Raw genomic sequence first — 112,590 nt, forward strand, 5'->3', positions numbered from 1 at the left:
GGCGGAGGCTCTCGTGCCTTGACCTTTGGCCGAGAAGTTCACCAAGAAATGCAATACGCTGTAAATAAGATAAAAACAAATTTAACCGAAAACTTTGATCCAATTTTATTTGGATTGTAACAGGAAACCGACTATGAAAAGAATACTGACAGCCGCGGCCTTGCTGCTCGTCGTCGCGGCCTGCAACGAGGACGAAAACTACAACGACAAATACGGCGACAAGGCGGTCATTCCGCCCAAGGGCCGGAGCCTGCGCGTGATGACCTACAACATTTACGGCGCCCGCGCCACGAGCCCTGCGAATGCGGCCGACCTGGATGCGCTCGCCGAGGTGATCCGTCGCCAAGACCCCGATTTCGTGACCCTGAACGAAGTCGATGTGTTCACCGACCGCACGGGCAAGGACGTGCACCAGGCCCGCGATCTGGCCGAAAAGCTCGGCATGGAGTGGCACTTCTCGAAGGCCATCGACCGCGACGGGGGCGAGTACGGCGACGCCGTGCTGTCGAAGTACCCGATCCTCGAAACGCGCAGCTACCGCTTGCCGTGCGCCGCCGAACAGCCCGGCGAAGACCGCGCGCTGTGCGTGATCCGCGTTCAGATCGACGGCAAGGACCTCTACGTCGCATCGACGCATCTCGACCACCTCTCGGGCGACGCCAGCCGGCTGGTGCAGGCCGCCGAGATCCGCCGCATCCGCGACACGGAGCTGGAGGGCGACCTGATCCTCTGCGGCGACCTGAACGCCATCCCGAGTTCGAACGTCATCGCCACGATGACCTCGTTCCTGACGAACACGGGGCCGATCGACCAGTACACCTTCCCCTCGGACGACCCCGACCGAAAGATCGACTACATCATGTACGCCCCGATCGAGCATTTCGGCGTGCAGAACTGCCAGGTCGTATCGCGGGGCGACCAGCAGATAGACGGCGTCGATGCTTCGGACCACCGTCCCGTGATCGCCGACATCCGCTTCCGGACCGACGAGGACATCTCCGGAGAAGACGGCGGAGAGGAGGAGTGACCCCGGGCCGGAGATCGGCTCCCGCACGCATCGTCCGGACCGCCCGCCGGGCAAACGGCCGGTCCGGATTTTTACCGTCTTCGCTGCGGGGACGTCCCGAAACGGCGGTCCCGGAGACGAGAATCTTACAAAAAACGGATAAACATGAAAAAAATCCTATCGACGATCCTGGCGCTGGCCGCGTGTACGACCCTCCTGGCGCAGGATTTCAAGATCACGCACGGCCCCTGGCTCTGCGACCTGACATCGGACGGCGTCACGGTGGTCTGGACCACCAGCAAACCCGCCCTTTCGTGGGTCGAGGTGGCCGAGGACGACGGGCGCAGCTTCTACGCCGCGGAACACGAACGCCGCTACGAGACCGTCGCCGGACGCAAACAGGCCCACAAAACGCTGCACAGCATTCGCCTGAAAGGGCTGCGTCCCGGTACGAAATACCGCTACCGCATCTTTTCGCAGGAGGTGCGCGAGTGGAAATACAACGACAAGGTCTGTTACGGCGACATCGCGGCGTCGAACGTCTATTCGCGCCAGCCGTTCGCCTTCAGGACCCTCCCCGCGTCGGGGTGCGACCTTTCGTTCGTCGTTCTGAACGACATCCACGGGCGGGCCGACTGCATGGCCGGGCTCTGCCGTCCGATCGACTTCGCACAGATCGACTTCGTGGCCTTCAACGGCGACATGTCGAACAGCACCGAAAGCCCCGGACAGCTCTACCGCGATTTCATCGACGCCTCGGTCGGGGCCTTCGCCTCCGAGACGCCGATCCTCTACAACCGCGGCAACCACGAAACGCGCGGAGTCTATGCCGACTTCCTCCAGGAGTATTTCCCCAAGGTCGGGGGCTGCTACTACAAACTCTACATGGCCGGATCGGTGGCGGTGCTCATGCTCGACTGCGGTGAGGACAAACCTGATTCGGATATCGAATACGGCGGGCTGGGAGCTTACGACGCATACCGCGAGGAGGAGGCTGCCTGGCTGCGCGAAACGGTCGCCTCGGAGGAGTTCCGCAATGCCTCGGCCCGCATCGTGCTGCTGCACATCCCGCTCGGGAACGGCACCTGGCACGGCAACATTCACCTCGAGGAGCTGTTCCTGCCGATCCTGAACGATGCGGACATCGACGTGATGTTGTCGGGACATACGCACCGTTACTCGTTCCGCCCGGCCAACGACGAAGTTCGTTTTCCGGTGCTGGTGAATGACAACGCGAGCCTGCTCAGGTGCGACGTCGGCGACGGCAGGATCACGGTCCGCATCTACGGGCCGGAAGGGACGGTGACCCACTCGCACGAGTTCCCGCTGAAATAGGGGCGGATTGTCCGTTCCGCCGGAAGAAGGGCAGGGGCCCGGCCATGCGGTCGGGCCCTTGCCGCATGCGGCGCCGCGGGAATCGGGGCGGATCTTCCGGAAAAAGAATGTGCGGTCAGAGGAACAGGCTGAAGAAGCCGCTGCGGCTCAGCCTGAGACGCAGCTTCGACAGGGCCATGCCGATGTGTTTCTCCACGGCCTTGACGCTGATGTTGAGCTGCTCGGCGATCTCGCGGTTCTTCAGTCCGGCCTTCCGGCTCAGCAAAAAGACGCGCCGGCACTGCTCGGAGAGCTGCGATACGCCGTCGTCGATCTCGTGCCGAAGCCACGAAAGGTCGAACTCCCCTTCGCAGCGGTCGGCGACCAGGCGGCGGACATATCCGTCGAGCGTATCGAGTCCGCAGGAGCCTTCGCCGTGCGACTTGCGGCTGCGGAGGCAATCGATGCTCCGGTTCCGTACGGCCGTCATCAGGTAGGGCAGCACCGGACGCGAGAAGTCGATCTCCTCCCGCCGTTCCCACAGCATCAGGAAGACGTCCTGCACGATATCTTCGGAGAGTTTGCGGTCGTGGACCAGCCGGAAAGCCCGGACGCACAACGTTTCGTAATGCGCCAGAAAGAATTGCCGGAAATCGGCCGAATGAGCGTTCAGGTTCTCCATTTTTTCAAATCCGGGCGGTCCGGACGACCGCAGTTTTCCGAATCCATTTTCAAATATACAAAAACTCGCTCACATACGGATGGCTTTTTCTATTTCAAAAACTTTAATTTTAGGTGAACGGTATGATAAAGCGGGATACGGAAGGATTCCCAAGCCTCTTTTTCCCCGATTCCGGAAAAGCGACGGATAAGTAGCGATTTGTTTTTCAATTTCTCCGAAAACGGATGAAAGCGGGAGAATGCGGTACGGAACGGCATATTCCGTTCTGTTCGGACGCTTTATTTGCCTGCTGCGACCAGAGGCGGCGCTCCGGTCTTCCTGACAGACGAAGGACTGCTTCGTCTGCGAACGGCCGGATACCGGAGCAGTGGCCGGAACGCTGCACGGACCGGGTGATCCGGCGCGCATCGCGGCGTGCGAACCGGTCTCGGCGCATACGGTCCGTCGATCCTTCGCCGCGAATCTTCTCAAGGCGAAAGATGTGCCTTTGGCAGCGATCTCGAAGGCATTGGGGCATAGCAAGATCGCGGCTGCGATGCGCTATTTGCGTGTGGGCGTGTGGGGCGCTCCGATTCTCGCCGGGAGCGGCTGCTTCAGACTGCCTGCCGGGGCTGACGACTGACCGGATTCCCGGGATTTCATTATACATAAAAGAAAAGGCGCTGATATTCAGCGCCTTTAAGTGCCCAGGACAAGACTCGAACTTGCACGAACGCAATTGTTCACTACCCCCTCAAAGTAGCGTGTCTACCAATTTCACCACCTGGGCTGACCTCCCGTTTCCGGGATTCGGTGTGCAAATATAGGGCATAAATTTTTATTCGCCAAATTTTTGGGCTGTTAATACTGCTTTTTTGTCGCACCCGGCCTTCTCCCCGTTTTCCGTCCCGGTCTCCTCCGGGGCGATGCCGCGGGGGCCGATCATGCCCGACGGATGGACGGAGGCGTTGCGGACGGGGCCTCTCGGCACGGCTCCGACGACTGCGGCGGAGCGTGTCGGGGCGGGTGCGGGAACGGCCGCCCCGATCAGTTCGAGCGCCTTGCGCAGGAGCGGTTCCCCGGGGCCGAAATCCTCGAACCAGCCGCTCTCCGTTTCGCTTACCGCGAAGTCGGGTTCGATGCCTGCGGGGTCCACCGTCCGCATTTCGGCATTGTATCCCTGAAACGTGATGGGGGCGAATTCGTAGTCGTATCCCTCCAGGTCCCGCCATTCGAAGACATTCATGCCGACGTTCTTGCCGTTGGTGCGTTCGCCGATGAGCGTGACCTCGAATCCGATGCCCCGCAGGCCGTTCACGAGCGCCTCGCTCGCCGAGGCCGTACTGCCGGTGGCGAGGACGAACAGGCGGCCGAGGCCGAGCGTGCGGTCCGTCAGATCGACGCCGTAATAGTCGCCGTCGTAGAATTTCTCGTAGAAACGTTCCGCTGCCGGGTCGTATTTCTGTCCGAAAAGCTCGGCGGTCTGCTCCCAGGAGGCCATGCACTCCTCGTTGTAGCGGTAGAACTGGAAGACTTTGTCCCGGCACGCCGCGCCGCCGATGCAGGAGGAGAGCATGTTCGACGAAATCACATGTCCGCCGCCGTTGTTGCGCAGGTCGAGCACGAGGTCGGTGATCCCCTCTTCCCTGAGCCGCTTTACGGCGTCCAGCAGATCGTCGTCGTAAGCCGCGTCGAAGCTCTCGTAAACGATATACCCCACCTGCGTTCCGTCGAGCACTTCGGCGCGGATGATCGGCGTCGGATCCAGCCGCTCGGCGGCGACCCGTACGGGGCGTGCATCGGCTTCGTTGCGCGTAAGCTCGACCTCCGCGCCGTCCGCCGGGGAGAGCAGGCTTGTGAAGATCGCGGCGTAGGTGCTTTCCGTGGGTGTCTTTCCGTCCACTTCGGCGATGATGTCGCCGCGCCGAAATCCCGCCCTCTCGAGCGGCGACCCGGGCAGAATGCTCGTCGGGCACAGCCCGATACCGCCCGTCGGGCGGCCGTCATGGTCGGTGAACGAGACGAGCGTGTAGCTGCCGATGCCGTAGCCCGGTGTCGGCGCGGGTTTCGTGATGCCGTGGTTCACGCCGCTCCGTGCGGCAGGGGCCTTCGCACCCGAGGCCGGGGTGCGGAGCAGGTAGGAGTAGAGACGGTAGCCTCCGCTCCGTTCGTCGTACTTCCTGTCGAGCGTGTTCGCGCTCATCCCCATCAGCGTATGGTGGACGAAGTTGTCGTATGGACCGGCGTAGGGGATCGACAGGTCGCGTTCCGCCTTCCGGTAGGCTTCGTTCCAGAGGTAGTAGCGCGCGAGCGCCGCATCCGCCCGGGCATTGACGGCAGGGCCGTCGGTCGGGGATCCCTGAATCACCTGGAAACTCGCCGGGAAGAAGTTTCCGGCCGTGATCCGCACGGTCGCCGAGCGGGCCGTGCTGCCGGTGTTGGGCGCCACGGCGATCCGGAGCGTCGCGTTTCCTTTGGGGCCCGATTCGGTGAGCACCTCGCACCACCCGGGAGCGCTGCTTTCGGCGGACCAGAGGGCGGGGGAGGTGAAGGTGTACGCTTTCTGCGCTCCCGACGCGGCGATTTGTTCGACCTCCTCCCAGGAGGCGTTCGCTATGCCGGTCCTGCCGGGCGCCGGGTCGTCGCCCGCGCCCTCTTTGCCGCAGGCCGCCGACAGGAGCAGCGGCAGCAACAGGATCGCGGTCCGTACGGCGGATGGGATCTGTTTCATGGGGTCTGTTTTCGGGTGTTCCGGGAGCAAGATAACGATTTTTCGCTTACGACCTCCGCTTCCGCGCCTTTTTACCTCCGGATTTTCATTTCGTCGAGAAGGTAACCGGCGCCGCCCACGCGGTCGATCACGAAGAGCACGTAGCGGATGTCCACGGCGATATTGCGGCAGATGTCCGGATCGAAGGCGATGTCGCTCATCGTCGAGAGCCACGTGCGGTCGAAGTTGATGCCCACCAGTTCGCCGCGGGCGTTCAGCACGGGCGATCCGGAGTTGCCCCCGGTGGTGTGGTTCGTCGCCAGGAAGCAGACCGGCACGGTTTTCCTGCCGCCGATCTCCACGCCCCAGCGGCCGTAGTCCTTCGATGCGTGGAGGTCGCGCAGCACCTGCGGGATGTCGTAGTCGTAGATCTCGGGGTTGTCCTTGGCGATGATGCCGTCGAGGGTCGTCAGCGGTTTGTGGTACTCTCCGTCTGCGTACCGGTATCCGGCCACCGAGCCGTAGGCCACGCGCAGCGTCAGGTTGGCGTCGGGATAGAAGGCGCGCTCGCGGTCCCATTCGCGCAGACCCCGGATGTAGAGGGTGTAGAGCTCGTTGAGGCGGCTGCTCGCGAGGTTGCGCAGCGACTTGGTCCCCAGCAGCCACGTGATGTGCGAAAGCATCCGCCGGGAGTCGTCGCGCAGCGCCGTGACGGCCGTGGTGTCGCGGCCGCTCCACACCCCGTCGAACACCCGTTCGGCGTAGGCTTCGGGCGATCCTTCCGAGGCCACGCCCCGCAGGAACGCGGGCGTCTGGTACTGCACCGGACAGCGGCGGGCGTACTCTCCGAAGAGGTATTTCCACTGCGCGCGTTCGGTGGCCTCGCGTCTGGCGAACACCGCCTCGGCGCGCTCCTCGGCGGTGTACTTCGCCGGCAGCGCGTAGATCGTTTCGGCGGTGATCTCGCGGGCGAAATAGGGGTCCGCGATGCGTGCGTACTCCTCGCGGAGCCGCTTCACGACGTCGCGGTATGCGGGTTTGTCCTGCGCCCAGGCCTCGAACGCCTCCTCGTAGGCGCGCTTGGTCTCCGCCGTGCCGCGGCGGCCGATGCCCAGCGCCTCGCCCTGCCACTTCTTCCAGGCATTGGCTATCGTGGCCTGCTTGGCGGCGTAGTGGATGCGCAGTTCGGGGTCGGACTGCTGGGCCTCGCGGATCAGGTCGAGACGGCCCGTGCGGATGGCGATCTTCGCCGGGTCGGAGCGCTCGGCGATGTAGCGCACGGCGTCCGAGAGGATGTACTCCTGCGTGTTGCCCGGGAATCCGTAGATCATCGTGAAGTCGCCCTCGCCGACGCCTCCGGCCGAGACGGTGAAGAACTTTCCGGGGCGGTAGGGAACGTTGTCGGGCGAGTAGGCCGCCGGTTCGTTGTCCTTCGAGGCGTAGATCCGGAAGACGGAGAAGTCGCCCGTGTGGCGGGGCCAGATCCAGTTGTCGGTGTCGCCGCCGAACTTGCCGATCGACGAGGGCGGCGCGGCCACCAGGCGCACGTCGTCGAACTGGCGGTAAACGAACAGGAACTGCTGGTTGCCGTAGTACATCTGCTCGACCGAGGCCTTGAAACCCTTGCCTTCGGCCTCGGCCCGGCGGACGATCTCCTCGGCCGTCTCCCCGGCCTTCAGGCGGTCGGTCACCTCCTCCATGCGCACGAGGAAGCGGACGTTGAGCCCTTCGTTGGGCAGCTCTTCGGCCCGCGACATGGCCCAGAATCCGTGCGTGAGGTAGTCGTGCTCGACGGTCGAGTGGCGCTGGATGGCGTCGTAGCCGCAGTGATGGTTGGTGAGCAGCAGCCCTTCGGGCGAGACCAGCTCGCCCGTGCAGCCGCCGTCGAAGAGCACTACGGCGTCCTTCATCGAGGCCTGGTTGATCGAATAGATGTCTTCGGCCGTGAGGCGGAATCCTTTCGAGCGCATGTCGTCGATGCGCTCCGAGATGAGGCTCGGAAGCCACATGCCCTCGTCGGCCAGAGCAGGCAGGACAGCGAGGGCCGCGAACAGGGTCAGCAGCGTGCGTTTCATTCGTTGAGAAATCGGGTTAGTTCGACATATACTTTCTGGATGGGAAGTCCCATGACGTTGTAGAACGAGCCTTCGATGCGCTCGATGGCGGCATAGCCGATCCACTCCTGGATGCCGTACGACCCCGCCTTGTCGAAGGGGCGGAAGGCGTCCACGTAGTAGGCGATCTCCTCGTCGGCGAGCGGGCGGAACCAGACCGAGGTGTGCGCTTCGAAGGAGTGCATCCTCCCGGCCGTGCGGAGCGTCACGCCCGAGACGACCGTGTGGCGGCGTCCCGACAGCCGGCGGAGCATCCCCGCGGCGTCCTCCCGGTCGCGGGGCTTTCCGAGCACCTCGCCGTCGAGCACGACGACCGTGTCGGCCGTCAGGAGAATGTCCCGTCCGGAGAGCGGCGCGGGATAGGCCTCGCTCTTGAGGCGCGAGAGGTAGAGGGGAACCTCCTCGGCCGCGAGGCCGGCGGGATAGACCTCCGCGCAGTCGAACCTCGGGGCGAGTTCGTAGGGAAGTCCGCAGCCGGTCATCAGTTCGCGCCGCCGCGGCGACTGCGAGGCCAGCAGCAGGCGGTAATTCCGGAGTTGTTCGTGAAGCAGCATGTTCGTGTCGTTTTTCCTTTCGGGTGTTTTCGTATCCGTATTCGGGTTCCGGCTTTTCCGTGCCGGGCGTCGGTCAGCGGATGTCGAAGTCGAGCATTCCGTATCCTTCGAGCGTCGCGCGCAGGTTGTCGCCCGCCTGCACGGGGCCTGCGCCCGCCGGGGTTCCGGTGAAGAGCAGGTCGCCCATGCGCAGTGTCATGTACTGCGACACGGCGGCGATGAGCCGGTCCACCGGGAAGAGCAGCTCCCGCATGTCGCCCGTCTGGCGGCGCTCTCCGTTCACGTCGAGAGCGAAGCGGAGCCGTGCGACGTCGCCTCCCGCCTCCGCGAGCCGGACGAACCGCGGCGGGAGGGCTATCGAGTGGTCGAACGCCTTCGCGCGCTCCCACGGCAGCCCTTCGGCGGCGGCCTGCCGCTGCAGGTCGCGGGCCGTGAAGTCGATGCCCACCCCCACTTCGTCGTAATAACGGTGCGCGAACCGTTCGGAGACGGCCCGTCCGACGCGGCTGATGCGCACGATCAGCCCGCAGGCGGCATGCACCTCCCGCGTGAAGCGGGGAATGTAGAACGGGTCGTTGTTGCGCAGCATCGCCGTATCGGGTTTGAGAAACCAGACGGGTTCCGCCCCGGGTTCCGCTCCGTTGCCGCCGTGCGGCGGGTAGTTGCCCTCTATGCAGATGATCTTCATCGTTTCCGTTCGTTGTGGTCGTAGCGCTGGGCACGGACCACCATCCAGATTACGTAAACCGGCAGGTAGATGACCAGAATTACCGGCAGGGCGTCCTGTTGGTCCGTCAAGGCGAGCGTCGTGGCGAGCAGTATCCATAGACACCCGATTATCACCAGATGCCGCTGCACGAACGACGAAAGTCCTTCGATGTCCACGTTTTTCCGTTTTTCCTCCGGCATGGTATTGTATCCCGAAATGAGCATCGGGAACCGTTTTGCCAGCAGGCCGCAGACGATCAGGAGCGTCCCGGTTAGAAGGTGGGGTAACAGTTCCATGCCAGTTATTGTTTTGTGTCGTCTCGCAGTTCCCCGACCATCCGCCGGGCGAAGCGTTCGCTGGCGCCCGGGCCGCCGATCACGGCGCGCAGTTCGGCCAGGTCGGCGAGCATCCGCGCGCGTCCGGAGCCGCCCGGCAGAATCGCCCGCAGCTCCCGCTCGGCGCGTTCGATGGAGAGGTCCGACTGGATGATCTCGGCGACGGCCTCACGGCCGAGATTGAGGTTCACGAGCGACACCCAGGGGACTTTCAGCACGTAGGGTTGCAGCTTGACCTGGAACCAGAGCGTGCGATAGACGACCACCTCGGGCGTTCCGAGCAGGGCCGTTTCGAGGGTCGCCGTCCCGGAGGTCACCACCGCCGCTTCGGCCGCGGCGATCGTCTCGTAGGTCTGGTCGCAGACGCAGCGGATGCCGCTTCCGGCCAGGTAGCGGTCGTAGAGCGCGCGTTCGAGCCACGGAACGCCCGTCACGACGAACTGGTATTCGGGAAAGCGTCCGGCGAGCCGCACCATGAGCGGCAGGTTGTCGCGGATTTCTCCCCGGCGGCTTCCGGCCACGAGGGCGACGATCGGACGGTCGTCCAGCGCGTGCTTCCGCCGGAACTCCGCGGGCGACGGCAGCGACGGCCGCCGCGCCTCGATGGCGTCCACGAGCGGGTTGCCTTCGAAGACGGGCCGGATGCCGTGGCGGGGGAAGTAGTCCCGCTCGAAGGGGAAGATGACGAACAGGCGATCTACGTATTCGCGGATCGCCTTCACGCGCCACTCGCGCCACGCCCACACCTTCGGGGCGATGTAGTAGAAGACCCGGATGCCGTGCTCCTTCGCCCAGCGGGCCATCTTCATGTTGAATCCCGGGTAGTCCACCGCGACGAGCACGTCGGGCCGCCATGCCGCCACGTCCTCCTGGCATTCGCGCATCTGGCGGCGGATCGTGCGGAGGTTCTTCAGCACCTGCACGATGCCGAAGAACGAGGTTTCGCGGTAGTGCTTGCGCAGGTTCTCCGCGCCGCCCGCCGCGGCCATGCGGTCGCCGCCCCAGAAGCGGAACTCCGCCGCGGGGTCGGCCTTTTTCAGCCCTTCGATCAGGTTTGCGCCGTGCAGGTCGCCCGAAGGCTCCCCGGCGATGAGGTAGTATTTCATCTTTCCGGTGTTTTGGGGGCCTCGTTCCGGTTTCCGTCGTCCAGCAGGTCGGGCCGCAGCCGTTCGGTGCGCTCCCACGCCTGTTCGTCCTGCCAGCGGGCGATCCGGGCGAAGTCGCCCGACAGCAGCACGTCGGGAACCCTCCATCCGCGGAATTCGGCGGGCCGCGTGTAAACGGGCGGCGCCAGCAGGTTGTCCTGGAACGAGTCGGTCAGAGCCGAAGCCTCGTCGCCGATGGCTCCGGGAATGAGCCGCACCACCGAGTCGGCGATGATGCAGGCGGCCAGCTCGCCGCCGGTCAGCACGTAGTCGCCGATCGAGATCTCGCGCGTTATGAGGTGCTCGCGGATGCGGTGGTCGATGCCCTTGTAATGGCCGCAGAGGATGACGATGTTCCCGAGCGTCGAGAGGCGGTTGGCTTCGTGCTGGTCGTAGCGGACGCCGTCGGGCGAGGTGTAGATGATCTCGTCGTAGGTGCGTTCTCCCTGGAGCTTCTCGACCAGTTCGAACACCGGCTCGCACTTCATCACCATCCCCGCCTCGCCGCCGAACGGGTAGTCGTCGGTGGTCTTGCGGCGGTCGTGGGCGTAGTCGTGCAGGTTGTGGACGACGATCTCGACGAGCCCCTTCTCCTGCGCCCGCTTGAGGATGGATTCGTTCAGCGGCGAGGCGAGCAGGTCGGGAACGGAGGATATGATGTCTATTCGCATCGTTGTCGGACGTTTTGGGTGTTACTCTTTCTTGTTTTTCTGTTGCAGCAGGTTGATGAACGACGAGCTGATGATACCGGTCGGGATGGCGATCATGGCGATTCCGATCAGACTGATGAGGCTGCTCAGAAGTTTCCCCAGCGGGGTGATCGGGTAGATGTCGCCGTAGCCGACCGTGGTGAATGCCACGATGGACCACCACAGGCCGTCGCCGATATTGGCGAACGCTTCGGGCTGGGCGTTGCGTTCGATGTAGTACATGAGGATCGCCGAGAAGCAGACCATGATGCCGCAGGCGGTATAGGCCGTGACGAGTTCCTCGCGTACGGCCGAAAGGACCTCCCCGATGAACCGGAACGAGCGCGAGTGGCGGATGAGCTTGAAGACGATGAAGATGTATGCCAGCGTGATGATGTGGACCGAGGGGGTGTCCTTGAAAAGATAGACCAGCAGGAAGGGCAGCACGGCCACGAAGTCCACCGCGCCGTAGAACGAGAAGAGGTAGCGGACCCGCGCCCGGAACGGGCTTCTGCCGGGGTAGCGGGCCGGAGCCGCGACGATGCGCAACACGTATTCGACCAGGAAGACGAACGATGCGAGGTAATTGATCCCGAAGAGCAGGTGGCGGTAGGGGCGCATCGTTTCGAACGAACTGCCGATGACCGCCGCGATGGAGGCCACGATGAAGAACATTACCGTGTAGTGGAACGGTTTGCCCGTCAGGATGCGCTGGAGCCGGTCGTACTGGTGCATGTCGGTCGTGTTTGTCGTTACCGGTCCTCGGGGCGTTCCGCGCCGGGCCGGAAGATGATGTCCTTCGTGCTTCCGGGGCTCAGGGGAATCTCGCGGCCGCGGTCGAGCGTGTAGCCCGCATAGCCCAGCCGGGTGAAAAGGCGGACGATCCGCGGCCGGTTTTCGCCGCCCGTCTCGATGAGCACCGTGGGGCGGAAGCGTTCGAGTAGCGGCCGCATCTCCTCCATGACCACCGCCTCGTACCCCTCGATGTCGCACTTGATGAAGTCCAGGCGCGGCAGGCGGGCGAACAGCTCGCTGCCGCGGCGCATTTCGGCCGTGAATTCCACGTCGCTCCGTCCGCCGCCCTCGTTCACGAAATTCCGGCCCGTGCCGAAGTAGCCGTTTTCGCGTGCCGAGTCGTTGCCCATGCGGACCGGACCGGCGGCCGCCCCGAGCGCGAAGGGGAGGATCTCCGTGTTGCCGCACCGGCGGAGGTTGCGGCTCAGCACCTTGCGGATCGGGGCTACGGGTTCCACGGCATAGACGCGGCCTGCGGGGCCTGCGAGGCGGGAGATCGTCCGGGCGTAGTAACCCAGATTGGCGCCGATGTCGATGCACGTGTCCCCCGCGCGCACGAGCTGCGGCAGGTGGTAAACGTACTCCGTCTCGGGGGCGCGGCGGCCCAGTCCGAGCCGCTGCCAGAGGAAGAACAGGCGGCTCACCGCCCGGAGATAGCCTTCGAGCGGGAGCGTGCGGTAGAGGATGCGGTGGAGCGTCTTTTTCAAACCGTCAGTTTTTGTAGTTCACCTCGTCGTTCAGCACCTCGACGATGAAGGGGTTGTAGAGTGTTTCGTGGCCGATGGTCGTCTCCGGACCGTGACCGGGATAGACGTGCACCTCTTCGCCCAGCGGAAGCAGCGAGTCGAGGATCGAACGCATGATCCACGAGTAGTCGCCGCCCGGCAGGTCCGTGCGGCCGATCGACTCGCGGAAGAGCGTGTCGCCCGTGAAGAGCGCTTTCGCCTGCGGCTCGTAGAACGCCACGTGGCCCGGGGTGTGGCCCGGGGTGGGGATCACGCGGAGGGTCGTCCGTCCGAAGCGGATTTCGGGCGTGCCGTCGAGGTCGATCTCCGCCGGGGGCATCGCGCCCACCTTCACGCCGAAGACCGAGCCGCTCGCCGAGGCGTTGTCCAGCAGGAAGCGGTCCTTGCCCGAGAGGGCGAAGGGAATGCCGTAGCGCTCCTTGAGGTGTCCGACGCCCAGCGTGTGGTCGAAATGGCCGTGGGTGTTGATGGCCATGACGGGTTCGAGCCCGTGTCCGGCGATGAAGTTGTCCAGCGCGGCGTCCTCGCGCGGCGAGGAGTTCCCGGCGTCGATGACGACGCACTGCTTCGTGTCGTCCCAGACGACATAGGTGTTCTCCTGTATGGGATTGAATTGCAGGCAGGCTGTTTTCATGGCGTGTCGCGGTATTTTTCACAAAGGTAGTGTTTTTTGCCGGATTTCGTCCGCCCTCCGCTTTTTTCGCCGCCGCATGGCGCGGCGAAGCCCGCCCCGCGCGATGCGGAGCGGGCTTCGGACGGGGCGGCCGGGCATCCGGCCGGACCCGTGCGCCGTTATTCGGCCGACTGCTCGACGAAGAACTCCCCGCCGCCGTTCTCGTCGTCCATGACCGCGATGCTGCCGTCGGCGTTGATGAAGTGGAAGTGCAGCTCCTCGATCACCGCGTCGTTCGGAAGTCCGAAGAGGTCCTTCGGCCAGAAGAACTTCTCGAAGCGTCCCTCGACGGGCGTCATGCGGTTCTTGTCCCCGGCGGTCTTGATTTCGGTCCTTTGTCCGCCGTCGTGGACGGCCGTGCCGCAGAGGTAGATCTCCGGAGCACCTTCCAGCGCGGTTCCGGAGGGCGAGAAGGTGATGCCGAACACGTCGCCGTAGCGGAACACCGAGGGGGTCGTGGAGAACACCCTGTCGGAGACCGTGAGGGGCTTGAACTGCGCGTCCGCATGGCGCTTCTCATCGACGCTGAGGCCGTAGCTGTCGTATCCGTAGCTGTACCCCAGGTAGCAGGTGAGCGGTTCGGAGCCGGTTTTCAGCCGGATGTTCACGTCGGCGTGCACGGGATTGAACTTGGTCTCCGTGTTGTCCGGGTTGGTGATCTTGTCCCAGATTTCGAATGCGGTCGAGGAGCGCCATACGACCCATTCCATCTCCGTCTGCTCCGGGAGGCCGGCGTTGTCGCCCAGCCCCATGACCTGCATGAAGGCTTCGCTCCACGGCTTGCCCGTCTTGGGGTCTTTTTCCCCGGCGGGCATCGGTTCGAGCGGTTCGTTCACGACTTCGGGGTCCCCGTTCTTGTTTTGGCTGTAATCCTTCGTGGTCACGCTGAGCGATGCGGTCTCCGCGGCGTTCCACGCCTTCGGGACGAGCATGGCGAAGACCAGACGTCCCTTGTCGTTCGTGCCCGGCTCGACCCGCAGCTGGGCCGTGATTTCGATTTCGGAGCCGGGCAGGGCCCGTTCGGGCTGGCTGATGTTGTCGAAGTAGAGGCAGGAGACGACGAACAGCGGCAGCGCCGCGGCGAGCGCGCCGAAAAGCAGCTTATGTTTCGTGATTCTTTTCATGGTCGGAAGGTGTTAGAGGCTCTTGAATTTGTATTTGTAGGTCAGCAGGCGGCTGTCCAACCGGAACTCGGTGGTGAATCCGTCCTGTTCGAAGGTGGCCAGCACGGTGTCCGAATCCTTGATGCGCAGCACGTTGGGTGTCACGTCGGAGTCCAGTTCGCAGGCGATCGGCCCCCCCCCTTCGGGTATCAGTCCGGCGAAGGGCGAGAAGGGCACTTCGTCGTTTTCGAATACGACGGTGGTTCCCAGCGGCGAAACGTTGAGCGTCATGCGCAGCGGGGAGAAGTAGTCCAACTTGCCGGAAATGTCCAGGCCGTTCGTGTTGTCGGGGGAGCACAACAGCACCTTGTCCAGCCGGTAGGTGACGGTGTAGGTCTCCGGGTCTTCGCCCGAGGGCGGGGTGTTGTCTTCCGGCTTTTCGACCGGAATGTACGGGAGCGTCGTCTCTTCGTCGCATGAGGAGAATGCACATGCGGAGAGCGCGGCGGCGATCATGATGACGTATTTTTTCATAGCGTATTGATTTTTGGTATGTTCGGTTGGTAGTGCCCCCTTGCCCGGGGGCCGGGGTGTTGCGTTGCGTGTTCCGGGTCTTCAGAGCGTCATAGGCGAAAGCGGTTTTTAAGGGTTCGTTTTTCGGTGGGCGGGTCGTATCTTCGGGCCGTCCGCGGACGGGGTTTCCGTCCCGGGGGCCGCGTCGAGGGCGAATGTCAGGCGGTGGCGGCCGCTCTCCAGCTCCAGTTGCGGCTGTGCGGGGTCGCCCCGGCGACCGTTGTGGCGCAGCGCGCGCGTTCCGTCGGGCACGGCGGCCGCGGCGGTGACGCCCGGGGGCAGCACGACGTCGATGCGGAGCGTGCCCTCGTCGAGCCGCCAGCCGACCTCGATCCGTCCGTAGGGCGTCTCCTTGGCGATCCGGCACCAGGTGACGCCCGCGGGAATCTGCGGGTCGATCCGCACGTGCTCGTAGCCGGGGTGCGCGGGGTCCGTGCGCAGCCCGCCGAGGGCCTGGTAGAACCACGTGCCGATGCCGTTGTAGCAGTTGTGCACGCGGCTGCGCTCGCCGCTCCAGTATTCCCACGTCGTGGTCGCGCCGTGGTCGATCATGTGCAGATAGCCCGGGTAGTCGCGCTGTTTGAGCATCCGATAGATGAACTCCGGGCAGCGCTCCTCGATGGCCCAGCGCGTGATGAGCGGCACGCCGACCAGTCCGCCGCCGATGTGGTCGCGCATCGCCTCGCGCGTCAGGCGGAAGAGCCTTTCGCGCACGGCGCCGCGGAGCGAGTCGGGGGTGGCCCCCACCAGCATCGGATAGACCATGTCGAGCTGCGAGCCGGTGGCGTAGGTCTGCGTCGCGGGGTCGTAGAACCGCGCGTGGATCGTGCGGTTGAGCGCCTCGCGGCGCGCCTCGAAGCCGTCGGCCTCGTCCGGGCGGCCCGTCAGGCGGGCCATCTGCGCCATCCTGGCGTAGCAGTCGCTGACGAAGCAGTTGTTCACCAGCGATACGGAGGCTTCGTTGCCCGTATCGACGCCCCGCGGCGCGAGCCAGTCGCCGAGGAACCAGTCCCGGTAGGGGGTGTCGGGCCATCGGGTCAGCAGGCCGTCGCGCATGTGCCGCTCGACGTAGCCGATCCACTCCCGCATGGCGGGGTAGTGGCGCTCGACGAGCGAGGGGTCGCCGTAGTTGAGCCACGTCTGCCACGGGGCCATGACCAGGAAACCGCACCAGTAGGGGCCTCCTCCGCCCGCCCCGACGTTGGGGGCCACGTGCGGCAGGCTGCCTCCCGGACGCATCGCGTCGTCCCACGCCTGCACCCAGTTGGCGTAGAGCGGGGCCACGCCGTAGAGGGTTTGCAGGATCTCGGTCGAGGAGTTGCCGTCGCCGCCGTATCCCGCGCGTTCGAGATGGGGGCAATCGACCATGTAGCCGTTGTAGGCCAGACACGCCAGCGTGCGGGCGATCATGTCGTGGATGGCGTTCAGGTCGGCGTCCGACGAGGCGAACTCCGCTTCCGGACGGTAGTCGGTGCGGATCGCCAGCGCCCGGAAATCCTCCCGGCGGGGCGTCCGCGTCAGTCCGCGCACCTCGGCGTAGCGGAAGGCGTGGTGGTTGAACTTGTTGGTGAAGCGTTCGCCGTTGCGGTCGCCGCAGGCGATGTAGGTGTCGCGCTGCCGCTGGTCGGCGAGGCTCCCGTCGAGCTCCGTCGCATCGCTGTACGCGATCTCGACGCGCGCGCCGGGGAGCAGCTCTTCGAAATCGGCCTCCAGCCATCCGGTGACGACCCGTCCGAAGTCGAGCCGCCAGACGCCGGGGGCCGTTTCGCGCAGTTCGTGCGGCAGCAGCCGCTCCTGCACGCGGTCGGGCTGGACCGTCTGGGGCGTTGCGCGGTGGCCGGGCTTGTCGCGTGCGATCACCGGCCGCCAGTCGAGCGCGGCCAGATCGTCCGGAGCCATCGAGCGCGGGTTGCGCCGCGCATCGACCTCCTCGCCGCCGAAGTCGAGGGCGTTCCACGACCCCGTGTCGCGGTAGCCGCTCAGCGCCGCGCGCCAGGAGAGGTCCGTGCGGCAGACGGTCTGCCACGTGCCGTCGGTCCGCGTGTCGATCTGCGCCCGCACGAGCGGTTCGGTGTAGGGCTCGTCGGGCTGCCAGCGGCCGAACGTGCCGCGTTTGTACCATCCCTGTCCGAGCCAGATCACTACCTCGTTCACGCCTTCGCGCAGGTAGGGCGCGGCGTCGTAGGTCACCCACAGCGAGCGTTTGTCGAGCTGCGAGAGGGCCGGAGCGAGGCAGGCGTCGCCCGCCTTGCGGCCGTTGATCCAGACTTCGTGGTAACCCAGCGAATTGACGTGCAGCAGGGCCGCATCCCCCGTTTCGGGGAGGTCGAACCTCCGGCGCAGCAGCACGGCCGTGGCTCCCGAGCCTTCGAGGCCGATGAACCGTCCGGCGACGGCCGCCGGGTCCGTGAGGCCGACGCCGAAGCGGGCGATCGGGGAGACGACGCGCCTGCCGCCCTTTTCGGTGCGGACCGTGACGCGCCACCAGCACTGCGTGCGGGCCCCGAGCGGACGGCCCCCGTAGGGAACCGCCACCGAGCGCGGGGAGCGCACCTCGCCCGAATCCCAGAGGTCGGCCTTCCCGGCGGCGAGCAGCAGGCTGTCCGAGGCGACCTCGATGCGGTAGCTGCGCTGCGCGTCGCCCTGCCGGCCGGAACGCAGTTGCCACCCCAGCCGGGGCGCGGCGACGCCGATGGCCGGCGGGTCGGTCAGCCCCTCGCACGTGAGCCGTTCGAGGCGGGGCGTATCCCGCCGCTCCGGCCGCCGGGAGGTCTCCCGCGGTTCCGCTTCCGGAACCTCGCCGGCCGGTGCGGCTGCGAACGCATCGGCGGCGGTGAGGCCGAGCAGCAGGAGTGCGTATGGAAGGATTCTCTTCATCGGTTCGAGTCGTTTTCGGTCCGTTCCGCCTCCGGGCCGGGCAGCCGCGTTCCGGCCGCCCGGCGGGGGCGTACGTTGAGGGGCCTGCCTTTATTCTGCGCCTTCCGTTTCCGTGTCGGGTTGCGTTTGTCCGTCGTCCTCCGTATCCGTGTCGTAAACGTGTTCCCAGTTATAGACGCGGAAGAAGAACGGACGGTAGAAGTCGGCGCTGCCCACGCGGTTGAAGTTGTCCCAGAAGTTGTTCGGATCGCTGTTGGTCGAGAAGACCAGCTCGCCCTGCCGCGAGAGCGCCGGGTGGAGGTTGATCATGTACCAGCGCTGGGGATAGGGGTTGCCCAGCTTGTCGAGCGTGGCGGGCAGCGTGAAGAGCAGCGTGCGGTCGGTGAAGGGCCCGTAAGGCTTTTCGCTGCGGTAGATGTAGATGTCGCGGCCGAAGGGGAAGCCCTCCATGCACATGTAGTAGGTTCCGTCCTTCTCGAACACCCACGGCATCGACCCCGACTCGGCGGTGATGTACGAGCGCTCCATCTCCTCGTCGGTCGGCACGGTGCTCTGCCACTGGTAGTCGCCGCTCAGGTCGCGGATGTAGTAGCTCCACGGGCTGCCCAGGTCGAGCGTCTCGGTGCGGGCCACCAGCACGCGCGAGACGAGCCCCTCCTGCTTGGTCGTGTAGAGATAGATGTGCCCTTCCTTCGTGTCCTCGAACATGGTCGAGCCGTAGCCCAGCCCGTCGGCCTTGAAGTCGTAGTCGGTCGAGAGTACCGACATGTAGGTGTCGTCGCCGGGCTCGCCGTCGAGCGAATACTCCCGCAGGCAGCCGTCGATGTTCTTCAGTGCGCCGGGTTCCACGCCCGTCCAGAGCATCTGCAGGATCTTTCCGCGAGCCGGATCGTCGTAGATGACCGCGTCGCCGGCCCAGTAGCAGAAATCCTGGTCGATCTCGCCTTTCTCGATCTCCTCGTCGGAGAGCGAGGCTTTCGGGTGGCGGATATGCGTGCGGGCCTGGTAGTAGCGGTCTGCCGAGGGATCGGTCGTCTGCACGTAGTCGGCCAGCCATACCAGGTCGTCGTCGGTTTCGGTCCCCGAGGCGATCGTCGCGCCTTTCTGGATCATGAGGCTGTTGCGCGGGAAGCTGCATGCGCCCCGGGCGCGGGTTTCGCCGTCCACGACGCCGTAGAAACTGTCGTTGAAGGACCAGAAGACGTTGCCGTCGGGCAGCGCCGTGGTGAGCACGCCGTCGCCGCCGTTCCACCCCAGCGTGCGGGTGAACAGCGCGTCGTAGCGCTTGTCCTTGTAAACGAAGACATGCGGGTCCTGACCCCCTTCGTCGGGCATCAGTTGGAGGTTCCACGACGGGTCGATCGTCGGGGGCGTCAGCGCCTCGGGCGCTTCGGGCGCCTCGTCGTAGGGGATCGCCGGGTTGTCGAAGTCGTTGCATGCGGCCAGCGAGCCTGCGCACAGGCCGGCGGCGCAGAGGGTGATGATATGTTTTTTCATGGTTCGGTGCGATAAAGGTTTAGTATTCGGTGCGGGTCATCGTTTCGCGCACCTCCTGCCAGTTGTTGCCCGATTCGGTGGCGTACTTGTAGCGGTAGTAGAGGTAGAAGGTTCCCGTCGCGGGGTCGTAGGCGCTCACGTCCGTCGGCGAGGCGCTGACGGAGATGGCGTCCTGGCTGTCGAGATAGGGTTCTATCGTTACCTTCTGCATGGGCACCGTCTCGTCCGTGAGTTCGCCCTCGACGTAGATCGGCACGTTCACCCACGTCTCGGGATCGACCGTGATGCGGATGCTGTTGTTGCGGATGTCGAGCGCCTCGGTCTCCGCCGTGGCGCCCGGGAGGATGCGGATCGAGTGCTTGCCTACGGGAGTGACCAGCTTCGAGGAGTTGATCGCCTGACGCCGGGAGTCGGAGCCGAAGATGTTGTCGATGACCCAGCCCGACTGCGTGGTTCCCGTCATGGTGTAATAGGTGTCGCTCTTGGTGGTGGCGTAGTCGTTCTTGCGCAGGATCTCGAAGAGCACGTAGTTCTTCGTGGTCGAGGCCATGCAGGAGGAGACGGACTCGATGCGCAGCGGGATGAAGTAGGTCTCGTCGGGCAGCAGCTCGTCGATCCGGACGGTGACGGGCAGCAGCTCGGAGTTGGTCCCGGCCTTCATCTCGACGCTCATGGGGTCGATCGTGTAGTACTCCTCGGGGAGCTCCAGCGCATAGTCCTCGAACTTGGTGTCGAAGTTGCGCTTGTTGTACTCGCCGATGGCCTCGTGGTCGAGGGCGAAGGTCACGGTGACATTCTCGTCGAGGCTCGTCGTGCCGCTGGAGTAGATGGCCAGCTTGCCTTCGCAGCCCTCCTCGCCGTATTCGAACTCCTGGCCGAGGATGTTGTTCTCGCCGCTGACGATGAAGATTTCCTTGCGGTAGAGCTCCTCCTTGTAGTATTCCATTTCGCACGAGGCCAGGAAGGCGGCCGCCGCGGCGAGGAGCGTTATTTTGCTGAATGCTTTCATTTGCGGATGTTTTTAGGAATTGACTATTTCTCCCAGCCCGGGTTCTGGTCCAGGCTCGGCACTTTGCGCAGCTCGTCGCGGTGCAGCGGCATGAACATGTACTTGGACTTGAACGTGCGTTCGCGGATGGTGCGGTACGAGATGATGGTCGGCGAGTAGAATCCCTCCCACTTTTCGGCATCGACGTTCAGGCCCGTCAGCGGTTCGCGCTCCAGCTCCTCGAAGATGCCCCACCGGCAGATGTCGTAGTAGCGGCGGTTCTCGTGGAGGAACTCGACCATGCGCTCGCGCTGGATCAGCTCGTTGAAGGTCCCGGGATTCGCCAGCTCGGCCGCCTCGGCTCCGGGCAGTCCGGCGCGGTAGCGCACCTGGTTGAAGGCTTCGGCCATGGCGCTCTCGTCACGCGAATAGCTCTCGCCATTGACCTCGTGGGTCGTCGTCAGGTTGTTCAGCGCCTCGGCGTAGGAGAGCAGGATTTCGGCGTAGCGGATGATCGGGAAGGTCTTCGTCACCGTGCGGGCGTTGCTGCCCGTGCGGGCGTCGCGCGGGTGGACGTACTTGCGGCAGGTGTAGCCCGTCAGGTTGTAGATGTTCGTCACGCCCGCCTGGTTCTTGCCGGCGTTGGCGCCGTTGTAGTACTCGACGATCTGGTTGCGCATCTCCTCCGAGGTGGTCGATTCCATCTGCCAGAGGGCGCCCGAGAAGCCGATGCTCGCATAGAAGCGCGGCTCGCGGTTGTCATAGGCCTTGTACGTGCCGCCGGGCAGGCGGTAGTTCTTCGAGAGCTGCTTGTCGGCCGTGGTGACGCAGGTCTGGTCGTAGGGACGGTCCTCGTAGGGATACTCCGCGCTCGCGTTGTGGATGTCGCGGCCGTCGGCCATGCGGTAGGCATCGACGATGCGCTGCGGAATGCTGATCGAGCTGTTGCCGCCCAGTTTCAGGGGAAAGACCACGTCCTGCTGGTCGGTGACGTTCTGCGTCGTGCCCCAGATCAGCTCGGGGTTGGTCACGTTGGTCGTCTCGCCGGTGAACATTTCCGAGTAGGAGCGGAAGGGGTCGATGCCGCCCGCACCCTGCGGGAAGGCGGCCGAGGGGACGTTCGCGGGCAGGGGCACGGTGTACTCGTCGGCCGGAACCGTGTGCAGGCGGTAGATGCCCAGATCCATGACGCGCTTGGCGGCGGCAGCGGCCACGGCCCACTTGCGCTCGTCGTAGGTCTGCGAGACGTAGTGCACGCCGTCGGACTTGCGCTTGAAGTCGCCGAAGTAGCGGTGCGCGGCCGTCCCGCCGTTGAAGAGCGGGCTGGCGGCCTGCAACCGGAGGCGCGCCACCAGCGCCAGTGCGGCGCCTTTGGTCGGGGTTCCGAAGAGATCGAGCGGCTGTTCGGTCTCGAGGTTCTCGGCCGCGGCCTCCAGCTCCGAGCAGATGTAGTCCACGCACTCGTCGTAGGTGCTGCGCTCGCGCTGGTAGTAGTCGGGCGTGGCGTTGGTGTCGTAGACCTGGTCGCCCACCAGGATCATGGGACCCTGGTTCTGGAGAATCCGGTAGTAGGCGTAGGCGCGCAGGAAGCGGCAGCGGGCGCGGAACTCCATCTTGTCGAAGGCGTTCATGTCGGGCACGTCGTCGATGTGGGGCAGCATGGTGTTGATCTTGCGGATCACCTTGTAGCATTTGGGCCATACGTTGAAATCCCAGTCCCAGCCGCCCGTGGACGTGTAGGAGATTTTGTCGGTGGTCAGCTCCGTGCCGGGGAACGAGACGTCGAGGATGCCGTTGTAGAAGGTTCCGCAACTGACGGCCTCGTCCGAACCGGTGGCTCCCGGCTCGCTGCACCAGTAGTACATGCGACCCTCCTTGGGCAGCTCGTTCACCGCGCCGTTGAAGTAGCGCTCGATATTGTACTGGCTCTCGAAGATTTTCTCTTCGGAGAAGGTGTCCTCGAAATAGTCGTCCACGTTCAGGAAGTCGCACGAAGTGGCGAGGCTGCCGGCCAGGGCGAGGGATATGATGAATGTCTTTTTCATGTTCGATGGTTGTTGGAGAGGTTCCGGATTAGAAGTTCAGGTAAATCTGCAGCGAGAAGCGGCGCGGGATGGGGTAGGCGTGTCCCGTGTCCATGGCCTGCTCGGGATCGAAGATGTCCACTCCGTCCCATACGGCGAGGTTCTCGCACATGACCTGGAAGTCGATCGACTGCAGGCCGAGCGCCTTGCGCAGTCCCGGCGTGCGCAGGTTGTAGTTCAGGCTCAGCTCCTGCAGGCGCAGGTAGCGGGCGTTGCCCTTCCAGAAGGTCGAGGGTTTGGTGTTGTTGGCGTTGTTGCCGTAGGAGAGGCGCGGGAAGCGCGCGTGGGGGTTCTCCGTGGCCTTGTTGCCCGAGTATTCGGCCGAGGTCCAGCGGTTGGCCGGATCGTAGGCCAGCGTCAGCACGTTGCCCTTGTAACCCTGGTTGAAGGGGATGTAGCCGTCGAATTTCGAGCCGTCCTTGCCGCCGTAGAGGAAGTAGTTGTTGCCCGTGCCCTTGAACAGCACGTTGAGCGTCCAGTTCTTGTAGCGGACCTCGGCGCCGAAGCCGTACATGAACTGCGGGACGCCGGAGTAGGCGAACAGGGGCACCTGGTCGTCGTCGGTGATCACGCCGTCGCCGTTCACGTCCTTGTACTTGATGTCGCCGGGACGCACCGTGCCGAACTGTTCGGGCGACATGTCCACGTCCTGCTGGTCCTTGAACAGCCCCAGCGCGACGAATCCCCGCTGCACGTCGTTCGAGAACCCGGTCTTGCTCAGGTAGGGATAGGGCTGCGTGGCCTCCTCCCAGTTGTCGATCTTGTTCTTCGAGAGGGTGAAGTTGCCTCGCAGGGTGAAGTGCGCGTTCTTGCCGATGGGCTGGAAATACTCGAAGTTGCCGTCGCCGCCCCAGGAGGTCATGCCGCCGACGTTGCCGTAGGGCATGGTGATCACGCCCACGTAGTCGGGAATCTGCGCGCGCTGCTGGAAGATGCCTTCGCGGCGGTCGCGGAAGTAATCTACGGTCATGGTGAACTGTCCGCCGAAAAGGTGGAGGTCCAGACCGATGTCGAGCTTCTTGGCCTTCTCCCACATGAGGTTGTCGGCGCCCACGCGCTCCTCGGTCAGTACGCCCGAGCCGCCCCACGGCGTAGTGTCGGTCGTCTCCTTGATGATCGTCAGGTAGGGGAAGCGCAGGTTGCTGATGCGGTCGTTGCCCACCAGACCGTACGAGGCGCGGATCTTCATGAACTCGATCCACTTGATCCGCTTCATGAACTCGTACTGCGTGGGTACCCATCCCACGGCCACGGCCGGGAAGAAGCCGTACTGCTTGCCGCTCTGGAAGTTCTCCGAACCGTTCAGACCGAAGTTCAGGTCGAGGAAGTAGGTGTCCCTGAAGCCGTAGGTGAAGCGGCCCGAAAGGCTCTGGTAGCGCTTGGCGATGGCATTCATCGAGCTGTCGGCGCCCGATTCGGTGGTGCTTTCCAGATAATAGAAGAGCAGGCCGCCTACGCGGTGGTCGCCGAAGGCGCGGTCGTAATTGACTTTCGCGTCGAAGTAGAGCTTGCGCCAGTTCCATGCCTCGGAGTTGTACTGCACCGACTGTTCGGTGACCTGCTGCGAGAGCATCAGCTCGCCGTTCTGGTTGCGCTCGCGGGCCAGATAGAGGGCCGGCATCGAGTAGCGGCTTTCGCCGAAGAGCGTCTGGGAATCCCACGAGCCGGTGGCCTGTACGCTCAGCCCCTCGGTAATCATGTTCAGATCCTGCTTGACACCGATGTTGAAGAGCGTGCGGCTCTGGTTCTCCACCGTGTTGCCCGTGTAGTTGAGCAGCACGTGGGGCGGAATGTCGCTGTCCGAACCCGAGGCGGGCAGCTCGCCGCTCGAATAGCGCAGCGGGTACATCAGCGGCGTGGTCTTGGCCTGCGAATCCCAGAGCCAGTTGGTCAGGGGCGTCTGGATCGACTCGGCGCGGCTGTACGGCTTGCCCATGCTCGGGCGCTTGCTCACCGACATGAAGCCCGTGGCGCCCAGATAGACCTGCGTCGTTTTCGTGAGGTTGATGTCGATGTTGGTGCGGAAGTTATAGGTGTCGTAGCCGACGCCCTTGCTGTATTTGCTGTCGTCGAGGGTCTTGTAGGCCGAGCTCTCCTGCGACATGCCCAGGCTGGCGAAGTAGCGTGCGACGCTGCCGCCGCCCTGCGCGCTGACGTACTGCGTGTGCTGGAACGACGTGGGGTTGAGGATCACGTCCTGCCAGTCGATGTCGGGATAGAGGTCGGGGTCCAGTCCGTAGCGGATGATGTCCATCTGCGTGTTGTCGTAGATCGGGCTCAGTCCGTCGGCCGCGGCCGCCTCGTTGGCCATTTCGGCATACTGTATGGCGTTCACGTACTTGGGCAGGCGGCGCAGCTCGGAGATGGTGTAGTTCGAGCGGAAGGTGATCTTGAGTTGTTCCTCCTTGCCCCGCTTGGTGGTCACGAGCACCACGCCGTTGGCGCCGCGGCTGCCATAGACGGCCGTCGCTGCGGCGTCCTTGAGCACCGAGAAGCTCTCCACGTCGGCCGGGTCGATCTGGCTGAGGTTGCCCTCCAGACCGTCGATGAGCACGAGTGCGCCGCTGTTGGCGCCGAACGTGCCGATGCCGCGCACCCAGAATTCGGAGATGTTCCGGCCCGGCTCGCCGCTCGACTGGACGGAGATCACGCCCGGGACGCGGCCGCCGAGGGTATTGACGATGTTCGTCGCCGGCAGCTCGAGGTCCTTGGTGTCCACCACGGCCACGGCGCCCGTCACGCTGACCTTGCGCTGCGTGCCCATGCCCACGACGACGACCTCTTCGAGTTCGTTGCCCTCCTTGAGGGTGATCTTCACGTCGTCGTCCGAGGTGAGTATCTGTTCGACGGTCTCGTAACCCACGAACGATACGACCAGCGTGTTGTAGAGTTTGGCCTTGAGCGTGAAACGGCCCTCCGAATTGGTGATGTTGCCCGTGCCGGGCTCGTCCTTGATATAGACCGTGGCGCCGACGATGGGCATGTCGTTCGAATCGACGACCTGACCGTTTACCGTGATCGCCGGCTGCTGTTTGTTCTGGGCGCCCGCCTGCACCGCGAAGGCGAACAGCAGGACGCATATCGTTAGAAATCGCTTCATGTCTGTTTGGGTTTGTTGAATGGGACCTGCTTATTCGATGGCGATGCGGCGGATGGCGTAGTTCTCGCTGTCGCCGACGTAGAGGTTGCCCTCGGAGGTGATCGCCAGCCCGATCGGCTTGTTGAATTTGGCCATGTCGGCGGGACCGTTCTGGTAGCCCGACGATTTGGGGGTTCCGGCGAAGGTCGAGACGTACCCGTTCGACAGGGTGATCTTGCGGATGCAGTGGTTCTCCGTGTCGGTCACGTAGATGGCCTCCCCTTCGGGATCGACGGCCATCTGTCCGGGCTGGTTGAACTGCGCCTCGGCGAGCGGTCCGTCCAGATAGCCCGACGTGTTTTTCCGGCCGGCCCATACCTCGATGGTTCCGGCGGCGATGTCGTGCCGGTAGATGCAGTGGTGGTCCTTGTTGGAGAAATAGACGATGTTGGGGTCCCTCGGGTCGAAGACGACGCCCTTGATGTCGCCCTGCGAGTCGATGAACCGCTCGGACGGCGTGAGGTTCTCGCCGGCTCCGGTGGCGGGGTCCCAGCGGGCCACCACGCCCTCGTTGGTGTAGAAGTAGAACTTGTGGTCGGCGGGGCTCATCGTGAAGGTCTGGATGGCGTTCCATACGGGAGCGAAGTTGCCGTCCGTGTAGAACAGGTCGTGGTCCCACTTGATGTCGCCCATCTTCGTGTTGGCGTAGTCGGCCGCGGGGTCGAAATAGCCGTATTCCTTGTTGCCGATGTTGGCGTGATACCAGTAAACGTCGCCCGTGGCGAGGTCGGTTCCCAGCAGAATGCCCGTCACCAGGATGCTGAAGTCGTTGAGGACCTTGATGCTGTTGGCCTCCTCGCTCATCATATAGACGCGGTGCGTGCCTCCGTCGTCGTCGGTCTTGAAACGCACGTAGAGGTTGTCGTTCTCATCTACGGCGATGCCCGATTCGGGTTTCTGCGCGAAGTACGATCCGGTCAGCGACGAGGTTCCCGCCGGCATGTCGGTTCCCTTCTCGCCGCCTGCGACGGTCGAGACGTTGGTCTGGATGATGTATTCGAAGATTTCGTCGAACTGCGCCTTGTTCTCCTCGTTCTCGCCCATGGAGACGGAGATGACGCACTCTTCGCCCGGGAGCTTGGGCGCGAGGACGAGCATGCGGTTTCCCGTCGAGGAGATGACGGCGGCCCGTTTCTCGTTGAAATAGACGTTGAGGGCTTTGGCGTCGGTGCCGAAGTTCCGGCCCTCGATGATGACCTGGGTGGCTATCGAGCCGGTTTTAGGGTAGAACGATTCGAGTACGATGGGCTGATCGGGCCGGTAGCCCGAATTTTCCCCCCCCCTCGTCGTCGGAGCACGACAGCAGCCCCAGACCTGCCGTCAGACAGGCGAGCCACACGTGCAGGCGGCATTTGCGGTAGAAATTTTTCATGTACTTGGGTTATTAGGTTAATGATAAGTTTGAGTGAATGGTCGGTGTTCGGGCGTTTTATGTGATCGGCCGCTCCGGCGTCCTGTCGCGGAAAGCCGTCCCTCCCGTGCGGACGCGCCCTTCGGGGCGGGGACGGAAAGGGGCGGAACGCATCGCGGCGGCAGGAACCGGAGGCCTGCCGCCTGCATACGGGCGCATGGATTTCGGAGTCGGTTTTTCCGAAGTCGGATAAGTCGGGTTCATCGGTTTTTCAGGTTCCGCCGGATGGTTTTTCCGCCGGGAAGTTTTCGGTACACAAAGTAACTCAACTCGCGGGAGTTATTCAAGCCTGTGACGGCCAAAGTAAGGGAAATAGTAAATGGGGTATATCGTAAAACGGCTGATTGTCAGGATCGTGAAAATTGCCCCCCCCTCGGTTTTGGTAAACCGATATTAACGTGTCCGGAAGCCTTTCCGCGTCGGTCGCCGGGCCGAACGGAACATTTTGCGGCCTGAAACGGGATTTCGCCGCTTTCGTTCGTCCGTTTTCCGCACCGCTCCGGATTTAATTTCGTATCTTTGTATCGGCCGGGCCGGAGGAGCGGCCGCGGAATGCGGACGCCGCCGTGTGCGGCAGGCTTTCGATAATAATAGGTAACGGATGAAACGATTGCTGGGATGCTGGGTTTCGGCCCTGCTTTTGCCGCTCTTCTGCGTCGCGCAGCCGGAGGCGTGCCGCACGGTGCGCGACGTGCCTTACCGGGAGGCGGGGGATTCGCTCCGCGACGATCCGATGTGCCGGCTCGATCTGGTCTGCCCCGCCGGAGCGGAGGGCTTTCCGACGGTCGTCTGGTTTCACGGCGGCGGTCTGACGGGCGGCCGCCGCGAGATTCCCGAGGAGCTGCTCGCCGGAGGGTTCGCCGTCGCGGGGGTGGAGTACCGCCTCTCGCCGCAGACCCCGGTGGCCGGCTGTCTCGAAGACGCCGCGGCCGCCGTGGCATGGGTCGTGCGGCATATCGCCTCCTACGGCGGCGATCCGGAACTGATCTTTCTGGCGGGGCACTCCGCGGGCGGTTACCTCGTCTCGATGCTCGGGCTGGACAAGCGCTGGCTCGCGGCGCAGGGACTGGATCCCGACCGGGCCGTGGCGGCCGTGATTCCTTACAGCGGGCAGGCGGTCACGCACTTCACGCGCCGCGCCGAACTGGGGATGCCCGCCGGGCAGCCGCTCGTGGACGACATGGCCCCGCTTTTCCACGTGCGGGCCGACGCCCCGCCGATGCTGCTCCTCTCGGGAGACAGGGAGCTGGAGATGCTGGGCCGCTACGAGGAGAACGCTTACTTTTGGCGGATGCTGCGCATCGCGGGCCATCCCGACGTCCGGCTGCTCGAATTCGACGGCTACGACCACGGCAACATGCCCCAGGCGGGCCATCCCGCCGCCGTGCGCTACATCCGCGGGCGGTGCGATAAAATACGGAACGGACGATGAATGTGAAACGGATGCTATGGGGCCTGCCGCTCGCGCTTTTCGCGGCGGCCTCGACGGGCTGTTCGCTGCTGAAGGTGGCGGTGGCCACGGGAGATCCCCTCTCGAAGGAGGAGATGAACGTAAGGACGATGACCCGCGGGTTCTACTACGACATGGCGGGCGAGGTGGCGCGGGCCGCCGACTCGATCATCGGGGCGTCGGACCGTCTGGAGGTCCGCACGGCGGCCGTGCGGTGGAAGATACGGGCCACGCGCGCCGGAGTGACGGCCGCCATGCAGAGCATTCCCGACGTGGCGATGGCCGACCTCTGGATTCTCTGCCGCCGCATGAACGAGGGCTTCGCCGCGACCCCCGACTCGCTGCTGTTCGGAGCGCAGAGCGGCATCGCGCGGGAGACGGCCGCACGGCTCGACCGCCGGGCCGCACGGCTGGCCGGGCGGCTGCTCCCTGCGGAGCGGTATGCGCTCATGGAGCGGTTCGTCGATGAATTCATGCGCGACAACCCCGTTGCGGAGAGCGACGGGGCCGACAACACGACCCTCGCGTGGCTCGAGTTCCTCCGGGAGAACGGTGTCGAGCCGGCCTATGCCGTGGGGTCGATCGCCGAGGTGCTGGCCGACGTGAACGACCGCGTGAGCGGCCAGACGCAGCAGCTCTCGAACAGTGTCGGCTGGTCGAAGGACCTGATCGAGATGCGGCTCGCGCAGGACAGCCTGCGCGACCGGATCGGTGCGCAGCTCGATTCGCTCGACCGCAATTTCCGCCGCATGGTGGCCGTCGCCGAGCACCTGCCCGAGATTTCGGACCGCGTGCTGGAGGAGCTCAACGAACAGGCGACGCAGTTGCTCTGGACGATGGACGTCTCGGTGGACAACGCCTTCTCGGGCTTCGACCGGCAGCGGATGGAGTTGCAGTCGTATGTCTCGCGCGAGCGCGAGGCGCTCGTGGAGCAGCTTCGCACCACGGGCGAGGACCTGCTCTCGACGGCCTTCGACGCCGTGCCGGGGCTGGTGGGCCGGGTGCTGCTGTATGTCGTGCTGGCGCTCGCGGTGCTGCTCGGCGGCCCCTTCGCGCTGGGTTTCTGGCTCGGGGGCGTGCGGCAGCGGGCGAAGCTGCGCAAACATCCGGAGGCATGATGCGGCCGGATGTTTGCGCAGCCGGCGAGGAGGTTTTCCGCCGCGAGGCCGATGCGTTCCTGGCCTCCCTGCCCGCCGGATGGCAGGAGCGCTGGCGCCGGGCCGTCCGGCAGGCGGCCGCGGGCGACGGAAGAGCCCTTGCGGAGGTGCGGCGTTCGCGGAACGGAATGCCGCCGCTGCCGGAAGGGGTCCGGGCGGTCCGGATCGCACCCCGTATGATGCTTTACGTCCCCGCTGCGCCTTCTGCGTCCGTTACCTCCGTCGTTCCCGTCTCTTCCGCCGCGCATGCCGCTTCCGCTTCCGGGCCGCTGCCGCTGCTGGTCTATTTCCACGGCGGCGGCTGGGTGCTGGGCGGAATCGGCAGTTGCGCCCGTTTCTGCGCCGAACTGGCGGCTGCGGGGCATGTGCTGGTGCTGGCCGCGGATTACAGGCTGGCGCCCGAACACCCTTTTCCGCAGGGGTTGGACGACTGCATGCGGGCCGTGGAGACGGCCCTGCGGCGCGCCTCCGAATGGGGCGGTTCGCCGGAGCGGGTCTCCGTCGGGGGCGACAGCTCGGGCGGAAACCTCGCGTTGGCCGTTGCGTTGCGCCGCCGTGCCGAGGGCCTGCCGCCGCTGCGGTCGCTGGTGCTGTTCTACCCCGTGGTGACGGCCCGGGCCGACGGATCGGCCTCGTGGAAGCGTTACGGGCAGGGCGCAGCGCTCGACGGGACGTTGATGGAGACCTTCTCCCTGGCCTATGCATCCGGCCGGGAGGAGTTTCCGCTCGTCTCGCCCGCCGCGGCCTCCGACGCCGAACTGGCCGGGCTGCCGCCGCTGCTGCTCGTGGCGGCCGGGCGGGATATTCTCCGCGACCAGGGGGAGGCCTTCGCGGAGCGGTTGCTGCGGCTGGGCGTGGCGGTTCGGCGCGAGGAGCTGACCGGAGCGGTCCATCTCTTCGTCACCGTGCCGGGGCAGGAGCGCGCCTTCCGCCGCGCCGTCGCCCTCGCGCGGGAGTTTCTGGCGGGGTGACGGAACGGAAAATTCCCGTTTCCGGCGGCCGGAATCCGAATTGTTTCTAACTTTGCGGTGCAAAGCATAAATCGAAATGGCAAGAAAGAAAGCGAATTATCCCCTGATCGAGGGGCTCGAGATAACGACGCTCGCCGCCGAAGGCAAGGCGATGGGGCGTTGGCAGGACGTGGTGGTCTTCGTGCCGATGACCGTGCCGGGCGACGTCGTGGACGTGCAGATCCGGTCGAAACGCCGCCGCTACATGGAAGGTTTCGTCGTGCGTTACGTGAAGCGGTCGCCGCTGCGCGAGGAGCCCTTCTGCGAGCATTTCGGCGTCTGCGGCGGCTGCAAGTGGCAGAACCTGCCCTACGGGGAGCAGTTGCGCTTCAAGACCGAACAGGTCCGCGACCAACTGACGCGCATCGGCAGGATCGCGCTGCCCGAAATTGCGCCGTGTCTGGGCTCGGTACGCACGCAGTTCTACCGCAACAAGCTCGAATTCACCTTCGCCGACCGCCGCTGGCTCACGCGCGAGGAGATCGGGGCGGGCGGCGAGATCGGCGCCGCGCCCGCCGCGGGATTCCACATCCCGGGCATGTTCGACAAGGTGCTCGATATCCGCCGCTGCTGGTTGCAGCCCGATCCGTCGAATCCGATCCGGCTGGAAACCAAACGGTTCTGCATGGAGCGCGGCTATACGTTTCACAACGCCCGCACGCATACGGGCCTCATGCGCAACATGATCGTGCGCACGGCCTCGACGGGCGAGGTGATGGTCGTCGTGGTCTTCGGCGCCGACGACCGTCCGCGGATCGGGGCCCTCATGGAGCACCTCGCCGCTTCCTTCCCGCAGATCACCTCGCTCTTCTACGTGGTCAATACGAAGCTCAACGACTCGGTGGGCGACCTCGACCCGGTGCTCTGGTGCGGCAAGGATCATATCGTGGAACGGATGGAGGGGCTGCAATTCAAGGTGGGCCCCAAGTCCTTCTACCAGACCAATTCGGAGCAGGCCTACGAACTCTACAAGGTGGCGCGCGACTTCGCGGCGCTCGGGCCCGGCGACGTGCTCTACGACCTCTACACGGGCACGGGGACCATCGCGAACTTCTGCGCCGCGCACTGCCGCAAGGTCGTGGGCGTGGAGTACGTGCCCGAAGCGATCGCCGACGCGCGGATCAATTCCGAGGTGAACGGCATCGCCAATACGGTCTTCTACGCCGGGGACATGAAGGCGGTGCTCGACGACGATTTCATCGCGGCGAACGGCCGCCCCGACGTCGTCATCCTCGACCCGCCGCGGGCGGGCGTGGACGAACCGGTCATCGGGGTCATCCTGCGCGCCGCGCCGCAGCGCATCGTCTATGTGAGCTGCAATCCCGCCACGCAGGCGCGCGACCTGGCGCTCATGGACGGCGCCTACCGCGTCGAGGCGGTGCAGCCGGTCGATATGTTCCCCCATACGCACCACGTGGAGAATGTCGTCAAACTCGTGCGGCGCTGACCGCCGGGGCGAAACGGCCGGATCGGCGGGTGAAACGACCCGCCGCGGATGCAGTATCCTTCCGGTTCCGGCGTTTTATTTGCAAAGGAATTTTCCGAAAACCTAAAAGACGAAAAGCTATGAAACGATTGATCGTATTGGCGGTGGCCGCCCTGATGGCGTTCCCCGCGATGGCGCAGATGCAGGAGGCGTACCCCAGCTATATCCAGGTGAACGGCCGGGCCGAGAAGGAGATCACTCCCGACGAGTTCTACCTTCAGGTGGTCATCAACGAGCGCGACTCGAAGGGCCGGATTTCGGTCGAGAGCCAGCAGCGCGACATGATCGCCGCGCTCAGGAAGCTGGGCGTCGATGTCGAGAAGCAGCTCAAGGTGGCCAACCTCTCGAGCGAATTCTTCAAGAAGAACACCTCGGTGGCCACGGCCAAGTACCAGTTGCAGCTGGGCTCCGCGGCCGAGGTGGCGAAAGTCTGGCAGGCGCTCGACGCCCTGGGGATTTCGAACGTCTCGATCCTGAAGGTCTCGCATTCGAAACTGGAGGCCTACAAGCAGGAGGTGCGGCTCGCGGCGATGCGCAACGCGCGGCAGAGCGCCTGCGAAATGGCCGAAGCCATCGGGCAGAGCATCGGCAAATGCTTCTATATCTACGATTCGAACAACAACGTGATGCCGACCTATTACGACAACATGATCGTCATGCGCAGCGCCAAGGCCTTCGGGGCCGCGGCCGGTGAGGCCGCTTCGGCCGACGAGCCGCTCGACTTCAAGACCATCAGGCTCGAATACGGCGTGCAGGCGAAGTTCGTGCTCGAATAACCGGGTCTCCGGGCCCGTGCCGGATGGAGAGGACGCCCGCAAGGCGTCCTCTTTCCGGTTCCGGACGGAGAAAAACGGACCGAAATTCGGAAAACCCGAATATTCGCACTATCTTTGCTTGCTTCGCCCCGTTAAAACCCGTTAAAACAGGAGAGTTATGGAAAAGCGATTCAGTTTCGACTACGAACACTATGCGGCGCTCGCGGAGCTTCCCGAAGCCGACCGCAGGCTGGTCGCCGAGGCCGAACGGGCCACGGCCAACGCCCATGCGCCCTACTCGAAATTCCGCGTGGGAGCCGCCGCGCGCCTGCGCAGCGGCAGGATTCTCTGCGGCAGCAATTTCGAAAGCGAGGTCTATCCCGCGGGACTCTGCGCCGAACGTTCGCTGCTCTTCTACGCCCAGGCCAACTACCCCGACGATCCGGTCGAGACGCTGGCCATCGCGTCGGACCCCTCGGCGCGGGAGTGCTATCCCTGCGGGCAGTGCCGGCAGGTGATGGTCGATGTCGAGCGGCGGCAGGGCGTGCCCATGCGTGTGGTGATGAGCGGCGGCGGGTCGGCTTCGGCGGTCGATTCGGCCGCGAGGCTGCTGCCTTTCGCCTTCGTCCTCTGATACGGTTCATCCCGGGGGCGCGGCCGGCCGCGCCTCCGCCTCTTGATTCCTGCCTATGTTTGACCCGAACGATATTCTCTACGAAGACAACCACCTGCTGGTGGTCAATAAGCATGCGGGCGATCTGGTGCAGCCCGACCCCTCGGGCGAAAGCGCCCTCGAAGACCAGATCAAGGCGTTTATCAAGCGCCGCGACGCGAAGCCCGGTGCGGTGTTCCTCGGCGTGGTGCACCGCATCGACCGCCCCGTGAGCGGCGCGGTGCTCTTCGCCAAGACCTCGAAGGCCCTCGTGCGGCTCAACGAGATGATCCGCGAAGGGCGCATCCGCAAGACCTACTGGGCGCTGACCGAACGCACGCCCGATCCCGAGAGCGGCGAGTTGCTCCACTACATCCTGCGCGACGGGCGGACCAACCGTTCGCGGGCCTTCGACGCTCCGAAGGGCGACGCCAAGCAGGCGCGCCTGCGCTATGCGACGCTCGGCGTCGGCACGCACTACACGCTCGTCGAGGTCGAGCTCATCACGGGCCGCCATCACCAGATCCGGGCGCAGTTGTCGAAGATCGGCTGCCCGATCCGCGGCGATCTGAAGTACGGCGCGAAGCGGTCGCTGCCCGGCGGCGGCATTTCGCTCCATTCGCGCCGCGTGGAGTTCGAACACCCCGTGCGCCGCAGCCCGGTGTCGGTCACGGCCCCCGTGCCGGCCGGGGACAACCTCTGGGCCCATTTCGAAAATCCGTGACGCCATGCGATTGCTCATTCAACGCGTGAAGGGCGCCTCCGTCGAAATCGGGGGCGCTGCGTGGTCCCGGATCGGGGCCGGACTGCTGGTCTTCGTCGGCGTGGGGCCCGACGACGGCGGGGAGGACGTGGAGTGGCTGGCGGGTAAGCTCGTGCGGCTGCGCATCTTCGACGACGAGGCGGGGGTGATGAACCGCGACGTCGTGCAGGCCGGGGGCGAGGTGCTCGTGGTGAGCCAGTTCACCCTGTTGGCCTCGACCCGCAAGGGCAACCGCCCGAGTTACGTCCGGGCCGCTCCCGAGCCGGTGTCGCGCCCGCTTTACGAACGTTTCGCGGCCCGTGTGGCCGAGCTGTCGGGGCGCCCCGTGGCTACGGGCCGCTTCGGGGCCGACATGCAGGTCGCGCTGGTGAACGACGGGCCCGTCACGATCTGGATGGACTCCAAAAACCGGGAGTAGTGGCGCAGCGGACGATCTACCCGTGGGGCGATACGCGGCGGTTCAACTCCTATGCGGGCTATTTCCGCCGGCTGTTCGGCGGCCGGGTGCAGAAACTCTCGGTCGATGCGGGTTTCACGTGCCCCAACCGCGACGGCACGGTGGGGCGGGGCGGCTGCACGTTCTGCGACAACGGGGCCTTCACGCCCTCCTACTGCGGCGGCGGGAAGAGCGTCGCGCGGCAGATCGCCGAGGGGATCGACTTCCACCGCAACCGCTACCGCACGGCGCAGCGCTACCTGGTCTATTTCCAGTCCTATTCCAACACCTACGCGCCGCCCGGACGGCTCCGCGCGCTCTACGGCGAGGCGCTCGCGCACCCCGACGTGGCGGGCATCGTCGTCGGCACGCGCCCCGACTGCATGGACGGGGCGACGCTCGACCTGCTGTGCGACATCGCGCGCGACCGTTACGTGGCCGTGGAGTACGGCATCGAGTCCACCTCGGACCGGACGCTGCGGGCCGTGAACCGCGGCCACGATTTCGACTGCGCCCGCCGGGCCGTCGAGCGGACCGCGGCGCGGGGGCTTCCCGTCGGCGCGCATTTCATCCTCGGATTTCCGGGCGAGACGGACGAGCAGCTCGTCGGACAGACCGAACGGATCAACGCCCTGCCGCTGACGACCGTGAAGTTCCACCAGTTGCAGGTCTTCCGGGGGACGCCGATGGCCGCCGAGTACGACGCCGACCCCGCGCGGTTCCGTTTCTGGGAGATCGGCGAGTACCTCGATCTGATCGTCGAAATCCTCCGCCGCCTGCGGCCCGATCTGGTCGTCGAGCGCTTCGCTTCGGAGGCTCCGCCGCGCTACCATTACGGTCGCAACTGGGGGCTGGTGCGCAACGAGCAACTGTGGGCGATGCTCGAAAAAAGATTGGAGGAGCGGAACGCCTATCAAGGCGAAATTTTTATACCTTTGTGGCATAATCGTTAAATTGCGTGTCGGCTATGAAAACGCTTACTATGGAGACCGTTCTGAAGAGCGTCAAGGAGTATTTCCTGATGACCGTGGGCATGATGCTCTATTCGTTCGGCTGGATCGGCTGCATCCTGCCCGTCAAGGGAACGGGCGGCGGTGCGGCGGGCCTTTCGCTCGTGGTGTGCAGCGCGCTCGGGCAGATCGGCGTGGACATCCAGATCGGTACGATGGTCTTCGTGCTGAACGCCATCCTGCTGCTCGTGGCGGGCTTCATCGTGGGGTGGAACTTCGGCGTGAAGACGATCTTCTGCGTGGTGGTCATTTCGCTGGGCATGAATTTCTGGCAGGACGTGCTGCCCGAGGGGGATTTCCTTCATCTGGAACGCATTCTGGCCGTCATCCTGGGCGGCATCCTGGCCGGCATCGGCATCGCCATGTGCTTCGCGCAGGGCGGCTCGACGGGCGGCACGGACATCGTGGCCATGATTATCAACAGGTACCGCACGATCAGCTACGGCAAGATTCTCATCTTCTCGGACTTCATCATCATCGGGTCGTCGCTGCTGGTGGGCTTCAACATCGACACGGTGATCTACGGTTACGTCATGACCGCCGTCGTGGGCTATACGGTCGATATGATCATGGCCGGCAACCAGCAGTCGAGCCAGGTGCTCATCGTGACGCACGACTACGAGAAGATGGCCGACGCCATCGTGCAGAACATCCACCGCGGCGTGACGCTGCTCGATTCGCAGGGGTGGTACACCAAGGAGCGGTCGAAAGTGGTGATGGTCGTCTGCCGCAAGCGCGAGACGGCCACGATCCTCAAGTTCGTCAAGACCATCGACCCCAATGCCTTCATGTCCGTCGGTTCGGTCATGGGCGTCTACGGCAAGGGATTCCAGGCCATCAGCAAACCCTGATGCCCCGCTATGCCGACATAGTTCTTCCGCTGGCGCAGCCCGCCTACACGTTCGCCCTGCCGGAAGGCGTGGCTGTCGCCGGGGGCGAGGCCGTGGCGGTGCAGTTCGGCCGCAGAAGGATCTATACGGGGATCGTGTGGCGGGTGCATGACCGCCGTCCCGATTTCAGGACCGTCAAATCCGTCTCCCGCGTGCTTTACGGCGGCATGCGGCTGCTCTCGCCGGAGCAGATGGCCCTGTGGGAGTGGATCGCCTCGTACTACATGTGCTCCCTGGGGGAGGTGATGCGCGTGGCGCTGCCCGCCCTGATGAAGCCCTCGGGCGACACGGAGGAGGAGTTCTCCGACGACGAGTTCCGTCCCCGTACCGAGTGTTACGTGTCGCTGGCCGCGGAACTCCGCGACGAGGGCCGTTTTCACGAAATCTGCGAGAAAATCGAACGGCGCGCCCCGAAACAGTACGAAGCGCTGCTCGAACTGGCCGCGGCCGGCGATGAGACGCGCATTGCGACGGGCGAGGTGGCCCGCCGTCTGCTCCGGGCCGATCATGCCGTGCTGGACGCCCTCCGGCGCAAGAAATACGTCGTCTGCACCCGGCGCGAACGTTCGGTCGAGCGCGGCGGCGCGGTCTTCCGCCTTCCGGAGCTGACGGCGCACCAGCAGACGGCGCTGGAATCCCTGCGCGGACAGTTCGCCGCCGGAAAGACCACGGCCCTGCTGCAGGGCGTCACCGGGTCGGGCAAGACCGAAATCTACATCCACCTGATCGCCGAGGTGCTGGCGCGGGGCGGCGACGTGCTGCTGCTGGTTCCCGAGATCGCCCTCACGGCGCAGCTCATCGAGCGCATGGAGCGCATCTTCGGCAGCCGCGTCACCCCCTATCATTCGAAACTCACGCCCCGCCGCCGTACGGAGACCTTCCTGCGGCTCGGCCGCTCCGAGGGGGGCGAGTTCGTCGTCGGGGCGCGTTCGGCGATCTTTCTGCCGCTCAAACGGTTGCAGCTCGTCATCGTGGACGAGGAGCACGACGCCAGCTACAAGCAGTCCGATCCCGCGCCGCGCTACAACGCCCGCGACTGCGCCGTGGTGACGGCCCGCCTGTTCGGAGGCCGCACGCTGCTCGGAAGCGCCACGCCCTCGCTCGAGACGTGGCTCAACGCCCGGAGCGGGAAGTACGGCCGCGCCGTGCTGGGGGAGCGTTACGGCGGCGCCCGGCCGCCCGAAGTGCTGATTTCGGACACGCTGCGCGCCGCGCGCCGCGGCGAGCGGTACGCCCATTTCAACAAGCTGCTGCTGGATCGCATCGGCGAGACGCTCGCCCGGGGCGGGCAGGCGATGCTGTTCCAGAACCGCCGCGGCTTTTCGCCCTATGTCGAATGCACGGAGTGCGGCTGGACGGCGCGCTGTCCCCACTGCAACGTGACGCTGACCTACCACAAGGGCGGCGAAAAGCTCGTCTGCCACTACTGCGGTCATACGGAGGGGGTTCCGGCGAAATGTCCGTCGTGCCGCGTGACGGATGTCGTGCCGGTGGGTTTCGGCACGGAGAAGATCGAGGAGGAGGTGGCCCGGATCTTTCCCGGAGCCCGCGTCGCGCGGCTGGACCGCGACAGCGTGACCTCCGAGCGGGCCTTCAACGCCATCGTCGCCGACTTCGCGGCCCGCAGGACCGATATTCTGGTCGGCACGCAGATGATAACCAAGGGTTTCGATTTCGAGGGGGTTTCGCTGGTGGGGATTCTCAACGCCGACAACCTGCTCAACAATCCCGACTTCCGGGCCGCCGAGCGGGCCTTCCAGTTGATGACGCAGGTGGCGGGCCGGGCCGGGCGGCGTTCCGAGCCGGGCGAGGTGGTGATCCAGACCTCCGAGCCGGGGCATCCCGTCATCCGACAGGTCGCCTCCGGCGATTACGAGGCGATGGCCCTCGCGCAGCTCGCCGAGCGCGAAGCCTTCTTCTATCCGCCCTATGCCCGGCTGACGGCCCTCACGCTCCGCCACCGCGACCCCATGCTGCTGCGGCGGGGCGTGCTGGAACTGGCCGCCCGGCTGCGCGCGCGCTTCGGCCGCCGCGTGCTGGGGCCGATGGCCCCGCCCGTGGACCGCATCCGCGGCGAATACCTCGTGGGGCTGCTGCTCAAGGTCGAGAGCGGCGCTTCGTCGGCCCGTGCGCGGGAGATCCTCGCGGAGGAGTTGAAATCGTTCTCCCGGCAGGCCGAATACAAATCCGTTACCGTCGTCGTCAATGTCGATCCTCAGTGAATTGTTCGGCGATGCGGCGTCGCTGCTCTTTCCGCGGCGGTGCGCCGTCTGCGGGGAGCCTCTCGCCCGCGGGGAGCGCACGGTCTGCACGCTGTGCCGCGCGACGGCGCCGCTGACGGGCTACTGGCGCGAGGCCGACAACCCGGTGTTCCGCAAGTGCTGGGGACTGGTCCCCGTGGAGCGGGCCTCGGGTTTCCTCTTTTTCGTCCGCGGCAGCGGGTGGCGGCGGCTGATCCATGCCTTCAAGTACCGCGGGGCATGGCGCGCGGCCCGCGAGATGGGCGCCTGGTACGGCCGCTGCCTGAAGGAGAGCGGGCTGTACGACGACGTGGAGGCGGTCGTGCCTCTTCCGCTGCACCCTTTCAAGCGCTGCCGGAGAGGATACAACCAGTCGGAATACATCGCCGAGGGGATCGCCGGGCAGTTGGGCGTGGAGGTGGACCGCCGGAGCGTCGGCCGGAAGCGCAATACGGCCAGCCAGGCCCTCAAGTCCCGCCGCGAGCGGGCCGCGAACGTCGAAGGGGCCTTTGCCGTCCGCCGTCCCGAGCGGCTGGCCGGGCGGCACGTGCTGCTGGTGGACGACGTGATGACCACGGGCAGCACGCTCCTGTCGTGCGCGGCCGAGATGTTGCGCGCCGCGCCCGGCTGCCGCGTCAGCATCGCGGCCCTGGCCGTCTCGCGCCGCGAGCTGGGAGTGAAGGAGTAGCGGTCCGCGGCGGGGCGAAACGGACCTTTTTCGGAAAAACTCCGGGCGCACCGTTTTGATATGTCCGCCCGAATCGCTACTTTTGACCTTCGAAAGATTTCGATAACTTCATGGCGAAAGATTTTACCCCCTCCTCCCGCAACCGGGAGGCGTTTGCGGCGCTGACCGATACGGCCGGCAACGTCCCTCCCCAGGCCGTCGAGCTGGAGGAGGCCGTGCTGGGCGCGTTGATGCTCGAAAAGGACAGTATCATCGCCGTCCAGGAGTTCATCACGCCCGAAGCCTTCTACACGGAGGAGCACCGGCTGATCTACAAGGCCATCGAGGAGCTGTCGATGGAGCTCAAGCCGATCGACCTCTACACGGTGACCGAGCGGCTGAAGGTCAAGAAGGAGCTTAAGAAGGTGGGCGGCGCGTCGTACCTGGCGCAGTTGACGCAGAAGGTCGGCTCGGCCGCGAACGTCGAGTTCCACGCCAAGATCATCGCCCAGAAATACGTGCAGCGCGAGCTGATCCGTTCGGCCACCGAAATCCAGAAACGCTCCTACGACGAATCGACCGACGTGACGGACCTGATCGGATTCGCCGAGGGCGAGATATTCAAGGTCGCCGAGGGGCACGTCAAGCGTTCGGTGCAGTCGTCGAAGGACATCCTGGCCCGCGCGCTCATGCAGATCGAGGAGGCGTCGAAAAACACGAGCGCCTTCAACGGCGTGCCGTCGGGCTTCATGGCCCTCGACCGCGTGACGCTCGGCTGGCAGCTGTCGGACCTCATCATCGTCGCCGCGCGTCCGTCGATGGGCAAGACGGCCTTCGTGCTCTCGATGGCCCGCAACATGGCCGTGGACCACGAGCAGGGCGTGGCGTTCTTCTCGCTCGAAATGTCGGCCGTGCAGCTGATGATGCGACTCATCATCGCCGAGACGGGGCTTTCGGGCAACGACGTCAAGTCGGGCCGTCTGACGCCCGAGCAGTGGCGTCATCTCGAATCGGCCACCAAGCCGCTGGGCGCCGCACCGCTCTATATCGACGACACGCCGGCGCTGTCGGTCTTCGAGTTCCGCTCGAAGGCCCGGCGGCTGAAGATTCACAACGACATCAAGATCATCATCATCGACTACCTCCAGCTGATGACCGGCAACCAGGACACGAAGGGCAACCGCGAGCAGGAGGTGGCCTTCATTTCGCGCACGCTCAAGGCCATCGCCAAGGAGCTGAACGTGCCGGTGATCGCCCTCTCGCAGCTGAGCCGCGCCACCGAGATGCGCGGCGGGTCGAAGCGGCCCCAGTTGTCGGACCTCCGCGAGTCGGGGGCCATCGAGCAGGACGCCGACATCGTCGCCTTCATCCACCGTCCCGAGTATTACGGCATCAATCAGGACGAGAACGGAATGCCCACGGCGGGCATGGCCGAGATCATCCTGGCCAAGCACCGCAACGGCGCGGTGTGCGACGTGAACCTGCGCTTCCTCAAGGAGCAGGCGCGCTTCGCCGATCTGGAGGATTCGATGCTGCCGCCCGCGCAGGCGGCCGACGCCCGGCAGGCTTACGACGACTACGCCAGCGGTTCGAACTCCGTGCCGGGGACGGGATTCGGCGGCGCTCCCGGGACCGGATTCGGCGGCGGGCTGGGTTCGGTCGGGAGCTCGGAGTTCGACCTGACGCCCCGCTCGCTCGACGAGGAGGCGCCGTTCTGACGGAAATTTTTAGCGCCGGGCGGGGCGGTCCCGTTCCGGCGCGACAACGCATAAACGATACGGATATGTTCGTTCGCACCTATGCCGGAGCCATTTCCGGAATCGACGCCGTGGCGGTCTCCGTCGAGGTCGATATCACGGGCGGCGGTCTGGGCATGTACCTCGTGGGGCTGCCCGACAATGCCGTGAAGGAGAGCGAACAGCGCATCCGGGCGGCCTTCGGGAACTCCGGGGAGCGCATGTCGGGCCGCAAGGTGGTCGTGAACCTTGCGCCGGCCGACCTGCGCAAGGAGGGTTCGGGCTTCGACCTGCCGATCGCCGTGGGGATTCTCGCGGCGATGGAGCGCGTCGCGGCCGGCGCCGTGGCCGATACGATGTTCGTCGGGGAGCTGTCGCTCGACGGGTCGCTCAAGCCCGTGCGGGGCGTGCTGCCGTTGGCGATTCGTGCCCGCGACGCCGGGCTGCGGCGGATCGTGCTGCCGGCGGACAACGCCGCCGAGGCGGCCGTGGTGGAGGGCGTCGAGGTGCTCGGCGCGGAGTCGCTGCGCGAGGTGATCGACTGCCTGAACGGCGTGACGGAGATCGCGCCGGCCCGTCCCGCAGCGGGGGAGGACGCCGCGTTCCCCGGGACGTGTTACGGCGAGGATTTCGCCGACGTGAAGGGGCAGGGACATGCCAAGCGGGCGCTGGAGATCGCTGCGGCGGGCGGCCACAACGTCATTCTCGTCGGGTCGCCCGGTTCGGGAAAGACGATGCTGGCGCGGCGGCTGCCGACGATCCTGCCGCCGCTCACGCCCGAGGAGGCGCTCGAGACGACCAAGATACACTCCGTGGCGGGAAAGATCGCCGCGGCGGGCGGACTGATGACGCGTCGGCCTTTCCGGGCGCCGCACCACCTCACGTCGCAGGTCGCGCTCATCGGCGGCGGACAGTCGCCCAGTCCGGGCGAGGTGTCGCTGGCCCACAACGGGGTGCTGTTTCTGGACGAGCTGCCCGAGTTCGGGCGCAGCGTGCTCGAGGTGCTCCGGCAGCCGCTTGAGGAGCGGCGGGTCGTCGTCTCGCGGGCGCGGTACAGCGTGGAGTATCCCGCCAACTTCATCCTCGTGGCGGCGATGAACCCCTGTCCGTGCGGGTATTACAACCATCCGGCGCGGGAGTGCGTCTGTTCGCCGGGGACGGTGCACCGTTATATGGGCCGGATTTCGGGCCCGCTCATGGACCGCATCGACCTGCATGTGGAGGTGACGCCCGTGGCGCCCGCCGAACTCGCGGCCGCGGCCCCGGGCGAACCGAGCGCGGCGATCCGCGAACGGGTGGTGCGGGCGCGCGGGATGCAGGCGGAGCGGTTCCGCAACCTGCCGGGCGTGCATACGAACGCGATGATGAACAGCGCGATGCTGGCCGAATACTGCCGTCTCGACGCGGCGTCGGCGGCGTTGCTGGAGCGGGCGATGGAGCGGCTGGCGCTCTCGGCCCGGGCCTACGACCGCATCCGGCGGGTGGCGCGCACGATCGCCGACCTGGCGGGACGCGGACGGATCGGGGCGTCGGACGTGGCCGAGGCGATCAACTACCGGTCGCTGGACAGGGGCGGCTGGGGACAGTGACGCTCCGTGCGGAACGAAACAGGAAAACGCAGAAGATATGAAACGCATTATACTTTCGGGAGGCGGCACGGGGGGCCATATCTACCCGGCCGTGGCGGTGGCCGAGGCGCTGAAGCGCCGCTTCGGCGAACAGGTCGAACTGTTGTTCGTGGGCGCCGAGGGCAGGATGGAGATGGAGAAGATTCCGGCGCTGGGCTACCGCATCGTGGGGCTTCCGATCGCGGGGTTGCAGCGGCGGATGGACTGGCACAACCTCGCCGTGCCCTTCAAGGTGCTGCGGTCGCTGCGGCAGGCGCGGCGGACGATCCGCACGTTCGGGGCCGACGTCGTGGTGGGCTTCGGAGGCTACGCCAGCGCACCGGTGCTGTGGGCCGCGCAGCGGATGGGCGTGCCGACCGTAATCCAGGAGCAGAACTCCTACGCGGGGGTGACGAACAAGATTCTGGCGCGCGGCGCGCGGCGTATCTGCACGGCCTACGAGGGGATGGAACGCTTCTTCCCGGCCGACCGGATCGTGCTCACGGGCAATCCCCTGCGGGGCCGTTTCTCGAAGGAGGGAGCCGACCGTGCCGAGGCGCTGAGGCATTACGGCCTGACGGCCGGCCTGCCGACGGTGCTGGTGGTCGGGGGATCGCTCGGTACGCGCTCGCTCAACGAGATGATGAAGGCGTGGATCGTGCAGACCGGCGGCACGGCCCCGGTGCAGGTGATCTGGCAGACGGGCAAGTACTACGAGCGGGAGATGCAGGCCTTTCTGGCGGCGCACCCCGCGGCGCACGTCTGGCAGGGAGCCTTCATCGAGCGCATGGATTACGCCTATGCGGCGGCCGATCTGGTGATTTCGCGCAGCGGCGCGGGGACCGTCTCGGAGCTTTGCCTCGTGGCGAAGCCCGTCGTTTTCGTCCCCTCGCCCAACGTGGCGGAGGACCACCAGACGAAGAACGCCCGGGCGCTGGAGCGCAGGGGGGCGGCCGTGGTGATTCCCGATGCGGAGTGCCGGACGCGGGCCATGCCGCGGGCGCTGGAGCTGCTCGCCGACCGGGAGGCGCTGGCGGAGATGAGCCGCCGTCTGGAGGCGCTGGCCCGTCCCGACGCCGCGGAGCGGATCGTGGACGAGATCGTGCGGGCGATGGCCTGACGGCTGCGGACCCGGGGCGGTACGCCTGTGCGGCGGCCGCGAAGAAGACGAATGCAAACGACAGAGCGAAGTTATGAAGTTCGACAATATCTATTTTCTCGGGATCGGGGGAATCGGCATGAGCGCCCTGGCCCGCTATTTCCTCCGCGAGGGCAAACGGGTGGCGGGCTACGACCGCACGCCGTCCCTGCTGACCGGAGAACTGGAGGCCGAAGGGGCGGCGATCCACTATGAAGACGACGTGCGGCGGATTCCCGGTCCGTTCCGCGATCCGGCGGCCACGATGGTGGTCTATACGCCGGCCGTGCCCGACGACCTGGGCGAGTTCCGCTACTTCCGCGACGGGGGCTTTTCCATCGAGAAGCGGTCGCAGATGCTCGGACACCTCTCCGAAGGGAAATACGTGATGGCGGTGGCGGGGACGCACGGCAAGACGACCACTTCGACGCTCGTGGCGTGGCTCAACCGTGCGCTGACGGGCGGCGGTTCGGCCTTCCTCGGGGGCATTTCGAAGAATTTCGGCGGCAACCTCGTGCTGGGCGACGGACCGCGGCTGGCGGTCGAGGCCGACGAGTTCGACCGTTCGTTCCTGCGGCTGCATCCCGACGTGGCCGTGGTGACCTCGGCCGATGCGGACCACCTCGACATCTACGGGACGCACGAGGCCCTCAAGGAGGCCTTCGCGCAGTTCGTGCGGCAGATCCGGCCGGGCGGCGCGCTGATTCTCAAGCAGGGGGTGGAGATCGTGGCGGACAACCCCGGTATCGCGGTTTACCGCTACTCCTACGACGAGCCGTGCGACTTCTACGCCCGCGGCGTGCGGCTGCTCGAAGGCGGGCACTACCGCTACGACGTGGTCACGCCGTCGGGTGTGATCGAGGGGTGCACGCTGGGCGTTCCGGGATGGGTCAATATCGAAAATTCGGTGGCGGCCGTGGCCTCGGTGTGGTGTGCCGCGAAGGCGGAGGGCGCGGAGCCGGACGCCGATGCCCTGCGCGGGGCGCTGGCCTCGTTCTCGGGCGTGAAGCGGCGGTTCGAGTTCTACGTCAATACGCCGAAGCAGGTTTACATGGACGACTATGCGCACCACCCGCGCGAACTGGCGGCGACGCTCGCCTCCGTCCGGCGGATGTTCCCCGGGCGGCGCATCACGGCGCTGTTCCAGCCCCACCTCTACACCCGCACGCGAGATCTTTACGTGGAGTTCGCCGAGGCGCTGTCGCATGCCGACGAGGTCGTGCTGCTGCCGATCTACCCGGCGCGCGAGGAGCCGATCGAAGGGGTCTCGTCGGAGCTGATCGCCGGGCTGGTGACTGTCCCCTGCCGCATCGTGGAGCGCGGACGGCTGGCCGACGAGGTGGCCGCCATGCCGACCGACGTGGTGATCTCGTTCGGCGCGGGCAATATCGACGCCTGCTGCGGGGCGCTGGCCGAACGGCTGCGGGCGAAGAGCTGAGGCGGCGTCCCGGGCGGATGAATGGAAGCGAACGGAACAACGGACATTGAACCGGACTCTCAAATACGCGTTGCTGACGCTGCTCTGGGCGGCGGTCGCCGGATACATGCTCTGGGCGGCCGCTGCGGCGCGCCGTGCGCGGAAGGCCCGGACGGTCGCCCGCATGGAGATCGAGGTGGTGGACAGCACCTCGCAGGGGCATCTGGTGTCGGCGGCGATGGTCCGCGGCTGGATTTCGGACAGCGGGATTCCTACGATCGGCACGGCTGTTGATGAGGTGGACCTGTCGGGGATCGAGACGCTGATCGCCCGCAACGGTTTCGTGGACGAAGCGGTGGCCTATGTCGATTACGGTGCGGTGCTGCATATCGGGATCAGCCAGCGCAAGCCGCTCCTGCGGCTGCTGACCGACGGCATGAACGCCTACGTCACCTCCGAGGGGTACGTGTTCGCCGCGCCGCGCGCCTCGTCGCTCTACGTGCCGGTGGTGACCGGACCGTACCGGCCGCCCTTCCCGGCCTCCTACACGGGCGACGTGAGGCGGCATATCGACGAGCAACTGCAGGAGATCGAACGGCGCATCGAACAACTGGAGCGGGAGAAATATCCCTATTACCGCCGCGAGATCGAGAACGACCGCGACATCGCCGCGCTCCGCCGGATGCGGATCAAGCGGCGCTGGTGGCGGCTGGAGAGCTCCGGGGAGTTCGACGCCCGCGTCAGGGAGCTGCGGGAGAAGAAGGCGCGGCTGCGGCGCGATTACCGCTACCGGAGCCGGGTGATCCGCGAGCGGATCGAGGGGATCGCCGCGCAGCAGGAGGCCGAGCGGCGGGCGCAAAAAAAATTGGAAAAAAGCTACGAAGATTTCATGAAACTCCTTACCTTTGTGAAAATCGTCGAGGACGACGGTTTCTGGAGGTCGGAAGTGGTGCAGATCGCGGCTCGGACGACCCCCAGCGGCGCATTGGAGGTGGAGCTTACGCCCCGGAGCGGCCGTTTCACGATCCTCTTCGGCCGGTTGGACGACATCGGGGGGAAGTTCGACAAACTGTTGCGGTTCTACCGCAGCGGCCTTTCGTCGATCGGTTGGGACGAGTACCGGACGATCGACGTCAGATACAGGAATCAGGTGGTTTGCAAGAAATAAATTTGTACCGTGGAAAGAAAAAATTATACCGTAGCCGTCGATCTGGGCTCTTCGTCGGTCGTCGTGGCGGTCGGCTCGAAAGGGGCCGAAGGGACGCTCGACGTGGCCTGCGTCGTCTCGAAACCCGTCGAAGGGGTCCATGCCGGCAAGATCGAGAATATCGAGCTGGTGAGCCGGGCCATCCGCGAGGCGGTGGAGGAGGTCCAGGAGCAATTGGGCATACGCATCACGGAGGCGTATGCCGGCATCTCGGGCGATTTCGTCCGCTGCGCCCGCCATACGGACCACGTCTTCGTTTACGATCCGCAGAACGGCGTCAATCGGAAGGACGTCGATGCGCTGTTCGACAGGATGCGCAACGTGCAGGCGCCCGACGACGAGACCATCATGGAGCGCGTGCCCCAGAACTACATGGTCGATGACAGTCAGGAGGTGCGGAACCCGGTGGGGTCGTTCGGCAAGAAGCTCTCCTCGACGTTCAACTTCATCCTCTGCCTGCGCACGCCGATCCAGCGGCTCGAAATGGCGCTCAAGCGGTTGGGGATCAAAATGCTGGGAGTCGTTCCGGGGGCGCTGGCCTCGTCCGAGGCGGTGCTGCTGCCCGACGAGAAGGAGGAGGGCGCGGCGGTGGTAGATATCGGCGCGGGCGTGACGGACGTGGCGGTCTATTACCGCAACGTGGTGCGTTACATCGCCTCGATCCCGATGGGGGCGTCGGCCATCAACCGCGACATCCGGACGATGAGCGTTCCCGAAAAACACGTCGAAAGCCTGAAACAGAAGTACGGTTCGGCCGTCGCCGAACTGGCCTCGGACGAGAAACTCATCCGGGTGAACGGCCGCACGGCCCGCGAGGCGAAGGACATCCTGCTGCGTAACCTGGCCACGGTCATCGAGGCCCGCGCCACGGACATCGCGGAGTTCGTCATGCAGGAGATCCGCGATTCGGGCTACGACGGGAAACTCGCCTACGGCATCGTCCTGACGGGCGGCTCGGCCCGTCTGAAAGACCTCGACGAGCTGTTCCGCCGCGTGACGAAGATGGACGTGCGCGTGGCGCTTCCCGAGGCGGGGATTTCGGAGGAGTCGCAGGCCCGGATCGCCGATCCTGCCTTCTCGACGGCCGCGGGCATTCTGCTCCGGGGGGCCGAACAGGGCGGCTGCGCCTTCGCCGAGCGGCCGCAGTCGCCGGCGGACGCGTCTGCTGCCGCCGAACCGCGGCGCCCGTTCGCTCCCGTACAGCCGCCGCAGCCCGCGCCCGGGTTCCGGCATGTGCCGCCCCGTCCGCATCAGGAAGAGGCGCCGGCTGTCGCTGCGGCCGAACCGGCTCCGGAGGAGGAGACCGCCGGGCAGCGGGAGCGGTCGGGGGAGCGTCCGGCGTCCGAAGCGCCCCGGCGCAAGCGCGACTGGGGCTCGATCTTCCAGAAGACGTTCGACAAGATCAACAAGAGTTTCTCGGCGGCCGAGGACGAGGAGATTTAGGGCGGGTCCGTTCGTCTGCATTCCGGTCGAAATCCCGGCTGAATCCCCGGCTGCGTTGCGGCAAGTTCCCTCCGAGGAGAGGGGTTTGGGGGAGGGCCGGATTTGTAAACGCCGCGGAAACCCGCTTACCTGCGGGAGAAAAAGGGTAATTTAAGTTGTTTGGATAATTAGGAAATAACGATATGACAGACGAATTGATGTCGGAAATCAAGGCTCCGCGTACGGACGGGTCGATTATCACGGTGGTCGGAGTCGGCGGGGCCGGAGGCAACGCCGTGAACCACATGTGGAACCTCGGCATCCGGGGCGTGACCTTCATGGTCTGCAACACGGACCAGCAGGCGTTGGACAAAAGCCCCGTGGAGCGGAAAATCCGCCTCGGGGCCGAGGGGCTCGGTGCGGGCAACGATCCCGAGAACGGGCGCCGCGCCGCGGTCGAGACGCTGCCCGAAATCCGCCAGCAGCTCGAGGAGGTCGGTACGAAGATGATCTTCATCACGGCCGGCATGGGCGGCGGCACGGGTACGGGCGCTTCGCCCGTCATCGCCAAACTGGCCCGGGAGATGGGACTGCTGACGGTGGCCATCGTCACCTCGCCGCTGGCCGTCGAGGGCAAGATCCGTTACGAGCAGGCGTTCCGCGGCATCGAGGAGCTGCGGCAGAACGTCGATTCGCTGCTCATCATCAACAACGAGAACATTCTCGAGATCTACGGGCGCCTCTCGCTCAAGCAGGCCTTCGGCAAAGCCGACGACATCCTGGCTTCGGCGGCGAAGGGCATCGCCGAGATCATCACCGTGGAGAGCGATCTGGTGAACGTCGATTTCGCCGACGTCTCGAAGGTGATGCGCGACAGCGGCCGCGCCCATATGGCCGTGGCCGTGGCCGAAGGCGACAACCGCGCCGAGGCGGTGGCCGAGGCGTCGCTGCGCTCGCCGCTGCTGGACCACAACCTCATTTCGGGGGCGAAGAACATCCTGCTGAACATATCCGTCTCGGACGCCGATGCGCTCATGTACGAAGAGGTCGTGCGCATTCTCGAATACATCCAGGCCCATGCCAGCGTGCAGGACGACCGCGGCGTGATCCACAACGCCAACATCATCTGGGGTACGAGCGAGAAGCCGCAACTGGGCAACGCCATCGAACTGGTGGTGGTGGCCACGGGCTTCGAGGGCGACGAGGAGCAGCACGGAATGCATCCGATCGTGCCTGCGGCGCGCAATGCCGAGCAGCCTGCGGCCGAACCGACGGCTCCGGTGCTGGAGCCGATCAAACCCGCCGCGCCCAAACCCGCTCCGCGCCAGCCCGAACAGGTCGTGCTCGGCGCCAAACCGACACGTTACAGCAATATCGAGGCGCTGCTGGCCAAGCCCGCCTACCAGACGCGCAACTCGGCGTTCGTCGTGCAGACCTCGGGCGGCCGCAAGGAGGTGCTCCGGGACGAGGCGGCCGGAACGTCGAAGGAGGAGCCGAAGGGCGGCTCGCTGTTCGATTAACTAATCGTCGGAAAGTTTGGAAGAGACCGGTTCCTGGATCGTATTCAACGGGTTCGAACCCCGCATTGCCGCGCTTTGCGCGGTGACGCTTTTCTTGTTGTGTGTTTCGGCGCTCGTGTCGGGGGCCGAAACGTCGTTTTTTTCGCTGTCGCACAATGACGTGAACCGTCTCAAGGCGAGTCGGAGCGCATCGGCGGGGGCCGTGCTGCGCCTGCTGACGGACGTGGACATGCTGCTGGCGACGATTCTGGTGGTGAACAACTTGGTGAATGTCTGCATCGTCATCCTCACGTCGGGTATCATCGACTCGCTGTTCACCTTCCTGCGTTTCGAGTTCCTGTTCAAGACCGTGCTGGTGACCTTCCTGCTGCTGCTCTTCGGCGAGATCCTGCCCAAGGTCCTGGCGCAGACCGTTCCGGTGGGGTTCGCCTCGGCCGTGGCGCGGCCTCTGCTGGCGCTGCGGCGGATTTTCTACCCTCTGTCGTATGCGCTGGTCCATGCCAGCAGCCGCATCAGCGAGAAAGCGGCGCACCGGAGCGAAATTTCGCTCGACGAACTGGCCGATGCCGTGGACATGACGCAGAGTTCCTGCCGCGAGGAGCACGTGATGCTTTCGGGCATCGTCAGCTTCGTCAATACCGAGGTGCAGGAGATCATGAAGCCCCGCGTGGACATGACGGCACTCGATATCAAAGACGACTACGAAACGGTCAAGCGCACGATCATCGAATCGGGCTTCTCGCGCATTCCGGTCTATGAGGAGGACATGGACAACATCCGCGGTACGCTCTACGTGAAGGACCTGCTGCCCTATATCAACAACGACCGGGATTTCGCCTGGCAGCAGCTCATCCGCAAGCCCTTTTTCGTCCCCGAGCACAAGAAGATCAACGACCTGCTGGCCGATTTCCAGACGAACAAGATCCACATGGCCGTCGTCGTGGACGAATACGGCTCGACGCTGGGGCTGGTGTCGCTGGAGGACATCATCGAGGAGATCGTGGGCGAGATTTCCGACGAGAGCGACAACGACGAGTGCTTCTATACGCGCCTCGACGCCCGGAGCTATCTTTTCGAGGGCAAGACCCACCTGGGGGATTTCGAACGGATTCTCGAGCTCGGAGAGGGCACCTTCGCCGACGTGAGGGGCGAGGCGGAGACGCTGGCGGGACTGATGCTCGAACTCAAGCGCGACTTCCCGCGCAAGGGCGACGTCTTTACGGCGCACGACATCCGGTTCACGGTACAGGAGACGGAAGGACACCGCATCGACAAAATCCGGGTCGATCTGTTATGAAACGATTGCTGACGCTCGCCCCGATGACGGAGGCCGAGGCGGCGCCCTGGGTGACCGGTGAGGAGCTCGCGACGGCTGCCGGGTTCGGTTCGGCGGTTCGCCGTGCGGAATTCCTGACGTGGCGGGCCGTCGTGCGGCGCGAGCTGGGGCGCGACGTGCGGATCGCCTACGATGCGAACGGCGCACCCTGCCTGCCGGGGCGCGCCGAACGGATTTCCGTCTCGCACTGCCCGGGCCGGGTGGCGGTCGTGCTGTCGGAGGGACCGTGCGCCGTGGACATCGAATCCGAGACGCGGAACTTCGGCCGCGTGATCGCACGGTACATGACCCCTTGCGAACGGCGGCTTTCGGAATCCGCCCTGTGGCCCGCCGTGGCATGGTGCGCCAAGGAGGCGCTCTACAAATATGCGGGGCGGAGGGAGCTGGACCTGCTGCGCGACCTGCGGCTGCTGGAGGCGGACCTCGGCGAGGGGTTCGATCCGCTGCCGGGGGGAAATTCCGGTGTCGGAGTGACGGCGGCGTCCGCAGGGACCGGCGTTCCGGGCGAAGAGCCTGTCGGCATGGCGGACGGTGCGGCGGGGAAGGTGACGGGTTCCGTCTGCGGCGGCGCGCCGGTGACGCTCTCCGTGCTGCGAACGGCGGGGTATCTCCTCGTCTTCCGGTATTAGAACGCCTCCGAAGCCGTGAAGAGGAAGGCCGAAGAGCGTTTCCGGTCCCACGGCAGATTCGGGTTGCCGTAGTTGCCCCAGCCGTAGTCGAGGCGGATATTCATGCGATTCTTGAATTCGAAACGGTAACCGCAGCCGAAACTGCAAAGCGTGTTGCTCCAGCGGAAGCGGTTCGTGCCCCATACCTGTCCGCCGCCGATCCAGGCCACGACGCCGTGGCGGCGGTAAATCTTCTGTCGCAGTTCCGCCTGCGCCTCCACGAGCCGCTTGTCGCGGTAGCGCCCCTCGTAGTAGCCGCGCATGCGTTCCATGCCGCCCATCTTGGCGTACATGTGCCACGAAGGGGTTCCCGCCGTGGCGTCGGCATAGAGGTCGCAGGCCAATACGGCTCCTTTCCAGAGCCGCTGGTAGAAATCGAACGTCAGGGTGAAGCGGCCGAACGTGCGGCGCGTGTTGCCCAGCCACTCCGGATACCATTTGGCTTCGGCCTTGACGAAGACGCCTTTCGAGGCGTTGAACGTCACGTCGCGCGTATCGTACTGCGCGAAGATACCGACATGGGCGTTGAGGGCGTTGGGGCGGTCGCCCGTTGCGGCGATGTAGTTCGAGAAAGGATCCTGCTTTTCGGGCAGGTAGCGCCCTTCGAGCCAGAGGTCGTAGAGTTCGCCCCGCTGCCCGCCGGGTTTTTCGTACCGGCCGTCCCGGATGCCTTCGAGGTATTCCGTCATGCCGCTGCTCCGATAGGCGGCGCCCGTGTAGTTGAGGCCGCCGCTCACGCCGACGTAGAAACGTCCGGCGAGCGACGTGCAGTAGGAGACGTTGACAGTGCCCATCGTCGTGGTGAGGTCCTGGGCGTAACCCTCCTTTCCGGCTTCGTAGCCGATGCCGTAGAAGGCTCCCGGGAAATAGACGAAGGCCCCCGAATAGCTCAGCCGTTGGCGGTTGTGGTTGAAGAGGTTGTCGCCGGAGAAGCGCAGCAGCACGAACTTCTGGGTCGTGAAGTTGCCGTAGATGGAGACGTTCGAGGGTGCGGTGACCGAATCCGTGCGGTCGAGGCGGTAGAGTCCGGCGAGCAGGAATCCGATCCCGAAGCCGACGTCGGAGGAGTAGTTGGGGCCCGGCGCGATGCTCCAGTCGATCTTCTTTTCGAAGGTGCGGTCCACGTTCGAACGGCTGTAATAGTCGATGATGCGGCGGATCAGTCCGGGCCGTTTCGCCGCGGTGTCGCTGCGGAGGGTGTCCGCGGGTGCGGCGGCGGGATATGCGCGGACCTCTCCGATTCGGTCCGGCGCGGTCCGGACCGAGGGGCGTGCCGTCGGGCATTCGGCCGTCTGCGCCGCGGCGGGGCGGATGATGCAGACGAGCAGCGTCGAGAGCAGCAACGCGCTCTTTATCAGAAATGTCACGTGCATATTCCGAACAAAGGTAGCAATTATTTCCTATCCGGCAAAAACCTCCGTCGGCCGTTCCCGTTTCCCGGACGATCTTCCGGAAAATTCCCTATCTTTGCGGACGTATGGAACAATCCGCATCTCCGGCGATCGCCCCTCCGCGGCTGCCTCCCGAATCCGGAGCGCCGGCCGGTTCGGCCGTGCTCGTACCGGAAGGTGAGATCGAGGGCCTTTCGTTCCGCGGCGTCGCGCTGCCGTCGGAGGATTGCAGCCGTCTCTCCGTGCAGGGATGCCGTTTCTCGGGATGCCGGCTGGGAGGTGCGGTGTTCCGCGGCTCCCGTTTCACGGACGTCCTCTTCCGGAACTGCGACCTGTCGGTGGCCGACTTGCAGGGCGCGAGTTTTTTCCGTGTGCGGTTCGAGGAGTGCAAGATCGCCGGGGCCGGATTCGCGGAGACGACGCTGCAACACGTCGTGTTCGGGCACTGCAAGGGCGAATTCGTCAATTTCTCCCGTTCGCGGCTGCGGAGCGTCCGCTTCGCCGGGGCGCAGCTTCGGGGCGGTTTCTTCGACGGATGCCGCTTCGAGCGGGTCGTGTTTTCGCAGTGCGGGCTGGTGACGGCCGACTTTTCGGGAACGCGCCTCGCGGGGATCTCCTTCGCCGATTCCGACATTCGGTGTATCCGGCTCCGCGAGGTCGTTTCGCCCGAGCTGAAGGGATTGCGGGTCAGCCCCGAGCAGGCCGTCGGGCTGGCGCGCCTGCTGGGCGTCGAGATCGGGGAGTGACCGGCCGGCGGCCCTTTTCTCCTATACGCAATCATGCGCGCGGCCCGCTCTCCGGAGAGCGGGCCGCGTCGTGTCTGCGCCGTTGCGGCGAGGCCTATTTCAGGCCCAGCTTTTTGGCGATCTCCTTCGGAATGGCGTTCTTGTTCACCATGATCGAGGTGGTTTTGTAGGCCACGAAGGGTTTCGAGAAGTACCAGAATCCGTCGTAGGGAGGCACGGTGTTCCACGAGTTCTGCACCTTGTAGTAGGGTGTGCCGTTCTGGTCCTCGGCGATGCCCATGATGAGCATGCCGTGGTCATCGGTGGTCTCGAAGTTGTCGAACGCCGTCTGACGCATCTCCTGCGTGATCGTGCGCTCCTTGCCGGGCTTGTCGAAGGAGTAGAGCGCCTTCTCCTTTTCCTTGTCGGTGAGCTTGCCCCAGCGTTCGGCTTCCGTGCCGCTCATGCTCTCGGTGTCGGCTTCGGGAATGACGCCGATGGCCTTCGTGCGGCTGAAGCCCTTCTCGCTGACGTCCGTGCCCCACGATACGGTGTAGCCGTTGGCCAGCGCGTGGTCGATCGTGGCCATCATCTCCTCGAGCGGCAGGTTGTAAACCGTGCCCCACATCCAGTTGTCGGGAACCTCGATGATGAAGCGCGTGTAGAAGGGATGGTGCGTGAACGACGAGAGGTCCACGTAGTTTTCCATGTCGATCGGCAGCGATGCGGCGAACGATTCGGGCGTGTACTCCTTGCCCTCGTAGGTGAACGTTTCGGGCATCGGGCCGAAGTACTCGTCGAGGAGGGCGTTGAAGCCGCGTTTCCAGGCCGTCGAGAGGGGCTTGCCGCTCTCCGCGGCCTTGAGCACGCCGTCGAGGTAGGCTTTGAGCACGACCGACAGCTCGTGGAAATCGGGTTTCTCGGTTCCGTAGTTCAGGCCCGGATAGACCTCGAAGGGAACGATGCCGTGGGCCTTGATGCCCTCCGTCACGTCGTGCGAAGCGCCTCCCTCGGCGAAGTTCAGCTCTCCGTGCAGGCGGATGTACTTCTCGGCCTTGTCCATGAACGAGTGGCGGACGATCCACATTTCCGAGAGGTGCATCTCGGGGCCTCCGGCCTTGAGGATTTCGCTCTCGAGGAACGACAGGGTCGAGAAGCACCAGCAGGTGCCGCTGCGGCTCTGGTCCTTGACGGGCGTGGTCGGGATGAGCTTCACGTCGGTGAATTCGTAACCCGACGCGGAGTCGTTCTGATCGGCGGTCTGCGCCGTGGCCGTGCAGGCGAGGCAGACTGCGAGTGCGGAAAGCAGCAAGTTTTTCATAGCGTATTGGGGTTTTGTGTCGTTGTGGTTCTGCGAATCATTTCTTCGACTCCGAAACGATCTTCAGACAGTCGTCCAGCGTCAGGGTTTCGGGCTTGGTTCCCCGCGGCAGGCGGTAGTTCTTGCCCTTGTAGGCGATATAGGCGCCGTAGCGGCCGTTCTTGACGAGCATGTCGGGGTCTTCGGGGAAGGTCCGGAGCGGCGTATGGGCCGCAGCGGCGGCCGCCTTGTGCTCCCGGACGAGCTCCACGGCCCGCTCGTAGGTGATCGTGTAGGGGTCGTCGGTCCGCGCCAGCGAGGCGAACGACTTTCCGTAGCGGACGTAGGGTCCGTACTTGCCCAGTCCCACGATGAGCTTCTCGCCGTCGAGCAGTCCCAGGTCGCGCGGCAGGGCGAAGAGTTCGAGCGCCTCGTCCAGGGTGATCGACTCGATGAGCTGCCCCTTCCTGAGCGAGGCGAAGCGGCCCTTCTCGCCTTCGGCGCCCTCGATCTCGACCATCGGGCCGTAGCGTCCGATGCGGGCCTTCACGACATGTCCCGTCGCAGGGTCGTTGCCCAGGATGCGCACTTCGCGCGTCCGGGCGGGCTGCATGGCGATCGCCGAGTCCACCATTTTGTGAAACGGTCCGTAGAAGTTGCCGATCATCTTCTCCCACGTGATGTCGCCTTCGGCGATGCGGTCGAACTCCTTCTCGACGTTTGCCGTGAAGTTGTAGTCGATGATCGGGCCGAATTGCGCCTCGAGGTAGTCGTTCACCACCATGCCGATGTCGGTCGGCGAGAGGCGGTTCTTCTCCTTGCCGAAGCTCTCCGTGAGGGTCTTCGTCGTGAGTTTGTCTCCCGTGAGCGTCATCTGCGTATAGTTGCGTTTCGAACCCTCCTTGCTCTGGCGGACGACATAGCCGCGGTTGATGATCGTCGTGATCGTCGGGGCGTAGGTCGAGGGGCGGCCGATGCCGAGCGCCTCCATCTGCTTGACCAGCGACGCTTCGCTGTATCGGGGCGGAGCCTGCGTGAAGCGCTCCGTCGCGGTGATCTGCGCCGGCGTCACGCGGTCGCCGGCCGTGAGTTTCGGGAGCAGCCCCTCGCCGCTCTCGGCGGCCTGGTCGTCGTCCGTGGATTCGGAATAGAGGCGCAGGAATCCGTCGAAGCGGATGACCTCGCCCTGGGCGACGAACTGGTGCTCCGAACCGCTGATGTCGATGGTGATGGTCGTGCGGTCGAGCTCGGCGCAGACCATCTGCGAGGCGACCGTGCGTTTCCAGATCAGGTCGTAGAGTTTCTTCTCGGCCGGCGTGCCTTCGATCGTCTGGCGGTCGATGTACGACGGGCGGATGGCCTCGTGGGCCTCCTGCGCGCCCTTGGTCTTGGTCTTGTAGTTGTGCCACGACGAGTATTTCTCGCCGTAGAGTTTCGTGATCTCCTCCTTGCACTGCGCGAGCGCCTGCTGCGAGAGGTTCACCGAGTCGGTACGCATGTAGGTGATCAGACCCTGCTCGTAGAGGTGCTGCGCCACGGACATGGTTTGCGAGACCGACATGCCCAGCTTGCGGCCCGCCTCCTGCTGGAGCGTCGAGGTCGTGAAGGGCGGCGCGGGATAACGCTGCGCGGGCTTCTCCTCGGCTTTCGACACCGTGAACTCGGCGCCGGCCGAGCCGCGGAGGAACGCTTCGGCCTCGGCGGCCGTCTCGAAACGCGAGGACAGCTCGGCCTTGAAGAGTGTCTTGTCCGCATCTCCGGCGGGGTAGAACTGCGCCACGACGCGGAAATAGGGAGTCGAACGGAAAGCGATGATCTCGCGCTCACGTTCGACGATCAGCCGCACGGCGACCGACTGCACTCGGCCCGCCGACAGCGCCGGCCGCACCTTTTTCCACAGCACGGGCGAGAGCTCGAAGCCCACCAGCCGGTCGAGGATGCGGCGCGCCTGCTGGGCGTTCACCAGGTCCATATTGACCGTGCGGGGTTTCTCGATAGCTTCGAGGATCGCCCGCTTGGTGATTTCGTGGAAGACGATGCGTTTCGTCCGATCGACCGGGAGCCCCAACACTTCGGTCAGGTGCCATGCGATGGCCTCTCCTTCGCGGTCTTCATCGGAAGCGAGCCACACGGTCTTCGTCTTCGCGAGTTTCGCGAGCTCGTCCACGACCTTCTTCTTGTCGCCCGGAATCTCATAGACGGGCTTGAAGCCGTCGTCGATATTGATTCCGAGGTCCTTCTTCGAGAGGTCGCGGATGTGTCCGAAGCTCGATTTTACGATATAGTCCTTGCCGAGGAACTTCTCGATGGTCTTGGCCTTGGCAGGGGACTCTACGATGACTAAATTGTCCTGCATTACGTTGTTTTGATGGCTTTTTCAGAAATGCGAAAACCTAAGCATCTTCAACACTTAGGTTCCGCACAAGGGTTTCTCTTCGGTTTATTTGATCATGTTGTACGCCAGTTCGAGCCGGATCGGAGCGTTGTTTTCGCCGCCGTCGGTCGCCATGCCCTGCAGGATGCCGAAGGCCGTGGTGTAGAAACCTCCCGCCTCCGGGGCGAGGTAGATCGTGCGGTTCTGCACCTTCGAGAGGTCCACCGCACGCCCCTCGGCCGCGGCGGCCTGCTTCTCCTTCATGTAACTGTTCCAGAGCGCCTGGGCGTAGGCCGTGATATTCATCTTGTAGCATCCCTGGCTGCGGTTCACGTATCCGCCGTAGTCGAGCGTCGTGTTGTACTGCGACTCGTAGGTGTAGTTGTAGTCCGCAATCGGGGTCCGCGTCTTGTAATTCGTGTAGAGGCCCAGCCGGGAGGGGGCGGCCGTCATTTCGTCGGTCAGCCGCACGATGTCGGGACCCGAGCCGTTTCCCGGGACGATCTCCTGCCAGTCGTAGGCGCCGTCGTTGAAATAGACAGACATGGTCACCTGGCTGAATGCCAGCGTCCTGAAATCCTTGCCTTCCGCTTCGTTCGCTTTCTCGATCTCCCGTTCCAGCGCCTCGAAGAACGCTTCGGTGAAGGTGATGTCGCTCACCACGCCGCCGAAGCCCTCCACGCGTACGCGAGCCGTCTCCGGGCGTTCGTCGGCCTCTCCGGCTGCCGGTTCGCGGGCGTTGGCGATTTCGAACAGCGCCTCCTTCGCCTGCGAATAGTCGTGGTAGGCCGTATTGACCGAAACGTTGCCGTGATCGACCGAACCTTCGTAGAAATAGTAGAGCATCTGGAGCGTATCCTGGATGAGCGTGGGGTCCGCCTCGACGCGGTTACGTCCGTAAACGGCGAATCCCGACGACTCGAGCGTCGTACCGAAGATCGTCCCTTCGCCCCGGTCGGCGGTCAGCGGCATGGCGGGATCGGGACAGATGTAGAAGCCCCGGAACTCCTCGACCCACTGTTCGAGACTGTCGATGCTGTATATCGAGTAGTCGTCCTTGTAATCTCCCTGCTGCAACATCAGCCGTTGGATGTATTCCCGGCCCGATTCGGTGGGCTCCAACGTGACGGCCGTGGTGGCGGGGCCTTTGTCTTCGCCGCCGAGCGTGAAGTAGAACAGCGGCCCCTCGGTTTCGTCGATCACCCCCTCCTTCACCGGGTCGAAGTTGAGGTAGAAGGTCGTGTCGCGCTCCGATTTTCCGGCGGCTACCGGCTTGTCGGTGATATATTTGTTGCTTTTTACCTCATAGACCGCGAACCGCTGTTCGGTCAGCGTATCCCTGCCGTAGGAGGCGATGGAGATGAGCAGTTGCGCCGAGTCGAAGATCGGTTTGTATCCGAAATACCCCTCCTTGATTTCGGAGAGGTTGATCATCTGCGTCAGGAATCCCGCCGTGCGGAGGCCGAGCGTGTCGTTGAGCTGCGAGCCGAAGTAGCCCGACGAGAGGTTCGACGAGACGACCGAGTCGCTCTGGAAAAGACGCGTGGTGACGTATTTCGCCTTGTCCTCGCCGCTCTCCGGGAACCGGACGAATCCGGCGCGCATCTGCTGGTTGTCCGGAACGAGATTGCCTCCCAGCGTGTCGTCCACCGAGGTGCAGCCTCCGAGCGTCAGCGTGACCGCCGAAAGGACCGATGCCGCGCCGAACAGCAGGCGGAGGAGTTTATTGGATCGCTTCATAGAATCGGTTGTAATTATCGAAAAAGTCCGCAGCCTCGGGCGATTGGTATTCGAGCACCGGTTTCCCGCTCGCACGGGCGATCTCCAACACGGCGGGATCGGCTTTTTCGGACGCCACCGCCACGCCGTCGGCATACTCCATAACGAAGCGGCAGAGGTTTTCGTATGACGGAGCGGAGAGAATCTCCAGATTTTTGTCCTTGACGCCCTCGCCGGCGATCTTCTGGGCGAAGGCCGGGTCGAGCTCTCCGGGGAAGGCGTCGTCGCAGAGCGAGACGACGATCTTCACGTCGCGGAAGATCGGGTCGTCGGCGAAGACGTGTTTCAGGTAAACGGGCACGACGCCCGAGAACCAGCCGTGGCAGTGGACCACCGTGGGAGTCCAGCGCAGCTTCTTGACCGTCTCCAGCACGCCGCGTGCGAAGAAGATGGCCCGTTCGTCGTTGTCCGGAAAATAGCGCCCTTCGGCGTCGGTCAGCACGGCCTTGCGCGAGAAGTAGTCGTCGTTGTCGATGAAATAGATCTGTACGCGGGCGGAGGGAATCGACGCCACCTTGATGATGAGCTGGTGGTCGTTGTCGTCGATGATAAGGTTCATGCCCGAGAGGCGGATCACCTCGTGCAGCTGGTGTCTGCGCTCGTTGATGCAGCCGTAACGCGGCATGAAGGTGCGGATTTCGTTGCCGCGTTCCTGCATAGCCTGCGTCAGCGCACGGCAAAGCCGGGAGCTCTCCGTTTCGGGAAGATAGGGCGTGATCTCCTGACACACGTACAGAATCTTGCTTGCCATGATTCGTGAATTTTTATTTGGACGCTCACATTACTCGCAAAGATACGAAAAAAATCTTAAAGAATAAGCATCGCGTCGCCGTAAGTGCCGAAACGGTAGCCCTCCTCGCGGGCCGCCTTGTAGGCGTTCATCACGGTTTCGTACCCGCCGAAGGCCGCCACCATCATCAGTTGCGTGGAGTAGGGCAGGTGGAAGTTGGTCACCATGGCGTCGGCCACGGTGAAGTCGTAGGGGGCGAAGATGAACTTGTTGGTCCATCCCTCCATCGGCTTGATCATGCCGTTGGTCGAAACGGCCGTCTCGATCGTGCGCATGACCGTCGTACCGATGGCCGCGACCCGGTGTCCCGCGCGCTTGGCCGCATTGACCGCCTCGGCGGCCTCGTCCGTGACGAAGAACTGCTCGGAGTCCATCTTGTGCTTCGAGAGGTCCTCGACGTCCACCGTGCGGAAGTTGCCCAGCCCCACGTGCAGCGTGATGAAGGCCCTGTCGATGCCCTTGATCTCCATGCGTTTCATCAGGTGTTTGGAGAAGTGCATCCCGGCCGTCGGGGCGGCCACGGCCCCCTCGTGGCGGGCGAAGATGGTCTGGTAACGCTCCGCGTCCTCGGGCTCCACCTTCTCGCGCACCCATTTGGGCAGGGGCGTCTCGCCCAGGCTGAAGAGCGCCTGCTTGAACTCCTCGTAGGAACCGTCGAAGAGGAAGCGCAGCGTGCGGCCGCGCGAGGTGGTGTTGTCGATCACCTCGGCCACCAGCAGGTCGTCGTCGCCGAAGTAGAGCTTGTTGCCGATGCGGATCTTGCGCGCCGGGTCCACCAGCACGTCCCACAGCCGCAGCTCGCGGTTCAGCTCGCGTAGCAGGAAGATCTCGATCTCGGCGCCGGTCTTCTCCTTGTTGCCGTACAGACGCGCGGGAAAGACCTTCGTGTCGTTGAAGATGAAGAGGTCCTTTTCGTCGAAATAGTCGATGATGTCCTTGAAAATGCGGTGTTCGATGGTCCCCTTGGCCCGATTGACGACCATCAGGCGCGATTCGTCGCGGTTCTCGGCCGGGTATTTGGCCAGCATTTCGGGCGAAAATTCGTATCCGTACTGCGATAACTTCATATTGAACGCTTTTTTACGTGTCGGAACAAAAGACAGATTAATCCCTATACGCGGAAAAAGCTATTTTGTTTCAATATTTTGCAATTTTTTGAGAAATTCCTCCAGGTCCCAGGCGTTTTCGAGGGTGAAGCCTCCGCTGCGGGTCCGGCGCAGCGACGTGAGGTGCGCGCCGCTTTGCAGCGCCTCGCCGATTTCGCGGGCCAGCGAGCGGATGTAGGTTCCCTTGCTGCACCGCACGCGGATGCGCATGCGCGGGAGGTCGAACTCCTCGATGTTCATTTCGTAGATCGTGATGAGCGACTTGCGCAACCGGGTCGTCTCGCCGGCGCGGGCCAGCTCGTAGGCGCGCGTCCCCTCGATTTTCTTGGCCGAGAAGAGGGGCGGCTCCTGCAGCCGTTCGCCCGTGAGCGACCGCAGCGCCTCTTCGGCCGCTTCGCGCGTGACGTGTTCCCACGGATAGGTGCGGTCCACGGGGTGTTCGAGGTCGTAGCTCGGGGTCGTGGCCCCCAGCATCACGTCGGCCGTGTACTCCTTCTCCTCGGCCTGCAAGGCGTCGGCGAGTTTGGTGGCGCGGCCGATGCAGACGAGCAGGATGCCGGTGGCCAGCGGATCGAGCGTCCCGGCATGCCCCACCTTGATCCTGCGGTAGCCGAGTTTGCGCAGCGTGAACTTGATCTTGCGGACCACGTCGGCCGAGGTCCAGCGCAGCGGCTTGTCCACGACGGCGATATAGCCGTCCTCGAAGTCGATGCCGTGCAGGTCGGGCGTCTCTTTCATCGGATGAGGTAGCTTGCGATGGAGACGATGCCGGCGGCGGCGCAGTAGGCGGCGAACCAGATCAGGCGGCCCCGCTTGACGATCTCGAGCATGAACCGGCAGGCCAGGCAGCCCGTGAGGAACGACGCGGCGAATCCCGCGACGAGCGGTCCGGCGGCCACGCCGGCCGTCAGTTCGCCGCTCGCGGCTTCGAGCAGCGTCTCGCCCAGAATCGGGGCCAGCACCATGAGGAACGAGAACTGCGCCACGGCCGTCTTTTTGTTGCCCAGCAACAGGCCCGTGGCGATGGTCGATCCCGAGCGCGAAAGGCCCGGCATGGCGGCGCAGGCCTGCGCGAGGCCGATGACGAAGGCGTCGCGGTAGGAGATCGTCTCCTTCTGCCGCGGTTTGGCGTAGTAGGCGAAGGCGAGCAGCGCGGCCGTGAGGAGGAGCATCGCGCCGACGACGGCGAGGATACAGGGGGCTTCGAGCAGGGCGTTGAGCTGGTCTTTGAGGAGCAAGCCGACGATACCGATCGGAATCATCGACACGACGAGTTTGAGCACGTAGGCCTGCTCTTCGTTGAACCGGCGCGAGAAGAGCCCTCCGAGCAGGCGCCATACCTCGCTCCGGAGTACGACGATCGTACTGAGCACCGTCGCGGCATGCAGCACGACGTCGAACGTGAGGTTCTCTTCGAGCTCGACGCCCAGCAGCTCCTTGGCGATTTGCAGGTGGCCGCTGCTCGATACGGGCAAAAATTCCGTGATACCCTGCACGATGCCGAGCAGGATGGCTTGAAGTGTATCCATAGAACGGTTTGGGTGGTTGTTTCGTATTGTCCGTTGTCTGCCGGAACCGACGGATTGTCGCCCGGATGCGTGCGTCTGCCGGAGCCGGAGCCTGACGGCCCGCCCGAAGGCGCTCCGGCGGGCGGTTTCGGCGGGCTGCGCCGGGGGATGCCGGCTGCCGGAGGATCAGTCGTAGCGTTTCAGGATCGCGTAGATCTCCACGACGAACCCTCCGATGACCAGAATCGGCGCCAGCGTGATGCGCCGCCACGAGAACATGGCGTAATCGAACTCGTCGGGCGAGTCGCTGCCGCCGCCGGCCATGAGGACGAAGCCCAGCACGATGACGGCGAACCCGGCCGCCAGCAGGATGTAGTTGCGGCGCGTGAGAGGCATCCGGGGATTCTCCCCGGCAGGCTCCTGGGCCGTTTTCCGCTCTTTTTTCATTTAATATAGGTATATCTTGTTAGACTTCATGTTCACGAACTTGTTGAGGGCCGCGAAGGTGAAGACCCCCGATATGAGTACGCCTCCTGCAACCATCGCGCCGAGAATGAGGGCGATCTTGCCCGCTTCGGCGATGGTCAGCAGTTCGGGCACGGCTTCGTTGAGCCCATAGACCGCCACGCCGAACAGCACCGAGGCGATGGCTCCGGAGAGGATGCCCTGCGTGACGCTGCTCCCGAGGAACGGGCGCATGATGAACCACTTGGTCGCGCCGACGAGTTTCATCGTGTTGATCAGGTAGCGTTTCGAATAGATCGCCAGCCGGATCGTGTTGCTGACCAGAATGAGCGAGATCAGCAGCAGCGCGCCTCCGAAGAGCAGCAGCACCAGCCGGATTTTTCCCACCGTGGCGTGCAGCCGTTCGGCCATGAGCGCCGGATACGACACGCGGTCCACCCCCTCGATGCGCTCCGCGGCGGCGATGAACTCCGCGAGCAGCTCCTTGTCGGCCGACGCCGGGGTCAGCGTGAGTTCGAACGAATCGAGCAGCGGGTTCTCCTCGAGAATCTCCTCGAAGGCGCTGTCGAACATCTTGCGGAACTCCTTGTCCTCGAGTTTCGCCTCTTTGGGAACGTAGGCGATCGTGGCCACGAGGTCTTCGGCCGCGAGGCGTTTCTCGATCGCGTCGCGCCGCTCGGGCGTCGTCTCCCGCTTCAGCTCCACGGTGATGGCGATGCTCTCCTGCAACGTGTCGGCCACCTTCAGCGCCGCGACCATCAGATACCCCACCGAACCCAGCAGGAACAGTACGAGCGCGATGCTGACCGTCGATACGATATAGGAGTTGCGGACCTTCCGTCTGAGTCGTTTGTCGTCTTTCATCTTCGATTCGTGCCTCTTTTGTTTCATTCGTGTTGCCGGGACCCGCCCCTTCCGGCGCTCCTGCCGTTCCCTCTTCGTGCGTGTGCGGTCCGTTCCGGATGTCCGTTCGCGGCGGGACGGCGGTCCCTTTTCCTCTGCCGGGAACGTCTCATGCCTCGTCGGTTCCGCTTTCCGGCCGTTTCCTGCGGCGTTTCCAGCAATACCCCGCCGTCGCGGCGGCTCCCAGCAGGATGAGCGCCGAGCAGATGCCCGTCACGCCCTCGGCCGCCGCCCAGTGCGGGGCGCGGAACCTCCATTCGACGGTATGTTCGCCGGCCGGCAGCCGCATGGCCCGCAGCACGTAGTCGGCCCGGAAGTAGGGAGCCTCCTCGCCGTCCACGTAGGCCGTCCAGCCCTTGTCGTAGTAGATTTCGGAGAAGACCGCGAGGGCCTCTTCGGGTACCGAGTATTCGTAGCGGAGGTAGTTGGGGCGGTACTCCGCGAGGTCGATCCGGGCCGAGGCGTAGATACCCGTGGGCATCGGGCGCGCCGCGGCGGGCGTGTCGGACGACGTGACGGCCGTCGTGCGGAGGTTCACCTCGCCCAGCAGGGCGATCTCCTCCTGCGCCGAGGCGGCGCGGACGAGGCTGTCCACGAACCATGCCGCCCCGAAAGCCGTCGTGCGGCGCTTCGCTTCGGGGGCGCCCTCCTTGCCGGGGACGATCAGATAGCGGGTGTTGAGCATGTCCAGCACCCCGTCGTCCAGTTGCGAGAGGTAGCGGTCTATCAGGTCCTGATAACGTGCCAGCTTGGCTCCATGGTATCCGCCGACGGAACGGTGGAAATAGGAGGTCGTGGCGTCGTTGAAGGGGCTGACCGTGAGGTTCAGTACGCGGTATCCCGGATCGCAGTCCTGCAGGATCGTCCTGTCGGCGTCCGTCTGCGTCACTTGCCTGCGGCGGGGCGAGGTGAAGTTGTCCGCGGAGAGGAACCGCAGGTCCACGGGAACGAGGTCCGTCAGTACGACGGCCGCCAGCAGGGCCGTGAGCGCGTATTTCCCGATCCGCCGCAGGGCGAAGAGCGCGACGGAGCCCGCCGCGAGCAGGATCATCAGAAGCGACCGCCAGGCGTCGGAGCGCATCATCGCGGCGCGGTCGGCAGCCATCGCCGCGCCGGTGGCGTCGCCCCATTCGGCGTCCGTGCCGCGGGAGATGTATTCCTGCATGTCGTTCGCCTCGAAGATGCGGCGGAACTGTTCGGTCATCATCTCCGCGCTTTCGGCGCGCCCGAAGTCGAACAGCGAGCCGCCGGCCACGGCCAGCAGCAGGCAGACGCCTCCCGTGACGCCCGCCGACCAGGCCAGTGCGCGCAGCAGGCGCCGGCGCGGAACGTCTCCGCTCCAGAGCCGTGCGAGGGCCAATGCCCCGAGCACCGGCACGGCCCACTGGACGACGACCAGCGTCATCGAGACGGTGCGGAACTTGTCGTATCCGGGCAGGATGCGGAAAGCCAGCTCCGTGAAACCCATCAGATTGCGGCCCCAGGCCAGCAGGATCATCACCGCGCAGACGGCGACGATCCACCATTTGTTGCGGCCTCCGGCGAGGGCGATGCCCAGTGCGGCCAGGAACACCGCCGCCGCGCCCAGGTAGGTCGGGCCGCCCGTATAGGGCTGCGTGCCCCAGTAGGCGGGTAGCTGCTGCGCCGCCCCGCGCAGGCCGTAGCCGTCGAGCAGGGCGGCCGTCTCCCCGTCGGCGGGGAGGGTCGTGCCCGAGTCGCGGCCCATGAAGTCGGGCACGAGCAGGTTGAGCGTCTCCGCGCGGCCGTAGCTCCACGCCGTGGCGTAGTCGAGCGCCAGTCCGTCGCCGGAGCTTTCGCTCCCGGAGGCCAGCTCCGAGCCGCCGCGGATGGTCTCCTTCGAGTGCTGGGCCGTGTACCAGAGGGGCGCGAAGTTCGATCCCGCGGCCAGCAGGCCCGCCGCGGCGAGCGCCGCCGTGCGCAGGGCGAAGTTCCGCATCCGTCCTTCGCGGAAGGCCGCGACGGCCTCGCTCGCCCAGAATGCGGCCATCGCCACGAGGAAATAATAGGTGATCTGCGGATGGTTGGCGCCGATTTCGAGCGATGCGGCGAGGGCCGTGACGGCCGCGCCGCACCAGACGTTGCCGCGCAGGGCGACCCATGCGCCGCCCATCATCAGGGGCGCGTAAACCAGCGCCCACATCTTCGTCACGTGCCCGGCGCCGATGATGAGCAGGAAGTAGGTCGAAAGACCGTAGGCCAGCGCCGGAACCGTGCCCACCCAGGGGTTGACGCCCGCCATGAGCAGCATGCACCACATGGCCGCCATGGCGAAGAAGATGAATCCGGCGGGGGTGTCGATCGCCTTGACGATCTGGCCTGCGGTGCGTTTTACGAGCTGGGCCGGGTAGGCGACGTTTATCAGGTAGGCCGGCATGCCGCCGAACATGCCGCCGGTCCACTGCGGGTCTTCGCCCGTCGAGGCGCGCATGTCGGTGATGTCCCGGGCCATGCCTTCGTATTGCAGGACGTCGTGCTGCGGCAGCACTTCGCCCCGGAACTGCGGGGCGAAATAGAGGGCGCTCACGACGAAAAACAGTGCGAGGACCGCGGCTGCGGGGAGCAGCCTTTTGAGAAATCCTTTCGAAAAATCCATTCCGTCGATTCTTTACCGATTGCCAAAGGTACGAAAAAATAGCGAGAGTGCGGTGTGCTCATAGCGAAAAATGACTATCTTTGCGGATATGATTACACTCGATGACATCCGCAGGCCCGTGACGGCCGAACTGGCTGCGTTCGAAGAGTTCGTCGAACGGCAGTTCACGGCCGAAGGGGAGTTGCTGTCCGACATGCTGCGCTATGCCCTGACGGCGCGCGGCAAGGGCATCCGTCCGCTGCTGGTGATGCTTTCGGCGGCGATGAACGCTCCGGTCAAGGGTGCGGCGGGCGGACGGCGCGCCTCGCTGGCGGCGATGCTGGTCGAAATGATCCACGTGGCCTCGCTCATCCACGACGACGTGATCGACGAGGCCGACACGCGCCGCGGCAAACCCTCGGTCAATGCCCGCTGGCAGTCGCACAAGGCGGTGATTCTGGGCGATTACATCCTGGCTAAAAATATGAATATCGGCCTGCAGAGCGGGCAGTTCGATCTGGTGACGCACGTATGCGGCTCGATGGCCGCGCTGTGCGAGGGCGAGGTGTTGCAGGACGAATGCGCCGCCGAACGCAGCATGACCCGCCGGACCTACCTCGACATCATCTACAAGAAGACGGCGAGCCTGCTGGGCGTCTCCGCGTCGGCGGGGGCGCTGGCCGTGGGGGCCACGCGCGACAAGGTGGCGACGATGCGCCGCTTCGGCGAGGCGGTGGGCATGGCCTTTCAGATTCAGGACGACATCCTGGACTATACCCCCTCGGCGCAGACGGGCAAACCCGTCTGCAACGACCTGCGGGAGGGGAAGATCACGCTGCCCCTGCTGACGGTGCTCGACCGCGCGTCGGAGGAGAGACGGGCCGATCTGCTGGACAGACTGGCCCGTTGTCACGAGGACGACGAAGCGGTGGAGTACCTGCGTCTTGCGGTGGAGCGGGAGGGCGGACTCTCCGCCGCGGCCGAGGTGATGCAGGATTATGTCTCGCGGGCCGTGGGGATGCTCTCCGACTACGACGACTCCGACTACCGCTCGGCGCTGGTGAACCTCTGCGCCTATATCGTCGAACGCGACAGATGACCGCAAATCCGGACAAACGATTATTAACCTAAATAACAGATCAACTCTATGGAACAAAAGAAGAATTACACATTACCTATCATCATGATGTTCGCGCTCTTCGCGATGATCTCGTTCGTCACGGGCTTCGCCAATCCGCTGGGCGTGATCGTGAAGAACCAGTTCTCGGTGGCGAACTGGATGTCGCAGCTGGGTAATGCGGCCAATTTCATCGCCTACGCCTTCATGGGTATTCCGGCGGGTCTGATGCTCAACCGCATCGGTTACAAGAAAACGGCGCTGGCGGCCATTGCGGTCGGTTTTATCGGCGTGGGTATCCAGTACCTTTCGGGCGTGGCCGGCAGCTTCGCGGTTTACCTCGTCGGCGCGTTCGTCTCGGGTTTCTCGATGTGTATGCTCAATACGGTGGTCAATCCGATGCTCAACACCCTCGGCGGCGGCGGCAAGCGGGGTAACCAGCTGATCCAGTTCGGCGGTTCGCTCAACTCGATCTCGGCCACCATCGTGCCGATTCTGGTCGGTTATCTGATGGGCGACGTGGCCCGCGCGACGATCAGCGACGCTTCGCCCGCGCTGTTCATCGCCATGGGTATCTTCGCCGTGGCCTTCGTCGTGCTCTCCATGGTCTCGATCCCCGAGCCGTATGCCATCGAGGAGAAGGCCGCCGAGGCGAAGAAGGACAAGCACAGCGCGCTCTCGTTCCGTCACTTCGTGCTGGGCGCCGTGGCCATCTTCATCTATGTGGGCGTCGAGGTCGGCATTCCCAACTTCATGAATCTCTTCCTCACCTCCACGACCGACGGCGCGGGCATGGCGGCCGCGGCCGCGGGTTCGCTCGTGGGCACGTACTGGTTCCTGATGATGTGCGGCCGTCTGGTCGGCGGCATCATCGGCGGCAAGGTCTCGAGCAAGTCGCAGCTCTCCGTGGTGGCTTCGGTAGCCATTCTCTTCGTGCTGGTGGGCATCTTCTCGCCCGTCACCTCGACGGTTTCGATGCCCGTCTTCACCGGTACGGGCTTCGGACTGGTGGAGGTTCCCGTCGGCGTCATGTTCCTCACGCTCTGCGGCCTCTGCACCTCGGTCATGTGGGGAGGCATCTTCAACCTCGCCGTCGAAGGCCTCGGCAAATACACCTCGATGGGTTCGGGCTTCTTCATGGTGATGGTCTGCGGCGGCGGTATCCTTCCGCTGATCCAGGGCGGCGTGGCCGACTTCGCGGGCTACCTCTCGAGCTACTGGGTCGTGATCGTGGGTCTGGCCTACATCCTCTTCTACGCCCTCGTGGGTTCGAAGAACGTGAACAAGGATATTCCGGTGACCGACTGATCGGCCGTTTCCGGAACGCAGAACGGGGGATGCCGCAGCGCGGCGTCCCCCGTCGGTTTTCGGGCGCGGCATTTCCGTGCGGAATCGTTTCCTGCTCCGGTGTTTCCTGCGCCTGTTTCCGTGCGGCGCGTTTCCGGGGGGCGTTCTCTTCGGCGCAGAGCTTTCGGGTGCGGCCGCCTTGCTGCGGCCGGAGAGGATGCGAAAAAACGGGACATTCATTTCGAATGTCCCGTTTTCCGTTTCCGGGCAGATGCGGATTACTTCTCCGAGCTGCTCGTCATGCGCTTCTCCTTGATACGCGCCTTCTTGCCCGTCAGATCGCGCAGGTAGTAGATGCGGGCGCGGCGGACCACACCGATCTTATTGACCTCGATCTTCTCGATATGGGGCGAGTAAAGCGGGAAGATGCGCTCGACGCCCACGCCGTTCGAAATCTTGCGGATCGTGAACATCTTGGTCTTGCCCTGACCCTTGATCTGGATAACCACGCCGCGGAAACTCTGCACGCGCTCCTTGTTACCCTCGACGATTTTGTAGGATACGGTGATCGTGTCACCGGCCTTGAACGACGGCACGTCGGCGTCCGTCTTCGGCCACATCTGCTCGTTTACGAGCCGGATGATTGCGTCTTTGTTCATTGTTGCAACGAATTTTGAGTTTCGCACCCGACATTCCCGCTGCGCCCGGACTACCATACGGACCCCTTGTCCGTAATCCCGCGGAACCGCTCCGCCGCATCCCCGCCGGTCCGCTTTCCGTTTCCGGAAAGTCTTCCCGCGCGTCCGCCGCATCGTCCGCCGTCGCCGTAGCGCCCAATGAAAGAGGTCGATATACGCCCTGTTGGGGTTGCAAATATAGGAAGAATTTTCCGAATGGCGCAACTATTGCCTCGAATTCCGCTTCGGTCGGAGGATTTATCGCTATCTTTACGGGCGATTTCCGGCCGGGATTCCGCGGAGCGGAGCGGTTTGCGCCGCTTTCGGGGCCGCGGGTCCGTTTCGCCGGAACGGAACGAAAAAGACTATGGAAGAGAGACTGATACTCGTGACCAACGACGACGGTTACGATTCGCGGGGCATGGAGGCCGCCGTCGAGGTGGCCCGCACCTTCGGGCGCGTGGTGGTCGTGGCGCCCGAGACGACGCAGAGCGGCATGAGCCAGGCCATCACCATGTATAGTCCGCTCTACCTGCGCAGCGTCCGCGAGGAGGAGGGACTGGCGGTTTACGCCTTCTCCGGCACGCCCGTCGATTGCGTGAAGATGGCTTTCGACTGCCTGCTGCGCGACGAACGGGTCGATCTGGTGCTCTCGGGCATCAACCACGGCTCGAACTCCGCGGTCAATGTGCTCTATTCGGGGACGATGGGCGCGGCCATCGAGGGCAGTTTCTACGGCTGTCCGGCCGTGGGACTGTCGCTCGACGACCATGCCGCCGATGCCGATTTCGAGGCGGCGGTGCTCTACGGCCGGCGGATCGTCGGCGCGGTGCTGGACCGCGGTGCGGAGCTGCCGCTGTGCCTGAACGTCAATGTCCCGAAGGGACGGCCCGGCGAGGTGCGCGGCGTGCGGCTCTGCCGGCAGAACCGCGGCTTCTGGCGCGAGGAGTTCTTCCGCCGCGAGGATCCGCGGGGCCGCCCCTACTTCTGGCTCACGGGCGAATTCGTCAATGGCGAGCCCGGAGCGACCGACACCGACGAGTGGGCGCTGGCGCACGGCTACGTGTCGGTGGTTCCCGTGCAGGCCGATCTGACGGATTACCGGCAGTTGAAGCGGCTCGACGGGATGTTCGAATGATTTTTTCGCTATCTTTGTGAAAAACCGCGGTTATGCTCATCAAGATCCTGCTCGTCATCTCGATCATCGTCCAGACGCTGGCGACGGCCTATGCCCTGCGGCTGGTGCGTGCCACGAAGTACAACTCCGTGTGGATACTCTTCATCGTGGGCTTCTCGCTGCTGACCATCGAGCGGCTGGTGCAGTTGCTCATGGATATGGGCGTGGAGATCGTTCCGCGCTGGTGGTTCGCCTACCTGGGCGTCACGGTGTCGATCTGCCTGTCGATCGGGGTGATGTACGCGCACAAGCTCTTCAAGTATATCGACCGCCTGAATCACCAGCGGACGCTGCTCAACAAGCGCATCCTGACGGCCGTGCTGCGTACCGAGGAGAAGGCCCGGTCGCGTTTCTCGAAGGAGCTGCACGACGGGCTGGGTCCGCTGCTCTCTTCGGCGAAGATGTCGCTGACGGCCCTTTCGCGCGACGAGCGCAGCGCCGAGCAGCGCGAGATCATCGACAATACGACCTATGTGATCGAGGAGGCGATCCGCTCGCTGCGCGAGATTTCGAACAACCTTTCGCCGCACGTGCTCAACGATTTCGGACTGGCGCGGGGCGTGCGGAATTTCATCGACAAGAGTGCGGCCATGCACGACGTGAAGATCCGCTTCACGACCAACCTCCGCACCGAACGTTACGATACGGACGTAGAGGTGATCCTCTACCGGGTGATCTGCGAGCTGATAAACAATTCGCTCAAGCATTCGGGCTGTTCGTCGATCAACCTTTCGCTCTCGCAGAACGGGCCGGAGCTGGCGCTCGACTATTCGGACGACGGCCGCGGGTTCAATCCGCAGGCGATGATGGACTGCGGTATGGGGCTTTCGAACATCGCGTCGCGCATCAATTCGCTCGGCGGCACGTTCGACATCACCTCGTCCAAAGGCAGGGGGATGCGGACGGCGATCCGGATCAACACGCAGGAGGAAGCTCCCGGACCCGCGGAGCGGACGCGCCGGCGTAAAAAAAGAGAGTAATCGGGATGGAGTGCAGAATCATACTCGTGGACGACCATTCGCTCTTCCGCAACGGGCTGCGGGAGCTGCTCGAACGCTGCGAAGGCTGCCGCGTCGTAGGCGAGGCGGCCAGCGGCGAGGAGTTCCTGGCGATGATGGAGGGGATGGAGGCCGACATCGTCTTCATGGATTTTTCGATGCCGGGGCTCGACGGCGCGCAGACGACCGAGCGGGCGCTGGCCCGGCGGCCGGAGCTGCGGATCATCACCTTGTCGATGTTCGGCGAGGAGAGCTACTACTCGCGGATGGTCGAGGCCGGAGCCCGGGGATTCCTGCTGAAGGATTCGGACATAGGCGACGTGCTGGAGGCCATCGGGACGGTGATGGGCGGCGGAAGCTACTTCTCGCCGCAACTGCTTTCGTCGCTGACGGGACGGATGCGCACGCGCGACGACGCGGCCGACGACCAGCTCTCCTCGCGCGAGCGCGAGATTCTGGTGGCCGTCTGCCGGGGGCTTTCCAACCAGGAGATCGCCGACGAACTCTTCATATCGAAGCGCACGGTCGATAAGCACCGTGCCAATATTCTCGAAAAGACCGGCTGCAAGAACACCGCGAGCCTGGTGGTCTATGCCATTCGCAACGGCATCGTCGAAATCTGATCCCGCAGAAGAGACCGGTCGGGCCCCCTGTCGCCGCACTCCGCCTCCGGTGCGGGGCCGGATCGCGCAGCCGGGGCGGGTCGGCCGGGTTTCTGCCCGTCGGGGTATCTGTCCGCCGCGGCGTCACTCGCCGGTGTCGAGCCGGATCGTGTAGGTCTTTCCCGGTTCGAAGCCGGGATCGTAAATCAGCAGAAAGTTTTCGTCCACGGCGGCGTTCCATGCCTGTCCGGCCGCGAGGCGGGGATTCGGCAGCCGCTCGGGGAAGAAGTAGCTGAAAGGCAGCCTGCCCACGTGCTCCTCCTTGAACCGGCCGCCCGCCATGCGCTCGGCGTCGAATGCGGCGGAGGTCGTCACCGTCAGGATGCACTGTCCCTTTTCGTGCCGTTCGCTCACGATGAAATCGCGTTCGGCGGGAAGCTCCCGCAGCCGTACGTCCCATGCCGGGTCGCCGTAGAACGCCAGCACGTCGCGGTCGAAGAAGAAGCCCGTCTCGTCCGCCGAGAGTTTCCGCCCCGCGACGCTGTCGGCCCGGACGAAATCCTCCTCGGCGAAACCCTCCTCGCCGAACGGGAAGGCCCGTTCGCCCAATCCGGGACACCACTCCTCGAGCTGATGCAGCATGTCCTGCTGGTTGAGGTAGAAGGCCTCGGCGAGCGTGTAGCGTCCGGGCGTCGTCAGCCAGTATTTCAGTCCGCCCCATCCGTTGCGGCCGTACCAGGTCGGGACCACGTAGCCGGCCATCGCCGCGGCGTTCGCGCTGTTCATCCATGCGACGGCCATGCTCCCGCGCGTGTTGTCCACGTTGCCGATCAGGCAGTTCCCGATCGGCAGGAACACGCGCCGTTTGTCCGACCCGGCCAGCGGCGTGCGCCCCTCCGGGAAGTCGGCGTAGAGCGCTCCGTCGGCGCACCGCAGGTTCCCCACCGAGAACGGCATTTCGAGGTTCCGTTCCGTGGCGTGCGAGGCCGTGGTGACGAGATCGGGATCGAGCCGGGCGTAGAAGTCGCAGAACTCCCGCAGCAGGTCGGGCCGCCCGTCGGGCAGCAGCCGTCGCGTGCGGTAGTGGGCAACGGAGTCTTCGCCCGGACGTTTCACGCCGCAGCGGCCCGCGTCGCGGTCGTCCACATAGGCGAAGGCGTCGAACCACTTGCCGCTGCCCACCTCGCGCAGCGTGCTTACGGCGCTCCGGATGACGAGCGGTTCGCGGGCGTTGCGCACCATGCGCAGCGCCGCTTCGGCGTCGTATCCCGTGATGACGCCCCAGAGGTAGTCGGCGTAGATGTCCCGGTCCGCCTCGCGGCTCATGCGGTTGAGCTCGATGATGTAGTCGCGCCCGATGCGTTCGGGCCGGTCCACGAAGGCCACGTAGCGGGGCGCCGCGCAGCGCAGCGCGGGCAGCGCCTCGCGCACCGAGTCGCGGTAACGGATCACCCGGGCGCCGGGATGGCTTTCGCGGAGCGCTTCGACGACGGCGCTCCACTGCGGGTCGTCGGCGATGCCGGGTCCGGCGACGATCGCGTAGTCCGATGCGGCCGGGGCCTGCGTGCAGGCGTATGCAGCGGCGGAGAGGAGAAACAGCAGGATTCGTTTCATATCGGGTTGCGGTTTTAGGTTGCGGCGGTTACATGAGCGGCGAGAAGACGCGCATGAAGGATTCGGCCCAGCGGCGGCGGCGCGGGCGGCGGAACCACTCGCCGGGCGTCACGGCGTGGCATTTCGCGGCGTCGGAGTCGAATATCGCGGCCATGCGGGCGGTGAACTCCTCGTCGCAGACGAAGGCATTGACCTCGAAGTTGTGCTCGAAGCTGCGGAAATCCATGTTCGCCGAGCCGATCACGGTCAGCGCGTCGTCGGCGATGAGCAGCTTGGAGTGCAGGAATCCCGGTTCGTAGAAGAGTATCTTCACGCCGGCGCGCATCATGTCGTCGAGGTAGGAGTGCGACGCGAGGTCGATGAGCTTCGAGTCCGAACGCGCCGGGAGCATCAGCCGCACGTCGGTCCCCGCCAGCGCGGCGGTTTGCAGCGCGGTGTTCAGCACGTCCGAGGGGAGGTAGTAGGGGGTCTGGATCCAGACCCTGCGGCGGGCGTTTGCCACGGCGTAGCTTTCGGCCTGGAGCAGCGTGCGCCATTTGCCGAAGGGGCCTCCGGCCACGATTTGCAGGATGTCGTCCGTGTAGCGTTTCGCCGCGGGGAAGTATTCCGGACCGGCGATATGGCGTTTGGTGGTCGCCGACCAGTCGCTCAGGAAGGCGATCTGCAATCCCGCCACGCCGCTCCCCTCGATCCGGAAATGGGTGTCGCGCCACGAACCCCACTCCGTGCCGCGCACGTAGCGGTCGGCGATGTTCATGCCGCCGATGAAGCCCGTGCGGCCGTCGATGACGACGATCTTGCGGTGGTTGCGGTAATTGACCTTGCTCGTGAAGCGCGGGAACTTGACGTGCAGGAAGGCATGGACCTCGATTCCCGCCTCGCGCATCTCCCGGAAGAACGCCTTCTTGACGCCGCTGCACCCCACGTCGTCGTAGAGAATCCGCACGCGGACTCCCTCGCGGGCCTTCGCGGCGAGCGCGTCGCGGAGGCGGCGGCCCGTCTCGTCGTCGCTGAGGATGTAGTATTGCAGGTGGATGTGGTGGTGCGCCCGGGCGATCTCCCCGAGCAGCGCCTCCATCTTCGCTCCGCCGTCGGTGTAGGGGGTGATGCGGCTGCCGTAGAGCGGCACGGCGTGGCATGTGCGCCGGAGCAGTTGCGCCAGCGGACGGTACTGTTCCGGCAGGTCGGGACAGCCGGTGTGTTCGGCCTCCTCCAGTTGCAGGGTGATCCGTTTGCGCGTGCGGCGCGAGATGATGCGCTGTTTCGAGAGATTCTGTCCGAAGAAGAAGTAGAAGACGAGCCCCGCGACGGGCGCCAGCAGCAGTACGATGATCCACGGCAGGGTCTTCAGCGGATTCCGGTTGTCGGTGATGATGACCAGCACGATGCCGAGAATCGTGACCGTGTAGAGCGTGAGGAACGTGTATGTCAGGATTTGCTGCATGGGGGTCTTCGGGGTTTCTTCCGGAGCGCCGCACGGCCCGGGGCGGCGCCCCTTCCGGACGCAGGGGGCGCTGCGCCTTTCCGGACCGCTACTTCTCCGTCTCGGGGAAAGTCACGGTGTAGAGCAGGTGTTCGACGCCGCGCACGAAGTTGCGTTTGTGGAGCTTGGGCGAATAGACGTAGCAGTCGAGCGTGAAGACGCGGTTCGTGGCCGTGTCCACGGTCGTGTAGCTGACGAACGGACCTCCCATGAAATCGTTCTTCACGTCCCAGAAGCCGCGCAGCTCGCACCAGAGACGGCCTTCGAGGCGGAACATCCTGTAGGCCGGGGGGATGACTTCGGAGGTGGTCATCCAGGAGCCGTCCGACGGACCCGGAATCCGGGCCGCGTACTTGTTGCGGGCGGCGAGCAGCGCCTCGGGGGCGAGCGATTCGGGTCCCTCGTAGGGGTAGGAGCAGATGAAGAAGCCCTGGCTTGCGGCCGGGTACTCGTAGCGCGCCCAGAGGAAGTCGTCCTCCTGCTTGGCCAGCACGTAGCCCTTTGGGACTTTGATTCCGACGCCGAACGTCTTGCGCACGGCGGCGTCGATACCCGTGTTGTAGAACTTCGAATTGGCCTCCACGGCACGGTCCCGTTCGGCCTGTTCGAGGGCGTGCACGAGGTTTTCGCGGTTCTTCGAGAGGTACTCCACGAGCGAGCGGTCGTCGGGACTCGCCGTCGTCAGGACGATCTGCGGCCGGGCCGTCACGTCGTATTCCACGCCTGTCGTCACTTCCGGGAGCGAGGGGTCGATCCGGATCTTGAGGATGTTCCGGTGGTCGGCCACGAGTCCCGTGAATCCGCGCTCCTGCACGCGCAGCACGTCGAAGAGCGGTTCGGTCTGGTTGAGATAGGGAACCGGGGCCGTGAGCACGGCGCGCAGCGTGTCGCCCACCTCGCCCGTCCACTCCTGCTGCGGGCAGACCACGATCAGCTCGTAGGGCTTGCCCTGCGACGCCTTTTTCGAATCGGTCAGGGTATTGACGGCCTTGCAGCCGGCCGCCGTCGCCGCGATGAGCGCGGTCAGGATGATGCGGGAGAGTGCTTTCATTTCGATCGGTATTGTTCCCCGCGGAGACGGCGTCCGACGCCGGAAAATGTCGTGCGGCCGCTCTCTCGGGGGAAGTTATTCACAAATATAACCATATTTTTTCGCATTTGGCGCGGATTTTCCCTATTTTTGCTCCGGTATGCGTTTGAAGCCACCGAAAATAATCCGGCGTCTGATGCCGGACCTGATCTGGGAGATCGCCGACGAGGAGGGGGTTTTCCTCACCTTCGACGACGGACCGACGCCCGGTGTCACGGAGTGGATTCTCTCGACGCTGGACAAGTATGATGCCAAAGCCACCTTCTTCGTGCTGGGCAAGAACGTCGAGATGTATCCCGACCTCTACCGGCGGATTCTCGACGCCGGGCACAAGGTGGGCAACCACACCTATTCGCATCAGAAGGGATGGGGCATGAGCCTGGAACGTTACACGGAGGATGTGGATTTCGCCAACGATCTGATCCACAGCGAACTGTTCCGGCCTCCCTATGCGCGCATCACCCCGGCGCAGGCCCGTCTGCTGGGGCAGCGTTACAAACTGGTCATGTGGGACATCATTTCGCGCGACTACAACCGCAAACTCTCGCCGAGGACCTGCCTGCGGAACGTCACGAAGTACCTCGCCCCGGGGGCCATCGTCGTGTTCCACGACAGCGAGAAGGCTTTCCGCAACATGCGTTACGCCTTGCCCCGCACGCTGGAGAAGATTCGTCAGATGGGGCTCACGTGCAAGGCGATAGAGCTTTGAGCGTTCCGGACGACGGCCGGAATGCGGGTGCGGAGAAAAATAGGAATATTGCTTTTTTTTTGCTAACTTCGCCCCCGCGAAATTCAATATCAAAAACAATACGTTATGGCAACTACCGCAGACATCAAGATCGGCATGTGCATCGAGCTGGACGGCAAGACCTTTCAGATCGTCGATTTCCAGCATGTGAAACCGGGCAAGGGCCCCGCTTTCGTTCGCACGAAACTCAAGAACCTCGAGAACGGCCGCGTGCTGGACAACACCTTCTCGGCCGGCGTGAAGATCGAGCCCGTGCGTGTCGAGCGCCGTCCCTACCAGTTCACCTACGAGGACGATCTGGGCATGCACTTCATGCATACGGAGACCTTCGAGGAGATCAACATCGACAAGAACCTGATCAACAACTACGACCTGATGGCCGACGGCCAGATCGTCGAGGTCATGTTCCATACCGAGAAGGAGACCGTGCTTTCGGCCGAACTGCCCCCGATCGTGGACATGGAGGTGACCTACACCGAGCCGGGCGTCAAGGGCGACACCGCTTCGACCAACTCGCTCAAGCCCGCGACGGTCAATACGGGGGCCACGATCCGCGTGCCGCTGTTCATCAACACGGGCGACAAGATCCGCGTCGATACCCGTACGCGCGAATACTACGAGCGCATCAAGTAGGCATCGCCGCTGCCGGCCGGGCGCATGGCCCGGACCCGGACCGATTCACCCCGGACGAAGATACGGAGACGTGTCCCGTCCGGGGTTTTTCGTATGCTGCGGAGGAGAATGGCCGCGGAGTGTGCGGCGCAGGTGTGCGGAGAGCGAGTCGCGGAGTGTGCGGTCTCCGCTCCCCGGGTTACAGGCCCGGGGTTTCGAACTCCTTCATCACGCGTTCCATCTTGCGGCGGATTTCGGCGGTGCAGAGGTTGCCGATGCTTCCCTCGTGGGTGTGATGCACCTCGCGCGTGGGAGTGTATTCGCCCCGCTGGACGGCCATGCCCACCTGCCGGTAGGCCTCGCGGAACGGCACGCCCTGCAATACCAGCCGGTTCACGTCCTCGACGGTGAACAGGTAGTCGTATTTCCGGTCGTCGAGGATGTGCCCGTTCACCCGCAGGTGGGCGAGCATGAAGTCGCACATGCCGAGCGTCCGCCGGATCTCGTCCGTGGCCGGGAAGAGGATGTCTTTCAGGAGCTGCAGGTCGCGGTGGTATCCCGCGGGGAGGTTCGTCGTCAGCAGGGCGATCTCGTTGGGCAGCGCCTGGAGACGGTTGCAGCGGCCCCGCATGATCTCGAAGACGTCGGGATTCTTCTTGTGGGGCATGATGCTCGACCCGGTGGTCAGCTCGTCGGGCAGCGACACGAACCCGAAGTTCTGGCTCATGAAGAGACAGAGGTCCATCGCCATGCGGCCGACCGTCGCCGCGACGGCCGCGATGGCCGCCGCCGCCGCCCGTTCGCTCTTGCCGCGGCTCATCTGGGCCGCCACGACGTTGTAGTGCAGCTCCTCGAAACCCATGAGGCGCGTGGTCATCGTGCGGTCGAGCGGGAACGACGAGCCGTAGCCGGCGGCCGATCCCAGCGGATTCTGGTTGGCTATGTGCCACGCCGCGGCGAGCAGCCGCATGTCGTCCACGAGCGTTTCGGCGTAGGCCCCGAACCAGAGCCCGAACGACGAGGGCATGGCGATCTGGAGGTGGGTGTAGCCCGGCATCAGCACCTCCTTGTGGCGTTCGCTCAGCTCCTGCAGCCGGTCGAAGAGCGTGCGCACCGCACCGGCGATCTGCCGCAGTTCGTCGCGCAGGAACAGTTTGAGGTCCACCAGCACCTGATCGTTGCGCGAGCGTCCCGAGTGGATCTTCTTGCCTGCGTCGCCGAGCCTCCGCGTGAGCATCAGCTCCACCTCGGAGTGCACGTCCTCCGTGCCGGGTTCGATCTCGAAGCGTCCGGCCTCGATTTCGGCGGCGATCTCCCGCAGTCCCGCGGTCAGCGTCTCCAGCTCCTCGCGGGTCAGCAGGCCGATCTTCTCGAGCATGGCGATATGCGCCAGCGACCCTTCGACGTCGTAGCGCGCCAGCCGCATGTCCAGCTCGCGGTCCTGTCCCACGGTGTACTCCTCGATCATTCTGTCCGGCTCGAAGCCCTTGTCCCAAAGTTTCGTACTGCTCATAGTTCCGATGCTAATTTTTCGATGTAGGTTTCATAGACGGCGATCCCTTCGGCGATCTCCGAAAGGCACACGTATTCGTCGGCCGTGTGCGACCGTTCCGATTCGCCCGGGCCTATCTTGAGCGCCGGGAAGGGCATCAGCGTCCGGTCCGAAGTCGTGGGCGAGACGAATGTCCGGCGTCCGGCGGCGCGGGCGGCGCGCATGAGCGGATGGTCGTCCGCGATGGCCGCGGCGCGGATGCGCGTCGAGCGGGGCACGGCTTCCGAACGGATCGCGCGGCGAAGGATTTCGACCGTCTCCTCGTTCGTGTAGGCGTCCGTCGTGCGGATGTCGGCGACGAAGCGGCAGACGTCGGGCACGACGTTGTGCTGCGTACCCGCCTCGATCTGCGTGACGGCGATTCCGACGGGCCCCAGCAGCGCCGACTCCCGCTCGAAGCGGAATGTCCGCAGGCGGGCGATGTCGTCGAGCGCGATGTAGAGGGCGTTGATCCCCTCGTTGCGGGCCGCATGGCCGCTCCGCCCGCGGGCCGTGCAGTCGAGCACCACGAGGCCCCGTTCGCCCGCGGCGGCCTGCATGCCGGTCGGTTCGCCCACCAGCGCCATGTCGATCGGTCCCAGCACGGGCAGCAGGGCGCGGATGCCGCGTTCGCCCATGCACTCCTCCTCGGCCGTGAGGGCCAGTACGAGGTTGAAGGGCAGCGGCCGCGAGCGGAAGGCGAGGAACGTCTCGGCGAGCGCGACGACCGATGCCCCGGCGTCGTTGCTGCCCAGTCCGTACAGCCGGTCGCCTTCGACGGCCGGATCGTACGGATCGCGCGTGTAGGAGGCCGCGGGCCGCACCGTGTCGTGGTGCGAGTTCAGCAGCAGCGTCGGCCGCGCGGGGTCGAATCCGGCGGAACGGGCCCATACGTTGTTGTGGAACCGTTCGGGAGCCGCACCGCGCTCCGCGAGGAAGGCGTGGAGCAGGTCGCCCGTGCGCGCCTCGTCGCGCGAGACGGAGGGCGTGGCGACGAGCCGCCGGAGCAGTCCGACGGCCTCTTCGGTTCTCGTATCCATCATTCTCTTCGTTCTGTTTTCCGGCTGTTCCCCGGGTCGGTCCGGCCGCAGGGCGGCCGCGTTCGGCCCGGTCAGCGTATCGTCGTGCCCGAGTCGTCGGCGAGGCGTTCGGCGCTGCGTATCGTGACGCTCCGCACGCCCTTTTCGACGGCCCGGAGGGCGTTTTCGATCTTCGGGATCATCCCTTTCGACACCGTGCCGTCGGCCTTGAGCGGGGGATAGGTCGCGGCGGTGATCTCGCGGATTACGGAGCCCTCGTCCTCCGCGTCGCGCAGCACGCCGCGCTTCTCGAAGCAGTATATGAGATCGGTCGGCGCGAGGCGTGCGGCGCCCAGCGCCACGGCCGAGGCCACGCTGTCGGCATTGCAGTTGAGCAGCGTACCCCGCCCGTCGTGCATGATGGCCGGGAAGACGGGCACGAGGCCCGCGTCGAGCAACCGCCCGAGCAGCTTGTGATCGACCCGCTCGATGTCGCCCACGAAACCGAAATCGACCGGTTCCGGTGCGCGGCGGCGGGCCGTCACGATGTTGCCGTCGGCGCCCGACAGTCCGATAGCGTTGCATCCGGCGGCCTGAAGTCCCGCGACGATCTGTTTGTTCACCAGCCCGGCGTAGACCATCGTCACCACGTCGAGCATTCCCTTGTCGGTGATGCGGCGTCCTTCGACCATCCGCACCTCCAGCTCCAGCCGCTCGGCCAGCCGCGTGGCCAGCTTGCCTCCGCCGTGCACCAGGATCTTCGCGCCGGGCAGGGCGGCGAACTCGCCGAGAAACCGTTTGAGGGCCGCCGCGTCGTCTATGACGTTGCCGCCGATCTTCACGACCGTGATCCGTTCCGTCATTGCAGTCCCTCCAGCAGCCGTTTGAGTACCACCTGCGCCGAGATTTCGCGGTTCGCCGCCTCGGGGATGACCAGCGAGCGGGGCGATTCGATCACCGAGTCGGTGACGATCATGTTGCGCCGCACGGGCAGACAGTGCATGAAGAAGGCGTCGTTCGTCAGAGCCATCTTCTCGTCGTCCACCGTCCACGAACGGTCGCGCGAGAGCACCTTCCCGTAGTTGGGGTCGGCCCATGCGGCCCAGTTCTTGGCATAGACGAAGTCGGCGCCTTCGAGGGCCTTGCGCTGGTCGTACTCGACGCGGGCGCGGCCCACGAACTCCGGGGCGAGCTCGTAGCCCTCGGGATGGGTGATGACGAAGTCGTAGTCCGCGGCGTTCATCCACTCGGCGAAGGAGTTGGGCACGGCCTGCGGCAGGGCGTTGGGATGCGGCGCCCAGGTCATCACGACCTTCGGGCGCTCGACGCGCCTGTGCTCCTCGATGGTGATCAGATCGGCGAAGCTCTGCAACGGGTGACGTGTGGCGGCCTCCATCGAGAAGACCGGACGGCCCGAGTGGCGGATGAACTGTTCGAGTATGCGCTCCTCGTAGTCCTCGGCCTTGTCGCGGAAGCGGGCGAAGGAGCGCACGCCGATCACGTCGCAGTAGGAGCCCATGACGGGGATGGCTTCGAGCAGGTGCTCGGCCTTGTCGCCGTCCATCACCACGCCGCGCTCGGTTTCGAGTTTCCAGGCCCCCTGGGTGACGTCGAGGACCATGACGTTCATGCCCAGGTTCATCGCCGCCTTCTGGGTCGAGAGCCGCGTGCGGAGGCTCGAATTGAAGAAGAGCATCAGCAGCGTGCGGTTGCGGCCCAGACCCGTGAACTGGAAGCGGTCGCGCTTGATCTCCAGCGCTTCGGCGACGGCTTCGCGCAGGTCGCCTATGTCTTGTACGCAGGTAAATTTCTTCATGGTTTTCTTCTGTTTTCTGGGTTATCCGACGATCCCGCGGAACGATTCGAGGAAACGGTCGGCCAGCTCGCGCGTGAGGCAGAGGGCCGGAAGCAGCCGGACGGTCGAGGCGCCCGCTCCGCCCGTGAAGACGTGCCGCTCGAAGAGCAGCCGCCGGCGCAGTTCGGCCCCCGGACCGTCGGTTTCGATGCCGATCATCAGGCCGCGGCCCCGGACCTCGCGGAGCGTCGTGAACCGCCGCAGCTCGCCGAGGAGGTATTCGCCCACCGCGGCGGCGTTTTCCACGAGCCGTTCGCGTTCGATCGTGTCCAGCACGGCGATCGCCGCGGCGCAGGCGAGGTGGTTGCCGCCGAAGGTGGTGCCCAGCAGACCCGGCCGCGCCTCGAAGTGGGGCGCGATGAGCACGCCGCCGATCGGGAAGCCGTTGCCCATGCCTTTGGCCGTGGTGATGAGATCGGGGCGGATGCCGGCGTGCTGGTGGGCGAAGAAGCGTCCCGTGCGGCCGTAGCCCGACTGGATTTCGTCCAGGATGAGCTGCGTGCCCGTTTCGGTCGCCGCCTCGCGCAGGGCGCGCAGGAAGTCGTCCGTCGGGCAGTGGATGCCCGCGACGCCCTGGATTCCTTCGACGATCACGGCGGCGAATTCTCGCGTCGAGAGTTTCTCGCGCACGGCGCCGATGTCGTTCAGCGGCGCGAATTCCACGTTCGGCGTGCGGTTGAACGGCGCTGCGATCGCGGGGTTGTCCGTGGCGGCCACGGCGCCCGCCGTGCGGCCGTGGAACGCCTTCGTGAAGGAGAGCACCTTCGCGCGTCCTGTGTGGAACGAGGCGAGCTTGAGTGCGTTCTCATTGGCTTCGGCCCCCGAGTTGCAGAGGAAGAGGCTGTAGTCGGCATAGCCCGATATGCGTCCCAGCTTCTCGGCCAGACGGGTCTGGAGCGGGTTTTCCACCGAATTGGAGTAGAAGCCCAGACGCGCGACCTGCTCCGAGACGGCCCGCACGTAGTCCGGGTGGGCATGGCCGATCGAGATCACGGCGTGTCCGCCGTAGAGGTCGAGGTATTCCGTGCCGGCCGTATCATAGACGAAACAGCCCCGGCCGCGTACCGGTTCGACGGGGTAGAGGGAATATACGTTGAAAAGTTTCATGTGTTTCCGTTCGTTTTTCGCCGCCGGGGCGGCTTGGGTTTCAGAATGCGGAGGCTTTGAGCCGCAGCCCCTCCCGCTCGTCCAGTCCGAACAGGAGGTTCATGTTCTCCACGGCCTGTCCCGAGGCGCCCTTGAGCAGGTTGTCGATCGCCGAGACGACGTGCAGCTTGTCGCCGTGGCGGGCCACCTGCAGCAGCGCCTTATTCGTATTGACGACCTGCTTGAGGTCCACGCCGCGTTCCGTGACGTGCGTGAAGGGGGCCGTTGCGTAGTAGCCGGCGTAGAGCTTCCGCACGTCGGCCTCCTCCAGCGTGCACCGCGTATAGACGCTGGCGAGAATGCCCCGCGCGAAGTCGCCGCGCATCGGCACGAAGTCGATTTCGGCGTCGAACGCCGGTTCGATCCGCCGCAGGTTGCGGCCGATCTCCAGCAGGTGCTGGTGCGTGAAGGCCTTGTAAACCGAGAGGTTCGCCGTGCGCCAACTGAAGTGGGTCGTGGCCGAGGGTTTCACCCCGGCGCCCGTCGATCCCGTCACGGCCGTCACGTGCACCTCGTCGCGCAGCAGCCCCGCGGCGGCCAGCGGCAGCAGTGCCAGTTGGATGGCTGTGGCGAAGCATCCCGGGTTGGCGATGCGCCGCGCCGTGCGGATGCGGTCGCGCTGCCACTCCGGCAGTCCGTAGACGAAGCCTTCGCTCTCGTCGCGGAAGTCCTGCGCCAGGTCGATGATCCGCACGCCGGCCGGAACGTCGTGCGCCGCGAGCCACTTGCGGCTCTCTCCGTGGGCCGAGCAGAGGAACAGGACGTCGATCGCCCCGAGGTCGAAGCCGTCGCAGAAACGCATGTCCGTGTCGCCTTCCAGCCCTCCGTGGACCTCCGAAAGGCGGTTGCCCGCGTTCGAGGTGCTGTGCACGAAGACGATTTCGGCCTGCGGGTGATTGACCAGAAGGCGGATGAGTTCGCCGGCGGTGTAGCCGGCGCCTCCGATGATGCCGGCGCGTATCATTTCCCGTTGCGCTTCTGGACGTTGTGGTAGATCTTGATCTGGTTGCCGAGAATCTTCGTGAAGCCCTTCACGTCGTCGGCCGTCCACGCCTTGTTCACCTCGCCGTATTCGCCGAAATCGGTCTTCATCAGGTCGAACGGGGACTCCACGCCCACGAGCGTGTAGTTGCGCGGCCGCAGGATCAGCTCCACCGTACCCGTGACGTTGCGTTGCGACGAGCGGAGCATCGCCTCGATGTCGCGCATGACGGGCTCGAGGTATTGCGCCTCGTGGAGGAACATGCCGTACCACGTGCCCACCTGGTCCTTCCAGTAGAGCTGCCATTTGGTGAGCGTGTGCTTCTCGAGCATCTTGTGCGCGGCGATGATGAGCATGGGGGCGGCGGCCTCGAAGCCCACGCGGCCCTTGATGCCGATGATCGTGTCGCCGATGTGCATGTCGCGGCCGATGCCGTAGCGCGAGCCGATCGCCTCCACGGCGCGGATGGCCTCCACCTTGTCGGCGTAGGGTTTGCCGTTCACCGCGGCGATCTCGCCCCGGTCGAACGCGATCGTGAGCCGCTCCTCGCCCTCGGCCTCGATCTGGCTCGGATAGGCCTCCTCGGGGAGCGTCTGCTCCGAATGCAGGGTCTCCTTGCCGCCGATCGACGTGCCCCACAACCCCTTGTTGATCGAGTACTCCATCTTCTTGAAGTCGGCCGTGAAGCCGTGACGGCGCAGGTATTCGATTTCGTATTCGCGCGTCAGGGTCATGTCGCGCGTCGGGGTGATGATCTCGATCTCGGGGGCGAGAATCTGGAACGTCAGGTCGAAGCGCACCTGGTCGTTGCCTGCGCCGGTCGAGCCGTGGGCCACGGCGTCCGCGCCGATCCGCTTGGCGTACTCGATGATGGCGATGGCCTGGAAGATGCGCTCCGAGCTGACCGAAATGGGATAGGTCCCGTTGCGCAGCACGTTGCCGAAGATCATGTAGCGGATGCTCTTCTCGTAGTACTCCTGTTCGATGTCGAGCGTGGCGTGCTCCTTGGCGCCGAGCTCTTCGGCGCGCTGCGCGATCTTTTCGAGTTCGGCCTTCGAGAAGCCGCCCGTGTTGGCGATCGCCGTGTAGACGTCGTATCCCTTCTCCTCCGAGAGGTATTTCACGCAAAACGAGGTGTCCAGCCCGCCGCTGAACGCCAGAACCACTTTTTTCTTGGTTTCCATGATATTGTCTTTGTTGTTGTTCGCGTTAGTTCACCGGAGTGCAAATCCTCCGGCCGTTGTCGCGGCCTGTGGCCGCGTTTGCAAGTCCGACCCCATCCCAAACCCCTCCTTCGGGAGGGGCCTGTCGCTACGCACCCGAAATGATTCCGGGAATGACCGCCTGCCGATCGGCCGGTTGCCGTACTTTGGCTTTTACTTCAGATGAAACAGTTTTTTTACCTTGTTCCGGAAAAACATCTTGTAGGGCGCCAGCCGCGACTGCTTCCGGGGCGGTTCCTTCGCCGGGTCGTACAACATGCCCGTGCAGAGGCACATGCGCCGGTGGTTGCGCTGCAAAATATCGTAGTTGCAGCATCCCTGGCATCCCTGCCAGAACTCCTCGTCCTCGGTCAGCTCCGAAAAGGTGACCGGTACGTATCCCATGCGCGAGTTGAGCTTCATGACCGGAAGCGACGTGGTGATACTGAATAACTTGGCATAGGGGAATCGTCGTCGGGCCAGCTCGAAGGTTCGTCGTTTGATCTGTTCCGCGAGTCCCATGTGCCGGTACTCGGGGTCCACGATCAGTCCCGAGGTGGCGACGAAGTCGCCGTGACCCCAGCACTCGATATAGCTGAACCCGACCAGTTTTTCCCCGTCCAGCGCCACGACGGCCTTGCCACCGGTCATTTTCGCGGCGATATACTCGGGCGACCGCTTGGCGATGCCCGTACCCCGCTGCAGTGCCGACTCGTAGATCAGTTCGCAGATACGCGGAGCGTAGTGCGCATGAGTCGGGTCGGCAAAAACGACGCTGATTGTGCTGTTATCCATTTATCGTTTGTGGGTGAATAAAAAAAGTTGTGTGTCAGTTGATGCGGTAGGCCCGCTGCACGCCCTTGATGCGCATGATGTGGTGCACGAGCGTGTCCACGACGCCCGCGCCGGGCACTTCGACGGCCACCGTGCCCGCGAGGCAGCCGTTCGGCGCCGCGGCGAAGTTGATCGAGCGGATGTTGAGCTTCAGGTCGCGGCTGATGGCCTCCGTGATGTGGTTGGCCATGCCCGTCGTGTCGGCCGCCACGATGCGGATCATGACGCGGAACGCCCCTTCGGCCGACTGCCGCCAGCGCGCCTCGACGACGCGGTAGGGGTAGTTCTCGCGCATCCGCCGGGCGTTGGGGCAGTCCGTGCGGTGGATCGTGATGCCCGAATTGATCGTCACGAAACCGAAAACCTCGTCGCCCTTGATCGGGTTGCAGCATCGGGCCAGCTTGTACTGTATCTTCGAGATGTCGTCGTCGATCACCAGCGCGTCCTGCGAGGCGGCGGGCGGCTCCTTCGCGCCCTGCTGCGCGGCCTTCTGGCGTTCGATCTCGGCCGCCGCGGCGCGCCGCTGCTCCTCGGCCTCGCCCGAGAGGTGGCGCGAAAGGAGCTCCTTGATCGTCCCGAAGTCGAGCTTCTGCGTGGCGATCAGGGCGTAAACCTCCGTGCCCGTGCGCACCTTGAAGTGGCGGGCGAGGTAGCCCACCGCCTCGTCGATCGTCAGCGGGAGTTTCCAGTTCTTGAGTTTGCGTTCCAGCTCCTCGCGCCCCATGCGCGTATGTTTGGCCTGCTCCTCGCGCAGGAAGCTCTTGATCTTGTTGCGCGCCTTCGCCGTGACGACGAACGCGAGCCAGTCGGCCTTGGGCGTCTGGTTCTTCTGCGTCAGGATCTCCACGATGTCGCCGTTGCGCAGCGGTTCGCGGATCGACACGGCGCGGTTGTTCACCTTGCCGCCCGAGCAGGTCGAGCCCAGATTGGTGTGGATGTCGAAGGCGAAGTCGAGCAGCGTGGCCCCTTCGGGCAGCTTGCGCAGGTCGCCGTTGGGGGTGAAGACGAAGATCTCGCCCGAGGCGGGTTTGGCGTCGAAACGCTGCGCCAGCGAGTGCGTCGTGTCCTCCATCAGTTCGCGCAGGCGGCCGAGCCACTGTTCGCTGGTCTGCGCTCCCTGTCCCACGCCCTTGTAGCGCCAGTGCGCGGCGATGCCCCGCTCGGCCACGGCGTCCATGCGCTCGGTGCGGATCTGCACCTCGACCCAGCGGCCTTCGGCCGACACGGTGGTGTGCAGCGACTCGTAGCCGTTCGACTTGGGGATCGAAATCCAGTCGCGCATGCGGTTGGGATTGGGCGTGTAGAAGTCCGTCACGACGGAGTAAACCGTCCAGCAGAGCCGCTTCTCCTCCTCGTGCGGGCAGTCGATGATGATGCGGATGGCGAAGATGTCGTAGACGCCCTCGAAGGGCACGTGCTGCTTGTGCATCTTCGACCAGATCGAGAAGATCGACTTCGTGCGGCTCTTGACGTGGTATTTCATGCCGAGGCGGTCGAGCCGCTCGGTGATCGGCACGAGGAAGCGGGCGATGAAGGCGCGGCGCTCCTCGGCGCTCTCCTCGAGTTTCGTGATGATGTGCTCGTAGTCCTTCGGTTCGAGGTATTTGAGGGCGATGTCCTCCAGCTCGCTCTTGATTTCGTAGAGACCCAGCTTGTGGGCGATCTGGGCGTAGAGGTTCATCGACTCCCAGCTCTTCTTGCGCCATTTCTCGTGCGGGAAGATGCCGAGCGAGCGCATCACCTCGAGGCGGTCGGCCAGTTTGATGAGGATTACGCGCGGGTCCTCGGAGTAGCTGACGATCAGGTCGCGGAAGTTGTCGGCCTGCTCCTTCGAGGTCTTCAGCTTCAGCTCCGAGATGTTCGCCAGCCCCATCGTGATGCCCACGACCTGTTCTCCGAAACGGTTCCGGATCTCTTCGGTGAGTGCGAGGAATTCGTCTGCCGGGCGCTCCTTGTGCGCCAGCCGCACGACGTCGTGCAGGATGGACGAGACGGCGGAGTTGCGTCCGAGGCCCACTTCCGAAATGACGATCGACGCCACGGCGGCGGCGTGGTCGAGCATCGGCGCCCCGTCGTAACGGCACACGCCGGCGAGCTTCCCGTCGGCATACTCCAGCGCCTCGTCCACAAGGCGCTGCGTCGTCTCCGAGAAGTTCGCGCGCACGAGCGCGCGCAGATTTTCGTAGCGTGAGAAATCCATTGAACCCAACCTCTTAACCTTGTTGGCAAAGATATGAAAAAAATTTTATAAATTTGGCACACAGAACCAATCCGTTGTCCCGTGGAGAAGAAAAAAGCGGTTTACGTCCCCACCGCAGGCGAGGAGATCGCCAACGTATTGTCGCACGGCGTCATGGCGCTCGCGATGCTCGCGGCCCTTCCGTTCGCCGCCGTATGGGCCTACACGCACGATCCGGAGGGGGTGCGGGCGGCCTTCTCGGTTTCGGTCTTCGTGATCTCTGTTTTCCTGATGTTTCTCGTCTCGACGCTTTACCACGCGATGCGTCCCGCCTCGCGCCACAAGGAGGTGTTCCACGTGCTCGACCATATCTTCATCTACGTGGCCATCGCCGGAAGCTATACGCCCGTCGCGCTTTCGGTCATCGGCGGCTGGCAGGGGCTTCTCATCGCCGGACTGCAATGGGCGATGGTGGTGTTCGGCATCTTCTACAAGTCGCTGTCGCACCGTTCGATTCCGGCCGTCAGCCTCACGATCTACCTGGTGATGGGGTGGGCCATTCTCCTTTTCCTTCCGCTGTTCGTCCGCCGCGCTTCGACGGAGCTGCTGGCGCTCATCGCCCTCGGCGGCGTGCTCTATACGCTCGGGGCGGGGATCTATGCCTGCAAGGGGTTCCGCTATCACCATCTGGTGTGGCATCTGCTGATCGACCTGGCGGTGGCGGCCCACTTCACGGGAATCGTTTTCTTTCTCGGTTAGTGCTTGTACACCACGTAGATGTGGTCGTCCGGCAGGGCGTAGAGCCTGCGTTCCTCTTCGGAAAGCGAGGCGGCGTAGTCGATGTCCGCGGCCTCGAATCCCGCTTCGCGCAGCCGGTCGGTATAGTCCGCGCCGTAGATGCGCCGGTGGTCGTACTGGCCGAAGATGCGCGTGCGCTCGTCGGGATCGGTGATCGAATCGTCTTCGAAGGTGCGTTCGTAATCGCGTTCCACGGGCGAGAGGACGATGCCCCACCCGCCGGGGCGCAGGATGCGGTGCAGCTCGCGCAGGGCGCGGCGGTCGTCGGCCACGTGTTCCAGCAGGTGGTTGCAGAGGACGACGTCCACCGAATTGTCGGCGAGCGGAATCCGCTGCACGTCGAAATGCAGGTCCGCGAGCGGGCTTTCGAGATCGGCCGTGACGTACCTGCCGGGCCGGGCCGCGAAGTGGGGTTTCAGGTGGCGCATGATGCAGACCTCCGGGGCGATGTGCAGCGTGCGGGGGTGGCTTTTCAGCAGGTCGGTCTCGCGGGTCAGATAGAGCCATAGCAGCCGGTGGCGCTCCAGCGAGAGACAGCGGGGGCAGAGTGCGTTGGGGCGCGGCCGCACATAGCCGTAGGGGAGGAATTTCCGGTATTTCGCGCCGCAGACGGGGCACTCGGCGCCCCGGCCCCGGTAGAACAGCCCGGCCACGGGTACGGCCCATCCCGCGATCCGTTGCAGCACGGGGCGCGGGATGTGGTTGAGGGCCCAGCGGATCACCTTTTTCATGACTCCAGCACCTTGTTCACCTTCTCCTCGGCTTTGCGCAGGCGCGCCTTGCACGAGGCGATCAGCTCCGTGGCGCGTTTGACTTCGGCCGCGAGGCCGTCCACGTCCATCTCCTCGCTGCGCAGGCGGGCGAGAATCTTCTCGATCTCGGCCATCGCCTCGGTGTAGGTCAGCTCTTTTTTTGCCATATCTTCGTGTTTTTTACCGTCGCTTCGATCGTTCCGTCCGCCACTTCGATCCGCAGCGCGTCGCCCGGGCCGACGCCGCCGGCCGACACGACGGCCCTGCCGCCGCTGCGGACCACGGCGAAGCCCAGCCGCAGGATCCGCTCGGGCGAGCGTCCGGCGACGAGTTCCGCGGCGTTGTCGAGCCGCAGGAGCTGCCGGGCGAGAAAGCCGCGGGCGGCTTCGGGCAGTGTCGCCACGAGGTGTTCCAGCCGGACCGTCTGCCGGGCGAGCAGCGTTCCGCTCGTCTGCCGCAGCTCGCCGCGGAGGCGTTCGAGCCGCACCTCCGACGCGTGCAGCAGGGCCGTCGTCGCGTCATGGAGTTGCAGGGCGGCGACGTCGAGCCGTCCGTCGGCCCCGGCCATCCGTTCGACGAGCCACCCGGCCACGGCCGTCGGGGTCTTGAGCGCCGTATGGGCCACCATGTCCGCCACGCTGGTGTCCTTGTCGTGGCCGATACCCGTCGCCACGGGCAGCGGGAACTGCGCGATATGGGAGCAGAGACGGTAGGCGTTGAAGCAGTTCAGCTCGCTGCGCGAGCCGCCGCCGCGGATCAGCACGACGGCGTCGAACTCCTCCTGCCGTGCGGCGACGGCGCAGAGGGCCTCCACGATCGACTCCTCGGCGGCCGCACCCTGCATGAAGGCGTCGAAGAGCGTCAGAGCGAACCGGTAGGGGCTTTTGTCCAGCTCCTTGCAGAAGTCCTGGTAGCCTGCGGCGTTGGCGCTCGACACCACGGCCACGCGCTGCACGACGGCCGGAAGCGGTGTCTCGCGGTTCATGTCCCAGACCCCGTCGCGCTGCAACTGCGCGATGGTCCGCTGCCGCTGCCGTTCCATGTCGCCCAGCGTGTAGGAAGGGTCCATGTCGGTGATCTGTAACGAGAAACCGTATATTTCGTGGTAGGTGACCAGCACGCGGGCGAGAATCTGAATGCCCGCTTCGAGCCGCTGCCCCGTCTCGGCTTCGAAGTAACCCGCGATGCGGGGGTAGTGGCTGCGCCAGATGACGGCGCGGGCCTGCGCCGTGGGCACGCCGTTGTCGCCGCCTTTCTCCACGAGTTCGAGGTAGCAGTGGCCCGAACGGTTGATCTTGATCTCCGAAATCTCGGCGCTGACCCATACGGGCAGCGCGAAGCGCTCCTCGAGGGTCTGCCTGACGAGCCGTTGCAGCTCGCGGAGGGTGATATGCCGTTCTTCCGCCATGGTCAGCCGAGCAGGATGCCGATTGTGAGCGATGCTCCGAAGAGGAGGATGTTGCGCGCCGTCTCGCCCAGGCAGACGTTCAGCTCCTCGCCGTGGTCGATGCGCACCATCTTGCGCCACGTGGCCGTGTGCGCCGCGGCGTAGAGGAGCGGCAGCAGGGCAGCCCATGTGCGGCCCGCGGCGAGCAGCGTGAGACAGAGGGCTGCGGGAACCAGTCCCAGCAGCAGGTAGCCCCAGCGGCCGACGGCGGCGCAGGTGAGGACGACGATCGTGCGCTTGCCGCAGCGGGCGTCTTCCTCGCGGTCGCGGAAGTTGTTGAGCATGAGCATCGTGTCGATCACCAATCCGCAGGCCAGCGCGACGAGAGTGACCTCCGCCGTCCACTGTCCGGTCTGCACGTAGTAGGTGAACCCGACGGGAATCAGTCCGAAGAAGAGCACGACGGCCGCATCGCCCAGCCCGTGATAGGCCAGCGGCCACGGGCCGGCGGTGTAGAAGTAGGCGAAGACGACGCAAGCCAGCCCCACGGCGACGAGCTCCCAGCCTCCGTAGGGCAGCCTTCCGTGCGTGAGGCAGAGAATGCCCGCACCCGCCGCGCAGGCCGCGAGAGTAAAACCCGCGATGCCCGCCTTCATGGCCGGCAGGGTGATATAGCCTTTGGCGAAGGCCCGGTCGGGACCGAGACGGTCGGGACGGTCGGCCCCTTTGAGGAAGTCCCAGAGGTCGTTCACCAGATTGGCCGTGCATTGCATCAGCAGGGCGAACGCGAGGCAGAGCGCGGCCGGTCCCGGACGGAAACCGCCGTCAGTCCAGGCCATCGCCGAGGCGACGAGGACGAGGATGACCGAGTTGCCCAGGCTGTACGGGCGGACGGCCAGAATCCAGGCCGATAGGGAGTTCGTTCTCATGCGGAATCGTTGTTTCTTCGTTTTTCGGGCGGCCTACCGGAACACCAGCTCCGCCTGTCGGGGGATGCGCTTGCCTTCGGGAAGCTGGATGCGCAGCACCCCTTCGCTTTCGACGGGCACGCCGTTCTTGCGGGCCGGCTGCCAGAGCGGCGCCTCTCCGAGCGCCTTCAGCACGCGCCGCCGGAGCCGTTTGTCGGTCACCTCCAGCTCCTGATCGACGACCGTGCGCCCCTCGGGGGTGATCTTGTAGCGCAGCACGACGCGTGCCGCGGGTTCGTCGTCGGGCCACTCGACGCGCCGGGCGATGTAGCGCCCGAAGGTCGAGTCGGAGGGGAACACCGCGGGACTGTCGTAGCGGAGCGTGACGAGAAGCACCCCGTTCGACGCGCGGAGGCCGTAGCGGGCGATGGTCTCCTCGTCGGCCGGAAGCGTTTCGACCCGCTCGATGTCCTCGGGCGGAATCGAGGCGATCTCCTCCGTCTCCCGGCCGTTCACGATGTAGAGCGGCTTTTGCGCCGCGGCCGGCAGGAGGGCGGAGCCGAGAAGCGCGAACAGGGTGAGTGCGTATCTTTTCATGGTCGTTCGTTTTCGGCAGAACGGGTGCGGAGGGGCGAATATTGCCCTGCACGGGTGTTCCCGCTCCGTCGTCGGGGTTTCTCTCTTTCGCCGGACAGTCCGCTCAGCGCATCCCATCCCGAACGGGCGAGGTCGGCGCATCCGTTGGGGCGGAACCGGACGCCCTCGGCTTCGAGCAGCGTCCGCTGGGCGTCCCACCCGGGAGCCGTGCGGCCCGCGGCGTTCACCACGCGGTGGCAGGGAACGCCCTCCGGGGCGGCCGCCAGCACATGCCCCACATGGCGGGCGTAGCCGGGCATTCCCACGAGCCGTGCGATCTGTCCGTAGGTCGCCACGCAGCCACGGGGAATCTGCGCGACGACGGCGCGGACCTCGGCGGCGAAACGGTCGGGAAGAGCCATCGCCCGGGGGTCAGAGTTCGCTCTCCTTCAGGCGCTCGGCGTTCTCGGCCACGATCAGGTGGTCGATGCAGTCCTGGATGTCGCCGTCCATGAAGGCCGCGAGGTTGTAGATCGTATAGTTGATGCGGTGGTCCGTGATGCGTCCCTGCGGGTAGTTGTAGGTGCGGATCTTGGCCGAGCGGTCGCCCGTCGAGACCATCGTCTTGCGCTTCGAGGCGATTTCGTCGAGGTATTTCGAGTATTCGAGGTTGAAGACGCGCGTGCGCAGCTCCTCGAATGCCTTGTCGAAGTTCTTGAGCTGCGACTTCTGGTCCTGGCACTGTACGACGATTCCCGTCGGGATGTGCGTCAGGCGGATGGCCGAGTAGGTCGTATTGACCGACTGCCCGCCCGGTCCCGAGGCGCAGAAGATGTCCTTGCGGATGTCGTTCATCGAGATTTCGACGTCGAACTCCTCGGCTTCGGGCAGCACGGCCACCGATGCGGCCGAGGTGTGCACGCGGCCCTGCGTCTCGGTCTGCGGCACGCGCTGCACGCGGTGCACGCCCGATTCGTACTTGAGCGTTCCGTAGACGTTCTGTCCCGTGACCTTCATCACCACCTCCTTGTAGCCGCCCGCGGCGCCCTCCGAGGAGGAGGTGATCTCGTAGCGCCATCCCTTCGATTCGATGTATTTGGCGTACATGCGCAGCAGGTCGCCGGCGAAGATCGCCGCCTCGTCGCCGCCCGTGCCGCCGCGGATCTCCACGATGGCGTTCTTCGAGTCCTGCGGGTCTTTCGGGATGAGCAGCAGTTTGATCTGCTCCTCCAGTTGTGCGATCTGCGGCTCCAGCTCCGCGATCATTTCGCGGGCCATTTCGCGCATCTCCTCGTCCTTGTCGTTGGCGAACGTATCCTTCGCCTCGGCGAGGTTGGCGACCACCGTGCGGTAGCGCTCCGAGGTCTCGATGATCGGCTCGAGCTCCTTGTACTCCTTGGTGAGCTGGACGAACTGCTTGACGTCGGCGATCACCTCCGGGTCGGTGAGTTTCTGTCCGGTCTCCTCGTATTTGAGTTTCAAACCGTCGAGACGGTTCAGGATGGTGTTGTCTGCCATAGCCTTCGATTTTGCGGCAAGAGGGGCGCGCGTCCGGTTAGACCGGCGGCGGCTCCCGTTGCGGGTCGTTTATTTGCGCAAAGATAGGCAATATTCGGCAAACGGCAATGCCCCGTTCCGCTTTTCAGCGGCGGCGCTCCCCGTCCGGGACGGCGCAGAGGCGGTCGAGCCAGTCGAGTACGGCGCGCTGCCATGTCTCCCGGTAGGGGAAGGAGCCGAGCAGGCCCCAGCCGTGTCCGCCCGAGGGGTAGATGTGCAGCGAGGCCTCGATGCCGTGCCGTTTCAGGGCGTCGTAGTAGGCCGTGCTGTTTGAGGGCGGGACGGTCGCGTCGTCGTCGGAGTGGAACAGCAGCGCGGGAGGGGTTTCGGCGGTGACCTGCCGCGACGGAGACCAGGCCGCCGCGACGGCGGCATCCGTGCGCCGGCCGCCCAGCAGGCGGTCGAAGGTGATCCGGCAGCCGGGCGACTCCCCGTCCCCGGTCACGGGGTAGAAGAGGATCGAAAAGGCGGGTTTGAACGTGCCCAGCGTCGAGACGGCCGCCGCGAGGTGACCGCCGGCCGAAAAACCGGCGATTCCCACGCGGTCCGCGGTGTAGCCCGTGGCGCCCGCTTCGAGCCCTGCCATGATGCGCAGCGCCTGCACGGCGTCTTCGAGCGGCACTTCGGGATGGCCTTCCGGCAGACGGTATTTGAGCACGGCGGCCGTGACGCCGTTGGCGGCGAACCACCGGGCCGCGTCGTACCCTTCGTAGTCCATGCAGAGTTTCATGTATCCGCCGCCGGGGCAGATCACCACGGCCAGCCCCCGGTCGCGGACGCTGTCGGCCGGAAATATGTAAAGCTCGGCCGCCGAGACGTTCTCGATCCGGTCCGGTTCGGGCTCCCGCTCGGGGGAGGCGATGCCGTTCGAGTGGGGAGCCGTGCGGTTGTCCCAGATTTTGAGCACCGCGGCTTCGCCGTGCCGCTGTGCGGCGGCCGGGGCGGTGAAGAGCAGCGATGCGGCGAGCAGTGCGAGGATGCGTTTCATGGGGATATGCGATTTCGGGCGGGATTCCGTGAACGGACCGTCCGGCAGATCGGACCGCGCCTCCTTCGTCTCCGCCGCACGGCGGAGTCCCGGGGCCGGAAGATTTGCCGGACGGTCTGGCGTGCGTGGACGGGTCAGATGACGATGTTGATGATCTTGCCCGGCACGACGATCACCTTTTTCGGCGTGCGGCCCTCGATCCATTTCTGCGCCTCGGGGGCGGCGACGACGTCGGCCTGGATCTCGGCCGGGGTCATCGACGCGGCGTACTCCTTTCTGAAGCGGAGTTTGCCGTTGATCGAAACGGGGTATTCGAAGGCGTTTTGCTTCAGGTACTTCTCGTCGCAGACGGGATAGGCAGCGTCGCAGACCGAGCCGGCGTTGCCCAGCTGCGACCAGAGTTCCTCGGCGATGTGCGGCGCGAAGGGCGCGATGAGCACCGTGAGGGGTTCGAGCACCTCGCGCTTGGAGCAGTCGCCCAGCTCGTTGAGGCAGATCATGAAGGCCGCGACGGAGGTGTTGAACGAGAAGTTCTCGATGTCGTCGGTCACCTTGCGGATCGTCTTGTGCAGCGTGCGCAGCTCCTTTTCGGTCGCCGCGTCGCCGGTCACGGCCAGCTTCCCGTCGCGGTCGAAGAACAGCCTCCAGAAGCGGCGCAGGAATTTGTGCACGCCGTCGATGCCGTTCGTGTCCCAGGGCTTCGACTGTTCGAGCGGCCCGAGGAACATTTCGTACATGCGCAGCGTGTCGGCGCCGTAGTTCTCCACGATGTAGTCGGGATTCACGACGTTGTACATGGATTTCGACATTTTCTCGACGGCCCAGCCGCAGACGTATCTGCCGTCTTCGAGGATGAACTCCGCGTCCCGGAAGTCGGGCATCCAGCGGCGGAAGGCCTCCTGGTCCAGGATGTCGTTCTTCACGATGTTCACGTCCACGTGGATCTCCTGCGTCTCGTATTGCTCCTTGAGCCCGAACGATACGAACTTGTTGGTCCCCACGACGCGATAGACGAAGTTCGAACGGCCCTGGATCATGCCCTGATTGACGAGTTTGCGGAACGGTTCCGGCTCGCAGACGTATCCCAGGTCGTAGAGGAACATGTTCCAGAAACGCGAATACATGAGGTGGCCCGTGGCGTGCTCGATGCCGCCGACGTAGAGATCGACGCTGCGCCAGTATTCGTCGGCCTCCCTGCCGACGAGCGCCTCGTCGTTGTGCGGGTCCATGTAGCGCAGGTAGTAGGCCGACGAGCCGGCGAACCCGGGCATCGTCGAGAGCTCGTAGGGATACCCGTCGGGGGTGTGCCACCCCTTCGCGCGGGCCAGCGGCGGTTCGCCCTCGGCCGTGGGTCCGAAATCCTCGATCGGGGGCAGCTCGAGCGGCAGCGCGTCTTCCGCGAGCGGACGGGCCACGTCGTCCCTGTAATAGATCGGGAACGGCTCGCCCCAGTAGCGCTGGCGCGAGAAGATGGCGTCGCGCAGCCGGTAATTGACCAGGCGTTTGCCCAGACCGCGCCGCTCCACCTCGTCGAACATCAGCGCGATGGCCTCCTTGACTTCCTTGCCGTCGAGGAATCCCGAGTTGATCATCCGGCCGGCCTTGGCGTCGTAGGACTCCTTCTCGACGTCGCCGCCTTCGACCACCGGGATCACCTCCAGTCCGAAGTGGCGCGCGAAGGCCCAGTCGCGCGAGTCGTGCGCCGGGACGGCCATGATGGCCCCCGTGCCGTAACCGGCCAGCACGTAGTCCGAGACGTAGATCGGAATGGCTTTCCCGGTGAAGGGATTCACCGCGCAGGAGCCCGTCGCCACGCCGCTCACGCGCCGCGTCTCGGCGATGCGCTCGCGCTCCGAGCGCTTCCGCGCCTCGGCGATGTACCGTTCGACGGCGTCCCGGTTTTCGGGCGTGGTGAGCTCGCCGACCCACTCGTGTTCGGGGGCGATGACCATGAACGTCACGCCGAAGATCGTGTCGGGACGCGTGGTGAAGATTTCGAGCTTGCGGTCCGAACCCTGGATGTCGAAGAAGACCTGCGCACCGACCGAACGGCCGATCCAGTTGCGCTGGATCTCCTTGAGCGAGTCGCTCCATTCGAGCCCCTCCAGCCCGTCGAGCATCCGCTGGGCGTAGGCCGTCACGCGGAGCAGCCATTGCTTCATGCGCTTCTGCTCCACGGGATAGCCTCCGCGCACCGACAATCCGTCGCGCACCTCGTCGTTGGCCAGCACCGTGCCCAGCTTCGGACACCAGTTCACCATTGTGTCGGCTCGGTAGGCCAGACGGTAGTTTTGCAGCACCTGCTCGCGCCGCACCTCGTCCCAGGCGTTCCACTCCGCGGCCGTGAAACGCATTTCGGTCGTGCAGGCGACGTTCAGCCCCTCGGTCCCCGATGCGGCGAAGGCGGCCTTCAGCTCCTCGATCGGACGCGCCTGCTGCCTGTCGTTGCAGTAGTAGGAGGCGAACATTTTGAGGAAGGCCCACTGCGTCCACTTGTAGTATTTCGGATCGCACGTGCGCACCTCGCGGTCCCAGTCGAACGAGAAGCCGATCTTGTCGAGCTGCTCGCGGTAGCGGGCGATGTTGCGCTCGGTCGTCACGGCCGGGTGCTGTCCCGTCTGGATGGCGTACTGCTCGGCCGGAAGACCGAACGCGTCGTAACCCATCGGGTGCAGGACGTTGAACCCCTTGAGGCGTTTGTAGCGCGAATAGATGTCCGAGGCGATGTAGCCCAGCGGATGCCCGACGTGCAGGCCCGCCCCCGAAGGATAGGGAAACATGTCGAGGACGTAGAATTTGGGCCGCGAGGGGTCCGTTTCGACGCGGTAGGTCTTGTTCTCTCTCCAGCGCTGCTGCCACCGGGATTCGATCTCCTTGAAATTGTACTCCATATCTGGTTTCGATTTATTGCCGAATTTCCCGCAAAATTAAGGAAAACTTTTCGGATTCCGCGCCGGAAACCTCCCGTTTTTCCGGTTTGCCGCCCGCGCCGCTGTCCGGCCCGGCCGGGAAAAGGCGGCCTTTCCGGATGCTCCGGCGCGGTATTTGCTCCCCGTTCGCTCCGGATATAGGCTTAACCTATTGGCATATAAAAAATAAAGATTTGACAAGCCGGAATATTAGTATTATCTTTGCCTATGAAAATTAGAAACAATATTTGTAAAATTTATTAACCAATACCGATTACGATTATGAAAACAATGGATTTTTTGCATCTCGATGCATCCGCGGCCAAGGGTGTGGCCGCTTCGCTGAAGCAGCTTTTGGCCGACTATCAGATTTTCTATTCGAACCTGCGCGGACTGCACTGGAACATCAAGGGACACGGCTTCTTCGTGCTGCACGCCAAATTCGAGGAGCTGTATGACGACGTTTCCGAAAAGGCCGACGAACTGGCCGAGCGGATCCTGATGCTCGGGGAGGTTCCCGAGAACCGGTTCAGCGAGTACCTGCGGTCGGCCCGTCTGAAGGAGGTCTCGGGCATCTCGTGCTCGGACGAGGCGGTGAAGCTGGTGCTGGAGAGTTACGGCCACCTGATCGGCGAGGAGCGCAAGCTGCTCGCGCAGGCTTCGGAGGCCGGAGACGAGGGGACCGCGGCCCTGATGAGCGATTACCTGAGGGAACAGGAAAAGCTGGTCTGGATGCTGGTGGCCTCCTCCGAGTGCGGCTGCGAAAAGAAGTGATCCGCAGCGGATTGCCCTGTCGGGCCGGAGCCTTTCGGAAGGCTCCGGCCTTTTTTTTTTGCCTGTGCGGGTCAATGCTTTGGAATCGAGTCCGTTACGGTTTTATATATAATGATTTGTTTATATGTTTTTCAAAATTATAAATAAAAAGAATCGTAAGCGGCGCGAAAACCCGTGAAAACGCGAAAAAAGAGCCGCATATATATTGTATTTCCAAAAAATTGCGTACCTTTGCAGTCCATTTTGGACAATGGAAATAGATTTTTTAACAACTTAAAGGACAGTTTAAGAAATGCCAACTATTCAACAGTTAGTGAGAAACGGTCGAGTGAGCATGGAGGACAAGTCGAAGTCCCCGGCACTCGCAGCGTGTCCCCAGCGTCGCGGCGTTTGTACCCGTGTGTACACGACGACCCCGAAGAAGCCTAACTCGGCTATGCGTAAGGTGGCGCGTGTTCGTCTGACCAACGGCAAGGAGGTCAATGCCTACATCCCCGGCGAGGGCCACAACCTGCAGGAGCACTCGATCGTGCTCGTCCGCGGCGGTCGTGTGAAGGACCTCCCCGGCGTGCGTTATCACCTCGTGCGCGGCGCGCTCGACTCGGCCGGCGTGGACGGTCGCCGTCAGCGTCGTTCGAAGTACGGCGCCAAGCGTCCCAAGGCGGGCAAATAGTCAATCGAGAACCATTTAACAAGAAGCACATTTAAATAGCAATGAGAAAAGCTAAGCCAAAGAAGCGAATTCTACTTCCGGATCCGAAGTTCGGAGACGTGGCCGTGACCCGTTTCGTGAACAACCTTATGCTGGATGGTAAGAAGAGTATTGCCTACACGATTTTCTACGACTCGCTCGAGATCGTGGGCAAGAAGATGAAGGATGCTGATAAATCTCCGCTGGAAATCTGGAAACAGGCCCTCGAGAACATCACTCCTCAGGTCGAAGTGAAGTCGAAGCGTATCGGTGGCGCCACCTTCCAGGTTCCTATGGAGGTTCGTCCGGAGCGCAAGATTTCTATTTCCATGAAGAACCTTGTCCTCTATTCCCGCAAGCGCGCCGGCAAGACGATGGCTGATAAGCTCGCAGCAGAGATCGTGGACGCCTACAACCAGCAGGGTGCCGCCTTCAAGCGCAAGGAGGAGATGCACCGCATGGCCGAGGCCAACAAGGCATTCGCACACTTCAGATTCTAAAACAGGGACAGAAAGATGGCAACCAGAGATTTACATTACACTCGCAATATCGGCATCATGGCTCACATCGACGCCGGTAAGACCACCACGTCCGAGCGAATCCTTTTCTACACGGGCAAGACCCACAAGATCGGCGAGGTGCACGAGGGCGGCGCTACGATGGACTGGATGGTCCAGGAGCAGGAGCGCGGCATCACGATCACCTCGGCCGCCACGACGGCCTTCTGGCAGTACAAGGACCACCAGTACCAGATCAACCTGATCGACACCCCGGGACACGTGGACTTCACCGTCGAGGTGGAGCGTTCGCTGCGCGTGCTCGACGGCGCGATCGCCACGTTCTGCGCCGTGGGCGGCGTGGAGCCGCAGTCGGAGACCGTATGGCGTCAGGCCGACAAATACAACGTTCCCCGTATCGGTTACGTCAATAAGATGGACCGCACGGGCGCCGACTTCCTGTCGGTCTGCGCGCAGATCAAGGAGCACTTCGGCGCTACGGCCCTCCCGGTCGTACTGCCTATCGGCGCCGAGGACAAGTTCGAGGGACTGGTAGACCTTATATATAATAATGCGATCTACTATTTCGACGACAAGACCGTCCGCGACAACTTCGAGCTGCGCGAGATTCCCGAGGCGATGAAGGCCGAGGCCGCCGAGTGGCGCGCCAAACTCATCGAGGAGGTCGCCGCTACGGACGACGCGCTGATGGAGAAGTTCTTCGAGGATCCCGATTCGATCACGCCCGACGAGCTGCTCGCAGCCATCCGCAAGGCCACGATCTCCATGCAGATCGTCCCGATGCTCTGCGGTTCGTCGTTCCACAACAAGGGCGTGCAGAAGCTGCTCGACTACGTGATGGCGTTCCTGCCTTCGCCGCTGGACGTTCCGGCCGTGACGGGCATGAACCCCAAGACCGAGCAGGAGGAGGTCCGCCACGCTTCGGAAGAGGATCCTTTCTGCGGCCTGGCCTTCAAGATCGCCACCGACCCCTTCGTGGGACGTCTGGCTTTCGTCCGCGTTTACTCGGGCAAGCTCGATGCCGGTTCGTACGTGCTCAACGCACGCAGCGGCAAGCGCGAGCGTATCAGCCGCATCTACCAGATGCACGCCAACAAGCAGAACCCGATGGAGACCGTCGGCGCCGGCGACATCTGCGCGGCCGTAGGTTTCAAGGAGATCCGCACGGGCGACACGCTCTGCGCCGAGAACGCTCCGATCGTGCTCGAGCAGATGACCTTCCCCGAACCGGTGATCGGTCTGGCCGTGGAGCCCAAGACCCAGAAGGACCTCGACAAGCTCGGCATCGCGCTGGCGAAGCTGGCCGAAGAGGACCCCACCTTCACGGTGCACACCGACGAGGATTCGGGTCAGACGGTGATCAGCGGCATGGGCGAGTTGCACCTCGACATCATCGTGGACCGTCTGCGCCGCGAGTTCGGCGTGGAGATCAACCAGGGCGCTCCGCAGGTGAACTACAAGGAGTCGCTCACCAAGACGGTCCAGCACCGCGAGGTCTTCAAGAAGCAGACCGGCGGCCGCGGTAAGTTCGCCGACATCATCTTCGAGATCGGTCCCGCCGAGGACGGCAAGATGGGTCTGGAGTTCGTGGATCAGGTCAAGGGCGGCAACATTCCCAAGGAGTTCATCCCGTCGGTTCAGAAGGGTTTCGAGTCGGCCATGGCCAACGGTGCGCTGGCCGGCTATCCGATGGACTCGATGAAGATCACGCTGCTCGACGGTTCGTTCCACCCCGTGGACTCCGACCAGTTGTCGTTCGAGATCGCTGCCCGCAACGGTTACCGCAATGCCGCTCCCAAGGCGGGTTCGGTGATTCTGGAGCCCGTAATGTCCGTGGAGGTCGTGACCCCCGAGGAGAATATGGGCGACATCATCGGCGACCTGAACAAGCGCCGCGGCCAGATTACCGGCATGGAGTCGAAAGGTACGGCGCGCGTCGTGAAGGCGAAGGTTCCCCTGTCGGAAATGTTCGGCTACGTGACCGTGCTGCGCACGATTTCGTCGGGCCGCGCCACCTCGTCCATGGAGTTCTCGCACTTCGAGGAGGTTCCTGCCAACCTGGCCAAGGAGATCATCGAGAAAGCGAGTGGTAAACGTAAGGATATAGAATAAGCAAACATATGAACCAGAAGATTAGAATTAAGTTAAAGTCATTCGATCACAATCTTGTGGACAAGTCGGCCGAGAAGATTGTGAAGACCGTGAAGAGCACGGGCGCTGTCGTGAGCGGTCCGGTTCCCCTCCCCACGCACAAGCAGATCTTTACGGTGAACCGTTCGACCTTCGTGAACAAGAAGGCCCGCGAGCAGTTCCAGCTCTGCACCTTCAAGCGCATTCTCGACATCTACTCGTCCACGCCCAAGACGATCGACGCGTTGATGAAACTCGAACTTCCTTCGGGTGTCGAGGTCGAGATCAAGGTCTGATCCGGCAGCATGACGAACTCCGGCCGCTGCGGCGACCGGGAGCATTCCTTACCGGCGCGGCGCGGCGGCTCGGCCGCCGTCGCCGGCGCATCGGTGGGAGAGCGATGAAGAAACATCACTTTCAGTATTTTATAACAAACAATTGACAACAAATGTCAGGACTTATTGGAAAGAAAATCGGAATGACTTCCGTTTACAGTGCCGAGGGTAAGAACATACCATGCACTGTCATCGAGGCTGGTCCCTGCGTTGTTACGCAAATCAAAACCGTCGAGAAGGACTCCTACGAGGCGGTTCAGATTGCCTATGACGAGAAAAGTGAAAAGCACACCAGCAGCAGTTTGTTAGGTCACTTCAAGAAAGCCGGCACGACCCCCAAGCGCAAGATGGCCGAGTTCAAGGGGATGCCCGAAGTGGCGCTCGGCGACACGCTGACCGTGGACCTCTTCTCGGAGGAGGACTGGGTGGACGTGACCGGGATTTCGAAAGGCAAAGGCTTCCAGGGCGTCGTGAAGCGTCACGGCTTCGGCGGCGTGGGCGGTCAGACCCATGGCCAGCACAACCGTCAGCGCAAGCCCGGTTCGCTGGGCGCATCGTCCTATCCGTCGCGCGTCTTCAAGGGCAAGCGTCTGCCTGGCCAGATGGGCGGAGAGCAGGTTAAGGTGCTTAACCTGAAGGTTTTGAAGGTTATTCCCGAGAGCAACCTGATCCTCGTGAAGGGTTCGATTCCGGGTGCAAAAGGTGCTTATTTAACAATTGAGAAGTAGTATGGAATTAGCTGTATTGAACACACAAGGAAAGGAAACGGGACGTAAGGTAGTCCTTTCGGACGCCGTTTTCGGCGTGGAGGCTAATGACCACGCTATCTACCTCGACGTGAAGCAGTATCTGGCCGATCAGCGTCAGGGCACGCACAAGTCGAAGCAGCGCAACGAGGTTGCCGGTTCGACGCGCAAGCTCAAGCGTCAGAAAGGCACGGGCGGCGCCCGCTGCGGCAGCATCCTCTCGCCGCTTTTCCCGGGCGGCGGCCGCGTGTTCGGACCCCAGCCCCGCGACTACAGCTTCAAGCTCAACAAGAAGCTCAAGCAACTGGCACGCCGCAGCGCGCTGACCTACAAGGCGCAGGCCGGAGCGATCAGCGTCGTCGAGGCGATCTCGATGGAGGCCCCCAAGACCAAGTCGGTCGTGGCGCTGGCCGAGGCGCTGAAGGTGTCGGACAAGAAGGTGCTCCTCGTACTGCCGGAATCGAACGTGAACGTGCAGTTGTCGTGCCGCAACCTCCCGTACGTGAAGCCCGTGCTGGCTCAGAACGTCTGCACCTACGACGTGATGAACGCATCGGCCATCGTGATGGTGGAGGGCGCCGAGAATGTTTTGAATACGATGTTAGCTTAAAAACGCAAAGTTACAATGGACATTATTATTAAGCCGGTTTTGACCGAGAAAATGACGATTCAGGGCGAAAAGTTGAATCGCTACGGTTTTATCGTTGACGTGAGGGCTAACAAGCTGCAGATTCGCAATGCCGTAGAGCAGATGTACAACGTCGTCGTAACGGACGTGAACACCGTGAACTACATGGGTAAGCTCAAGAGCCGCTATACGAAGGCGGGTCTGCTCGAGGGCCGCGCTAACAACTTCAAGAAGGCGATCGTCACCTTGAAGGATGGAGACAAGATAGATTTTTACAGTAATATCTAACGGAGATGGCAGTAAGAAAATTCAAACCTGTTACCGCAGGTACGCGACATAAGATTATCGGCACGTTCGACGAGATCACCAAATCGACGCCGGAAAAATCGCTTCTCAGCCCCAAGAAGAGCACGGGCGGCCGCAACAACGTCGGCAAGATGACGGTACGCTATATCGGCGGCGGTCACAAGCAGATGTACCGTCTGGTCGATTTCAAGCGCTCGAAGGACGGCATCCCTGCGACTGTAAAATCTATCGAGTACGACCCCAATCGTACTGCACGCATTGCACTTCTGGTGTATGCCGACGGTGAGAAGAGCTATATCATCGCACCGAACGGCCTCCAGGTGGGCCAGACCGTAATGAGCGGCGCAGGTGTCGCTCCCGAGGTCGGAAACACGCTCTTCCTGAGCGAGATTCCCCTGGGTACGGTCGTCCACAACATCGAACTCTACCCCGGTCAGGGCGCAGCCATGGCGCGTTCGGCCGGTTCCTACGCCCAGTTGCTGGCTCGTGAGGGCAAATTCGCCATCATCAAGCTGCCTTCGGGCGAGACTCGTATGGTACTCGTAACTTGCCGCGCTACGGTGGGTGTCGTGTCGAATATCGACCACAGCCTCGAAAGCTCGGGCAAGGCCGGTCGTGAGCGTTGGCGCGGCCGTCGTCCCCGCAACCGCGGCGTCGTGATGAACCCGGTTGATCACCCGATGGGCGGTGGCGAAGGTCGTGCGTCGGGCGGTCACCCGCGTTCGCGCAAGGGTCTGCTTGCCAAGGGTTACAAGACGCGTAATCCGAAGAAGACGACCTCGAAGTTTATTATTTCCAAGAAGAAAAAATAATTAAAAAGAGTACATAATGAGCCGTTCATTGAAAAAAGGACCGTTTATCGACCCCAAGCTCGAGGCCAAAGTGGTGGCCCAGGCCGAAGGAAACAAGAAGTCGGTAATCAAGACATGGTCACGAGCAAGTATGATCTCGCCTGACTTCGTGGGTCAGACGATCGCCGTTCACAACGGAAACAAATTCATCCCGGTGTATGTGACGGAGAACATGGTAGGACACAAACTCGGTGAGTTTGCTCCCACGCGCAACTTCCGTGGTCATGCAGGTAACAAGAAAAAATAGGTAGAAAATGGGTGCAAGAAAAGCAAATAGAGCCGAGAAACTGAAGGCTGAAAAGAAGCAGAAGGCAATCGCCGTCATGCGCGACTGCCCGACCTCTCCCCGTAAGATGCGCCTGGTGGCCGACATCATCCGCGGCGTGGAGATCAACAAGGCGCTGGGTATCCTCCGCTACTCGAAGAAGGAGGCCTCGATCCGTATGGAGAAGCTCCTCAAGTCGGCGATCGCCAACTGGGAGGCCAAGAACGAATCGGAGCGTCTGGAGGACACGAAGCTCTGCGTGAAGGAGGTATTCGTGGACGGCGGCCGCATGCTGAAGCGCATTCAGGCTGCTCCGCAGGGTCGCGCACACCGTATCCGCAAGCGTTCGAACCATGTGACGATCGTAATAGACAAAATGGTAACCGTAGAAAACAAGTAATCAGATGGGACAGAAAGTTAATCCGATAGCAAATCGTCTTGGTATCATCCGCGGTTGGGATTCCAACTGGTTCGGTGGCAAGGATTTCTCCGACAAGCTCGTCGAGGACGCCAAGATCCGCAAGTATCTGAATGTCCGTCTGCAGAAGGCTTCGATCTCGAAGATCATCATCGAGCGCACGCTGAAGCTGGTCACGGTTACGATCTCGACCGCACGTCCGGGTATCATCATCGGCAAGGGCGGCCAGGAGGTGGACAAGCTCAAGGAGGAGCTCAAGAAGCTCACCGGCAAGGAGATCCAGATCAACATCTTCGAGGTGAAGCGTCCCGAGGTGGATGCCGTCATCGTGGGCCAGAACATCGCCCGTCAGCTCGAGGGCCGCGTGTCGTTCCGCCGTGCCGTGAAGACGGCCGTGGCATCGACGATGCGCATGGGCGCCGAGGGCATCAAGGTGCAGGTGGCCGGCCGTGTCGGCGGCGCCGAGATGGCCCGCACGGAGACGATCAAGGAGGGACGCATTCCGCTGCACACCTTCCGTGCCGACATCGACTACTGCCTCACGGAGGCGCTCACCAAGGTGGGCATCCTGGGCGTGAAGGTCTGGATCTGCCAGGGCACGGTGTACGGCAAGCGCGATCTGTTCGAGATCGCCGGAGCCTCGGCGCAGGCCGCTTCGGGCGACCGCGGCGAGCGCGGCGACCGCCGGGAGCGTCGCGGCGGGGACCGTCGTGGCGGCGACCGCCGGGGCGGACGTCGCGGGGACCGTCGCAACAACAATCAGTAGTAAGGACCTTTTTAAAGCAGAACTAACATGTTACAGCCGAAAAAGACCAAATTTAGAAGAATGCAGAAAGGCCGTATGAAGGGGCTTGCTCAAAGAGGTAACCAGCTCGCATACGGATCGTTCGCAATCAAGGCACTTGAATCGACCTGGATCACGGGTCGTCAGATAGAGGCGGCCCGTCAGGCCATTACGCGTTACATGAAGCGTGAAGGTCAGCTCTGGATCCGCATTTTCCCCGACAAACCCATCACGAAGAAGCCCGCCGAGGTGCGTATGGGTAAGGGTAAGGGTAACCCCGAAGGCTTCGTGGCGCCCGTAACTCCGGGACGCATTCTCTTCGAGGCGGAGGGCGTGCCCCTGGCCGTAGCGCAGGAGGCGCTGCGTCTGGGAGCCCAGAAACTGCCTATTACCACCAAGTTTATCGTAAGACGTGACTACGTCGAAACCACAATTTAAGGGAACGCAAGATGAAAAGTGCAGAAATCAAGGACCTTTCGACGAAGGACCTCGCGGAACGCATCGAGACCGAAAAGGCCCAGCTCGCCAAGCTGAAGGTGCAGCACGCCGTGTCCCCCGTCGAGAACCCGTCGATCATTAAGAAGAACCGCAGAGATATAGCTCGCATGCTGACGATTCTGCGTCAAAAAAACGCTAAATAAGTAGTACAACTATGGAAAGAAATCTGAGAAAAGAGCGTATCGGTGTGGTTGTCAGCAACAAGATGGCTAAAACCATTGTGGTTGCGGTAGCGCGTAAGGTGAAGCATCCTATCTACGGCAAGTTCGTCAATAAGACGACGAAGTTCGTCGCCGAGTCGCTCGACGAGACGTGCAAGGAGGGCGATACGGTGCGCATCATGGAGACCCGCCCGCTGAGCAAGACGAAGCGTTGGAGATTAGTACAAATCATTGAAAGAGCTAAGTAGTTATGATACAACAGGAAAGTAGACTCGTAGTAGCTGATAACAGCGGAGCGAAGGAGGTACTTTGCATCCGGGTGCTCGGCGGCACGAAGCGCCGCTACGCATCTATCGGCGATAAGATCGTGGTTGCGGTGAAGAGCGCGACTCCTTCGGGCGACGTCAAGAAGGGCGCCGTGTCGAAGGCCGTCGTGGTGCGGACCACGAAGGAAATCCGCCGTGCCAACGGTTCGTACATTCGTTTCGACGACAATGCCGTGGTGCTGCTTAACAACCAGGGTGAAATGCGCGGTACTCGTATATTCGGCCCCGTGGCTCGTGAGCTGCGTGACCAGTATATGAAGATTATCTCCCTCGCACCCGAAGTATTGTAATCATAAAAACAATTTCGGATATGTCAGTGAAATTACATATTAAGAAGGGGGACCAGGTTCAGGTCATCGCCGGTGACAGCAAGGGCCAGCAGGGCAAAGTCCTGAAGGTCGAGGTTTCGAAGCAGCGTGCCATCGTCGAGGGTGTGAACATCGTCAAGAAGGCCACCAAGCCCAATGCGAAGAATCCCCAGGGCGGTATCCTCGAGCAGGAGGCTCCGATCCACATTTCGAACCTGATGCTCATCGACCCCAAGTCGGGCAAACCCACCAAGGTCGGCCGCAAGAAGGACGCCAAAGGTAAATTAGTTCGTTACGCTAAAAAGTCAGGGGAGGAGATCAAATAATGGCATACGTACCTACACTCAAGACACAGTATAAGGAGCAGATCATGCCTGCCCTTATGAAGGAGTTCGGCTACTCGAGCGTAATGCAGTGCCCGAAGCTCACCAAGATCGTAATCAACCAGGGTATGGGTCAGGCCGTCGCCGACAAGAAGCTGATCGACGTGGCCGAGGCCGAGCTGACGCAGATCGCCGGCCAGAAGGCCGTGCAGACCCGTTCGCGGAAGGACATCTCCAACTTCAAGCTGCGCAAGGGCATGCCGATCGGCGTGCGCGTGACGCTGCGCGATACGAAGATGTACGAGTTCCTCGAGCGTCTGATCGCCGTGGCGCTCCCCCGCATCCGCGACTTCAAGGGCATCAACGAGAAGTTCGACGGTCAGGGCAACTACACCCTCGGCATCACCGAGCAGATCATCTTCCCGGAGATCGACATCGACAAGATCACCAAGATCTTCGGCATGGAGATCACCTTCGTAACGACGGCCAAGACCGACGAGGAGGCTTACGCCCTGCTCCGCGAGTTCGGCCTTCCTTTCAAGAACGCTAAAAAGAATTAAGCTATGGCAAAAGAATCGATGAAGGCACGCGAGGTGAAGCGTGAGAAGCTCGCGAAGCGTTACGCCCACAAGCGCGAGGAGATCGCTGCCAAGGTGAAGAGCGGTGAGATGGATCACGAGGAGGCCTGGATCGCACTGTCGAAGCTGCCCCGCAACTCGAATCCGATCCGCCAGCACAACCGCTGCAAGATCACCGGCCGTCCCAAGGGCTATATCCGCCTGTTCGGCATCAGCCGTATCCAGTTCCGCGAGATGGCTTCGAAGGGGCTGATTCCCGGTGTGACGAAGGCCAGCTGGTAGCAACGACCCGGAAGCGGGAACCGCGCATGGTTCCGGCTTCCGGTCTTTCGATATCGAGTTCCGAACGTCCGGAAGGTGTGGAAGCCTGCAAAGGGTCCGAAGGCGTTTTCCGACGGCGCAGAGCCGCGGAAACTCTCCGGGAGACCCTCGGAAGGACGCGGAGCTTATAAGGGTGCGGAACCCGTGTAACTTCGCCGCAGTATCGGGGAAAGTGCCGCCGCAAGCGGTAACTTCCCGGTATGTGGGGCGTTGCGAAAGGTTCGGCATTTGGTACAGATTTCTCGACCGAGGGGCCCTCCCGGCCCGGAACGGAAGGGGAACGTGTGCGGACGGATGTTAGCGACACAAGGGGTGCTAACATTGTCTGCGTTCCCGGGGGCCGTGTCCGGAGCGGGTAAAAACGGACCCGTAACTTGGTGATTTGAGAAATAATACGTATATTTGCGCGCTTTTATACCCGGGCCGGATCGCCGTGCGGCGGGCCGCGGGGGAAGCGCAAAACGAGAACGGCGGAGGCGCAGGAGATGTCGGGAGACAGGCAATGCGCTGAAGCATAAATAATTAACCATTTTTTAATTTTAACTTCTATTCGTTATGACTGATCCTATCGCGGACTTTCTGACCAGAATTAGAAACGCGGTGAAAGCCAACCACAAAGTGGTTGAAGCTCCCGGTTCCAAAATTAAACAGGAGATCACCAAGATCCTCTACGAGCAGGGCTACATCCTCGCTTACAAGTTCGACACCGACGAGAAGGGACACCCCTCGATCAAGATCGCGCTGAAGTGGGACGCCGCCACGAAGACCAACGCCATCAAGAACCTCAAGCGCGTGAGCCGTCCCGGTCTGCGCCAGTATGCGTCGGTTGCGGACATGCCCCGCGTGCTGAACGGTCTGGGCATCGCCATCCTCTCGACTTCGAAAGGCATCATGACCGACGCCAAGGCCCGCAAGGAGAACGTGGGCGGCGAGGTGCTGTGCTACATCTACTAATTGCAAATTTTCAAAACGTACAGAGACAATGTCAAGAATTGGTAAATTACCTGTAAACCTGCCTGCCGGCGTGACCGTGGAGGTCGCAGCCGACAATACGGTAAGCGTGAAAGGGCCACTCGGGACGCTGAGCCAGAAGGTGGACTCGGATATCAAAGTAGAGGTCGGCACGCACACGGATCCCCACACGGGCGCGGAGACGCCCGCCGTGATCGTGACCCGTCCCACGAACCAGCCCCGCCACCGTTCGATGCACGGACTCTACCGCGCGCTGATCCAGAACATGGTCGTCGGCGTGTCGAAGGGTTACGAGATCAAGCAGGAGCTCGTGGGCGTCGGCTTCAAGGCCGAGGTGAAGGGCCAGGTGCTCGAGATGAGCCTGGGCTATTCGCACGATACGCATTTCCTGCTTCCGAAGGAGGTGACCGCCACGGCCGTCACGGAGAAGAAGGGCAACCCGATCGTGACGCTCAAGAGCGCCGACAAGCAGCTCATCGGCCAGGTGGCCGCCAAGCTCCGCTCGCTGCGCAAGCCGGAGCCGTACAAGGGCAAGGGTATCAAGTTCGTCGGCGAGCAGATCCGTCGCAAGGCCGGCAAATCCGCAGGTGCTAAATAGTAAATAGTCTGAAGTTATGTCACTGAACAAGATAGAAAGAAGAGAGAGGATCAAGATGCGTATCCGCAAGATCGTGAGCGGAACGCCCGCACAGCCTCGCATGACTGTATTCCGTAGCAACAAGCAGATCTACGTGCAGTTTATTGATGACCTCGCAGGTGTGACCCTCGCGACGGCCTCCTCGCTGGACAAGGAGGTGGCCGAAGCCGCCGCCGGCAAGACCAAGTGCGAAGTGGCCGCCCTGGTGGGCAAGCTGGCCGCCGAGCGCGCTGCGGCCAAAGGCATTTCGGCCGTCGCTTTCGACCGCAACGGTTACCTTTATCACGGACGAGTTAAACAGCTGGCCGAAGCAGCACGCGAAGGCGGACTTAAATTCTAAACGATCATGGCAAATACCAACATAAAGAAAGTACGCACGAGCGACCTCGAACTCAAGGACCGTCTCGTCAGCATTCAGCGTGTAACGAAGGTTACGAAGGGCGGCCGCACGTTCAGTTTCTCGGCCATCGTCGTCGTAGGCAACGAGGACGGCGTGGTGGGCTACGGCCTGGGCAAGGCTTCGGAGGTGCAGGCCGCCATCGCCAAGGGCGTGGAGGATGCCAAGAAGAACCTGGTGAAGATCCCGGTCATCAACGGTACGATTCCCCACAAGCAGGAGCAGCGTTACGGCGGCTCGCTCGTGATGATTCGTCCGGCCGCTCCCGGTACGGGTATCATCGCCGGCGGCGCCATGCGTGCCGTGCTGGAGTCGGTGGGCGTGAAGAACGTGCTTGCCAAGAGCAAGGGTTCGTCGAACCCCCACAACCTGGTGAAGGCGACCATCGGCGCCCTGTGCGAGCTGCGCGACGCGCACAGCGTGGCACGCCTGCGCGGGATCTCGATGGACAAGGTGTTTAACGGTTAATTCTCAAGGACAAAATGGCAAGATTGAAAATCACCCAGATCAAGAGCCGCATCGGTGCCACGGAGCGTCAGTGCAAGAACCTCGACGCGCTGGGCCTGAAGAAGATCAACGCGAGCGTCGAGCACGACGATTCGGTTATCATCAAGGGCATGATCGAGCGCGTGAAGCACCTCGTCAAGGTTGAAGAGGTCGCCGCAAAGGCTGCGAAAGCCGAATAAGTCTAACTGCAAACGGAATTTTTAGCAATGGAACTCAATAATCTCAAACCCGCAAAGGGTTCTACGCACCACGACAAGCGAATCGGCCGCGGTGCAGGTTCGGGGTACGGCGGCACGGCCACCCGCGGTCACAAGGGCGCTCAGTCGCGTTCGGGTTACTCGCGCAAGCTCGGTTTCGAGGGCGGTCAGATGCCGCTTCAGCGCCGTCTTCCCAAGTTCGGCTTCACGAACCTCAAGCGTGTCGAATTCAAGGCCATCAACCTTTCGACGCTCGAGGAGCTGGCG

General features: G+C 63.9%; 109 protein-coding genes, 1 tRNA gene and 1 pseudogene (1 of these 111 only partly in view). 58 read left to right on the plus strand and 53 right to left on the minus strand.

Annotated features, from left to right (window positions below; all coding sequences use genetic code 11):
• Positions 1–133 precede the first annotated feature (133 nt).
• Complete coding sequence (locus KB554_RS11355; RefSeq protein WP_141428515.1) at positions 134–1,027, plus strand: endonuclease/exonuclease/phosphatase family protein; 894 nt, start codon at positions 134–136, stop codon at positions 1,025–1,027.
• A gap of 144 nt (positions 1,028–1,171) precedes the next feature.
• The gene (locus KB554_RS11360; protein ID WP_211036214.1) at positions 1,172–2,341 is read left to right on the plus strand and encodes an FN3 domain-containing metallophosphoesterase family protein; all 1,170 of its coding nucleotides are present in this window, start codon (positions 1,172–1,174) and stop codon (positions 2,339–2,341) included.
• 115 nt (positions 2,342–2,456) lie between these two features.
• Here the strand turns inward: KB554_RS11360 and KB554_RS11365 are convergent, their stop codons facing one another.
• Positions 2,457–3,002, minus strand: coding sequence for an RNA polymerase sigma-70 factor (locus KB554_RS11365; protein ID WP_141428517.1), 546 nt, complete (start codon positions 3,000–3,002; stop codon positions 2,457–2,459).
• Between the two features lie 367 nt (positions 3,003–3,369).
• On the opposite strand from KB554_RS11365, the gene KB554_RS11370 reads away from it, so the two are divergent.
• On the plus strand, positions 3,370–3,624 hold the full coding sequence (locus KB554_RS11370; protein ID WP_211036216.1) for a tyrosine-type recombinase/integrase: 255 nt from the start codon (positions 3,370–3,372) through the stop codon (positions 3,622–3,624).
• 61 nt (positions 3,625–3,685) lie between these two features.
• Here KB554_RS11370 and KB554_RS11375 read toward each other — a convergent pair.
• From KB554_RS11375 to KB554_RS13420, 19 genes are all read right to left on the minus strand, one after another.
• Positions 3,686–3,771, minus strand: a tRNA-Leu gene (locus tag KB554_RS11375).
• A 48-nt stretch (positions 3,772–3,819) separates the two neighbouring features.
• Positions 3,820–5,712, minus strand: a complete 1,893-nt coding sequence (locus tag KB554_RS11380; protein WP_211036218.1) for a S41 family peptidase — start codon at positions 5,710–5,712, stop codon at positions 3,820–3,822.
• Positions 5,713–5,783: 71 nt separating this feature from the next.
• Positions 5,784–7,766 (minus strand): S46 family peptidase, encoded by a 1,983-nt coding sequence (locus KB554_RS11385; protein WP_211036220.1) that lies wholly within the window; start codon positions 7,764–7,766, stop codon positions 5,784–5,786.
• The gene (locus KB554_RS11390; protein WP_211036222.1) at positions 7,763–8,359 is read right to left on the minus strand and encodes a Maf family nucleotide pyrophosphatase; all 597 of its coding nucleotides are present in this window, start codon (positions 8,357–8,359) and stop codon (positions 7,763–7,765) included. The genes KB554_RS11385 and KB554_RS11390 overlap by 4 nt, the downstream gene beginning before the upstream one ends.
• A 73-nt stretch (positions 8,360–8,432) precedes the next feature.
• Complete coding sequence (locus KB554_RS11395) at positions 8,433–9,047, minus strand: fumarylacetoacetate hydrolase family protein (protein ID WP_211036225.1); 615 nt, start codon at positions 9,045–9,047, stop codon at positions 8,433–8,435.
• Complete coding sequence (locus KB554_RS11400; RefSeq protein WP_211036227.1) at positions 9,044–9,364, minus strand: DUF3784 domain-containing protein; 321 nt, start codon at positions 9,362–9,364, stop codon at positions 9,044–9,046. The genes KB554_RS11395 and KB554_RS11400 overlap by 4 nt, the downstream gene beginning before the upstream one ends.
• Before the next feature lie 5 nt (positions 9,365–9,369).
• Positions 9,370–10,509 carry a lipid-A-disaccharide synthase gene (gene lpxB, locus KB554_RS11405; RefSeq protein ID WP_141428526.1) on the minus strand — a complete coding sequence of 380 codons (1,140 nt, stop codon included), beginning with the start codon at positions 10,507–10,509 and terminating at the stop codon, positions 9,370–9,372.
• Positions 10,506–11,219 carry a tRNA (guanosine(37)-N1)-methyltransferase TrmD gene (gene trmD / locus KB554_RS11410; protein WP_211036230.1) on the minus strand — a complete coding sequence of 238 codons (714 nt, stop codon included), beginning with the start codon at positions 11,217–11,219 and terminating at the stop codon, positions 10,506–10,508. The genes lpxB and trmD overlap by 4 nt, the downstream gene beginning before the upstream one ends.
• A gap of 21 nt (positions 11,220–11,240) precedes the next feature.
• Positions 11,241–11,972 carry an ion transporter gene (locus tag KB554_RS11415; protein WP_141428530.1) on the minus strand — a complete coding sequence of 244 codons (732 nt, stop codon included), beginning with the start codon at positions 11,970–11,972 and terminating at the stop codon, positions 11,241–11,243.
• A 17-nt stretch (positions 11,973–11,989) separates the two neighbouring features.
• Entirely contained in the window at positions 11,990–12,739 is a 750-nt protein-coding gene (locus tag KB554_RS11420) for an FkbM family methyltransferase (protein ID WP_141428531.1), read from the minus strand.
• A gap of 4 nt (positions 12,740–12,743) precedes the next feature.
• Complete coding sequence (locus KB554_RS11425) at positions 12,744–13,412, minus strand: MBL fold metallo-hydrolase (protein ID WP_141428533.1); 669 nt, start codon at positions 13,410–13,412, stop codon at positions 12,744–12,746.
• 158 nt (positions 13,413–13,570) lie between these two features.
• Positions 13,571–14,575 carry a DUF4961 domain-containing protein gene (locus KB554_RS11430; protein ID WP_211036232.1) on the minus strand — a complete coding sequence of 335 codons (1,005 nt, stop codon included), beginning with the start codon at positions 14,573–14,575 and terminating at the stop codon, positions 13,571–13,573.
• A 12-nt stretch (positions 14,576–14,587) separates the two neighbouring features.
• Entirely contained in the window at positions 14,588–15,088 is a 501-nt protein-coding gene (locus tag KB554_RS11435; protein ID WP_141428537.1) for a hypothetical protein, read from the minus strand.
• Positions 15,089–15,196: 108 nt separating this feature from the next.
• The gene (locus KB554_RS11440) at positions 15,197–18,004 is read right to left on the minus strand and encodes a family 78 glycoside hydrolase catalytic domain (RefSeq protein WP_211036234.1); all 2,808 of its coding nucleotides are present in this window, start codon (positions 18,002–18,004) and stop codon (positions 15,197–15,199) included.
• 90 nt (positions 18,005–18,094) lie between these two features.
• Positions 18,095–19,501 carry a DUF5005 domain-containing protein gene (locus tag KB554_RS11445; protein ID WP_141428540.1) on the minus strand — a complete coding sequence of 469 codons (1,407 nt, stop codon included), beginning with the start codon at positions 19,499–19,501 and terminating at the stop codon, positions 18,095–18,097.
• Positions 19,502–19,520: 19 nt separating this feature from the next.
• Positions 19,521–20,510: a DUF1735 domain-containing protein gene (locus KB554_RS11450; RefSeq protein ID WP_141428542.1), complete on the minus strand. Its 990-nt coding sequence runs from the start codon at positions 20,508–20,510 to the stop codon at positions 19,521–19,523.
• A 23-nt stretch (positions 20,511–20,533) separates the two neighbouring features.
• Complete coding sequence (locus tag KB554_RS11455) at positions 20,534–22,534, minus strand: RagB/SusD family nutrient uptake outer membrane protein (protein ID WP_141428544.1); 2,001 nt, start codon at positions 22,532–22,534, stop codon at positions 20,534–20,536.
• Positions 22,535–22,562: 28 nt separating this feature from the next.
• Positions 22,563–25,673 (minus strand): TonB-dependent receptor, encoded by a 3,111-nt coding sequence (locus KB554_RS11460; RefSeq protein WP_141428546.1) that lies wholly within the window; start codon positions 25,671–25,673, stop codon positions 22,563–22,565.
• A gap of 30 nt (positions 25,674–25,703) precedes the next feature.
• Positions 25,704–26,957 carry an IPT/TIG domain-containing protein gene (locus KB554_RS13420; RefSeq protein WP_302431488.1) on the minus strand — a complete coding sequence of 418 codons (1,254 nt, stop codon included), beginning with the start codon at positions 26,955–26,957 and terminating at the stop codon, positions 25,704–25,706.
• 767 nt (positions 26,958–27,724) lie between these two features.
• Here KB554_RS13420 and KB554_RS11470 point away from each other — a divergent pair.
• The 21 genes from KB554_RS11470 to KB554_RS11570 all read left to right on the plus strand — a co-directional run bounded on the left by KB554_RS11470 (position 27,725) and on the right by KB554_RS11570 (position 51,651).
• A complete protein-coding gene (locus KB554_RS11470) occupies positions 27,725–28,555 on the plus strand; it encodes an alpha/beta hydrolase (RefSeq protein ID WP_211036238.1) in 831 nt (276 codons plus the stop codon).
• Entirely contained in the window at positions 28,552–29,691 is a 1,140-nt protein-coding gene (locus tag KB554_RS11475) for a hypothetical protein (protein WP_242116341.1), read from the plus strand. Before KB554_RS11470 ends, KB554_RS11475 begins: the two co-directional genes overlap by 4 nt.
• On the plus strand, positions 29,688–30,701 hold the full coding sequence (locus KB554_RS11480; RefSeq protein ID WP_211036240.1) for an alpha/beta hydrolase: 1,014 nt from the start codon (positions 29,688–29,690) through the stop codon (positions 30,699–30,701). The genes KB554_RS11475 and KB554_RS11480 overlap by 4 nt, the downstream gene beginning before the upstream one ends.
• 76 nt (positions 30,702–30,777) lie before the next feature.
• Positions 30,778–32,187 carry a 23S rRNA (uracil(1939)-C(5))-methyltransferase RlmD gene (gene rlmD / locus KB554_RS11485; protein ID WP_211036242.1) on the plus strand — a complete coding sequence of 470 codons (1,410 nt, stop codon included), beginning with the start codon at positions 30,778–30,780 and terminating at the stop codon, positions 32,185–32,187.
• Between the two features lie 119 nt (positions 32,188–32,306).
• Positions 32,307–33,002, plus strand: coding sequence for an SIMPL domain-containing protein (locus KB554_RS11490; protein WP_211036244.1), 696 nt, complete (start codon positions 32,307–32,309; stop codon positions 33,000–33,002).
• A gap of 157 nt (positions 33,003–33,159) precedes the next feature.
• Positions 33,160–33,615, plus strand: coding sequence for a cytidine deaminase (locus KB554_RS11495; protein WP_141428557.1), 456 nt, complete (start codon positions 33,160–33,162; stop codon positions 33,613–33,615).
• Between the two features lie 55 nt (positions 33,616–33,670).
• Positions 33,671–34,357, plus strand: coding sequence for an RNA pseudouridine synthase (locus KB554_RS11500; protein ID WP_141428559.1), 687 nt, complete (start codon positions 33,671–33,673; stop codon positions 34,355–34,357).
• 4 nt (positions 34,358–34,361) lie between these two features.
• The gene (gene dtd / locus KB554_RS11505) at positions 34,362–34,814 is read left to right on the plus strand and encodes a D-aminoacyl-tRNA deacylase (protein WP_211036246.1); all 453 of its coding nucleotides are present in this window, start codon (positions 34,362–34,364) and stop codon (positions 34,812–34,814) included.
• Between the two features lie 14 nt (positions 34,815–34,828).
• On the plus strand, positions 34,829–35,785 hold the full coding sequence (locus KB554_RS11510; RefSeq protein ID WP_211036334.1) for a TIGR01212 family radical SAM protein: 957 nt from the start codon (positions 34,829–34,831) through the stop codon (positions 35,783–35,785).
• 14 nt (positions 35,786–35,799) lie between these two features.
• Positions 35,800–36,693, plus strand: coding sequence for a YitT family protein (locus tag KB554_RS11515; protein WP_211036248.1), 894 nt, complete (start codon positions 35,800–35,802; stop codon positions 36,691–36,693).
• Positions 36,693–38,954, plus strand: a complete 2,262-nt coding sequence (priA, locus tag KB554_RS11520) for a primosomal protein N' (RefSeq protein ID WP_211036250.1) — start codon at positions 36,693–36,695, stop codon at positions 38,952–38,954. The genes KB554_RS11515 and priA overlap by 1 nt, the downstream gene beginning before the upstream one ends.
• The gene (locus KB554_RS11525; RefSeq protein ID WP_141428566.1) at positions 38,938–39,660 is read left to right on the plus strand and encodes a ComF family protein; all 723 of its coding nucleotides are present in this window, start codon (positions 38,938–38,940) and stop codon (positions 39,658–39,660) included. The genes priA and KB554_RS11525 overlap by 17 nt, the downstream gene beginning before the upstream one ends.
• A gap of 110 nt (positions 39,661–39,770) precedes the next feature.
• Entirely contained in the window at positions 39,771–41,357 is a 1,587-nt protein-coding gene (gene dnaB / locus KB554_RS11530) for a replicative DNA helicase (protein WP_211036252.1), read from the plus strand.
• A 65-nt stretch (positions 41,358–41,422) separates the two neighbouring features.
• Entirely contained in the window at positions 41,423–42,964 is a 1,542-nt protein-coding gene (locus tag KB554_RS11535) for a YifB family Mg chelatase-like AAA ATPase (RefSeq protein ID WP_211036254.1), read from the plus strand.
• Between the two features lie 37 nt (positions 42,965–43,001).
• Positions 43,002–44,102: an undecaprenyldiphospho-muramoylpentapeptide beta-N-acetylglucosaminyltransferase gene (gene murG, locus KB554_RS11540; RefSeq protein ID WP_141428571.1), complete on the plus strand. Its 1,101-nt coding sequence runs from the start codon at positions 43,002–43,004 to the stop codon at positions 44,100–44,102.
• A gap of 73 nt (positions 44,103–44,175) precedes the next feature.
• Complete coding sequence (gene murC, locus KB554_RS11545; RefSeq protein WP_211036256.1) at positions 44,176–45,558, plus strand: UDP-N-acetylmuramate--L-alanine ligase; 1,383 nt, start codon at positions 44,176–44,178, stop codon at positions 45,556–45,558.
• 46 nt (positions 45,559–45,604) lie between these two features.
• Positions 45,605–46,705: a hypothetical protein gene (locus tag KB554_RS11550; RefSeq protein ID WP_211036258.1), complete on the plus strand. Its 1,101-nt coding sequence runs from the start codon at positions 45,605–45,607 to the stop codon at positions 46,703–46,705.
• A gap of 9 nt (positions 46,706–46,714) precedes the next feature.
• Positions 46,715–48,187 (plus strand): cell division protein FtsA, encoded by a 1,473-nt coding sequence (ftsA, locus tag KB554_RS11555; RefSeq protein WP_211036259.1) that lies wholly within the window; start codon positions 46,715–46,717, stop codon positions 48,185–48,187.
• Between the two features lie 182 nt (positions 48,188–48,369).
• Positions 48,370–49,686, plus strand: coding sequence for a cell division protein FtsZ (gene ftsZ / locus KB554_RS11560; RefSeq protein ID WP_211036260.1), 1,317 nt, complete (start codon positions 48,370–48,372; stop codon positions 49,684–49,686).
• A 16-nt stretch (positions 49,687–49,702) separates the two neighbouring features.
• On the plus strand, positions 49,703–50,983 hold the full coding sequence (gene gldE, locus KB554_RS11565; protein ID WP_211036261.1) for a gliding motility-associated protein GldE: 1,281 nt from the start codon (positions 49,703–49,705) through the stop codon (positions 50,981–50,983).
• On the plus strand, positions 50,980–51,651 hold the full coding sequence (locus KB554_RS11570) for a 4'-phosphopantetheinyl transferase superfamily protein (RefSeq protein ID WP_211036262.1): 672 nt from the start codon (positions 50,980–50,982) through the stop codon (positions 51,649–51,651). Before gldE ends, KB554_RS11570 begins: the two co-directional genes overlap by 4 nt.
• Here the strand turns inward: KB554_RS11570 and KB554_RS11575 are convergent.
• Complete coding sequence (locus KB554_RS11575) at positions 51,648–53,048, minus strand: BamA/TamA family outer membrane protein (protein WP_211036337.1); 1,401 nt, start codon at positions 53,046–53,048, stop codon at positions 51,648–51,650. The genes KB554_RS11570 and KB554_RS11575 overlap by 4 nt on opposite strands.
• A 119-nt stretch (positions 53,049–53,167) precedes the next feature.
• On the opposite strand from KB554_RS11575, the gene KB554_RS11580 reads away from it, so the two are divergent.
• Positions 53,168–53,827 carry a pentapeptide repeat-containing protein gene (locus KB554_RS11580; protein WP_211036263.1) on the plus strand — a complete coding sequence of 220 codons (660 nt, stop codon included), beginning with the start codon at positions 53,168–53,170 and terminating at the stop codon, positions 53,825–53,827.
• Between the two features lie 94 nt (positions 53,828–53,921).
• Here the strand turns inward: KB554_RS11580 and KB554_RS11585 are convergent, their stop codons facing one another.
• From KB554_RS11585 to KB554_RS11630, 10 genes are all read right to left on the minus strand, one after another.
• Entirely contained in the window at positions 53,922–55,127 is a 1,206-nt protein-coding gene (locus KB554_RS11585; protein WP_141428587.1) for a C1 family peptidase, read from the minus strand.
• Between the two features lie 37 nt (positions 55,128–55,164).
• Positions 55,165–57,462 carry a type I DNA topoisomerase gene (gene topA, locus KB554_RS11590; RefSeq protein WP_211036264.1) on the minus strand — a complete coding sequence of 766 codons (2,298 nt, stop codon included), beginning with the start codon at positions 57,460–57,462 and terminating at the stop codon, positions 55,165–55,167.
• 84 nt (positions 57,463–57,546) lie between these two features.
• Positions 57,547–59,220, minus strand: coding sequence for a DUF4270 family protein (locus tag KB554_RS11595; RefSeq protein ID WP_211036265.1), 1,674 nt, complete (start codon positions 59,218–59,220; stop codon positions 57,547–57,549).
• A complete protein-coding gene (locus tag KB554_RS11600) occupies positions 59,204–60,010 on the minus strand; it encodes a glycogen/starch synthase (RefSeq protein WP_211036266.1) in 807 nt (268 codons plus the stop codon). Before KB554_RS11600 ends, KB554_RS11595 begins: the two co-directional genes overlap by 17 nt.
• 56 nt (positions 60,011–60,066) lie before the next feature.
• Entirely contained in the window at positions 60,067–61,116 is a 1,050-nt protein-coding gene (gene queA / locus KB554_RS11605) for a tRNA preQ1(34) S-adenosylmethionine ribosyltransferase-isomerase QueA (RefSeq protein ID WP_141428595.1), read from the minus strand.
• Between the two features lie 60 nt (positions 61,117–61,176).
• Positions 61,177–61,893 carry a tRNA pseudouridine(55) synthase TruB gene (truB, locus tag KB554_RS11610; protein ID WP_141428597.1) on the minus strand — a complete coding sequence of 239 codons (717 nt, stop codon included), beginning with the start codon at positions 61,891–61,893 and terminating at the stop codon, positions 61,177–61,179.
• On the minus strand, positions 61,890–62,684 hold the full coding sequence (locus KB554_RS11615) for an undecaprenyl-diphosphate phosphatase (protein ID WP_141428598.1): 795 nt from the start codon (positions 62,682–62,684) through the stop codon (positions 61,890–61,892). Before KB554_RS11615 ends, truB begins: the two co-directional genes overlap by 4 nt.
• Positions 62,685–62,849: 165 nt before the next feature.
• Entirely contained in the window at positions 62,850–63,110 is a 261-nt protein-coding gene (locus KB554_RS11620) for a DUF3098 domain-containing protein (RefSeq protein ID WP_141428600.1), read from the minus strand.
• Positions 63,111–63,992, minus strand: coding sequence for a permease-like cell division protein FtsX (locus tag KB554_RS11625; RefSeq protein ID WP_211036268.1), 882 nt, complete (start codon positions 63,990–63,992; stop codon positions 63,111–63,113).
• A gap of 148 nt (positions 63,993–64,140) precedes the next feature.
• The gene (locus KB554_RS11630) at positions 64,141–66,645 is read right to left on the minus strand and encodes a YfhO family protein (protein ID WP_211036270.1); all 2,505 of its coding nucleotides are present in this window, start codon (positions 66,643–66,645) and stop codon (positions 64,141–64,143) included.
• 88 nt (positions 66,646–66,733) lie between these two features.
• On the opposite strand from KB554_RS11630, the gene KB554_RS11635 reads away from it, so the two are divergent.
• Together KB554_RS11635 and KB554_RS11640 are read left to right on the plus strand one after the other, a co-directional pair.
• On the plus strand, positions 66,734–67,723 hold the full coding sequence (locus tag KB554_RS11635; RefSeq protein WP_211036272.1) for a polyprenyl synthetase family protein: 990 nt from the start codon (positions 66,734–66,736) through the stop codon (positions 67,721–67,723).
• A gap of 48 nt (positions 67,724–67,771) precedes the next feature.
• Positions 67,772–69,049 (plus strand): MFS transporter, encoded by a 1,278-nt coding sequence (locus KB554_RS11640; protein ID WP_141428607.1) that lies wholly within the window; start codon positions 67,772–67,774, stop codon positions 69,047–69,049.
• A 257-nt stretch (positions 69,050–69,306) separates the two neighbouring features.
• On the opposite strand, the gene rplS is transcribed toward KB554_RS11640, so the two are convergent.
• Complete coding sequence (rplS, locus tag KB554_RS11645; RefSeq protein WP_141428609.1) at positions 69,307–69,687, minus strand: 50S ribosomal protein L19; 381 nt, start codon at positions 69,685–69,687, stop codon at positions 69,307–69,309.
• A 385-nt stretch (positions 69,688–70,072) separates the two neighbouring features.
• Here rplS and surE point away from each other — a divergent pair, with 385 nt between their 5' ends.
• The 3 genes from surE to KB554_RS11660 are packed head-to-tail and all read left to right on the plus strand — an operon-like array spanning position 70,073 to position 72,503.
• Positions 70,073–70,843, plus strand: coding sequence for a 5'/3'-nucleotidase SurE (surE, locus tag KB554_RS11650; protein ID WP_141428611.1), 771 nt, complete (start codon positions 70,073–70,075; stop codon positions 70,841–70,843).
• 32 nt (positions 70,844–70,875) lie between these two features.
• Positions 70,876–71,862 carry an ATP-binding protein gene (locus KB554_RS11655; protein ID WP_141428613.1) on the plus strand — a complete coding sequence of 329 codons (987 nt, stop codon included), beginning with the start codon at positions 70,876–70,878 and terminating at the stop codon, positions 71,860–71,862.
• Between the two features lie 5 nt (positions 71,863–71,867).
• Positions 71,868–72,503 carry a response regulator transcription factor gene (locus KB554_RS11660; RefSeq protein ID WP_141428615.1) on the plus strand — a complete coding sequence of 212 codons (636 nt, stop codon included), beginning with the start codon at positions 71,868–71,870 and terminating at the stop codon, positions 72,501–72,503.
• 123 nt (positions 72,504–72,626) lie between these two features.
• Here the strand turns inward: KB554_RS11660 and KB554_RS11665 are convergent, their stop codons facing one another.
• From KB554_RS11665 to KB554_RS11675, 3 genes are all read right to left on the minus strand, one after another.
• On the minus strand, positions 72,627–74,096 hold the full coding sequence (locus KB554_RS11665; RefSeq protein ID WP_211036274.1) for a hypothetical protein: 1,470 nt from the start codon (positions 74,094–74,096) through the stop codon (positions 72,627–72,629).
• A gap of 28 nt (positions 74,097–74,124) precedes the next feature.
• Positions 74,125–75,540: a cardiolipin synthase gene (gene cls / locus KB554_RS11670; protein WP_141428619.1), complete on the minus strand. Its 1,416-nt coding sequence runs from the start codon at positions 75,538–75,540 to the stop codon at positions 74,125–74,127.
• A gap of 88 nt (positions 75,541–75,628) precedes the next feature.
• Positions 75,629–76,630 (minus strand): DUF4837 family protein, encoded by a 1,002-nt coding sequence (locus tag KB554_RS11675; RefSeq protein WP_211036276.1) that lies wholly within the window; start codon positions 76,628–76,630, stop codon positions 75,629–75,631.
• Between the two features lie 175 nt (positions 76,631–76,805).
• On the opposite strand from KB554_RS11675, the gene KB554_RS11680 reads away from it, so the two are divergent.
• Positions 76,806–77,378, plus strand: a complete 573-nt coding sequence (locus KB554_RS11680) for a polysaccharide deacetylase family protein (RefSeq protein ID WP_141428623.1) — start codon at positions 76,806–76,808, stop codon at positions 77,376–77,378.
• Between the two features lie 105 nt (positions 77,379–77,483).
• Positions 77,484–78,050: an elongation factor P gene (gene efp, locus KB554_RS11685; RefSeq protein ID WP_141428625.1), complete on the plus strand. Its 567-nt coding sequence runs from the start codon at positions 77,484–77,486 to the stop codon at positions 78,048–78,050.
• Positions 78,051–78,228: 178 nt separating this feature from the next.
• On the opposite strand, the gene argH is transcribed toward efp, so the two are convergent.
• From argH to KB554_RS11730, 9 genes are all read right to left on the minus strand, one after another.
• Complete coding sequence (argH, locus tag KB554_RS11690) at positions 78,229–79,542, minus strand: argininosuccinate lyase (protein ID WP_211036278.1); 1,314 nt, start codon at positions 79,540–79,542, stop codon at positions 78,229–78,231.
• On the minus strand, positions 79,539–80,600 hold the full coding sequence (locus tag KB554_RS11695) for a M20 family metallo-hydrolase (RefSeq protein WP_211036338.1): 1,062 nt from the start codon (positions 80,598–80,600) through the stop codon (positions 79,539–79,541). The genes argH and KB554_RS11695 overlap by 4 nt, the downstream gene beginning before the upstream one ends.
• Positions 80,601–80,671: 71 nt before the next feature.
• Positions 80,672–81,442 carry an acetylglutamate kinase gene (gene argB, locus KB554_RS11700; RefSeq protein ID WP_141428629.1) on the minus strand — a complete coding sequence of 257 codons (771 nt, stop codon included), beginning with the start codon at positions 81,440–81,442 and terminating at the stop codon, positions 80,672–80,674.
• Positions 81,439–82,395: an acetylornithine carbamoyltransferase gene (locus KB554_RS11705; RefSeq protein WP_141428631.1), complete on the minus strand. Its 957-nt coding sequence runs from the start codon at positions 82,393–82,395 to the stop codon at positions 81,439–81,441. Before KB554_RS11705 ends, argB begins: the two co-directional genes overlap by 4 nt.
• A 21-nt stretch (positions 82,396–82,416) precedes the next feature.
• Positions 82,417–83,541 carry an aminotransferase class III-fold pyridoxal phosphate-dependent enzyme gene (locus KB554_RS11710; RefSeq protein ID WP_211036280.1) on the minus strand — a complete coding sequence of 375 codons (1,125 nt, stop codon included), beginning with the start codon at positions 83,539–83,541 and terminating at the stop codon, positions 82,417–82,419.
• A 40-nt stretch (positions 83,542–83,581) separates the two neighbouring features.
• Positions 83,582–84,544, minus strand: coding sequence for an N-acetyl-gamma-glutamyl-phosphate reductase (gene argC / locus KB554_RS11715; protein WP_211036282.1), 963 nt, complete (start codon positions 84,542–84,544; stop codon positions 83,582–83,584).
• A complete protein-coding gene (gene argG, locus KB554_RS11720) occupies positions 84,541–85,746 on the minus strand; it encodes an argininosuccinate synthase (protein WP_211036284.1) in 1,206 nt (401 codons plus the stop codon). Before argG ends, argC begins: the two co-directional genes overlap by 4 nt.
• Positions 85,747–85,938: 192 nt before the next feature.
• The gene (locus KB554_RS11725; protein ID WP_141428637.1) at positions 85,939–86,559 is read right to left on the minus strand and encodes a GNAT family N-acetyltransferase; all 621 of its coding nucleotides are present in this window, start codon (positions 86,557–86,559) and stop codon (positions 85,939–85,941) included.
• A gap of 34 nt (positions 86,560–86,593) precedes the next feature.
• On the minus strand, positions 86,594–88,798 hold the full coding sequence (locus tag KB554_RS11730; RefSeq protein WP_141428639.1) for a RelA/SpoT family protein: 2,205 nt from the start codon (positions 88,796–88,798) through the stop codon (positions 86,594–86,596).
• 81 nt (positions 88,799–88,879) lie between these two features.
• Here KB554_RS11730 and KB554_RS11735 point away from each other — a divergent pair, with 81 nt between their 5' ends.
• On the plus strand, positions 88,880–89,536 hold the full coding sequence (locus tag KB554_RS11735) for a hemolysin III family protein (RefSeq protein WP_141428641.1): 657 nt from the start codon (positions 88,880–88,882) through the stop codon (positions 89,534–89,536).
• Here the strand turns inward: KB554_RS11735 and KB554_RS11740 are convergent.
• From KB554_RS11740 to leuS, 9 genes and pseudogenes are all read right to left on the minus strand, one after another.
• Positions 89,533–90,306 carry a class I SAM-dependent methyltransferase gene (locus KB554_RS11740; RefSeq protein WP_211036285.1) on the minus strand — a complete coding sequence of 258 codons (774 nt, stop codon included), beginning with the start codon at positions 90,304–90,306 and terminating at the stop codon, positions 89,533–89,535. The genes KB554_RS11735 and KB554_RS11740 overlap by 4 nt on opposite strands.
• Positions 90,303–90,494 carry an exodeoxyribonuclease VII small subunit gene (xseB, locus tag KB554_RS11745; protein ID WP_141428644.1) on the minus strand — a complete coding sequence of 64 codons (192 nt, stop codon included), beginning with the start codon at positions 90,492–90,494 and terminating at the stop codon, positions 90,303–90,305. Before xseB ends, KB554_RS11740 begins: the two co-directional genes overlap by 4 nt.
• Positions 90,476–91,735: an exodeoxyribonuclease VII large subunit gene (gene xseA / locus KB554_RS11750; RefSeq protein ID WP_211036287.1), complete on the minus strand. Its 1,260-nt coding sequence runs from the start codon at positions 91,733–91,735 to the stop codon at positions 90,476–90,478. The genes xseB and xseA overlap by 19 nt, the downstream gene beginning before the upstream one ends.
• Before the next feature lie 2 nt (positions 91,736–91,737).
• A complete protein-coding gene (gene menA, locus KB554_RS11755) occupies positions 91,738–92,643 on the minus strand; it encodes a 1,4-dihydroxy-2-naphthoate octaprenyltransferase (protein ID WP_141428648.1) in 906 nt (301 codons plus the stop codon).
• Between the two features lie 33 nt (positions 92,644–92,676).
• A complete protein-coding gene (locus KB554_RS11760; protein ID WP_141428650.1) occupies positions 92,677–93,219 on the minus strand; it encodes a TonB-dependent receptor plug domain-containing protein in 543 nt (180 codons plus the stop codon).
• A gap of 113 nt (positions 93,220–93,332) precedes the next feature.
• Positions 93,333–93,620, minus strand: a pseudogene (locus KB554_RS13315) (MGMT family protein); the annotation flags it as partial.
• Positions 93,621–93,630: 10 nt separating this feature from the next.
• On the minus strand, positions 93,631–94,716 hold the full coding sequence (gene prfA / locus KB554_RS11770) for a peptide chain release factor 1 (RefSeq protein ID WP_211036288.1): 1,086 nt from the start codon (positions 94,714–94,716) through the stop codon (positions 93,631–93,633).
• 124 nt (positions 94,717–94,840) lie between these two features.
• Positions 94,841–95,743 (minus strand): alpha/beta hydrolase, encoded by a 903-nt coding sequence (locus KB554_RS11775; RefSeq protein ID WP_211036289.1) that lies wholly within the window; start codon positions 95,741–95,743, stop codon positions 94,841–94,843.
• 134 nt (positions 95,744–95,877) lie between these two features.
• The gene (gene leuS, locus KB554_RS11780; protein WP_211036290.1) at positions 95,878–98,634 is read right to left on the minus strand and encodes a leucine--tRNA ligase; all 2,757 of its coding nucleotides are present in this window, start codon (positions 98,632–98,634) and stop codon (positions 95,878–95,880) included.
• Positions 98,635–98,934: 300 nt separating this feature from the next.
• Here leuS and KB554_RS11785 point away from each other — a divergent pair, with 300 nt between their 5' ends.
• The 25 genes from KB554_RS11785 to rplO all read left to right on the plus strand — a co-directional run.
• On the plus strand, positions 98,935–99,426 hold the full coding sequence (locus KB554_RS11785) for a Dps family protein (protein WP_141428659.1): 492 nt from the start codon (positions 98,935–98,937) through the stop codon (positions 99,424–99,426).
• Positions 99,427–99,718: 292 nt separating this feature from the next.
• Entirely contained in the window at positions 99,719–100,099 is a 381-nt protein-coding gene (rpsL, locus tag KB554_RS11790) for a 30S ribosomal protein S12 (RefSeq protein WP_026318484.1), read from the plus strand.
• Between the two features lie 41 nt (positions 100,100–100,140).
• Positions 100,141–100,617 carry a 30S ribosomal protein S7 gene (gene rpsG / locus KB554_RS11795; protein ID WP_087263382.1) on the plus strand — a complete coding sequence of 159 codons (477 nt, stop codon included), beginning with the start codon at positions 100,141–100,143 and terminating at the stop codon, positions 100,615–100,617.
• A 15-nt stretch (positions 100,618–100,632) separates the two neighbouring features.
• Positions 100,633–102,747 (plus strand): elongation factor G, encoded by a 2,115-nt coding sequence (gene fusA / locus KB554_RS11800; RefSeq protein WP_141428661.1) that lies wholly within the window; start codon positions 100,633–100,635, stop codon positions 102,745–102,747.
• Between the two features lie 8 nt (positions 102,748–102,755).
• On the plus strand, positions 102,756–103,061 hold the full coding sequence (gene rpsJ, locus KB554_RS11805) for a 30S ribosomal protein S10 (protein ID WP_004329464.1): 306 nt from the start codon (positions 102,756–102,758) through the stop codon (positions 103,059–103,061).
• 152 nt (positions 103,062–103,213) lie between these two features.
• On the plus strand, positions 103,214–103,828 hold the full coding sequence (rplC, locus tag KB554_RS11810; protein WP_211036291.1) for a 50S ribosomal protein L3: 615 nt from the start codon (positions 103,214–103,216) through the stop codon (positions 103,826–103,828).
• A gap of 1 nt (position 103,829) precedes the next feature.
• On the plus strand, positions 103,830–104,456 hold the full coding sequence (gene rplD, locus KB554_RS11815; protein WP_141428665.1) for a 50S ribosomal protein L4: 627 nt from the start codon (positions 103,830–103,832) through the stop codon (positions 104,454–104,456).
• Positions 104,457–104,471: 15 nt separating this feature from the next.
• Positions 104,472–104,762, plus strand: a complete 291-nt coding sequence (rplW, locus tag KB554_RS11820) for a 50S ribosomal protein L23 (protein ID WP_015547048.1) — start codon at positions 104,472–104,474, stop codon at positions 104,760–104,762.
• A 5-nt stretch (positions 104,763–104,767) separates the two neighbouring features.
• Positions 104,768–105,592: a 50S ribosomal protein L2 gene (rplB, locus tag KB554_RS11825; RefSeq protein WP_141428666.1), complete on the plus strand. Its 825-nt coding sequence runs from the start codon at positions 104,768–104,770 to the stop codon at positions 105,590–105,592.
• 16 nt (positions 105,593–105,608) lie between these two features.
• Positions 105,609–105,878 carry a 30S ribosomal protein S19 gene (rpsS, locus tag KB554_RS11830; RefSeq protein ID WP_009597568.1) on the plus strand — a complete coding sequence of 90 codons (270 nt, stop codon included), beginning with the start codon at positions 105,609–105,611 and terminating at the stop codon, positions 105,876–105,878.
• A 7-nt stretch (positions 105,879–105,885) separates the two neighbouring features.
• Entirely contained in the window at positions 105,886–106,296 is a 411-nt protein-coding gene (rplV, locus tag KB554_RS11835) for a 50S ribosomal protein L22 (RefSeq protein ID WP_211036292.1), read from the plus strand.
• Positions 106,297–106,300: 4 nt separating this feature from the next.
• The gene (rpsC, locus tag KB554_RS11840) at positions 106,301–107,080 is read left to right on the plus strand and encodes a 30S ribosomal protein S3 (protein WP_141428670.1); all 780 of its coding nucleotides are present in this window, start codon (positions 106,301–106,303) and stop codon (positions 107,078–107,080) included.
• A gap of 27 nt (positions 107,081–107,107) precedes the next feature.
• The gene (rplP, locus tag KB554_RS11845) at positions 107,108–107,536 is read left to right on the plus strand and encodes a 50S ribosomal protein L16 (protein ID WP_087263390.1); all 429 of its coding nucleotides are present in this window, start codon (positions 107,108–107,110) and stop codon (positions 107,534–107,536) included.
• A gap of 11 nt (positions 107,537–107,547) precedes the next feature.
• Positions 107,548–107,739: a 50S ribosomal protein L29 gene (gene rpmC / locus KB554_RS11850; protein WP_141428672.1), complete on the plus strand. Its 192-nt coding sequence runs from the start codon at positions 107,548–107,550 to the stop codon at positions 107,737–107,739.
• A gap of 11 nt (positions 107,740–107,750) precedes the next feature.
• Positions 107,751–108,005: a 30S ribosomal protein S17 gene (gene rpsQ, locus KB554_RS11855; RefSeq protein WP_087311259.1), complete on the plus strand. Its 255-nt coding sequence runs from the start codon at positions 107,751–107,753 to the stop codon at positions 108,003–108,005.
• A 2-nt stretch (positions 108,006–108,007) separates the two neighbouring features.
• Positions 108,008–108,373, plus strand: coding sequence for a 50S ribosomal protein L14 (gene rplN / locus KB554_RS11860; protein WP_018696462.1), 366 nt, complete (start codon positions 108,008–108,010; stop codon positions 108,371–108,373).
• Between the two features lie 20 nt (positions 108,374–108,393).
• Positions 108,394–108,717 carry a 50S ribosomal protein L24 gene (gene rplX, locus KB554_RS11865; RefSeq protein WP_141428673.1) on the plus strand — a complete coding sequence of 108 codons (324 nt, stop codon included), beginning with the start codon at positions 108,394–108,396 and terminating at the stop codon, positions 108,715–108,717.
• Positions 108,717–109,274, plus strand: a complete 558-nt coding sequence (gene rplE, locus KB554_RS11870; protein WP_141428674.1) for a 50S ribosomal protein L5 — start codon at positions 108,717–108,719, stop codon at positions 109,272–109,274. Before rplX ends, rplE begins: the two co-directional genes overlap by 1 nt.
• 3 nt (positions 109,275–109,277) lie before the next feature.
• Entirely contained in the window at positions 109,278–109,574 is a 297-nt protein-coding gene (gene rpsN / locus KB554_RS11875) for a 30S ribosomal protein S14 (RefSeq protein WP_022307370.1), read from the plus strand.
• Positions 109,575–110,168: 594 nt separating this feature from the next.
• A complete protein-coding gene (gene rpsH / locus KB554_RS11880) occupies positions 110,169–110,567 on the plus strand; it encodes a 30S ribosomal protein S8 (protein ID WP_211036293.1) in 399 nt (132 codons plus the stop codon).
• Positions 110,568–110,595: 28 nt separating this feature from the next.
• A complete protein-coding gene (gene rplF / locus KB554_RS11885; RefSeq protein ID WP_141428677.1) occupies positions 110,596–111,183 on the plus strand; it encodes a 50S ribosomal protein L6 in 588 nt (195 codons plus the stop codon).
• Between the two features lie 16 nt (positions 111,184–111,199).
• Positions 111,200–111,562 (plus strand): 50S ribosomal protein L18, encoded by a 363-nt coding sequence (gene rplR / locus KB554_RS11890; RefSeq protein ID WP_141428679.1) that lies wholly within the window; start codon positions 111,200–111,202, stop codon positions 111,560–111,562.
• Between the two features lie 6 nt (positions 111,563–111,568).
• Entirely contained in the window at positions 111,569–112,087 is a 519-nt protein-coding gene (gene rpsE / locus KB554_RS11895; protein WP_141428681.1) for a 30S ribosomal protein S5, read from the plus strand.
• A 14-nt stretch (positions 112,088–112,101) separates the two neighbouring features.
• Positions 112,102–112,305, plus strand: coding sequence for a 50S ribosomal protein L30 (gene rpmD / locus KB554_RS11900; RefSeq protein WP_141428683.1), 204 nt, complete (start codon positions 112,102–112,104; stop codon positions 112,303–112,305).
• A 27-nt stretch (positions 112,306–112,332) separates the two neighbouring features.
• On the plus strand, positions 112,333–112,590 hold the 5' portion of the coding sequence (gene rplO / locus KB554_RS11905) for a 50S ribosomal protein L15 (RefSeq protein ID WP_211036295.1). 189 nt of this gene lie beyond the right edge of the window; 258 of the gene's 447 nt are visible here — the first part of the coding sequence; its start codon is at positions 112,333–112,335; the stop codon falls past the right edge of the window.

Origin of the sequence: Alistipes sp. Marseille-P2263 (assembly GCF_018101075.1) — a bacterium.
Taxonomy (GTDB): Bacteria; Bacteroidota; Bacteroidia; order Bacteroidales; family Rikenellaceae; genus Alistipes; species Alistipes dispar.

What these genes read in the sequence shown, in the direction of transcription:
- fusA (WP_141428661.1), top strand. Translation starts at nt 100,633, where the DNA reads ATGGCAACCAGAGATTTACATTACACTCGCAATATCGGCATCATGGCT.
- KB554_RS11450 (WP_141428542.1), bottom strand. Translation starts at nt 20,510, where the DNA reads ATGAAAGCATTCAGCAAAATAACGCTCCTCGCCGCGGCGGCCGCCTTC.
- KB554_RS11705 (WP_141428631.1), bottom strand. Translation starts at nt 82,395, where the DNA reads ATGAAGAAATTTACCTGCGTACAAGACATAGGCGACCTGCGCGAAGCC.
- KB554_RS11665 (WP_211036274.1), bottom strand. Translation starts at nt 74,096, where the DNA reads ATGAAACGAATCCTGCTGTTTCTCCTCTCCGCCGCTGCATACGCCTGC.
- KB554_RS11400 (WP_211036227.1), bottom strand. Translation starts at nt 9,364, where the DNA reads ATGGAACTGTTACCCCACCTTCTAACCGGGACGCTCCTGATCGTCTGC.
- rplB (WP_141428666.1), top strand. Translation starts at nt 104,768, where the DNA reads ATGGCAGTAAGAAAATTCAAACCTGTTACCGCAGGTACGCGACATAAG.
- KB554_RS11640 (WP_141428607.1), top strand. Translation starts at nt 67,772, where the DNA reads ATGGAACAAAAGAAGAATTACACATTACCTATCATCATGATGTTCGCG.
- argC (WP_211036282.1), bottom strand. Translation starts at nt 84,544, where the DNA reads ATGATACGCGCCGGCATCATCGGAGGCGCCGGCTACACCGCCGGCGAA.
- cls (WP_141428619.1), bottom strand. Translation starts at nt 75,540, where the DNA reads ATGCAGCAAATCCTGACATACACGTTCCTCACGCTCTACACGGTCACG.
- argH (WP_211036278.1), bottom strand. Translation starts at nt 79,542, where the DNA reads ATGAGCAGTACGAAACTTTGGGACAAGGGCTTCGAGCCGGACAGAATG.
- rpsC (WP_141428670.1), top strand. Translation starts at nt 106,301, where the DNA reads ATGGGACAGAAAGTTAATCCGATAGCAAATCGTCTTGGTATCATCCGC.
- rplV (WP_211036292.1), top strand. Translation starts at nt 105,886, where the DNA reads ATGGGTGCAAGAAAAGCAAATAGAGCCGAGAAACTGAAGGCTGAAAAG.
- KB554_RS11475 (WP_242116341.1), top strand. Translation starts at nt 28,552, where the DNA reads ATGAATGTGAAACGGATGCTATGGGGCCTGCCGCTCGCGCTTTTCGCG.
- rplN (WP_018696462.1), top strand. Translation starts at nt 108,008, where the DNA reads ATGATACAACAGGAAAGTAGACTCGTAGTAGCTGATAACAGCGGAGCG.
- KB554_RS11675 (WP_211036276.1), bottom strand. Translation starts at nt 76,630, where the DNA reads ATGAAAGCACTCTCCCGCATCATCCTGACCGCGCTCATCGCGGCGACG.
- dnaB (WP_211036252.1), top strand. Translation starts at nt 39,771, where the DNA reads ATGGCGAAAGATTTTACCCCCTCCTCCCGCAACCGGGAGGCGTTTGCG.
- KB554_RS11490 (WP_211036244.1), top strand. Translation starts at nt 32,307, where the DNA reads ATGAAACGATTGATCGTATTGGCGGTGGCCGCCCTGATGGCGTTCCCC.
- KB554_RS11365 (WP_141428517.1), bottom strand. Translation starts at nt 3,002, where the DNA reads ATGGAGAACCTGAACGCTCATTCGGCCGATTTCCGGCAATTCTTTCTG.
- KB554_RS11695 (WP_211036338.1), bottom strand. Translation starts at nt 80,600, where the DNA reads ATGGATACGAGAACCGAAGAGGCCGTCGGACTGCTCCGGCGGCTCGTC.
- KB554_RS11470 (WP_211036238.1), top strand. Translation starts at nt 27,725, where the DNA reads ATGAAACGATTGCTGGGATGCTGGGTTTCGGCCCTGCTTTTGCCGCTC.
- KB554_RS11710 (WP_211036280.1), bottom strand. Translation starts at nt 83,541, where the DNA reads ATGAAACTTTTCAACGTATATTCCCTCTACCCCGTCGAACCGGTACGC.
- menA (WP_141428648.1), bottom strand. Translation starts at nt 92,643, where the DNA reads ATGAGAACGAACTCCCTATCGGCCTGGATTCTGGCCGTCCGCCCGTAC.
- KB554_RS11430 (WP_211036232.1), bottom strand. Translation starts at nt 14,575, where the DNA reads ATGAAAAGAATCACGAAACATAAGCTGCTTTTCGGCGCGCTCGCCGCG.
- KB554_RS11445 (WP_141428540.1), bottom strand. Translation starts at nt 19,501, where the DNA reads ATGAAAAAACATATCATCACCCTCTGCGCCGCCGGCCTGTGCGCAGGC.
- KB554_RS11775 (WP_211036289.1), bottom strand. Translation starts at nt 95,743, where the DNA reads ATGAAACGCATCCTCGCACTGCTCGCCGCATCGCTGCTCTTCACCGCC.
- rplW (WP_015547048.1), top strand. Translation starts at nt 104,472, where the DNA reads ATGGACATTATTATTAAGCCGGTTTTGACCGAGAAAATGACGATTCAG.
- KB554_RS11580 (WP_211036263.1), top strand. Translation starts at nt 53,168, where the DNA reads ATGGAACAATCCGCATCTCCGGCGATCGCCCCTCCGCGGCTGCCTCCC.
- KB554_RS11525 (WP_141428566.1), top strand. Translation starts at nt 38,938, where the DNA reads ATGTCGATCCTCAGTGAATTGTTCGGCGATGCGGCGTCGCTGCTCTTT.
- KB554_RS11635 (WP_211036272.1), top strand. Translation starts at nt 66,734, where the DNA reads ATGATTACACTCGATGACATCCGCAGGCCCGTGACGGCCGAACTGGCT.
- rplP (WP_087263390.1), top strand. Translation starts at nt 107,108, where the DNA reads ATGTTACAGCCGAAAAAGACCAAATTTAGAAGAATGCAGAAAGGCCGT.
- rplD (WP_141428665.1), top strand. Translation starts at nt 103,830, where the DNA reads ATGGAATTAGCTGTATTGAACACACAAGGAAAGGAAACGGGACGTAAG.
- truB (WP_141428597.1), bottom strand. Translation starts at nt 61,893, where the DNA reads ATGAAAGAGACGCCCGACCTGCACGGCATCGACTTCGAGGACGGCTAT.
- KB554_RS11425 (WP_141428533.1), bottom strand. Translation starts at nt 13,412, where the DNA reads ATGAAAACAGCCTGCCTGCAATTCAATCCCATACAGGAGAACACCTAT.
- rpsE (WP_141428681.1), top strand. Translation starts at nt 111,569, where the DNA reads ATGGCAAATACCAACATAAAGAAAGTACGCACGAGCGACCTCGAACTC.
- rpsN (WP_022307370.1), top strand. Translation starts at nt 109,278, where the DNA reads ATGGCAAAAGAATCGATGAAGGCACGCGAGGTGAAGCGTGAGAAGCTC.
- KB554_RS11515 (WP_211036248.1), top strand. Translation starts at nt 35,800, where the DNA reads ATGAAAACGCTTACTATGGAGACCGTTCTGAAGAGCGTCAAGGAGTAT.
- priA (WP_211036250.1), top strand. Translation starts at nt 36,693, where the DNA reads ATGCCCCGCTATGCCGACATAGTTCTTCCGCTGGCGCAGCCCGCCTAC.
- KB554_RS11730 (WP_141428639.1), bottom strand. Translation starts at nt 88,798, where the DNA reads ATGGATTTCTCACGCTACGAAAATCTGCGCGCGCTCGTGCGCGCGAAC.
- rplE (WP_141428674.1), top strand. Translation starts at nt 108,717, where the DNA reads ATGGCATACGTACCTACACTCAAGACACAGTATAAGGAGCAGATCATG.
- rlmD (WP_211036242.1), top strand. Translation starts at nt 30,778, where the DNA reads ATGGCAAGAAAGAAAGCGAATTATCCCCTGATCGAGGGGCTCGAGATA.
- surE (WP_141428611.1), top strand. Translation starts at nt 70,073, where the DNA reads ATGGAAGAGAGACTGATACTCGTGACCAACGACGACGGTTACGATTCG.
- KB554_RS11535 (WP_211036254.1), top strand. Translation starts at nt 41,423, where the DNA reads ATGTTCGTTCGCACCTATGCCGGAGCCATTTCCGGAATCGACGCCGTG.
- KB554_RS11595 (WP_211036265.1), bottom strand. Translation starts at nt 59,220, where the DNA reads ATGAAGCGATCCAATAAACTCCTCCGCCTGCTGTTCGGCGCGGCATCG.
- KB554_RS11495 (WP_141428557.1), top strand. Translation starts at nt 33,160, where the DNA reads ATGGAAAAGCGATTCAGTTTCGACTACGAACACTATGCGGCGCTCGCG.
- rpsG (WP_087263382.1), top strand. Translation starts at nt 100,141, where the DNA reads ATGAGAAAAGCTAAGCCAAAGAAGCGAATTCTACTTCCGGATCCGAAG.
- murG (WP_141428571.1), top strand. Translation starts at nt 43,002, where the DNA reads ATGAAACGCATTATACTTTCGGGAGGCGGCACGGGGGGCCATATCTAC.
- rplC (WP_211036291.1), top strand. Translation starts at nt 103,214, where the DNA reads ATGTCAGGACTTATTGGAAAGAAAATCGGAATGACTTCCGTTTACAGT.
- murC (WP_211036256.1), top strand. Translation starts at nt 44,176, where the DNA reads ATGAAGTTCGACAATATCTATTTTCTCGGGATCGGGGGAATCGGCATG.
- leuS (WP_211036290.1), bottom strand. Translation starts at nt 98,634, where the DNA reads ATGGAGTACAATTTCAAGGAGATCGAATCCCGGTGGCAGCAGCGCTGG.
- KB554_RS11680 (WP_141428623.1), top strand. Translation starts at nt 76,806, where the DNA reads ATGCCGGACCTGATCTGGGAGATCGCCGACGAGGAGGGGGTTTTCCTC.
- KB554_RS11785 (WP_141428659.1), top strand. Translation starts at nt 98,935, where the DNA reads ATGAAAACAATGGATTTTTTGCATCTCGATGCATCCGCGGCCAAGGGT.
- rpsL (WP_026318484.1), top strand. Translation starts at nt 99,719, where the DNA reads ATGCCAACTATTCAACAGTTAGTGAGAAACGGTCGAGTGAGCATGGAG.
- rpsQ (WP_087311259.1), top strand. Translation starts at nt 107,751, where the DNA reads ATGGAAAGAAATCTGAGAAAAGAGCGTATCGGTGTGGTTGTCAGCAAC.
- dtd (WP_211036246.1), top strand. Translation starts at nt 34,362, where the DNA reads ATGCGATTGCTCATTCAACGCGTGAAGGGCGCCTCCGTCGAAATCGGG.
- KB554_RS11435 (WP_141428537.1), bottom strand. Translation starts at nt 15,088, where the DNA reads ATGAAAAAATACGTCATCATGATCGCCGCCGCGCTCTCCGCATGTGCA.
- KB554_RS11630 (WP_211036270.1), bottom strand. Translation starts at nt 66,645, where the DNA reads ATGGATTTTTCGAAAGGATTTCTCAAAAGGCTGCTCCCCGCAGCCGCG.
- KB554_RS11600 (WP_211036266.1), bottom strand. Translation starts at nt 60,010, where the DNA reads ATGGCAAGCAAGATTCTGTACGTGTGTCAGGAGATCACGCCCTATCTT.
- KB554_RS11380 (WP_211036218.1), bottom strand. Translation starts at nt 5,712, where the DNA reads ATGAAACAGATCCCATCCGCCGTACGGACCGCGATCCTGTTGCTGCCG.
- KB554_RS11360 (WP_211036214.1), top strand. Translation starts at nt 1,172, where the DNA reads ATGAAAAAAATCCTATCGACGATCCTGGCGCTGGCCGCGTGTACGACC.
- rpsS (WP_009597568.1), top strand. Translation starts at nt 105,609, where the DNA reads ATGAGCCGTTCATTGAAAAAAGGACCGTTTATCGACCCCAAGCTCGAG.
- ftsZ (WP_211036260.1), top strand. Translation starts at nt 48,370, where the DNA reads ATGACAGACGAATTGATGTCGGAAATCAAGGCTCCGCGTACGGACGGG.
- topA (WP_211036264.1), bottom strand. Translation starts at nt 57,462, where the DNA reads ATGCAGGACAATTTAGTCATCGTAGAGTCCCCTGCCAAGGCCAAGACC.
- KB554_RS11355 (WP_141428515.1), top strand. Translation starts at nt 134, where the DNA reads ATGAAAAGAATACTGACAGCCGCGGCCTTGCTGCTCGTCGTCGCGGCC.
- KB554_RS11455 (WP_141428544.1), bottom strand. Translation starts at nt 22,534, where the DNA reads ATGAAAAAGACATTCATCATATCCCTCGCCCTGGCCGGCAGCCTCGCC.
- KB554_RS11395 (WP_211036225.1), bottom strand. Translation starts at nt 9,047, where the DNA reads ATGAAGATCATCTGCATAGAGGGCAACTACCCGCCGCACGGCGGCAAC.
- queA (WP_141428595.1), bottom strand. Translation starts at nt 61,116, where the DNA reads ATGAAGTTATCGCAGTACGGATACGAATTTTCGCCCGAAATGCTGGCC.
- rpsH (WP_211036293.1), top strand. Translation starts at nt 110,169, where the DNA reads ATGACTGATCCTATCGCGGACTTTCTGACCAGAATTAGAAACGCGGTG.
- xseA (WP_211036287.1), bottom strand. Translation starts at nt 91,735, where the DNA reads ATGGCGGAAGAACGGCATATCACCCTCCGCGAGCTGCAACGGCTCGTC.
- prfA (WP_211036288.1), bottom strand. Translation starts at nt 94,716, where the DNA reads ATGGCAGACAACACCATCCTGAACCGTCTCGACGGTTTGAAACTCAAA.
- KB554_RS11415 (WP_141428530.1), bottom strand. Translation starts at nt 11,972, where the DNA reads ATGCACCAGTACGACCGGCTCCAGCGCATCCTGACGGGCAAACCGTTC.
- KB554_RS11480 (WP_211036240.1), top strand. Translation starts at nt 29,688, where the DNA reads ATGATGCGGCCGGATGTTTGCGCAGCCGGCGAGGAGGTTTTCCGCCGC.
- KB554_RS11385 (WP_211036220.1), bottom strand. Translation starts at nt 7,766, where the DNA reads ATGAAACGCACGCTGCTGACCCTGTTCGCGGCCCTCGCTGTCCTGCCT.
- KB554_RS11440 (WP_211036234.1), bottom strand. Translation starts at nt 18,004, where the DNA reads ATGAAGAGAATCCTTCCATACGCACTCCTGCTGCTCGGCCTCACCGCC.
- KB554_RS11390 (WP_211036222.1), bottom strand. Translation starts at nt 8,359, where the DNA reads ATGCTGCTTCACGAACAACTCCGGAATTACCGCCTGCTGCTGGCCTCG.
- rpmD (WP_141428683.1), top strand. Translation starts at nt 112,102, where the DNA reads ATGGCAAGATTGAAAATCACCCAGATCAAGAGCCGCATCGGTGCCACG.
- rpmC (WP_141428672.1), top strand. Translation starts at nt 107,548, where the DNA reads ATGAAAAGTGCAGAAATCAAGGACCTTTCGACGAAGGACCTCGCGGAA.
- rplS (WP_141428609.1), bottom strand. Translation starts at nt 69,687, where the DNA reads ATGAACAAAGACGCAATCATCCGGCTCGTAAACGAGCAGATGTGGCCG.
- rplF (WP_141428677.1), top strand. Translation starts at nt 110,596, where the DNA reads ATGTCAAGAATTGGTAAATTACCTGTAAACCTGCCTGCCGGCGTGACC.
- rpsJ (WP_004329464.1), top strand. Translation starts at nt 102,756, where the DNA reads ATGAACCAGAAGATTAGAATTAAGTTAAAGTCATTCGATCACAATCTT.
- KB554_RS11460 (WP_141428546.1), bottom strand. Translation starts at nt 25,673, where the DNA reads ATGAAGCGATTTCTAACGATATGCGTCCTGCTGTTCGCCTTCGCGGTG.
- efp (WP_141428625.1), top strand. Translation starts at nt 77,484, where the DNA reads ATGGCAACTACCGCAGACATCAAGATCGGCATGTGCATCGAGCTGGAC.
- KB554_RS11500 (WP_141428559.1), top strand. Translation starts at nt 33,671, where the DNA reads ATGTTTGACCCGAACGATATTCTCTACGAAGACAACCACCTGCTGGTG.
- KB554_RS11740 (WP_211036285.1), bottom strand. Translation starts at nt 90,306, where the DNA reads ATGAAAAAGGTGATCCGCTGGGCCCTCAACCACATCCCGCGCCCCGTG.
- rplR (WP_141428679.1), top strand. Translation starts at nt 111,200, where the DNA reads ATGTCACTGAACAAGATAGAAAGAAGAGAGAGGATCAAGATGCGTATC.
- xseB (WP_141428644.1), bottom strand. Translation starts at nt 90,494, where the DNA reads ATGGCAAAAAAAGAGCTGACCTACACCGAGGCGATGGCCGAGATCGAG.
- KB554_RS11615 (WP_141428598.1), bottom strand. Translation starts at nt 62,684, where the DNA reads ATGGATACACTTCAAGCCATCCTGCTCGGCATCGTGCAGGGTATCACG.
- KB554_RS11585 (WP_141428587.1), bottom strand. Translation starts at nt 55,127, where the DNA reads ATGAAAAACTTGCTGCTTTCCGCACTCGCAGTCTGCCTCGCCTGCACG.
- KB554_RS11660 (WP_141428615.1), top strand. Translation starts at nt 71,868, where the DNA reads ATGGAGTGCAGAATCATACTCGTGGACGACCATTCGCTCTTCCGCAAC.
- KB554_RS11620 (WP_141428600.1), bottom strand. Translation starts at nt 63,110, where the DNA reads ATGAAAAAAGAGCGGAAAACGGCCCAGGAGCCTGCCGGGGAGAATCCC.
- KB554_RS11570 (WP_211036262.1), top strand. Translation starts at nt 50,980, where the DNA reads ATGAAACGATTGCTGACGCTCGCCCCGATGACGGAGGCCGAGGCGGCG.
- argB (WP_141428629.1), bottom strand. Translation starts at nt 81,442, where the DNA reads ATGACGGAACGGATCACGGTCGTGAAGATCGGCGGCAACGTCATAGAC.
- KB554_RS11655 (WP_141428613.1), top strand. Translation starts at nt 70,876, where the DNA reads ATGCTCATCAAGATCCTGCTCGTCATCTCGATCATCGTCCAGACGCTG.
- lpxB (WP_141428526.1), bottom strand. Translation starts at nt 10,509, where the DNA reads ATGAAATACTACCTCATCGCCGGGGAGCCTTCGGGCGACCTGCACGGC.
- KB554_RS11760 (WP_141428650.1), bottom strand. Translation starts at nt 93,219, where the DNA reads ATGAAAAGATACGCACTCACCCTGTTCGCGCTTCTCGGCTCCGCCCTC.
- argG (WP_211036284.1), bottom strand. Translation starts at nt 85,746, where the DNA reads ATGGAAACCAAGAAAAAAGTGGTTCTGGCGTTCAGCGGCGGGCTGGAC.
- KB554_RS11725 (WP_141428637.1), bottom strand. Translation starts at nt 86,559, where the DNA reads ATGGATAACAGCACAATCAGCGTCGTTTTTGCCGACCCGACTCATGCG.
- KB554_RS11625 (WP_211036268.1), bottom strand. Translation starts at nt 63,992, where the DNA reads ATGAAAGACGACAAACGACTCAGACGGAAGGTCCGCAACTCCTATATC.
- rplX (WP_141428673.1), top strand. Translation starts at nt 108,394, where the DNA reads ATGTCAGTGAAATTACATATTAAGAAGGGGGACCAGGTTCAGGTCATC.
- trmD (WP_211036230.1), bottom strand. Translation starts at nt 11,219, where the DNA reads ATGCGAATAGACATCATATCCTCCGTTCCCGACCTGCTCGCCTCGCCG.